The 114,630-nt window shown below is 60.4% G+C and carries 105 protein-coding genes (1 of these 105 only partly in view); 47 read left to right on the top strand and 58 right to left on the bottom strand.

The window, feature by feature from the left end; translation table 11 throughout:
- The 3 genes from ACP151_RS02905 to mobC all read right to left on the bottom strand — a co-directional run.
- Positions 1–183 (bottom strand): transposase (locus tag ACP151_RS02905; RefSeq protein WP_424976771.1); only part of this gene is annotated, 183 nt, incomplete at its 3' end.
- 82 nt (positions 184–265) lie between these two features.
- Positions 266–1,531, bottom strand: a complete 1,266-nt coding sequence (locus tag ACP151_RS02910) for a relaxase/mobilization nuclease domain-containing protein (protein ID WP_424977353.1) — start codon at positions 1,529–1,531, stop codon at positions 266–268.
- Positions 1,528–1,908, bottom strand: coding sequence for a plasmid mobilization relaxosome protein MobC (mobC, locus tag ACP151_RS02915; RefSeq protein ID WP_424977354.1), 381 nt, complete (start codon positions 1,906–1,908; stop codon positions 1,528–1,530). Before mobC ends, ACP151_RS02910 begins: the two co-directional genes overlap by 4 nt.
- A 936-nt stretch (positions 1,909–2,844) precedes the next feature.
- Between mobC and ACP151_RS02920 the strand changes: the two genes are divergently transcribed.
- Entirely contained in the window at positions 2,845–5,073 is a 2,229-nt protein-coding gene (locus tag ACP151_RS02920) for a Hint domain-containing protein (RefSeq protein WP_424977355.1), read from the top strand.
- 95 nt (positions 5,074–5,168) lie between these two features.
- On the opposite strand, the gene ACP151_RS02925 is transcribed toward ACP151_RS02920, so the two are convergent.
- The 7 genes from ACP151_RS02925 to ACP151_RS02955 form a co-directional block, all read right to left on the bottom strand.
- Complete coding sequence (locus ACP151_RS02925; RefSeq protein ID WP_424977356.1) at positions 5,169–5,750, bottom strand: nucleotidyltransferase family protein; 582 nt, start codon at positions 5,748–5,750, stop codon at positions 5,169–5,171.
- A gap of 250 nt (positions 5,751–6,000) precedes the next feature.
- Positions 6,001–8,418: a GcvT family protein gene (locus ACP151_RS02930; RefSeq protein ID WP_424977357.1), complete on the bottom strand. Its 2,418-nt coding sequence runs from the start codon at positions 8,416–8,418 to the stop codon at positions 6,001–6,003.
- A 109-nt stretch (positions 8,419–8,527) separates the two neighbouring features.
- Positions 8,528–10,162 (bottom strand): hypothetical protein, encoded by a 1,635-nt coding sequence (locus tag ACP151_RS02935; protein ID WP_424977358.1) that lies wholly within the window; start codon positions 10,160–10,162, stop codon positions 8,528–8,530.
- Between the two features lie 28 nt (positions 10,163–10,190).
- Positions 10,191–11,501, bottom strand: a complete 1,311-nt coding sequence (locus tag ACP151_RS02940) for an HlyC/CorC family transporter (RefSeq protein WP_424977359.1) — start codon at positions 11,499–11,501, stop codon at positions 10,191–10,193.
- A gap of 63 nt (positions 11,502–11,564) precedes the next feature.
- Positions 11,565–12,509, bottom strand: a complete 945-nt coding sequence (locus ACP151_RS02945) for a site-specific tyrosine recombinase XerD (protein WP_424977360.1) — start codon at positions 12,507–12,509, stop codon at positions 11,565–11,567.
- A 1-nt stretch (position 12,510) separates the two neighbouring features.
- Positions 12,511–14,028, bottom strand: coding sequence for a hypothetical protein (locus tag ACP151_RS02950; protein ID WP_424977361.1), 1,518 nt, complete (start codon positions 14,026–14,028; stop codon positions 12,511–12,513).
- Positions 14,018–14,167 (bottom strand): hypothetical protein, encoded by a 150-nt coding sequence (locus ACP151_RS02955; RefSeq protein WP_424977362.1) that lies wholly within the window; start codon positions 14,165–14,167, stop codon positions 14,018–14,020. The genes ACP151_RS02950 and ACP151_RS02955 overlap by 11 nt, the downstream gene beginning before the upstream one ends.
- 81 nt (positions 14,168–14,248) lie before the next feature.
- Between ACP151_RS02955 and ACP151_RS02960 the strand changes: the two genes are divergently transcribed.
- Together ACP151_RS02960 and aroB are read left to right on the top strand one after the other, a co-directional pair.
- A complete protein-coding gene (locus tag ACP151_RS02960) occupies positions 14,249–14,839 on the top strand; it encodes a shikimate kinase (protein WP_424977363.1) in 591 nt (196 codons plus the stop codon).
- Positions 14,839–15,945: a 3-dehydroquinate synthase gene (gene aroB / locus ACP151_RS02965; RefSeq protein ID WP_424977364.1), complete on the top strand. Its 1,107-nt coding sequence runs from the start codon at positions 14,839–14,841 to the stop codon at positions 15,943–15,945. The genes ACP151_RS02960 and aroB overlap by 1 nt, the downstream gene beginning before the upstream one ends.
- Before the next feature lie 78 nt (positions 15,946–16,023).
- On the opposite strand, the gene ACP151_RS02970 is transcribed toward aroB, so the two are convergent.
- On the bottom strand, positions 16,024–18,222 hold the full coding sequence (locus ACP151_RS02970) for a methyl-accepting chemotaxis protein (protein ID WP_424977365.1): 2,199 nt from the start codon (positions 18,220–18,222) through the stop codon (positions 16,024–16,026).
- Positions 18,223–18,613: 391 nt separating this feature from the next.
- A complete protein-coding gene (gene ssb / locus ACP151_RS02975) occupies positions 18,614–19,144 on the bottom strand; it encodes a single-stranded DNA-binding protein (RefSeq protein WP_424977366.1) in 531 nt (176 codons plus the stop codon).
- Positions 19,145–19,376: 232 nt separating this feature from the next.
- On the opposite strand from ssb, the gene ACP151_RS02980 reads away from it, so the two are divergent.
- On the top strand, positions 19,377–19,961 hold the full coding sequence (locus ACP151_RS02980; protein ID WP_424977367.1) for a lytic transglycosylase domain-containing protein: 585 nt from the start codon (positions 19,377–19,379) through the stop codon (positions 19,959–19,961).
- 118 nt (positions 19,962–20,079) lie between these two features.
- The gene (locus ACP151_RS02985; RefSeq protein ID WP_424977368.1) at positions 20,080–20,454 is read left to right on the top strand and encodes a hypothetical protein; all 375 of its coding nucleotides are present in this window, start codon (positions 20,080–20,082) and stop codon (positions 20,452–20,454) included.
- A gap of 416 nt (positions 20,455–20,870) precedes the next feature.
- Here the strand turns inward: ACP151_RS02985 and ACP151_RS02990 are convergent, their stop codons facing one another.
- The 6 genes from ACP151_RS02990 to miaA form a co-directional block, all read right to left on the bottom strand.
- Complete coding sequence (locus ACP151_RS02990) at positions 20,871–22,961, bottom strand: dipeptide ABC transporter ATP-binding protein (RefSeq protein WP_424977369.1); 2,091 nt, start codon at positions 22,959–22,961, stop codon at positions 20,871–20,873.
- Positions 22,962–23,063: 102 nt separating this feature from the next.
- A complete protein-coding gene (locus ACP151_RS02995; protein ID WP_424977370.1) occupies positions 23,064–24,278 on the bottom strand; it encodes an ABC transporter permease in 1,215 nt (404 codons plus the stop codon).
- A gap of 15 nt (positions 24,279–24,293) precedes the next feature.
- The gene (locus ACP151_RS03000) at positions 24,294–25,340 is read right to left on the bottom strand and encodes an ABC transporter permease (RefSeq protein WP_424977371.1); all 1,047 of its coding nucleotides are present in this window, start codon (positions 25,338–25,340) and stop codon (positions 24,294–24,296) included.
- 138 nt (positions 25,341–25,478) lie between these two features.
- Positions 25,479–27,149 (bottom strand): ABC transporter substrate-binding protein, encoded by a 1,671-nt coding sequence (locus ACP151_RS03005; protein ID WP_424977372.1) that lies wholly within the window; start codon positions 27,147–27,149, stop codon positions 25,479–25,481.
- Between the two features lie 252 nt (positions 27,150–27,401).
- Entirely contained in the window at positions 27,402–28,280 is an 879-nt protein-coding gene (locus ACP151_RS03010) for an AraC family transcriptional regulator (RefSeq protein WP_424977373.1), read from the bottom strand.
- A gap of 129 nt (positions 28,281–28,409) precedes the next feature.
- A complete protein-coding gene (miaA, locus tag ACP151_RS03015) occupies positions 28,410–29,285 on the bottom strand; it encodes a tRNA (adenosine(37)-N6)-dimethylallyltransferase MiaA (protein WP_424977374.1) in 876 nt (291 codons plus the stop codon).
- 113 nt (positions 29,286–29,398) lie between these two features.
- On the opposite strand from miaA, the gene pyrH reads away from it, so the two are divergent.
- The 12 genes from pyrH to lpxB all read left to right on the top strand — a co-directional run bounded on the left by pyrH (position 29,399) and on the right by lpxB (position 41,747).
- Positions 29,399–30,148 carry a UMP kinase gene (pyrH, locus tag ACP151_RS03020; protein WP_424977375.1) on the top strand — a complete coding sequence of 250 codons (750 nt, stop codon included), beginning with the start codon at positions 29,399–29,401 and terminating at the stop codon, positions 30,146–30,148.
- 257 nt (positions 30,149–30,405) lie between these two features.
- Positions 30,406–30,969: a ribosome recycling factor gene (gene frr / locus ACP151_RS03025; protein WP_424977376.1), complete on the top strand. Its 564-nt coding sequence runs from the start codon at positions 30,406–30,408 to the stop codon at positions 30,967–30,969.
- Positions 30,970–30,977: 8 nt separating this feature from the next.
- Positions 30,978–31,736: an isoprenyl transferase gene (locus ACP151_RS03030; RefSeq protein ID WP_424977377.1), complete on the top strand. Its 759-nt coding sequence runs from the start codon at positions 30,978–30,980 to the stop codon at positions 31,734–31,736.
- The gene (locus tag ACP151_RS03035; protein WP_424977378.1) at positions 31,733–32,509 is read left to right on the top strand and encodes a phosphatidate cytidylyltransferase; all 777 of its coding nucleotides are present in this window, start codon (positions 31,733–31,735) and stop codon (positions 32,507–32,509) included. The genes ACP151_RS03030 and ACP151_RS03035 overlap by 4 nt, the downstream gene beginning before the upstream one ends.
- Before the next feature lie 16 nt (positions 32,510–32,525).
- Positions 32,526–33,698 (top strand): 1-deoxy-D-xylulose-5-phosphate reductoisomerase, encoded by a 1,173-nt coding sequence (dxr, locus tag ACP151_RS03040; protein WP_424977379.1) that lies wholly within the window; start codon positions 32,526–32,528, stop codon positions 33,696–33,698.
- Positions 33,699–33,702: 4 nt separating this feature from the next.
- Positions 33,703–35,052, top strand: coding sequence for an RIP metalloprotease RseP (rseP, locus tag ACP151_RS03045; RefSeq protein ID WP_424977380.1), 1,350 nt, complete (start codon positions 33,703–33,705; stop codon positions 35,050–35,052).
- Between the two features lie 402 nt (positions 35,053–35,454).
- Entirely contained in the window at positions 35,455–37,848 is a 2,394-nt protein-coding gene (bamA, locus tag ACP151_RS03050) for an outer membrane protein assembly factor BamA (RefSeq protein WP_424977381.1), read from the top strand.
- Positions 37,849–37,903: 55 nt separating this feature from the next.
- Positions 37,904–38,458 carry an OmpH family outer membrane protein gene (locus tag ACP151_RS03055; RefSeq protein WP_424977596.1) on the top strand — a complete coding sequence of 185 codons (555 nt, stop codon included), beginning with the start codon at positions 37,904–37,906 and terminating at the stop codon, positions 38,456–38,458.
- A 75-nt stretch (positions 38,459–38,533) separates the two neighbouring features.
- Positions 38,534–39,004, top strand: a complete 471-nt coding sequence (gene fabZ / locus ACP151_RS03060) for a 3-hydroxyacyl-ACP dehydratase FabZ (protein ID WP_424977382.1) — start codon at positions 38,534–38,536, stop codon at positions 39,002–39,004.
- A 1-nt stretch (position 39,005) separates the two neighbouring features.
- Positions 39,006–39,791, top strand: a complete 786-nt coding sequence (gene lpxA, locus ACP151_RS03065; RefSeq protein WP_424977384.1) for an acyl-ACP--UDP-N-acetylglucosamine O-acyltransferase — start codon at positions 39,006–39,008, stop codon at positions 39,789–39,791.
- A gap of 4 nt (positions 39,792–39,795) precedes the next feature.
- Positions 39,796–40,584 carry an LpxI family protein gene (locus ACP151_RS03070; RefSeq protein ID WP_424977385.1) on the top strand — a complete coding sequence of 263 codons (789 nt, stop codon included), beginning with the start codon at positions 39,796–39,798 and terminating at the stop codon, positions 40,582–40,584.
- A complete protein-coding gene (gene lpxB, locus ACP151_RS03075) occupies positions 40,581–41,747 on the top strand; it encodes a lipid-A-disaccharide synthase (protein ID WP_424977386.1) in 1,167 nt (388 codons plus the stop codon). The genes ACP151_RS03070 and lpxB overlap by 4 nt, the downstream gene beginning before the upstream one ends.
- 271 nt (positions 41,748–42,018) lie before the next feature.
- Here the strand turns inward: lpxB and mnmA are convergent, their stop codons facing one another.
- The gene (gene mnmA, locus ACP151_RS03080) at positions 42,019–43,164 is read right to left on the bottom strand and encodes a tRNA 2-thiouridine(34) synthase MnmA (protein ID WP_424977388.1); all 1,146 of its coding nucleotides are present in this window, start codon (positions 43,162–43,164) and stop codon (positions 42,019–42,021) included.
- Between the two features lie 148 nt (positions 43,165–43,312).
- Between mnmA and ACP151_RS03085 the strand changes: the two genes are divergently transcribed.
- The 5 genes from ACP151_RS03085 to ACP151_RS03105 all read left to right on the top strand — a co-directional run bounded on the left by ACP151_RS03085 (position 43,313) and on the right by ACP151_RS03105 (position 49,215).
- A complete protein-coding gene (locus ACP151_RS03085) occupies positions 43,313–43,600 on the top strand; it encodes a DUF1153 domain-containing protein (protein WP_424977389.1) in 288 nt (95 codons plus the stop codon).
- Between the two features lie 117 nt (positions 43,601–43,717).
- Positions 43,718–44,437: a response regulator transcription factor CtrA gene (gene ctrA / locus ACP151_RS03090; RefSeq protein ID WP_019296170.1), complete on the top strand. Its 720-nt coding sequence runs from the start codon at positions 43,718–43,720 to the stop codon at positions 44,435–44,437.
- A gap of 176 nt (positions 44,438–44,613) precedes the next feature.
- Positions 44,614–46,857, top strand: coding sequence for an NAD-dependent DNA ligase LigA (gene ligA, locus ACP151_RS03095; protein WP_424977391.1), 2,244 nt, complete (start codon positions 44,614–44,616; stop codon positions 46,855–46,857).
- A complete protein-coding gene (gene recG, locus ACP151_RS03100; RefSeq protein WP_424977392.1) occupies positions 46,854–48,944 on the top strand; it encodes an ATP-dependent DNA helicase RecG in 2,091 nt (696 codons plus the stop codon). The genes ligA and recG overlap by 4 nt, the downstream gene beginning before the upstream one ends.
- Positions 48,945–49,092: 148 nt before the next feature.
- On the top strand, positions 49,093–49,215 hold the full coding sequence (locus ACP151_RS03105) for a hypothetical protein (protein WP_424977393.1): 123 nt from the start codon (positions 49,093–49,095) through the stop codon (positions 49,213–49,215).
- Positions 49,216–49,487: 272 nt separating this feature from the next.
- Here the strand turns inward: ACP151_RS03105 and ACP151_RS03110 are convergent, their stop codons facing one another.
- Positions 49,488–49,940 (bottom strand): iron-sulfur cluster assembly scaffold protein, encoded by a 453-nt coding sequence (locus ACP151_RS03110; RefSeq protein ID WP_424977394.1) that lies wholly within the window; start codon positions 49,938–49,940, stop codon positions 49,488–49,490.
- Positions 49,941–50,017: 77 nt separating this feature from the next.
- On the opposite strand from ACP151_RS03110, the gene hisI reads away from it, so the two are divergent.
- Positions 50,018–50,377 carry a phosphoribosyl-AMP cyclohydrolase gene (gene hisI / locus ACP151_RS03115; RefSeq protein ID WP_424977395.1) on the top strand — a complete coding sequence of 120 codons (360 nt, stop codon included), beginning with the start codon at positions 50,018–50,020 and terminating at the stop codon, positions 50,375–50,377.
- A 37-nt stretch (positions 50,378–50,414) separates the two neighbouring features.
- Here the strand turns inward: hisI and gluQRS are convergent, their stop codons facing one another.
- From gluQRS to ACP151_RS03135, 4 genes are all read right to left on the bottom strand, one after another.
- Positions 50,415–51,275: a tRNA glutamyl-Q(34) synthetase GluQRS gene (gluQRS, locus tag ACP151_RS03120; protein ID WP_424977396.1), complete on the bottom strand. Its 861-nt coding sequence runs from the start codon at positions 51,273–51,275 to the stop codon at positions 50,415–50,417.
- Complete coding sequence (locus ACP151_RS03125) at positions 51,272–51,886, bottom strand: class I SAM-dependent DNA methyltransferase (RefSeq protein ID WP_424977397.1); 615 nt, start codon at positions 51,884–51,886, stop codon at positions 51,272–51,274. Before ACP151_RS03125 ends, gluQRS begins: the two co-directional genes overlap by 4 nt.
- Positions 51,887–51,919: 33 nt before the next feature.
- Positions 51,920–53,275, bottom strand: coding sequence for a methylenetetrahydrofolate--tRNA-(uracil(54)-C(5))-methyltransferase (FADH(2)-oxidizing) TrmFO (gene trmFO, locus ACP151_RS03130; protein WP_424977398.1), 1,356 nt, complete (start codon positions 53,273–53,275; stop codon positions 51,920–51,922).
- Positions 53,276–53,617: 342 nt separating this feature from the next.
- Complete coding sequence (locus ACP151_RS03135; RefSeq protein WP_424977399.1) at positions 53,618–54,406, bottom strand: enoyl-CoA hydratase; 789 nt, start codon at positions 54,404–54,406, stop codon at positions 53,618–53,620.
- 58 nt (positions 54,407–54,464) lie between these two features.
- Here ACP151_RS03135 and ACP151_RS03140 point away from each other — a divergent pair, with 58 nt between their 5' ends.
- The gene (locus ACP151_RS03140; RefSeq protein ID WP_424977400.1) at positions 54,465–54,887 is read left to right on the top strand and encodes a PaaI family thioesterase; all 423 of its coding nucleotides are present in this window, start codon (positions 54,465–54,467) and stop codon (positions 54,885–54,887) included.
- Here the strand turns inward: ACP151_RS03140 and asd are convergent.
- The 3 genes from asd to ACP151_RS03155 form a co-directional block, all read right to left on the bottom strand.
- Positions 54,884–55,774, bottom strand: a complete 891-nt coding sequence (gene asd, locus ACP151_RS03145) for an archaetidylserine decarboxylase (RefSeq protein ID WP_424977401.1) — start codon at positions 55,772–55,774, stop codon at positions 54,884–54,886. The two genes, ACP151_RS03140 and asd, sit on opposite strands and share 4 nt — an antisense overlap.
- Positions 55,775–55,859: 85 nt before the next feature.
- Positions 55,860–56,096, bottom strand: a complete 237-nt coding sequence (locus ACP151_RS03150; RefSeq protein ID WP_424977402.1) for a hypothetical protein — start codon at positions 56,094–56,096, stop codon at positions 55,860–55,862.
- A 101-nt stretch (positions 56,097–56,197) separates the two neighbouring features.
- On the bottom strand, positions 56,198–56,431 hold the full coding sequence (locus ACP151_RS03155) for a DUF1127 domain-containing protein (protein ID WP_424977403.1): 234 nt from the start codon (positions 56,429–56,431) through the stop codon (positions 56,198–56,200).
- Positions 56,432–56,527: 96 nt separating this feature from the next.
- Between ACP151_RS03155 and ACP151_RS03160 the strand changes: the two genes are divergently transcribed.
- Entirely contained in the window at positions 56,528–57,931 is a 1,404-nt protein-coding gene (locus ACP151_RS03160; protein WP_424977404.1) for a PLP-dependent aminotransferase family protein, read from the top strand.
- 66 nt (positions 57,932–57,997) lie between these two features.
- Here the strand turns inward: ACP151_RS03160 and ACP151_RS03165 are convergent, their stop codons facing one another.
- A complete protein-coding gene (locus tag ACP151_RS03165; protein WP_424977405.1) occupies positions 57,998–58,522 on the bottom strand; it encodes a hypothetical protein in 525 nt (174 codons plus the stop codon).
- A gap of 307 nt (positions 58,523–58,829) precedes the next feature.
- On the opposite strand from ACP151_RS03165, the gene rplM reads away from it, so the two are divergent.
- From rplM to ACP151_RS03185, 4 genes are all read left to right on the top strand, one after another.
- Entirely contained in the window at positions 58,830–59,288 is a 459-nt protein-coding gene (rplM, locus tag ACP151_RS03170; protein WP_424977406.1) for a 50S ribosomal protein L13, read from the top strand.
- 5 nt (positions 59,289–59,293) lie between these two features.
- On the top strand, positions 59,294–59,779 hold the full coding sequence (gene rpsI / locus ACP151_RS03175) for a 30S ribosomal protein S9 (RefSeq protein ID WP_424977407.1): 486 nt from the start codon (positions 59,294–59,296) through the stop codon (positions 59,777–59,779).
- Between the two features lie 154 nt (positions 59,780–59,933).
- On the top strand, positions 59,934–60,545 hold the full coding sequence (locus tag ACP151_RS03180; RefSeq protein ID WP_424977408.1) for a CatB-related O-acetyltransferase: 612 nt from the start codon (positions 59,934–59,936) through the stop codon (positions 60,543–60,545).
- 129 nt (positions 60,546–60,674) lie between these two features.
- Complete coding sequence (locus ACP151_RS03185) at positions 60,675–61,049, top strand: group I truncated hemoglobin (protein WP_424977409.1); 375 nt, start codon at positions 60,675–60,677, stop codon at positions 61,047–61,049.
- Between the two features lie 9 nt (positions 61,050–61,058).
- Here the strand turns inward: ACP151_RS03185 and ACP151_RS03190 are convergent, their stop codons facing one another.
- From ACP151_RS03190 to guaA, 9 genes are all read right to left on the bottom strand, one after another.
- Positions 61,059–61,676 carry a TetR/AcrR family transcriptional regulator gene (locus ACP151_RS03190; protein WP_424977410.1) on the bottom strand — a complete coding sequence of 206 codons (618 nt, stop codon included), beginning with the start codon at positions 61,674–61,676 and terminating at the stop codon, positions 61,059–61,061.
- A complete protein-coding gene (gene ppk2 / locus ACP151_RS03195) occupies positions 61,669–62,538 on the bottom strand; it encodes a polyphosphate kinase 2 (protein WP_424977411.1) in 870 nt (289 codons plus the stop codon). The genes ACP151_RS03190 and ppk2 overlap by 8 nt, the downstream gene beginning before the upstream one ends.
- 212 nt (positions 62,539–62,750) lie before the next feature.
- Positions 62,751–63,668, bottom strand: a complete 918-nt coding sequence (gene metA / locus ACP151_RS03200; RefSeq protein WP_424977412.1) for a homoserine O-acetyltransferase MetA — start codon at positions 63,666–63,668, stop codon at positions 62,751–62,753.
- Positions 63,669–63,727: 59 nt separating this feature from the next.
- Complete coding sequence (locus ACP151_RS03205) at positions 63,728–64,591, bottom strand: ATPase (protein WP_424977413.1); 864 nt, start codon at positions 64,589–64,591, stop codon at positions 63,728–63,730.
- Between the two features lie 166 nt (positions 64,592–64,757).
- The gene (locus tag ACP151_RS03210) at positions 64,758–65,852 is read right to left on the bottom strand and encodes an OmpP1/FadL family transporter (protein ID WP_424977414.1); all 1,095 of its coding nucleotides are present in this window, start codon (positions 65,850–65,852) and stop codon (positions 64,758–64,760) included.
- A gap of 110 nt (positions 65,853–65,962) precedes the next feature.
- Positions 65,963–66,841 carry a DMT family transporter gene (locus ACP151_RS03215; protein WP_424977415.1) on the bottom strand — a complete coding sequence of 293 codons (879 nt, stop codon included), beginning with the start codon at positions 66,839–66,841 and terminating at the stop codon, positions 65,963–65,965.
- Between the two features lie 152 nt (positions 66,842–66,993).
- Positions 66,994–67,218: a hypothetical protein gene (locus ACP151_RS03220; RefSeq protein WP_424977416.1), complete on the bottom strand. Its 225-nt coding sequence runs from the start codon at positions 67,216–67,218 to the stop codon at positions 66,994–66,996.
- Positions 67,219–67,362: 144 nt separating this feature from the next.
- Complete coding sequence (locus tag ACP151_RS03225; RefSeq protein ID WP_424977417.1) at positions 67,363–67,671, bottom strand: hypothetical protein; 309 nt, start codon at positions 67,669–67,671, stop codon at positions 67,363–67,365.
- Between the two features lie 152 nt (positions 67,672–67,823).
- Positions 67,824–69,392: a glutamine-hydrolyzing GMP synthase gene (gene guaA / locus ACP151_RS03230; RefSeq protein ID WP_424977418.1), complete on the bottom strand. Its 1,569-nt coding sequence runs from the start codon at positions 69,390–69,392 to the stop codon at positions 67,824–67,826.
- A 244-nt stretch (positions 69,393–69,636) separates the two neighbouring features.
- Between guaA and ACP151_RS03235 the strand changes: the two genes are divergently transcribed.
- Positions 69,637–71,181, top strand: a complete 1,545-nt coding sequence (locus tag ACP151_RS03235; protein ID WP_424977419.1) for a trimethylamine methyltransferase family protein — start codon at positions 69,637–69,639, stop codon at positions 71,179–71,181.
- Positions 71,182–71,239: 58 nt separating this feature from the next.
- On the opposite strand, the gene ACP151_RS03240 is transcribed toward ACP151_RS03235, so the two are convergent.
- Positions 71,240–71,545 (bottom strand): DUF6477 family protein, encoded by a 306-nt coding sequence (locus tag ACP151_RS03240; protein ID WP_424977420.1) that lies wholly within the window; start codon positions 71,543–71,545, stop codon positions 71,240–71,242.
- Positions 71,546–71,777: 232 nt separating this feature from the next.
- Between ACP151_RS03240 and ACP151_RS03245 the strand changes: the two genes are divergently transcribed.
- Positions 71,778–72,851, top strand: a complete 1,074-nt coding sequence (locus tag ACP151_RS03245) for a DUF6456 domain-containing protein (protein WP_424977421.1) — start codon at positions 71,778–71,780, stop codon at positions 72,849–72,851.
- Between the two features lie 72 nt (positions 72,852–72,923).
- Here the strand turns inward: ACP151_RS03245 and ACP151_RS03250 are convergent, their stop codons facing one another.
- Both ACP151_RS03250 and ACP151_RS03255 read right to left on the bottom strand, forming a co-directional pair.
- Positions 72,924–73,472 (bottom strand): peroxiredoxin, encoded by a 549-nt coding sequence (locus ACP151_RS03250; protein ID WP_424977422.1) that lies wholly within the window; start codon positions 73,470–73,472, stop codon positions 72,924–72,926.
- A gap of 175 nt (positions 73,473–73,647) precedes the next feature.
- Positions 73,648–74,562: a hypothetical protein gene (locus tag ACP151_RS03255; protein ID WP_424977423.1), complete on the bottom strand. Its 915-nt coding sequence runs from the start codon at positions 74,560–74,562 to the stop codon at positions 73,648–73,650.
- A 207-nt stretch (positions 74,563–74,769) separates the two neighbouring features.
- Between ACP151_RS03255 and lipA the strand changes: the two genes are divergently transcribed.
- Both lipA and ACP151_RS03265 read left to right on the top strand, forming a co-directional pair.
- Complete coding sequence (gene lipA, locus ACP151_RS03260) at positions 74,770–75,723, top strand: lipoyl synthase (protein ID WP_424977424.1); 954 nt, start codon at positions 74,770–74,772, stop codon at positions 75,721–75,723.
- On the top strand, positions 75,720–76,862 hold the full coding sequence (locus ACP151_RS03265; RefSeq protein WP_424977425.1) for an amidohydrolase: 1,143 nt from the start codon (positions 75,720–75,722) through the stop codon (positions 76,860–76,862). Before lipA ends, ACP151_RS03265 begins: the two co-directional genes overlap by 4 nt.
- 3 nt (positions 76,863–76,865) lie before the next feature.
- Here the strand turns inward: ACP151_RS03265 and ACP151_RS03270 are convergent, their stop codons facing one another.
- Both ACP151_RS03270 and hpt read right to left on the bottom strand, forming a co-directional pair.
- Positions 76,866–77,222, bottom strand: coding sequence for an RcnB family protein (locus ACP151_RS03270; protein WP_424977426.1), 357 nt, complete (start codon positions 77,220–77,222; stop codon positions 76,866–76,868).
- 313 nt (positions 77,223–77,535) lie between these two features.
- A complete protein-coding gene (gene hpt, locus ACP151_RS03275; protein ID WP_424977427.1) occupies positions 77,536–78,081 on the bottom strand; it encodes a hypoxanthine phosphoribosyltransferase in 546 nt (181 codons plus the stop codon).
- Positions 78,082–78,155: 74 nt separating this feature from the next.
- Between hpt and ACP151_RS03280 the strand changes: the two genes are divergently transcribed.
- Positions 78,156–78,602: a type II toxin-antitoxin system RatA family toxin gene (locus tag ACP151_RS03280; protein WP_424977428.1), complete on the top strand. Its 447-nt coding sequence runs from the start codon at positions 78,156–78,158 to the stop codon at positions 78,600–78,602.
- A 97-nt stretch (positions 78,603–78,699) separates the two neighbouring features.
- Here ACP151_RS03280 and ACP151_RS03285 read toward each other — a convergent pair whose 3' ends face one another.
- The 5 genes from ACP151_RS03285 to ACP151_RS03305 all read right to left on the bottom strand — a co-directional run bounded on the left by ACP151_RS03285 (position 78,700) and on the right by ACP151_RS03305 (position 83,082).
- Positions 78,700–79,362, bottom strand: coding sequence for a calcium-binding protein (locus ACP151_RS03285; RefSeq protein ID WP_424977429.1), 663 nt, complete (start codon positions 79,360–79,362; stop codon positions 78,700–78,702).
- A gap of 274 nt (positions 79,363–79,636) precedes the next feature.
- A complete protein-coding gene (locus ACP151_RS03290; RefSeq protein WP_424977430.1) occupies positions 79,637–80,818 on the bottom strand; it encodes an ammonium transporter in 1,182 nt (393 codons plus the stop codon).
- 139 nt (positions 80,819–80,957) lie between these two features.
- Positions 80,958–81,449 carry a CinA family protein gene (locus tag ACP151_RS03295; protein WP_424977431.1) on the bottom strand — a complete coding sequence of 164 codons (492 nt, stop codon included), beginning with the start codon at positions 81,447–81,449 and terminating at the stop codon, positions 80,958–80,960.
- A 2-nt stretch (positions 81,450–81,451) separates the two neighbouring features.
- Complete coding sequence (locus ACP151_RS03300) at positions 81,452–81,949, bottom strand: phosphatidylglycerophosphatase A family protein (RefSeq protein WP_424977432.1); 498 nt, start codon at positions 81,947–81,949, stop codon at positions 81,452–81,454.
- The gene (locus ACP151_RS03305; RefSeq protein ID WP_424977433.1) at positions 81,946–83,082 is read right to left on the bottom strand and encodes a bifunctional 2-C-methyl-D-erythritol 4-phosphate cytidylyltransferase/2-C-methyl-D-erythritol 2,4-cyclodiphosphate synthase; all 1,137 of its coding nucleotides are present in this window, start codon (positions 83,080–83,082) and stop codon (positions 81,946–81,948) included. Before ACP151_RS03305 ends, ACP151_RS03300 begins: the two co-directional genes overlap by 4 nt.
- A gap of 182 nt (positions 83,083–83,264) precedes the next feature.
- On the opposite strand from ACP151_RS03305, the gene dusB reads away from it, so the two are divergent.
- The 5 genes from dusB to ACP151_RS03330 all read left to right on the top strand — a co-directional run bounded on the left by dusB (position 83,265) and on the right by ACP151_RS03330 (position 90,484).
- A complete protein-coding gene (gene dusB / locus ACP151_RS03310) occupies positions 83,265–84,251 on the top strand; it encodes a tRNA dihydrouridine synthase DusB (RefSeq protein ID WP_424977434.1) in 987 nt (328 codons plus the stop codon).
- Entirely contained in the window at positions 84,248–85,327 is a 1,080-nt protein-coding gene (locus ACP151_RS03315) for a two-component system sensor histidine kinase NtrB (protein WP_424977435.1), read from the top strand. The genes dusB and ACP151_RS03315 overlap by 4 nt, the downstream gene beginning before the upstream one ends.
- Positions 85,328–85,330: 3 nt before the next feature.
- A complete protein-coding gene (locus tag ACP151_RS03320; RefSeq protein WP_424977436.1) occupies positions 85,331–86,698 on the top strand; it encodes a response regulator in 1,368 nt (455 codons plus the stop codon).
- A gap of 100 nt (positions 86,699–86,798) precedes the next feature.
- Positions 86,799–89,078, top strand: a complete 2,280-nt coding sequence (locus tag ACP151_RS03325) for an ATP-binding protein (RefSeq protein ID WP_424977437.1) — start codon at positions 86,799–86,801, stop codon at positions 89,076–89,078.
- On the top strand, positions 89,075–90,484 hold the full coding sequence (locus ACP151_RS03330) for a sigma-54-dependent transcriptional regulator (RefSeq protein ID WP_424977438.1): 1,410 nt from the start codon (positions 89,075–89,077) through the stop codon (positions 90,482–90,484). Before ACP151_RS03325 ends, ACP151_RS03330 begins: the two co-directional genes overlap by 4 nt.
- Before the next feature lie 45 nt (positions 90,485–90,529).
- Here the strand turns inward: ACP151_RS03330 and ACP151_RS03335 are convergent, their stop codons facing one another.
- Entirely contained in the window at positions 90,530–92,803 is a 2,274-nt protein-coding gene (locus tag ACP151_RS03335) for a caspase family protein (protein ID WP_424977439.1), read from the bottom strand.
- A 517-nt stretch (positions 92,804–93,320) separates the two neighbouring features.
- Positions 93,321–93,788, bottom strand: a complete 468-nt coding sequence (locus ACP151_RS03340; RefSeq protein ID WP_424977440.1) for a hypothetical protein — start codon at positions 93,786–93,788, stop codon at positions 93,321–93,323.
- Between the two features lie 113 nt (positions 93,789–93,901).
- On the opposite strand from ACP151_RS03340, the gene trkA reads away from it, so the two are divergent.
- The 4 genes from trkA to hflX all read left to right on the top strand — a co-directional run bounded on the left by trkA (position 93,902) and on the right by hflX (position 98,445).
- Positions 93,902–95,278, top strand: coding sequence for a Trk system potassium transporter TrkA (gene trkA, locus ACP151_RS03345; RefSeq protein WP_424977441.1), 1,377 nt, complete (start codon positions 93,902–93,904; stop codon positions 95,276–95,278).
- Positions 95,279–96,814 carry a TrkH family potassium uptake protein gene (locus ACP151_RS03350; protein ID WP_424977442.1) on the top strand — a complete coding sequence of 512 codons (1,536 nt, stop codon included), beginning with the start codon at positions 95,279–95,281 and terminating at the stop codon, positions 96,812–96,814.
- Between the two features lie 120 nt (positions 96,815–96,934).
- Entirely contained in the window at positions 96,935–97,174 is a 240-nt protein-coding gene (gene hfq, locus ACP151_RS03355; protein ID WP_008204623.1) for an RNA chaperone Hfq, read from the top strand.
- On the top strand, positions 97,174–98,445 hold the full coding sequence (gene hflX, locus ACP151_RS03360; RefSeq protein ID WP_424977443.1) for a GTPase HflX: 1,272 nt from the start codon (positions 97,174–97,176) through the stop codon (positions 98,443–98,445). Before hfq ends, hflX begins: the two co-directional genes overlap by 1 nt.
- Positions 98,446–98,494: 49 nt before the next feature.
- Here hflX and ACP151_RS03365 read toward each other — a convergent pair whose 3' ends face one another.
- Positions 98,495–100,972 carry a penicillin acylase family protein gene (locus tag ACP151_RS03365; RefSeq protein WP_424977444.1) on the bottom strand — a complete coding sequence of 826 codons (2,478 nt, stop codon included), beginning with the start codon at positions 100,970–100,972 and terminating at the stop codon, positions 98,495–98,497.
- Positions 100,973–101,088: 116 nt separating this feature from the next.
- Between ACP151_RS03365 and ACP151_RS03370 the strand changes: the two genes are divergently transcribed.
- Entirely contained in the window at positions 101,089–101,964 is an 876-nt protein-coding gene (locus tag ACP151_RS03370; RefSeq protein WP_424977445.1) for an NAD(P)-dependent oxidoreductase, read from the top strand.
- 99 nt (positions 101,965–102,063) lie between these two features.
- Here the strand turns inward: ACP151_RS03370 and ACP151_RS03375 are convergent, their stop codons facing one another.
- Positions 102,064–102,639 (bottom strand): YSC84-related protein, encoded by a 576-nt coding sequence (locus ACP151_RS03375; protein WP_424977446.1) that lies wholly within the window; start codon positions 102,637–102,639, stop codon positions 102,064–102,066.
- A gap of 150 nt (positions 102,640–102,789) precedes the next feature.
- On the bottom strand, positions 102,790–103,788 hold the full coding sequence (gene hemB, locus ACP151_RS03380; RefSeq protein ID WP_424977597.1) for a porphobilinogen synthase: 999 nt from the start codon (positions 103,786–103,788) through the stop codon (positions 102,790–102,792).
- A 184-nt stretch (positions 103,789–103,972) separates the two neighbouring features.
- Here hemB and ACP151_RS03385 point away from each other — a divergent pair, with 184 nt between their 5' ends.
- Positions 103,973–104,494 carry a component of SufBCD complex gene (locus ACP151_RS03385; protein WP_424977447.1) on the top strand — a complete coding sequence of 174 codons (522 nt, stop codon included), beginning with the start codon at positions 103,973–103,975 and terminating at the stop codon, positions 104,492–104,494.
- Positions 104,495–104,536: 42 nt separating this feature from the next.
- Positions 104,537–107,992 carry a transcription-repair coupling factor gene (gene mfd / locus ACP151_RS03390; protein WP_424977448.1) on the top strand — a complete coding sequence of 1,152 codons (3,456 nt, stop codon included), beginning with the start codon at positions 104,537–104,539 and terminating at the stop codon, positions 107,990–107,992.
- Positions 107,993–108,047: 55 nt separating this feature from the next.
- On the opposite strand, the gene ACP151_RS03395 is transcribed toward mfd, so the two are convergent.
- From ACP151_RS03395 to ACP151_RS03410, 4 genes are all read right to left on the bottom strand, one after another.
- Positions 108,048–109,721, bottom strand: a complete 1,674-nt coding sequence (locus tag ACP151_RS03395; RefSeq protein WP_424977449.1) for a tetratricopeptide repeat protein — start codon at positions 109,719–109,721, stop codon at positions 108,048–108,050.
- A 59-nt stretch (positions 109,722–109,780) separates the two neighbouring features.
- On the bottom strand, positions 109,781–111,016 hold the full coding sequence (locus ACP151_RS03400; RefSeq protein ID WP_424977450.1) for a multidrug effflux MFS transporter: 1,236 nt from the start codon (positions 111,014–111,016) through the stop codon (positions 109,781–109,783).
- A 151-nt stretch (positions 111,017–111,167) separates the two neighbouring features.
- On the bottom strand, positions 111,168–111,833 hold the full coding sequence (locus ACP151_RS03405; RefSeq protein ID WP_424977451.1) for a DsbA family oxidoreductase: 666 nt from the start codon (positions 111,831–111,833) through the stop codon (positions 111,168–111,170).
- Positions 111,830–113,335: a class I adenylate-forming enzyme family protein gene (locus tag ACP151_RS03410; RefSeq protein ID WP_424977452.1), complete on the bottom strand. Its 1,506-nt coding sequence runs from the start codon at positions 113,333–113,335 to the stop codon at positions 111,830–111,832. The genes ACP151_RS03405 and ACP151_RS03410 overlap by 4 nt, the downstream gene beginning before the upstream one ends.
- 64 nt (positions 113,336–113,399) lie before the next feature.
- Here ACP151_RS03410 and ACP151_RS03415 point away from each other — a divergent pair, with 64 nt between their 5' ends.
- Positions 113,400–114,023: a helix-turn-helix domain-containing protein gene (locus ACP151_RS03415; protein ID WP_424977453.1), complete on the top strand. Its 624-nt coding sequence runs from the start codon at positions 113,400–113,402 to the stop codon at positions 114,021–114,023.
- Between the two features lie 24 nt (positions 114,024–114,047).
- Here the strand turns inward: ACP151_RS03415 and ACP151_RS03420 are convergent, their stop codons facing one another.
- Entirely contained in the window at positions 114,048–114,278 is a 231-nt protein-coding gene (locus tag ACP151_RS03420) for a hypothetical protein (protein ID WP_424977454.1), read from the bottom strand.
- A 296-nt stretch (positions 114,279–114,574) separates the two neighbouring features.
- A protein-coding gene (locus ACP151_RS03425) for an extracellular solute-binding protein (RefSeq protein WP_424977455.1) crosses the window boundary here: on the bottom strand, positions 114,575–114,630 show its end. Its footprint extends 1,708 nt past the window's final position; the window shows 56 of its 1,764 coding nt (coding positions 1,709–1,764); the start codon falls outside the window, past its right edge; the stop codon is at positions 114,575–114,577.

Genomic DNA, 114,630 nt, shown 5'->3' on the forward strand with positions numbered 1-114,630 from the left:
ACTAAGGCAGAACTGGATGGCCGCATCGGAGAAGGTCTCCGGTCGTCCGCGTTTGCCGCATCGCTCGGCGAACCAGGTCATGTCGCGGTCAAACCAGACCAGCAGAGAGCCGCGCTTTCGAAGTGATGCGTTATAGTTGGACCAGTTCGTTGTTCGATAGCGGGAAGAGGCAGGCTTCGGCATGCCGCCGATCTAACCTACGGGATTCGCAAAGTGAATCCTCTACGGCCTTTGTGCAACAACGCCCTTTGCAACTCCTTTGTTCCTAAATTGAAAGGTCGAAGCCTCGGTCACGTGATCGGCTGAGACATCGAGTGCCATTGTTACGTTTCATGGTGTGTTTGATTTTCGAAGCCAGTAGGCTGCGCTCATTTGCATGGTTACGGTGAAGTTTCTGAAACTCACGCTGTAACTGGCGGCGTTCTTTCATCTGTTCCACGACCATGAAGTCGCGCTGTTTCTGGTCGCGTTCTGCTGCTTTGCGGGCCTCCAGTTCGTTTTGTTTCTGGATGGTCTTGGCTTTTCCAGTGATCCGATCAAACAAACCACGCATGCCTTTATTCAGGCGATCTGAACGTATTTTGGTTTCTTCCGCCCAGCGTTTGGATTGGCCATCTTGTAGCTTCTGCCGCTCTTCGCGGTGGGCTTTGACCATACTGAGGTGTTTGTCGCGCAGGGGATCAAGCTCACGGTTTTGGCGGTCCTTGATCTGGACGATATAGCCGCGCATTTGATCCGAGACTTTGCTGCGGATCGTTGAACGGGCCTCATCAACGGAAGGTAGGTTCTCGGGTGAACCGAATTTTGTCCCTACATCCTTGGCCCTGAGGCCCGTCCATTTCGGGATCGAATAGACTTTGCCATCGACATCCAGCGCCACGAAACCACGCCGATCACCACGAGCGAGGAAATACCCGCGATCTTCAAGAGCATTCTTGAAGCCGATTTGGCTGTCGCACCGCTCCCATGCCTGCTGGAACGCTTGCTTGATTTCGCGCGGATCAACACCTTGACGCTTGGCTTGCTGCCATTCTTCGAGCGTGAAGTTCAGAGGGCTTTTGTTGCCGTAGGTCGCCAGACCATCGGGCAGTTCCCATCCGTGATCCAAATACAGATCACGCGACAAATCCCGCAAGGTCAGTTTGTACCGTCCAAGATGGATGGCTTTCAGTTCATCGCCATCTATACGAGACCAGACCACATGTGCATGACGCCGACCTTCTTTTTCATGCACAACAATGGCACGGGGCTGGCCATCCAGCCCCAGCTTTTGTTCTGCGCGATCTGCGGCCTCAAGAAATTCGTTTCCGGTGGCAATATGATCTGTGGGTGGGTTCAAGCTCAGCGAGAACATAAAACGTTCACACTGGGTCGCCTTGGAAATGGCATGGGCTTCTGAAAGGGCTCCGCTTAAGTTGTACGAGATAAATCCACGCAACTCTAGCAATGAGACATGATCATTGTCACGATCATTCATAAGGTGATCCGACAGCGCCTTTGCACCTGCGCGTTGTGAGCCTTTGAGGATCATGACGACACCCCCAAGGCTTTCATCAGCGTTGCCCGCATCCATGTGACTTCAGCCACAGCGCGTTTGAGATCCTCTTCCAGTTCAGGATCGACAACCAACGTTCCCTGATTGAGGTGTTTGGCGATTTGGTTGAGATTGTTGGCCTGCCGTGTCTGGGCGAGACGAGCTAGCACTTCGGCAAGAAGCTGTTGCTCCGCAACAGGTGGTTTCCGCCGACTACGATATTTGGGAGCTTCGTCGGCAAAAACCACGGACTTGATATAGGACGCCAGCGGCATTGCCCCAGCTTGGGCTTCAAGCTGCTGACGTTCTTCTGGGGTTCGTCTCAATGAAAACGGAGCACGTCGCGGCGATTTTTGATCTGCTTGCAGGGTCATGGGCGCGGCCCCCGCAAGTGATGCTTGTGCTCTTTGAGAACCTCGTTCCAGTTCTCCAGATCCTTGAACAAAGTGTTCGAACAAAGATCGGCTCTGTCCGCCATAATCCCATATTGGTTCAGATCGGCTCGTTCAGATTGATCTGTTCAGTTTGACCCGTTCAGATTGCCCGGTTCATCGTGGCGCTCAGCAGTGTTGCAGAACACGGCCGATATGGCAGGCTTAACTCAATCTCCAGTCATTTTTTTCTTGCTTTGCAACCAGTGGACTTATGCAGGTCGCGGCCTTGATTCGTGGTTTGCCGGAGGATGTTTCACCGGTTTTGGGAAACAAAATTCCGAAATGACATCAATTACCCTCTGAAGTGGCGCCAATCTCCACGAGAGGCCCGAAGTTTGTGGCAAACTGCAGTCGGCCTGCCTTCAAAATTCCATGTTTCGGATTTGGAAACCAAACCGGCGCTGTACTCGGTCTCAGATGGCAAAAATGATCTGTTTGACACTTTTTTCGGTGGGTTTTGACCGAAATCTGGAAACAGTCAGCCTCAGGCGCGGCAGCCACAGCCGGTTATCAATAGGCCCGCCTGCGGAATCGTGAGGAGTTTAGGCAATTTTTTGGCTTTGTGGGCTGCCAGGGCTAAAGTATTCATGAATGAGCCCATTGGGGGGTATGTTCTGCAAGCTGTTGGACTGTGGTGGACTGCTAAAATTTAGTTCAAGTCTTTGTGCCGCGATACGCGCACTTCACTGATCCGAAAAGGTTATGCAACCCGGCTGCGTGCTGCATTGGCACGCAGACCAGAACGCTTGCGCGGTCTGGCCCTCTGCCTGCTTGGGCTTGTGGGTTTTGAAATGGCATTCTGCGTGGCTGCGCAGTTGCCTGGCTGGTTCAAACGATGGGGCTTGGGACCAGCCAGGCGAGGAGAGGGTGAAGACAATGAGCGACAACAATCCGAATCCGGAGCTGGATGGAATTGTAGAAGGCACTGCGGGCAGTGACCTGATTGACGGAGCCTATACTGGTGATCCCGAAGGGGACATGGTCGACAACGCAGATGCAATTGATCCGTCGGTGGGACCGGATGATGATGTCATCATCGCAGGCGATGGGAACGACAGCGTCTATGCCGGCGCAGGCAGCGATACCGTGGAGGGTGGCAGCGGCGATGATCTGATCCTCGGCGATGGCGTGTCCGGCACCACAGAACCGGTCAAGATTACAATCTCTTCCACCAGCTCCGCCTTCACGAACACCGTCTTTGCCTACACCATAGATCCGGACACCGGCGCGATCAGCAACATCGTTGAACTGTCGCAGGATGCCGCTGCGGATGTCGGCGAGACCTATACCTATGATGCTGCAGTCGGTGCAGTGGTCGGCGTCGGCATCGTCAGCCCGCATGGAACTTACTACTCCTCTGGCTATGGCAGCAACGCAGACCTGAACCCGGACGGTCTGGATCATACCAAGGGGATTTACGAATTCCCGGACGGCTCGGTTCAGCTGGGATTTGAAGACCTGAACAATCTGGGCGACCGTGACTTTAACGACGTCAAGCTGATCATCGATCTGGGCACCTCTGGCACGTCGCTCGACACGGCACATTTCGACTATTCTTCGGACCCTGTGGATCCGGTTGTGCCAGGTGACGACAGCCTGACCGGCGGCGCGGGCAACGATACCATTCTGGGCGGCGGTGGAGATGATACCATTGACGGCGGAGACGGCTCGGACTCGGTCGAAGGCGGCGACGGTGACGATGTAATTGACACCTCCAAGGACAGCGGCGTGCCGCTGCCGGACCGCGGTTTCCCGGGCTACACCGGCACCGATCCGGATATTCCGTTCATCCCGGCCGATGCCGATCCCTATGATGACCGCGATACGGTTCTGGGCGGCGCCGGTAATGACACTATTTCCACCGGCGATGATGCTGACCTGATTGATGGCGGCACCGGCATGGACGTGATCGATGGCGGCATCGACGATGACACCATCGACGGCGGTTCCCAGGCGGATGTTATCATCGGCGGCGAAGGCTCTGACAGCCTGCTCGGCGGCGGCGGCAGCGATACCATTTATGGCGGTCTGAACCCGTCCTTCCCGGATGGGCTGAACATCACCGACGACGGCAGCGATGGCCGTCCCGCAGATCCGGATCCGACCAACGGCATGGACACGATCGACGGCGGTTCGGGGAACGACCTGATCTTTGGTCAGGATGATGACGACGACATCGCCGGCGGCTCAGGCAACGATACCATTGATGCCGGTATTGATGACGATATCGTTCGCGGCGGGGCAGGCGATGACCTGATCACCGGCGGCCAGGGCGCCGATACCCTGTCGGGCGGCGCCGGACGCGATACTTTCCTTGGTGGCAATGACGGCGACGAGGTTGACGGCGGTTCGGGCGGTGACGACTTTGATACGCTGGATCTGACCGGAACCGGCCCGTTTGAGCTGACCGGCGTCACCGTCGACGCCGACGGCAACAGCCTCTCGGGCACCGTGAATTTCCTGGATGTTGACGGCGGTGTGACCGGCTCCATGACGTTCGGCGAGATCGAGCAGATCATTCCCTGCTTTACGCCTGGCACGTTGATTGCGACGCCGCAGGGCGAGCGCCGGGTCGAGGATTTGCAGGCCGGCGACCGGGTAATCACCCGCGACAACGGCATTCAGGAAATCCGCTGGATCGGCAGCCGCACATTGGAGGCCCATGACTTGAAAGGGGCGGCCTATCTTCAGCCGGTTCTGATCCGTCAGGGCGCCTTGGGCAATGGCCTGCCGGAGCGTGACATGATGGTCAGCCCGAACCACCGGGTGCTGGTTGCAAACGACAAAACCGCGCTCTACTTTGAGGACCGCGAGGTGCTGGTGGCGGCAAAGCATCTGACCGGGCTTGCAGGTGTCGACAGTGTGGAAACCACAAAAGTCACCTACATTCATTTCATGTTCGACCAGCATGAGGTTGTGCTGTCCGATGGTGCCTGGACCGAAAGTTTCCAGCCCGGCGACCAGTCCTTGCGCGGGCTGGACAATGCGCAACGCAACGAACTGTTTGAACTGTTCCCGGACCTGAAGTCGCAAAAGGGCCGTGAAGGCTATACCGCAGCGCGCCGGTCGCTGCGCAAACACGAGGCGCATCTGCTTGTGCACTGACAGGTGCAGCTGCCGTTTTGGGGGAAATGGCGGATAAGAGCGAAGCGCAGGAAGGCAGGGTCTCGTACCCTGCCTTCTCTGCATTTTACCGGGGTTCAGCGGCGTTTGCGCCAGTCGGCCCAGGCCTCGGGCGTGTCCAGATCCGTGACAGCGCGGCGGTCGGGCAGGGGGACCGGTTGCACAGTCTCAGCCTTCAGCACGCTGCGGGCGCCTTGATCGCCTTGCAACGCCTTCAGCGCCGCAAAGCAGCGGCTTGGAAACAGGACCGGGTGCCCGGGAGTGCCGTCTGCTGCCGCTGCGCGCAGGACCGGGGGGGTGGGGCCTTGGAAATGGGACGCCAGCTGCAGCATGTCCTGCGTTGTGATCTCTGGCATGTCAGATGGAAGGATCATGACGCCCTTGATGTCTGATGGCAGTGCAGAACAGCCGCGGCGGATGGAGGCGGCCATGCCCTCTGCGGCATCCGGGACCGGCACCTGGATTGCACCGCCAGCGGCGGCTGTGCGGGGGTGCGGGGACCTGGGCAGTGTCACATAGACCGGCAGCCCGGTCAGGGCCGCCCGGCGGCACATAAGGGCGAGCAGCGGCTGGCCGTCCACCTGCTCCATCAGCTTGTCGCGGCCCTGCATCCGGGAGGAGGCGCCGGCGGCAAGCAGGAGGATGGCGATACCGGTCATGACAGTTCAAACCTTGGCGTTTGGCCGGGCTGATGGAAGCCTCCGGCGGGAGTATTTTTGCAAAGATGAAGAGGCGGTGCCAGTGAAAGCTGCATAGGTCAGAAAGGGTGACCGAATGTTTCGCGCGCGAAACATTCGGGTGCAGGCACTGACGTATGTGTTGCGCAAGTTTCGCGGCGTCAGCGTGCGCTGCCTTGGCAACAGGGCAGATACAGGTCAGTTTGTCTGACCTGTATCACATGTTTTAGGGTCAGCCGCGCATCCGGGCGCCGTCTGCGTCGAACAGTGGCTGGGTGATCAGGCGGGCCTTATACATCTTGCCCAGGATTTCGATGTCCACTTCCAGCCCTTCTCTGGCTTTCTCCGTTGGGACAAATCCCAGTGCGATGGATTTCTGCGCGTGGTGGGAATAGCCGCCGGAGGTGCAGAAACCCACGACCGCACCGTCGATCCAGATCGGTTCATAAGCAACCACATCGGCATCGTCGGCATCTACCTCAAACGCGCAGAGCTGGCGGGCGGGGCCTGCGGCGCGCTCGGCTTCTGCTGCGGCGCGGCCGATGAAGTCCGCGTTCTTCTTGAAGGAGATGAAGCGGTCGAGGCCGGTTTCTGCCGCGGTGTAGTCAGGTGAAAACTCGCTGAGCCAGGAGCCGAAGAATTTGTCCAGTCGCAGCGACATCATGGCCCGCATGCCAAAAGGCATCATGCCGTGGGGCTGGCCTGCAGCCCACAGCGCATCCCACAGGGCGCGCTGGCTGGGCAGGTCGCAGTAGATCTCATAGCCCAGATCGCCGGTGTAGCTGACGCGCTGCACGATGCAGTCGGCCATGCCCACGGTCAGGCGGCGCACATCCATGAAGCGCATCTCGGAGATATCCTGCCTTGTGCAGGCCTGCAGCACCGCGCGCGCCTTGGGGCCTGCGATCTGGAAACCGTTGCGGGTGTCGGAGATGTTTTCGAGGGTAACGCCCGCGTCCATATTCTGCAGGAACCAGCGCATGTGGTAGGCTTGGCTGCCATAGGAGGCGGTGAGCTGGAATTCGTCCTCTGCGAGGCAGGAGATGGTGAAATCGCCGATCAGGCGGCCCTTGGGTGACAGCATTGGCGTCAGCGACAGGCGGCCCACCTGCGGTACGCGGCCGGCCATGATGCGGTCGAGCCAGGCGCGGGCACCGGCGCCTTTGATCAGGTATTTGCCGAAGTTGTGGACCTCGTTGATGCCGACGTTGTCGCGCACCGCTTTGACCTCGCGCGCGGTGGCGTCAAAAGCGTTGGAACGGCGGAAGGACGGGGTCTCGTAGCGCGGCTCGTCCCCTGTCGCGAAGTAGTTTGGAACTTCCATGCCATATTGCGCGCCCCAGACTGCGCCCATGCCGTCAAAGATGTCATACATCGGGGTGGTGCGGAACGGGCGGGCAGCGGGGAGTTCCTCGTTCGGGTAGGCGATGGAGAAACGTTTCTGATAGTTTTCAATGACTTTCGGGCGGGTATAGCCCGGGGTGATCCAGTCGCCGAAACGAGCGGTGTCCATTGCAAAGGTGTCGCGTTCGCATTCGCCGTCGATCATCCACTGGGCCAGCATCAACCCGACGCCGCCGCCCTGGGAGAAGCCGGCCATGACGGCGCAGGCGGACCAGTAGTTGCGCATGCCCGGCACCGGGCCGACCAGCGGGTTGCCGTCCGGGGCAAAGGTGAAGGGGCCGTGGATCACCGATTTGACGCCTGCGGCTTCCAGCGCCGGGAAGCGTTTGTAGGCAAAGGCGATGGAATCTTCGATCTTGTCGAAGTCGTCGGGCAGCAGTTCATGGCCGAAGTCCCACGGCGTGCCGTCCACGGCCCAGGGTTTGCAGGGCTGTTCATAGAAGCCGATGCAGAGGCCGCGGCCTTCCTGGCGCAGGTAGCTTTCGCCGGCCGGGTCCATCACATGCGGGTGTTCGCCGCCGCCGTCGATGATCTGGGCAATCATTGGCACCTCGTCAGTGACGATATACTGGTGCTCCATCGGGTGCAGCGGGAAATAGACACCAGCCATGGCGCCGACCTCGCGCGCCCAGAGGCCGCCTGCGTTGACCACATGTTCGGCGTGGATTGTGCCCTTGTTGGTGACCACATCCCAGGTGCCATCGGGGCGCTGATTGGTCTCAACCACTTTGCAGTGGGTCTCGATCGTGGCGCCGCCCATGCGCGCGGCCTTGGCATAGGCATGGGTGGTGCCGGAAGGGTCCAGGTGGCCGTCGAGCGGGTCATAGAGGCCGCCGACAATGCCGTCGATATTGGTGACAGGGGCGATCTTCTTGATCTCCTCGGGGGAGACGATTTCGGTTTCCAGCCCCATGAAGCGGTGTTTGGCGCGCTCGGCCTTCAGCATGTCGAAGCGTTCCTGGGTTTCCGCCAGGGTGACGCCGCCCACATGGTGCAAGCCGCAGGACATGCCGGTGATGTCTTCCAGCTCTTTATAAAGCTTGATGGTGTAGCCCTGCAGCGCCGCCATATTGGTGTCGCCATTGAGGGTATGGAAACCGCCCGCCGCGTGCCAGGTGGAGCCGCTGGTCAGCTCCGAGCGTTCGATCAGCATGACGTCCGACCAGCCGAGCTTGGTCAGGTGGTAGAGGACAGAGCAGCCGACGACGCCGCCGCCGATCACTGCCACGCGGGTAGTGGTTTTCATGGGTCCCTCCCAGATATTAGGTGCTGCCTGCATTCTGTACAGAAGTGAACAGTAGTCCAGAGGAAAATCGGCATGGCGTGTCGCCTGCGTGGCGGTCGAAGGGGGGATGTTACTCAGATGTGCGGAAGCGGCTGTTCTGGATGAGGAAAATCGCCGTCAGGGGGGCAGCCAATAGGATCACGCCGACCGTGATCAGCAGCATGCCGAGCTGGGAATAGTCGGCAGCTGTGGTGACGGCGCCTGCCGAATCTGTGACTTCGCGGGTGACGACGAAGATTTCATTCAGGTATTTGGTGCCCAGGCTGGAGGCCGAGAGCGCCAGGTTGGTGAAGGAGGCCATGACGGCAAAGAACGTGGCCTTGAGACCTGAAGGTGCGTTGCGGGCAATCCAGGCGAGCATCGGGATCATGGCGACCTGGCCCAGCGGCGATTCCACGGCGGTATCAACGACGGCAATAAAGCGGGCATCGACAATGCCGCCGGTCAGGGCGGCGGTCCAGTGGTGGGCGCCGTAGTAAAGCGCGATGTTGGGCAGGCTGAGGACGGCCTCGGTGATTGCCAGGAAAGCAACGATCCAGGCGATCGGGCGGCTGGCCATCAGCGGGCGAAAGACCAGCATGCCGGCCAGTGTCAGCAGCGAGGTGATGAGGGAGAGAACCGACAGAAACTGCTGGTCAAAGCCCAAGATGTCGATTTCAAACCAGGTGGCGCCGGGGCCGCGCAGGGGCGTGGCGCGGTAGACAAAGATGATGATGGCGGTGCCGATCAGGGCGCGGGCGTGGTCCACCGGCAGGACGGAGACCAGCTGGCGCATCAGGAACAAAACGATGGCCATGGAGCCGGCAAAGACGATTTCCTGCGAATAGGGCACATCGCCAAGCCCCACGGCCAGCGACAGAATGACAAAGGCGCCGCCGCCGATGAAATACCAGTGGTTCGGGGTGACCGGATCACGCGGCAATTCCAGGCGGGCGCGAATGTCTTCAGCGGCGACGCCTGCGCGGCGCAGCTGGCTGGCCTTGGACCGTTTCTGGATGATCGCCAGAGCAACGCCTGACATGGAAATCAATGGGATCAGCAGGGCAAGGGTGAAAACAAAACCGTAGAGCGCGCCTTTGCCTGCCTGGGGCAGGGCATCGGCGCCGTCGAACAGGGCGACATTCAGGGCAGCGGCGGCGCTGGAGCCGCTGATCAGCGCAATGCGGCCAAAGGTCTGCATGGTGGTGTGCAGGGATTTGGTCTCGGCTTCGGGCAGCGGGGCGCCATTTGCGTCCGTATGGGGTACTGCCTCAACCGACATGGCATCCGCCACCACGTCCTGCAGCACAAATCCGCAAGGCGCCAGCAGGGCGGCGGTGACATACCAGGCGCTGAGCGGCATCACGGCGCCCATCCTGGCAGGCTCCATCACAATGGCTGCCAGGATGCCAAAGCTGGCCGCCATCAGAATGGCACCGGCAAGGATCAGCAGGTATTTCCAGCGCCAGATCAGATCGACCAGATGGCCGAGCGGCATCTTCAGTGCCCAGGGCAGGCCAACCCAGAACGCCAGCCCCGCCAGAAATGCGGCCGACAGGTCCAGATATTCCTTGACGTAAAAGGATGCGGCAACGGTGGTGATGCCCTGGGCGCCATAGGCAAAGTAAATCAGCAGCGGCGGAACAAAGGACCAGCGCAGCTGGCGCAGAAGCTCCAGCACGATGCTGTCAAACCAGCCCCAGACAAAGGTTGCAGCCCGGGTCATGAGCGCATTCCGGTTATCCGCTTGCCAATCAAGACAAGGGCCTGATCTTGAGTTCGGTCACGCGGTTGCCTTCGCGCGCTGTGACTTCGAACCGAAAGCCGTGGAAGGAGAACACCTGCCCTTTGACCGGGATCATCTGCGCCTCGTGGATCACCAGGCCAGCAACGGTGTTGGCCTCTTCATCCGGCAGGTTCCAGTCGGTGGCCCGGTTCAGGTCGCGGATGGTGGTGGCGCCTTCGACCAGATAGGAGCCATCGGTGGTTTTCCTGGCGGCGCTTTCCTCGGCCGGGTCGAATTCGTCGGTGATTTCGCCGACGATCTCTTCCAGAATGTCTTCCAGCGTGATCAGGCCCTGCAGGGCGCCATATTCATCCACCACAAGAGCAAAATGCGAACGCATGCGTAGGAACTGGCGCATCTGCTCGTCCAGGGTGGTGGTTTCGGGCACGAAATAGGGGGCTTTGGCCACCTGGCAGATATCAAAGGATTTCAGCCGTCCGGCATCCGCGCCGGCCCCGCCGGCCTGCTCATACATGGCACGAAACAGGTCCTTGGCGTGAACCACGCCGATGATGTTTTCCTGCTCACCGCGGAACACAGGCAGGCGGGTGTGCTGGCTGTGCAGACATTGCTCCAGAATGGTCTCTGCTTCTGCATCCGCGTCGATCATCTGGATGTTGGAGCGATGCAGCATGATTTCCTCGACAAAGCGGTCGGAAAGGTCCAACGCGCCCAGAATGCGGTCGCGGTCCTCTTTTTCCACCACGCCTTCGGAGTGGCCAAGCTGCAATGCACCGGCAATCTCCTCGCGCACTGCCATGATCTGGCTGTCGGGATCGATCCGCACGCCGAACAGCCGCAGCACACCGCGCACCAGCAGCCGGACAGTGCCGACAACAGGCGCCAGCACGGTGACCAGTACAGAGATGACCGGGGCAACGGCTGAGGCGGCCTTTTCGGCGTTGGAGATAGCATATGTCTTGGGCAGAACTTCGGCAAAGATCAGCACCAGCAGAGTCATCACCAGTGTGGCCAGAGCCACGCCGCTTTCGCCGAAGGCGCGGGTGAACAGGGCCGTTGCCAGTGATGTGGCCAGAATATTGACCAGGTTGTTGCCCAAGAGGACAGAGCCGATCAGCTTCTCGCTATCTTCGGTCACGCTTAGCGCTTTTTGCGCGCCGTTTGATCCTTTGTCGGCCTGGCTTCGCAGTTTGCCGCGGGAGGCGGCGGTCAGCGCGGTTTCAGAGCCGGAAAAGAAACCGGAAAAGACGAGGAGCAGCACAATGGACCCGGCAGTGATCCAGAAGGCGCTGTCGAGAACGGTGGAGGCAGTGTCCATGAGGGGGTCAGGTATCCGGCTGTTTTTTGTTCGCTGTATTTATGGGGTCTTAGCGGCGGCGCTTCAAGCGTTGCCGTCCGCCAGCGGGTGATGTTCCAGCACCAGTTCCTGCAGCCGGGCGTCCAGAACATGGGTGTAGATCTCTGTGGTGGCAATGTCGGCGTGACCGAGCAGTGCCTGAATGGCGCGCAGGTCGGCACCATTGGCAAGCAAGTGAGTGGCAAAGGCATGGCGCAAAGTATGCGGCGTCACCTTGTCCGGGGAGATGCCGCCGGTGACAGCCAGCTCTTTGATCAGCAAATAGAACCGGTGCCGCGTCAGGTGGCCAGATTTGCCGCGGGACGGGAACAGGAAGCGCGACGGCGGGTGGCCTTTGGTTTCGCGTGCGGCATCAGCCTCATCGCGCACCAGCAACCACACCGACAGCGCTTCGCGGGCGGGCGGCGACAGCGGCACCATGCGTTCCTTGCCGCCCTTGCCCAGGATCAGCAGCATTCTGGGGTCGCCGCGGGCAGCAGAGACCGGCAGGGAAACCAGCTCAGTCACCCGCATGCCGGTGGCATAGAGCAGCTCCATCAGACAGGTATTGCGCAGCCGGTCGGCCTTGGTCCGGCCGGTTTCGCGGGCGGCCTCCAGCAGCCGGTCAACCTCGATCACCTCCAGCGTCTTGGGCAGGCGCCTTTCCCGTCCCGGCCCGCGGATCTGGATCGCAGGGTTGTCCTCGCGCCAGCCTTCCTCGAATGCAAAACGGTAGATCTGCTTGGCAGCGGACAGCCGCCGCGCGCGGGTGGAGCGGGCCAGACCCTGGGCGTCGCAATCGATCAGATAGGCTTCGACATCATCCTGTGTGGCCGTGAGAAAACTGCGATTGCGGTGCTCCAGCCAGGCGGTCAGGTCCTTCAGGTCACGGCCATAGGCTAGGAGTGTATTCTGAGAGGCGCCGGCCTCTGCTGCCTGGGCATCCAAAAAGGTGGAAATCCACTGGAAATTGTCTTGGGGTGCAGCCATGTCAGTCGCGCTCCAGCAGCATCAGCTGCAATGAGGCCCGCCGCGCGGTATCTTCGAGGCCAACGGCGCGGAAGGCCGCCAGCGCAGAGGTCAAATCGCCAAGATTGCCGTCAGCCCCATGGGCAAACAACACCATGCTGCGCAGGATCGCCTCCCCCAGCTGGCCGTTGTCCAGCAGCCGCCGGATGGCGGGCTGAACGGGTGTGTCTGTTCTGAACCCCAGCGCAATGGCTTCCGCCAGCTGTGAAGGGGCGGCGGCATCGCCAGGGCGGCCCTGTGCAAGGGCGGCCAGAAAATGATCTGCTGCGCCAGAGGCCTGCACGTCATGGGCCGCGGGTTCGTAGCCTGGCGACAGAAGCCGGATGCGCCAGGCCAGTTTGGCGGCTGGTCCGGTGAGCTTGGCCTGTGCCAGCGGTTCGGCGAAAATATCGGCGAAGACGGTTTCCGTGCCGGCGGTCCGCATGGCCTCCCAGGCGCGGGGCAGGGATGTGGCGACAGCTTCGGCGCTGCCGGCGTTCAGGTCGCTTTCCAGCCTCTGCACGGCTGCAACCCGGTCCCAGATGCCGCCAGATGCGGCGGGTTTGCGGGCGCTGAACAGGCCAAGATACTGGTTCGCATTGAGCGCCCCGCCGCGGGCCAGCCGTTCAGCGGCTTCCAGCTGGGCTTTCCAGCCTGCAAGGTCACGCAGGTCAGCCGCAGCGAAGGCAGGCGGCAGCGGTGCAGTGGGCATGGTTTCGCCAATGGTCTCAAACAGGCGGAACGTCAGCGGGTCCGGGTGTGTCGGGCGGCGCAGCGGTGCTGCGGCTTCAAACAGATCGGAGTTCAGGAACCGGTCAAGCAGATCCATCTGGCCCTGTGGCAGCAGCTCCAGCGCATCGGCGGTGTCCAGCATCAGGGCCGCCGTGGGCCAATCACTGCGCCGCGCCGCGCAGAAAATTCTGGCGGCGTAGCTGTCAGACAGATGCGGCGCCGCGGTGAGCGCCGCACAGGAGGCGTCCTCATTGCCGGTGAGCAAGGTGGCATCGAACCAGCGGGCAAAGCGGTCTTGGCTGTCGGTGGGGCCTGCGTGTTCTGCCAGGGCCTGGGCCGGGTCGGTTGCGCCCAACGCCAGAAGCCGGTCGAGGCGGGCCAGAAGAATCCGGTCGCCAGTGGCTGCAGGCGGGCGGGTTTCCGACAACAGCAGGGTAAACAGCAGCGCCTGCATCGCCGGGCTGCCGCGCACCGGCACGGTTTCAATCAGATCGGTGATGTTCTCGGCTGTGCTGCCGCGCCACAGGTCGGTCGGCAGGCCGGTTGCCGCAGTCGGAACCAGGCCGATGGGCGGCAAAAGTGTCTCCAGCGGGGTTACTGATACCGGCGGCAAGGCGGCAGTGCCCGCAACAGGCGGCTCCAGCAGTACGGTGCCTGGGAGCCCGGCTCTGGGCGGCGGCTGGTTCAGCCAATCGATTGCCGCCAGCGGCTCATTGGCAAAGGCGCTGCCTGCCAGCATCACCCCGGCGGCAGCCGCCTTAATCCGCATTCAGCACCACCGGCTTTCGCACTTCGGTGCTGGGCGCGCTGAAGTCCGCCCCGAACCAAGGTCCCACATAGGCATAGCCCACCAGAGCGATTGCAGCCAGAACCGCCAAGTAGACCAAGTACTTAATCAATCGCCCCATGGTGCATCCAATGCCTGTTTCCTGCTCTTTTGCCCAAGTTATATATTCCCTTTTCCGCAAGATCACGTCATTCACTGAAGAATGAGCGAAAAAGAGCAAATCAGCGGCCAGAAGGCAGCAGCGGCGGTGCCGGGCAACCTGAAGAAGACCATCGTGATGGTGGGCATGATGGGGGCTGGCAAGACAGCCGTGGGACGGGCCCTGGCGGCGCGGCTGGGGGCGCCGTTTCTGGACAGCGACCATGAGATCGAGGCCGCGGCCAATATGACAATCCCGGAAATATTCGCCCGCGACGGCGAGCCGTTTTTCCGCCAGAAAGAACGCCAGGTGATTGCGCGGCTGCTGGAAGAGGAGCGCGGCGTGCTGTCCACCGGCGGCGGTGCGTTTTTGGCAGAGGAGAACCGGCAGGTGATCACTGCCAAGGGGCTCTCTGTCTGGCTGAATGCCGACCTTGAGGTGCTGTGGAACCGGGTGCGCCACCGGGATACCCGGCCGTTGCTGCGCACGGCCGACCCGCGTGCGACACTCAGCAACCTGTATCAGCAGCGGGTGCCGCTGTATTCCAAGGCTGATGTGTCAGTGGTCTCTGACGGGAAGGCCTCGATCGAGACGATGGTGGACCGCGTGCTGGAAGCCTTGAAGGCGCGTCCCGATGTATTGGAGTGGAAGTGATGGAACGCAGGGTTCATGTGCCGCTGGGCGAACGCGCCTATGATGTGGTGATCGGTCCTGGCCTGCTGGCCCAGGCGGGAGAGCGGATCAAACCCTTGCTGAACCGTCCGCAGGTGGCGGTGCTGACGGATGAGACAGTGGCGGAGAAACACCTGGAGGCCCTGCGCGCCGGGCTGGCCGCTGCAGGGATTGCAATGACCGCGCTGGCGCTGCCTCCGGGTGAGGCGACCAAGGGCTGGCCGCAGTTCACCCGGTCCGTGGAATGGTTGCTGGAACAGAAGGTGGAGCGCGGCGACGTGGTTGTTGCCTTTGGTGGCGGGGTGATCGGCGATCTGGCCGGTTTTGCCGCCGCTGTGCTGCGCCGGGGCGTGCGGTTTGTGCAGATTCCGACCTCGCTGCTGGCGCAGGTCGACAGTTCGGTCGGCGGCAAGACCGGCATCAATGCGCCGCAGGGTAAGAACCTGATCGGTGCGTTTCATCAGCCCTCGCTGGTGCTGGCGGATACCTCAGTTCTGGAAACCCTCACCGCGCGGGATTTCCTGTCCGGCTACGGTGAAGTGGTGAAATACGGCCTGCTGGGCGACGCAGACTTCTTTGCCTGGCTGGAAAATCACGGACCTGCGCTGGCCAAAGGCGATGTGACGGCGCGGGTTGAAGCCGTGGCGCGTTCAGTGCAGATGAAGGCGGACATCGTGGTGCGCGATGAGACAGAGCAGGGCGACCGGGCGCTGCTCAACCTGGGCCATACGTTCTGCCATGCGCTGGAGGCCGCCACGGGGTATTCGGACCGGCTGCTGCATGGCGAGGGCGTGGCGATCGGCTGCGCGCTGGCGTTTGAGCTTTCCTCCAAGCTGGGGCTGTGTTCGCAGGAGGATCCGAGCCGGGTGCGGGCGCATCTGAAGGCGATGGGCATGAAGACCGATCTGGCCGACATTCCGGGCGATCTGCCGGGTGCAGAGGCGTTGCTGGAACTGATGGGGCAGGACAAGAAGGTGGTGGCAGGCCAGCTACGGTTCATCCTGGCGCGCGGCATCGGTGAGGCCTTTGTGACCGGCGACGTGCCGCCGGAGACGGTGCTGGACGTGTTGCGCGGCGCAGGCGCCTGAACCGGGCATCATGTTGACGACAAAGTCAAAGGGCAGCCGCAGCGGCTGCCCTTTTTGCATTGTCGTGCGGAGACCGGTTCAAGCGGCGGAGCTGCTCAGGTCCTGATCCCAGCTGTCATCTTCCGCATCAAAATTGATTTCCATCGGTGGATGCGCAGCGGGGGCAGGCAGGGCACTGCCTGTTGATCCGATGGTGAACTGGGTCACCTGCTCCCTCAGCTCCTGGGCCTGTTCTGACAAAGAGGTTGTCGCCGCGGTGGTCTCTTCAGCCATGGCTGCGTTCTGCTGTGCCATCATTTCCAGCTCGCCGACAGCTGAATTGACGCCGCTCATCTGTGCCGACTGCTCTTTCATATTGCCGGCAATTTCGACCACCAGCGCGGAAATCTCGACCACCTGCTCGTTCACAGAGGCCATGGCCTGGCCGGCCTGATCCACCAGCGCGGCGCCGTTTTTGACCTGTTCAGAGCTGCGGGCGGTCAGTTCGTCGATCTGCTGCACCGCATCGGCACAGCGCTGCGCCAGCATCCGGACTTCAGAGGCAACAACAGCGAAACCGCGGCCTGCTTCGCCTGCGCGGGCGGCTTCAACCCCGGCGTTCAGCGCCAGCAGATTGGTCTGGAAAGCGATGTCCTGAATCACCTTGGTGATTTGGGAAATCTCCTGCGAGGATTCCTGCAGCTTGTCCATGGCGGTGATGGTGTCCTTGACCACCGCGTCGCAGGACTCGACGCCGTGCTGGGCGCTGTCTGCCAGTTGTTCGGCGCGGCCTGCGTTTTCAGCGGAGCGCTGCACATTGCCGGTCAGCTCGCCCATCGCTTGGGTGGTCTTCTCCAGCGTGGCCGATTCCGCCTCGGTGCGGTGGGCCAGGTCCATGGAGGCCTCTGCGATGGACTTGGTGCTTTCGTCGACGCTGCTGGTGAGCTCTGCAATCACTGAGACCGCTGCGCTGAGCGCCGTAAGAGAATCGTTGAAGTCCATCCGGATCGATTTGAACTCATCGGGGAAGTATTCCTCGATCGGGTTATCCAGACGTTTGTTCTGCAGATCGGAAAGGGCGGCACCGATGCTGCGAGTCACGGTCATGATTTCCGCGCGGCGCTCTTTTTCCTCTTGCACGCGTTCTTCCTGCTTGCGCTGGGTGACAGTGCGCAGATCCACGACATTGCGCGCAACTTCGCCGATCTCGTCGCGTCGGTTTGCGCCGGGGACCTCAACCTCGGTTTCGCCAGAACCAAGCTTGTGCAATGCCGTGTTCAGAATAGACAGGCCTTGGGTGATGTTGCGGGCAATCGCTACACCAAGCAGCAGGACGCCGGCCAGCATGACAGCGGCAAAGATCGCAACCTCTGTCAGAAGCAGTTTATTTTGGGCGTCAAAGTCGGCGATGTCATGTTCAATGTGTTTGATCAGAAGCATTTCCTTCTTCTGCAGAACGTCGATTGCCTTGGAGGCCGCCGCAAACCATTCTTCGGCTGTGACGCTTTCCTCGCCGCCGCCATACAGAATCCCGTTGCGCAGGCTGTCGAATCTTTTCATTGCAGGATCGGTAAACAGGGCCTGGACGGCCTTGCGGTCTTCTTCGACGGCTAAGTTGTTAAAGGTGCGCAGGCGCTCCTTGAACAGCTCATGATCGGCAAAGAAGGATTCACGGTCCTGTGGTTTCCAGCCATGTGCGAAACCCACAACGCCGGCGGCGCGTTCCAGCCCTGCGGCGTCGATCGCAAGCATGAAGAACGAGAGAGCCATGGCTTCCTGCGCAATGCGGGGGTCGTCAATTTTCCCGGCCATCGCCAGACCAGTCTGGATGAGCGCCGCGTTCAGCTCTGTGTAATAGGCGACCAGCTTTTTCAGCTTCAGGGAGTGGGTGTCTATTTTCTGGCGGATGTCTTTCTTGCGTGTCAGCTCTGATTTGGCAATGGTGATGGCCTCGCGACCTTCTGGGGTGAGGTAGGCCGGAACAATATGGCTGATCTCTTCGAGATAGGCCGCCATTTTGGCATCGTTTTCCTGACGGACCTTGACCAACCGGTCCGGGGGAGAGCTGGCGGCGCTTTCAAGATAGACCGCACTGAGCCCGCGCTCCAATTGCAGATTGTGGACAAGACTGCTCATATGCTCCAGCACATTGCCGGCCTGGGCGGTGTCTACTTGTGCCTTGCGCTGCAGATCAAGCAGTGTCTGCCCAATGAACCAGAGGCTAAGCAGCATCGGTGCTGCCAGGAGAATCCCGATCTTGGTTCTAATCGAGAGATGCTGCAGAAAACGCAAACTCATATTCCGAATCCTTGTTGAACCTTTTGCGATAGTTTCATTCATGATCCTGTATATGTCTTAATATATGGCTATCCGTCTTGGCGGTGCTGCTGGCGCCCGGCAGTGGGAATGCCGGGGCCGAGTTCAGCACGCGCAGCCTGTCCAGCAGTGGCGATGGGCTGATAGGGTATTGAAATATAATATGAATTCGAAATGCATCATTGACCGACTGACGGCAGAGCGCCCGCTGGTCTACGCGGATGCAGGCAGCTGCTGATGGGGACTGGCGCCGGACTGCAGAAGAGCCGAACAGTCCATGAAAAAACCGTGCCGGAAGAAAAATACCCTCCGGCCAAGGGGCCGGAGGGCTGTGTCTGAAAACCGTCTGTTTCCTGTGATTCGCGCGCAGGCTTTAGAACGGGATTTCGTCGTCGTCGATGTTGTGAGAGGCGCCGCCGCCAAAGCCGCCGCCCTGTGCACCGCCTTGAGAACCGCCCTGGGATCCGCTGTCGTAACCGCCGCCGTAGCCGCCGCCCTGATTGCCGCCGCCATAGCTGCCACCGCCACCGCCCTGGCCGCCGCCGCCTTCACCGCGGCCGTCCAGCATGGTCAGGGTGGAGCCGAAGCCTTGTAGCACGACCTCGGTGGAATAGCGGTCCTGGCCGCTTTGGTCCTGCCATTTGCGGGTCTGCAGCTGGCCTTCGATGTAAACCTTGGAGCCTTTGCGCAGATATTGCTCGCAGACGCGCACCAGCCCCTCGCTGAACACCGCAACAGAATGCCATTCAGTCTTTTCACGGCGCTCGCCGGTGTTGCGGTCCTTCCAGGTTTCCGATGTGGCAATACGCAGGTTGCAGACCTTGCCGCCGTTCTGGAAGCTGCGCACCTCCGGGTCGCGGCCCAGATTGCCGATGAGCATGACTTTGTTGAGAGAGCCGGCCATGAAGTTCCGTCCTTTATTTCCTGAATGTCCTGTCATTCGCCGTCCGGTGCGAATCCGTCCGGGCTGTTTTGCCAGCACACTATAGACCCGGGCAGGGTGAGGAAAGCAGCTCTCTGGGGATGGTTTTATCGTTGTTTGCGCACCGGCGGGGGCTTCTTGCGCCTGTGTTGCTTTAAATTTGCTCCGCATTAGCTATATTTACGCAAACTGGGACAGGATCGGGACAGCGGGAATGCGCAAGGCCGTAGCAGGGTTGGTTATTGCCATGGTGGGAGCAGGGCAGCCTGCGGCTGCGGATGTTCTGAGCACGAAGAACCGCAGGGATCTGTTTGCCGCCCATACACGGGTTCTGGATGGCCGCGCGGCGACACAGTACAAGAACTCTGCCCGGCTGCAGCCGCAGACCTACAGCATCCCTTCTGCAAGCGGCACGCTGCCTTACAGCGGCAAGTACCGGGGGCAATACCTGGAGATGGCCCGCGCGGCAGCGCGCCAGCATGGGGTGCCCGAGGATTTGTTCCTGCGACTGGTGCAGCAGGAGAGCAACTGGAATCCAAATGCGAAATCGCACAAGGGGGCGCTGGGGCTGGCCCAGCTGATGCCTGCCACGGCGCGGGGCTTGGGCGTGAACCCGGCGGTGCCGAAGCAGAATCTTGAAGGCGGCGCCCGCTATCTGGCGCAGCAGTTCCGCAAGTTCGGATCCTGGCGGCTGGCGCTGGCGGCCTATAACGCCGGACCGGACGCGGTGCAGAAATACGGCGGTGTGCCGCCCTACAAGGAAACCCAGAACTACGTCAGGAAAATCTGGGGCAGCTGAGGCTGCGCGGCTGTTAACTTGTGGATAACTTTCCTTAATGCCCCGTTAACTCCGCCGGAGTGTCAAGCATTTGCCTTAATTTTTCATGAATTTGGCGCCAGGTTCTGGAGGGAATGCAGTGTATATCAACAGCTTTGATGAACGGCTTGAACGGATTGACTGGGAGCCGAGCGCGGTGCCCACCCGCCAGATGATCGACAGCGTACTGGCAAGCCGGCTGCAGCTGCAACCGCGTGGCGCAATGCTGAGCCTGGCCGGGGCCGTGACAGGCATCTTGATTGGTGTTGGGCTCAAGGGCATGATGGTGCCGGGCTCTCCCTGGGGGCCGGGCACGGGGCTGGTCGGCGTTGCGGGCAGCGTTTTGGCGCAGGCCGGATTTGCGGTTTCTGTTGTTTCGGCCCTGATGGCAACGGTCAAGGGCTGCAAGGCGCCCCGGCTGATGCAGTTTGCCTCAATCAACTTGCTGATGATCGCAGTTCTGCTGCTGAGCTGAGAGTTTTCGGACCCCATGGGAGTGGGGAAAGTGGAGAGGCCCCATGTGCTGCCCAGTGGCTGCATGTGGGGCTATTCCTTTTGCAACGCTAAAGATTTCCAACTTATGGGCGAAACCGGATCTGACCTGACCGGGTGCGGCTATCTGGTGAGTGGCGCGATATTGACCCTGCGTGACGCCGGATATTCGCCGGCCGCCGGGATGTCTGTTGAAACGGCAGAACACTGACGGCGGGCAGGGCAGTTGGCCGATGCGCTGCATATCCTGCTGCCTGCACTGCGACGGGCGCCCGGCAATCTGTGCATGTCAGACATGACTGCGACATGCTGTATCCGTCTGGGCGCCAGCAGACCGGGCAGGAACGCAAAAGGGCGCCACTCCAGAAGAGGGCGCCCTTTTTCTTTGGCAGCGGTGTCTTACTCCGCAGCGATCTTGATCACCGGTTTCATGCGCTCCAGTACTTCGTCGCTGAGATGGCATTTGATCTGGTGGTCGCCATCCAATGTGCGCACCGGCGGGATCTCCTTCTCGCACAGTCCGCCCGGCACTTCGGATTTCCAGCGGCAGCGGGTCTGGAAGGGGCAGCCCGGGGGCGGGTTCATGGCAGAGGGAATGTCGCCCTCCAGAACAATATGCTCCTTCTCGATGGAGGTGTCGGCAATCGGCACCGCCGACAAAAGCGCTTCGGTGTAGGGGTGGTAGGGCGGTGAGAACACCTGGTCGGTGTCGCCCAGCTCCACCACATGGCCCAGATACATCACCATCACCCGGTCGCTGAGGTAGCGCACGATACTGAGGTCATGAGAGATGAACAGCAGTGTGGTTTTTTCCTCGCGCTGGATTTCCATCAGCAGGTCCGTCACGGCCGCCTGCACCGACACGTCCAGTGCCGAGACCGGTTCGTCGGCAACCACGATACGGGCGCCGCCGGCAAAGGCGCGGGCGATGCCCACACGCTGCTTCTGGCCGCCCGAGAGCTGCCGCGGCATCCGGTCGGCAAAGGCGCGGGGCAGCTTGACCAGGTCCAGAAGCTCCAGCATGCGCTTGCGCCGTTCGGCCTCGGAATTGCCGATGCCAAAGATTTCCAGCGCGCGGATGATCTGGCGCCCGACGCTCATCGACGGGTTCAGCGTGTCGAACGGGTTCTGGAACACCATCTGCACGTCCGAGACGGTGCGGGTGTCACGCTCCTCAATTGGCGTTTGCTCGATGTTCTGATTGTCGAGCAGGATCTGGCCTTCGGTGGCGGTCTCCAGCCCCATCAGCACCTTGGCAAAGGTGGATTTGCCGCAACCGGATTCGCCCACAATGGCAAGAGTTTCGGATTCGCGGGCCTCGAAACTCAGGGTTTCATTGGCCTTGACCACTTTCTTCTCGCCACCGCCGAACAGCGCATTGGCCGCGACTTCGTAGTATTTCTTGAGGTTGTCCATCTTGAGGACAACCTTCCCGGGCGCGGTCTTTTCCTTCTGTTCGGCCAATGTGATCGGTGCGTTCCAGTCGATCTCCTGGAACTTCAGGCAGCGGGTTTCATGACGGTCGTTGCCATGCACCGGCGACATCGGGATCACCATGTCCTGATCGCAGCGGCCTTCCTCGAAATAGTCGCAGCGTGGGCCGAAGTTGCAGCCGTTTGGCCGTTCGTGGGGCAGCGGGAAGTTGCCGGGGATCGCTACCAGCGGGCGCGAGTTCTTGTCGGCACCGGGCAGCGGGATCGAGCGGAACAGCGCCTGGGTATAGGGATGCTGCATCTCGTCGAACACGTCGTGGATCGATCCGCGCTCCACCGCTTCGCCGGAATACATCACGCAGAGCCGGTCACAGGTTTCCAGAACCAGACCCAGGTTGTGGCTGATAAACAGCATGGAGGTGCCGTATTTCTTGCCCAGATCCTTGACCAGCTCGACGACGGCAGCTTCAACCGTCACGTCCAGCGCGGTGGTGGGCTCATCCAGGATCAGCAGCGACGGTTTGGACATCAGCGCCATCGCAATCACGATCCGCTGCTGCTGGCCGCCCGACAGCTGGTGCGGAAAGGAATTCAGCATCCGCTCCGGGTCGGGCAGGCGCACGTCGGTCACCACTTCCAGCGCCCGCTGATAGGCTTCCTTTTCGCTGACGCCTTCGTGGATCATCGGCACTTCCATCAGCTGTTTGCCGATCTTCATCGCCGGATTCAGCGAAGCCATCGGCTCCTGATAGATCATCGCGATTTCATTGCCGCGGATGTCGCGCAGCTCCTCGGCGCTCATCTCGGCCAGATCGCGGCCCTTGAACTTGATGGTGCCGCCGACGATGCGGCCGTTTTTGCCAAGGTCCTGCATGACGCCAAGCGCCACGGTGGATTTGCCGCAGCCGCTTTCTCCGACCAGGCCGACGGCTTCGCCGGGCTGCACGGTGACCGAGAAGTCCATCACCGCGGGAATTTCGCGCAGGCGGGTGAAGAAGGAGATCGACAGCTTGTTAATCTCAAGGATCGGGCCGTCATATTCTGCCAGTTTGTTCATAGTTTTGTCTCCCTGTTGGAGCTGGAAGGGAATTCATCCCTTTCTTCTGGCTCCAAATATCCCGGGGGTCCGGGGGCTGGCCCCCGGTCCCACCGGTTCGGATCAGTCTTTCAGGCTCTCTTCGCGCAGACCGTCTGCCAGCAGGTTCAGGCCAAGAACCAGCGTCAGCAGGGCAAAGGCAGGCGCCATAGCCGGGTGCAGATAGACCGACAAGAGCTTGCGGCCGTCATTGATGGTCGAGCCCCAGTCCGGGCTTTCCGGCGGCAGGCCGAGGCCAAAGAAACCCAGCGTCCCCAAGAGGATCGTGGTGTAGCCGATACGCAGGCAGAAATCGACGATCAGCGGCCCGCGTGCGTTGGGCAGGATTTCCCACAGCATGATGTACCAGGGGCCTTCGCCGCGGGTCTGGGCCGCAGCCACATAGTCGCGGGTTTTGATGTCCAGCGTCAGGCCGCGCACGATACGGAACACCGTGGGCGAATTGACAAAGACCACCGACACAAAGACCACCAGAATACCGCCGGGGATGTCAAAGAAGTCAAGCACCTGGGGCAGGCCCCAAATTGCGAAATCTGCAGTGTTGACCAGATAACCTGAGTTGGAGACCAGCTGCAGGTAGAGCCAGATCGCCAGCACCAGCACACCTGCCAGCAGCGGGTTGCGCAGCTTGGGGCGAGTGTAATAGCGCGAGTTCAGCAGCACCGTGATAAAGATGATCGGGAACATGAACAGCACGATGGCCATGTAGTTCGGAACACCGGTTGCTACGATTTCCGGCGTGACCAGCAGGTAGAACAGCAGGATTACAGGGAAGGCCAGGATCAGGTTGGCGAGGAAGGAAATGAACGTATCCAGCTTGCCACCATAGTAGCCTGCGGGCAGACCCAGGGTGATGCCAACCATGAAGGCAAAGATCGTGGCCAGCGGGGCGATCTGTACGACAACCCAGGCGCCTTTGATCAGACGGCTGAACACATCGCGGGCCAGGTTGTCACCGCCCAGTAGATACCATTGGTAGGTGCCTTCTTCGGCGCCGCGGATCGCGGTGCCGGGGGCCTTGTTTTTCATGCCGGAGATCTGGTTCAGCGGATCATGGGTGACGATCATGTCCATCGCCCCGTAGATGCCGGTGAACACCCAGAACATCACCATGCCAAAGCCGATCATTCCGATGGGACTGTCAAACAGCTTGCCGTAAAGGCCAAGCCGGCGTTTGAAGGACATCGAAAAGATGAACAGGATCAGAAGCGAAACCCAGACCGGAGCAAGCTGATAGAGGATCCGCCCGGTGATTTCAATTGCGCTAAGAGGTTCCATATTTTGCTGCCTTCCTTAGGAGATCCGGATCCGCGGGTTCAGATACACATAGCCGATATCGGAAATCAGCTGCGTGATGAGAACCACCAGAACGGAGACGACGGAGACGCCAAGAAGCAGCTCGATGTCATTGTTGCCTGCGGCTTGAACCAGGGTCCAGCCAAAGCCTTTGTAGTTGAACAGGGTCTCCACGATGACAACGCCGTTCAACAGCCATGGGAACTGCAGCATGATCACCGTGAAGGGGGCGATCAGCGCATTGCGCAGGGCGTGTTTCATCACGATGTTCGGGAAGCTCACGCCCTTCAGGCGGGCGGTACGGATGTATTGTGCGGTCATGACTTCGGTCATGGAGGCGCGGGTCATCCGGGCGATGTAGCCCATGCCGTAGAGAACGATTGTGATCACCGGCAGGGTGAAGTTTTCAAAGGTCGGGTTTTCCATCGCACTGGTTGCGGTGCCCTTGAACCATTTCAGGCCAATGGCAGACGAAGAAAAGACCGCGATAAAGATAACGCCGGAGACATATTCAGGGGTGGCCGTGGTGGTGATGGCAACGGTGGACAGCGAGCGGTCCATAACCGAGCCTTCGCGCATACCCGCAAGCACGCCGAGTATGAGGGCCGCAGGCACCATGATCATCATCACGCAGAACATCAGGAATCCGGTCAAGCCGAGCCGAGTTGCAATAATTGAACTGACCTCATCCTTGAAAACGCTCGAATATCCCCAGTAGCCCTGCAGAATGCCGCAGAAGCTTGGCGCTTCAGCAGGATCGCTTCCGGGCAGGATGCACCGGCCCGTCACATTGCCCTCTTCATCCACGTGCTGATAGGACGGCGCCAGGCCGACCCACTCGAGGTATTTCTTTGGCGTGGATTGCAGATAGCCGCCTTTTTCAAGCCAGCTGGCGACCGCTTCGTCGGACATTCTGAAGTTGCCCTGGGTCTTGGCGAGTTTTTCGAGGTTTGGATAGAGGTTCGTCATAAAGAACACGACGAACGTCAGGCAGAGCGCTGTCAGGATCATGACTCCGACGCGTCTGAGGATGAACAGTCCCATGGAATGCCCCCGTTGGTGGCTGTACGCCTTGTGTTAGGCCAGTTGGCAGGCCGCTATTTGCGGCCTGCCGGGCTTGTCAGCGTTTTCTTGCGTCCAGAAGCTGAGGGCCGCGCTTGGCAGCGCGACCCGCGGGCCGGATCAGGCTTTGATGGCCCATTTGTAGATCTGAGGCAGGTCGGCAATATGCTTGTCCACGCCGACGACGCCGTCGGTGTGGTGGCGCATTGCGGTCCGCCAGTAGGGCTGGATGGTCACGCCTTCGTCGATCATGATCGCCTGCAGCTTGCCCATCACTTCGCGGCGCTTGTCTGCGTCGGCGATCGAGTTTGCTTCGGCGAGCAGGCTGTCGAACTCTTCATTGGCAAAGCCGGATTCGTTCCAGGCTTCGCCGGAGCGGTAGGCCAGCGCCAGAACCTGGGTGCCCAGCGGGCGGTGGTTCCAGTTGGTCGAGCTGAACGGATATTTCGCCCAGTCATTCCAGAAGGTGGAGCCCGGCAGGATGGTCCGTTTTACCTTGATGCCTGCATCGCGCAGCTGGGCTGCGACCGCATCGGTGGTGTTGCGGCGCCAGTCATCGTCGATGGAGAGCAGTTCGTGCTCGTAATCGATCATGCCTGCTTCTTCCATCAGCGCCTTGGCTTTGGCCGGGTCGAAGGGGAGGCGGGTCACCGAGGGGTCGTACTCGGGGTGCATCGGGCCGACATGGCAGTTGTCCGCCGGCAGGCCGTAACCCGACATGCCCAGCTCAAGGCAGACATTGTTGTCCACGGCCATCGAAATCGCCTGGCGGACGCGCTTGTCCGCATAGGGCTTTTCGCCGTTGACCTCTGCCAGCTGGTTGGGGCGGATCACGATGGTGAAGCCGGACGGAATTTCCGAACGGGTCAGGCCGATGCTGTCAAAGATATCGACATATTCGCCAACCGATTCCCAGTTCATGTCGATTTCTTCGGCTTCATAGGCCGCCAGGAAGGCTGCCGGGTCGGTGCCGTAGTCGATGAACTCGATGCGGTCCAGATAGCCGCCCTTGCCTGCGGCGGTGCCCCACCACTCGTGGCCTTCGTTGCGCACCAGGACAGCCTTGACGCCGACATCCATGGATTCCGGCAGCATGTAGCCGGTGCCGATCGGGTTATCCAGCATGGTGTCGCCGCTATGGCTGGCGTGGGTGATGGCTGCCGGGTAGTCGGCCATGCCCGGAATGATGGTGATATCCGGTGTCTGCGTTTTCAGAACAACGGTGTGGCTGTCGGCAACGGTGATCGCACCGTCGGCTGCCTGGCCGGTATCCGCATCGATGAGGGACGCCATGCGGCCGGCCATCGAGTTGCCTTCGAGGCCCTTGTCACACCAGCCGGTGATGTTACGTGCCACATCTTCGGCAGTGAAGTCGTCGCCGTTGTTCCACTTTACGCCCTTGCGGACATGCAGGGTGTATTCGGTTGCGTCGTCGTTGACTTCCCAGCTTTCCAGCAGCATCGGCTCAAACGAACCGTCGCTGTTGTATTCGACCAGATATTCCAGCCAACCGGCTGTGAATGTGGAGATCTGGGTCCAGTCATAGGTGCGCGGATCCTTCAGCGCGCGCACTTCCATCTGCATGCGCAGAGTGCCGCCCTGCTGCGCGTCTTCAGCCGCCTGCACCGGGGCTGCCATGCCGATCAGGCCATAGGCTGCGACAGAGGTCGCACCCAGTGCTGTTGCACGGGACATGAATTCGCGGCGGTCGAGCTTGCCTTCCAGGACTTCTTTGGCATGCATCTTGACGGCCCAATGTACCGGGGCTCCGTTGATGGTGTCTTTTGTCATTTAGTAGGTCTCCCTGTCGTACCGTTCGGTTTTGTTTGTCGAAACGGATATTGGCCCGGCGGTGGCCAGGCGATTTTGGTTCGAGTTTTGGATTATAGTTTCCCCATGCCCTCATTCGGGCAGAGATAGCACGTTTCGTCAATGCACAGTTTCGTCGTTTCCGCGTAAAAATACGACATTTTTGGGGTCGCTTTTTTGAATCCGGCCGGCATGCAGCTGCATACTGTTCAATACTGCCCAGTATTCGGACTGTTATAGCCCGAAAATGGCGGCCTGATTGGTCCGATTTCCGGAATTCTGTGAAGCTTCAGGCTGTTGCATCCTGTTTTGAGCAGAATCACGTAACCCGCTTGGGGTCTGGCCGGTGTGCTGCGCGATGAAACGGGTGAAATAGGCGGCACTGCCGAAGCCCAGCCGTGAGGCGATGTCGCGAATTGGCAATTCGGATTTTATCAGCAAAGACCGCGCTGCATGCAGCTGGCGTTCTGTCAGCAGGGCAGCCGCGGTTTTGCCGGTGACGGATTTGCAGACTCGGGTCAGATGTGTCGGCGTCACGTTCAGGGCTGCGGCGTGCGCGGCCATGCTGTGATGCCCTGCTTGGGGGCAGGCGATGCGCTGGCAATAGGCCCGGCTCAGCCGTTGTGCTGCGGAGTGTTTGCCAGTGGATTGTTTGCCGGTGTTGTCCGGATGGCGGTGCAGGGCGACGGCAGCCAGTTCGCAACGCGCCTGGACAGCACGGGTCCAATGCGGCTGCTGTGCGTCCTGCTCGCGGCTTATGGCCTCAAAATGTCCGGCCAGGCCCGTTTGCTCCTGCAGGCTCGCGAACCGCTTGTGAACCGGCGCATCCGGGAATGGCGACAGCAGGGGGCCGGACATAAACAGCACCTGGCCCAGGCATTGACGGTTGAAATCCGCAGCCCACAAAGCGCCGGCAGGGATGAAGATCACACTGTGCAGGCCAAAGCCGCGCTGCATTCCATTCAGCAAAAGGCGCCCCTGGCCGCGGGTGATCCAGATCAGCAAATGGTGGCTCCGGCTGTGCGCCAGACACGTCTGCCAGCTGCCGTCTGAAGTCAGCCTGACCAGCGGTGCAGTGTGGAACTCTTTGGGCGTTTCTGAATCAAACGGCATCAGCACAATTGGGCAGAGGAACCAGTGTCGGTGGCTGAAACAGGTCACAGATCACTGATTCTGGCAAGTTTCCGCTTGGAAAAGCGCAAAATGTCTAAAAATTGTCAGGCTGAGGCCGACGCCTTCTGCTCAGGCCAGCGAAACTTGGTGCCAGTCTTTCATCCGGGCGCGGAACCAGCTGCGCTGGCGTTTGGCAAACTGCCGGGTGGCAACGGCGGCGCGCTCTTTGGCCTCTTCAAGCGTCAGACGGCCTTGGGCGTAGCCCATCAGTTCCGGCACGCCAATGGCTTTGCAGGAGGGCAGTGCGGCGTCAAAACGGTCGCGCATGGCTTCGATCTCTGCCATGGCGCCTTGTTCCAGCATCAGGCCAAAACGTTTGCGGATGCGGGTCTCCAGCCAGTCCTTTTCAGAATTCAGGACCATGGCCGTGCAGCCCTGCAGTGGCAGCGCCGGGGGCGGGGTGCCGTCCTGCCAGCTGGCCAGCGGGCGCCCAGTTGCTTTAAGCACTTCCCAGGCGCGCTGCACCCGGGCGCGGTTTTGCAGATCGATGCGGCGGGCAGTCTCTGTGTCCAGCTCTGCCCGCAGGGCTTCTAAAGACAATGCGTCGCCTTCAGCCCGCACCGCCGCCGGTGTCGCCGGGATATCGGCCATACCTTCGGTCAGAGCCGTGAAGTATAGCCCGGTACCCCCCACGATGATAACCCGGTCGGGGCCTTTCAGCAGCGACAGCACCTCGCGCAGCCAATGACCGGCAGAATACTCCGCGTCATGCGGTACATGTCCGTACAGCGCATGCGGGGCCTGGGCCTCTTCCTCTGCCGAGGGGCGGGCGGTGATCACCCGCCAGCAATCATAGACCTGACTGGCATCGGCGTTGACGATGACACCGCCCTGGCGTGCGGCAATATCCAGCGCCAAGGCCGATTTGCCAGAGGCGGTCGGCCCTGCGATCAGAACGGGAAGGTCCGGGTCAATGTCAGGCAAGTTCATCCGGGTGCGGTCCATCTTTATGTCCGGTTCCGGAAAACTGTCCGCAAACCGCGCTGCGTGGATTGAAACCGGCAGCGAATTACTCCATTTTGCGCGCAAACTAACCCTCACATCTTCTGGAGCGCAACATGCCTCAACCGCAAGACAAGCCGGAGCTGCATCCGGCCGCCGCCTATAAACGCGTCATGCTGAAAATTTCGGGCGAGGCACTGATGGGCGATCAGGGGTTCGGCCTGCATCCGCCGACCGTGCAGCGTATCGCGAAAGAAGTGCAATCGGTGCAGGAAATGGGTGTCGAGATCTGCATGGTGATCGGCGGCGGCAACATCTTTCGCGGGCTGTCCGGCTCGGCGCAGGGGATGGAACGCACCACCGCTGACTACATGGGTATGATGGCCACGGTGATGAACGCGCTGGCGATGCAATCGGCACTGGAGGGAATTGGCGTCTTCACCCGGGTGATTTCGGCGATCCGCATGGATGAGGTGGCTGAACCCTACATCCGCCGCCGCGCTGTGCGCCACCTGGAGAAGAAACGGGTATGCATATTCGCGGCCGGTACCGGCAACCCCTATTTCACAACTGACACTGCAGCGACACTGCGCGCCAACGAGATGGCCTGCGAGGCGATCTTTATGGGCAAGAACGGGGTGGATGGCGTCTATGACAAAGACCCGGCCCTGCATGACGATGCGGTGCGCTATGACGAGATCAGCTATGATGAGGTCTTTGCCAAACGCCTGAAGGTGATGGATGCGTCGGCCATTGCGTTGGCGCGGGACAACAATCTGCCGCTGATCGTGTTCCCGCTGGATGAACCGGGCGGTTTCCGGGGAATTCTGGCCGGCAAGGGCACCTATACCAAGGTGCACGGCTGAGCGACCGACAGATTGCATGAAACTGCGGATCGCCCATGATCCGTGGTTTTTGCAAGTCCTGACCAGCCCCTCCGTGCCGCAGGGCAGTGGGGGGCTGCGAATTTGGCGGTTGGCAGGCTGAAACTTGTATCACCTGGGACGCGGCCGGGGGGCGGACTGCCCTGACAGCGGCGAATCCTCCGCAACATCGCTATACATCAGCCTTCCAATGGCTTATGAGCCAAAGAAGACCGCCTCAGATAAGGGGAGAGAGCAGCATGTCTGATGATTTTGAACTGGATACCGATGATCTGAAACGCCGCATGGAAGGCGCGATGGCCAACCTGCGCACCGAATTTGCGTCCCTGCGGACCGGCCGGGCCTCGGGCTCGATGCTGGAGCCGGTGATGGTTGACGCCTATGGCTCGATGACGCCGATCAACCAGGTCGGCACCGTGAACGTGCCGGAACCGCGCATGGTCACCATCAATGTCTGGGATAAGTCCCTGGTGGGCAAGGTGGAAAAGGCGATCCGTGAATCCGGCCTTGGCATCAATCCGCAGCTTAACGGCACGATCATCATGCTGCCGATTCCGGAGCTGAACGAAGAACGGCGCCGCGAGCTGACCAAAGTTGCCGGCCAGTATGCCGAGCACGGCCGGGTTGCGATCCGCAACGTGCGCCGCGACGGTATGGATCAGATCAAGAAAGCCAAGGCCGACGGCATGTCCGAGGATGACCAGAAGTTCTGGGAAGCCGAAGTGCAGGAGCTGACGGATCAGATGATCAAGCATGTGGACGAGGCGCTTGAGACCAAGCAAGCCGAAATCATGCAGGTCTGACGGGCGGTATGCCAGCTGACCCTAACCCGCAAGTGAGTGCTGCCGGAGAAGATCCGGCAGCCCGTTCCGGCCCGCGCCATGTGGCGATCATCATGGATGGCAATGGCCGCTGGGCGCAAGCCCGCGGGCGGCCGCGGCTGTTCGGCCACCATGCCGGCGCACGTCGGGTACGTGAAGTTGTCGAGTGCTGCCCTGGTCTGGGCGTGGATTATCTGACCATTTTTGCATTCTCGACCGAGAATTGGAAACGCACACAGACTGAAGTTGCCGGTCTGATGAGCCTGTTTCGCCGATATATCTCCAAGGAAATGAATGCTTTGGCAGAGAAGAGTGTCCGGGTGCGATTTATCGGAGACCGGGTTCGGCTGGACGCCAAGCTGATCAGCCTGATGGACAAGCTGGAACGCAAGACCGAGGGCAACTGCGGTACCCAGCTGACCATTGCGCTGAACTATGGCGGCCGGGACGAAGTGGCGCGGGCAACCAAGCGGCTGGCGCGGGATGTGGCCGATGGGCGGCTGAATCCTGAGGATATCGATGAGGAAACTCTGCCGCGATATCTTGATACCCATGTGCTGCCGGACCCGGATCTGGTGATCCGTACCAGCGGTGAGGCGCGGATTTCGAATTTCCTTTTGTGGCAGTCCGCCTACGCCGAATATGAGTTCATCGACACGCTGTGGCCTGATTTCTCGGCTGAGGAAATGGAACGGCTGTGCAGCAGTTTCGGACGCCGTGAGCGGCGGTTCGGGGCGGTCAAGACATGAGTAGCGCCAAGGGCCGCTGGGCGGACCTGCTGCCGCGAGCCTTGTCGGCTGTGGTGATGATCGCCGCGGGTGGCTATGCCGTTTGGGCCGGCGGGCTTGTTTTTAATGTCCTGATTGCATTGTGCTGCGGTGGCATGATTTGGGAACTGGTGCGGATGCTGATGCCGGCACGTAGCGGCACCGCCCTGCAGCTTGGCGCCATCTCTGCCGCAGCGGTTCTGCTGGCGTCGTTCCTGCCTGCGCTTTGGGTTTTGCCGGTGCTGGCTGCGCCTGTGGCCGCCGGGTTTGGGCAGATCCGCGAACGGCGGCAGTATTTCATCGGCTTTGCCCTGTGGGTGCTGCTGGCGGGCTTTGGCTTCATCTGGCTGCGTGGTCAGATGGGCATGGCCTGGATGCTGTGGCTGATCTGTGTCGTCGTGGTGACGGATGTCGCCGGGTATTTTGCGGGTAAGGCCATCGGCGGACCCAAATTCTGGCCCCGCGTCAGCCCCAAGAAAACCTGGAGCGGCACTGCGTCCGGCTGGATTGCCGCCGCTATTGCCGGGGCGGTGTTTGCCGAGCAGATCGAGCCGGGTTTTGGCATTGTGGCCTTGTCGGTGATCTTGTCGATGGCCAGCCAGGCTGGCGACGTGGCCGAGAGCGCATTGAAGCGGAAAATGGGTGTCAAGGATTCCAGCGGGCTGATTCCCGGCCATGGCGGCCTGTTTGACCGGTTCGACGGGATGCTGGGGGCTGCGGCGATGTTCCTGGCCGTGGCCGTGCTCTGGGGATAACCGGACAGGGAAAACTATGCGGAAAGTCTCGATTTTTGGCGCCACGGGCTCGATTGGCCAGAATACCATCGACCTGATCCGCCGCGCGCCGGCCGGTTATGAGGTGGTGGCGTTGACCGGTGGCGCCAATATTGCGCGGCTTGCCGAAGACGCCATCGAGCTGCGGGCCGATGTTGCGGTGACGGCCTATGAGGAGCGGTTGCCGGATCTGCGCGCGGCGCTGGCCGGCACTGGTGTTGAAGCCGCAGCAGGGCAGGCCGCGCTGGTGGAGGCTGCTGCGCGTCCTGCAGATTGGATCATGTCGGCCATTGTGGGCGCTGCCGGCCTGGCGCCTGGCCTGGAAGCCCTGAAGCACGGCACCACGCTGGCGCTTGCCAACAAGGAATCGCTGGTCTGTGCAGGACAGCTGCTGCTTGGAACCGCAGAAAAACACGGCGCGCAGCTGCTGCCGGTGGACAGTGAACATTCTGCGGTGTTTCAGGGGCTGGTGGGCGAGGATATCGCAGCAGTCGAGCGGATTGTCATCACCGCGTCCGGTGGCGCCTTTCGGGACTGGCCGCTGGAGGATCTGCCCCAAGCCAGCCTGGCCCAGGCCTCGTCGCATCCCAATTGGAACATGGGCCAGCGGATTACCATCGACAGCGCATCGATGTTCAACAAGGCGCTGGAAGTTATTGAAACGCGGGAATACTTTGGGGTGCGCCCGGATCAGATCGAGGTGCTGGTGCACCCCGAATCCCTGGTTCACGCGCTGGTCGGTTTCAATGATGGTGCGTTGATGGCGCATCTGGGCGCGGCGGATATGCGCCATGCCATCGGCTACGCGCTGCACTGGCCCCAGCGTCGGGATTTGCCGGTGGAACGGCTTGACCTCGCGCGGATTGGCCAGCTGAATTTCCGCGCCGCGGATCCGGCCCGCTATCCGGCGCTGCGCCAGGCCTATGAGGTGATGGAGCGGGGCGGTCTGATGGGGGCGGCCTTTAATGCCGCCAAGGAGCAGGCGCTGGACGAATTCATTGCAGGCCGCATCCGGTTCACCGATATGGCTGAAGTAACAGCGGCGGTGCTGGAGCGGATCGAGGCGACATGTGACCTCATTGATGCCGCAATGATACTTGATAACGTGACCCGGGTTGACCATGTCGCCCGTCAAGAGGCGGCGCGTGCCGCGCAAGAACGCATAGGGTAAGATTTTGGACGTACTTTCATTTATTCCGCAGTTCAGCGGTTTTCTGTACACCATCGCAAGCTTTATCGTCGCCCTGTCGGTGATCGTGGCGGTGCATGAGTACGGCCATTACATCGTCGGGCGCTGGTCCGGCATTCATGCCGAGGTGTTCTCGCTGGGCTTTGGTCCTGTGTTGTGGAGCCGGGTGGACAAGCACGGCACCCGTTGGCAGGTGGCGGCGCTGCCTTTTGGTGGCTTTGTGAAATTCCTCGGCGACGCCGATGCGGCGTCTGGCAAGGACGCGCAGGCGATGGAAGCTGTCGCGGCAGACCCCGCAGCCCTGCGCCGGACCATGCATGGCGCGCCCTTGTGGGCAAGAGCCGCGACGGTTGTAGCGGGACCGGTGTTCAATTTTGTCATGTCGGCGATCATTTTCACCGCAGCTGTCCTGTTGCAGGGCAACATGCGTGAACCTCTGACCATTGGTGCGCTGGCGCCTGTGCCCGGGCTGGAAAACGGTCTGCAGCAGGGGGATGAGCTGATCACTGCTGGCGGTGTGCCGGTGCCGAACTATGAAGACGGCGACGCATGGGAGGCGTTCCGCCAGGCGCTGCCGCAGCAACAGCCGATGGCTTATGCTGTGCGCCGCAAAGGCCAAGAAATTATGGTCGACGGGCCGTTTTTGTACCCGCCCCATGTGCATGCGGTGGTGCCGCGCAGCGCGGCGGCTGATGCCGGACTGCAGCCGGAAGACGTGATTGTTGCAGTTGACGGCACCCCGCTGGTGTCCTTTGAACAGCTGAAGGACCTGGTTGAGGCCGCGGACGGCAAAGTTCTGGTGCTGGATGTCTGGCGTAACGGTGAAAACGTCGAAATGGCGCTGGCGCCACGGCGCACAGATGAACCGCAGCCGGACGGCGGTTTTGCCACCCGGTGGCGGATCGGCATTGTTGGCGGGCTGGCGTTTGAACCGGCGACCGAAGCTGTGGGTTTCGGCGAGGCACTTGCCGCAGGCAGTTACCAGGTCTGGGCCGTGGTGGAGACGTCGCTGTCCGGCTTGAAGCACATGATCACCGGCGCTATCAGCACCTGCAACCTGTCGGGCCCGATCGGTATCGCCGAGACCTCTGGTGCGATGGCCAGCCAAGGGGCGGAGAGCTTCATTCGATTCATTGCGGTTCTGTCAACTGCTGTCGGCCTGCTGAACCTGTTTCCCGTGCCTGCGCTGGATGGCGGCCATCTGATGTTTTATGCCTATGAGGCTGTGGCAGGCCGTCCGCCCAGCGACCGGGCGGTTAGGGTGCTGATGACTTTGGGCATTGCCGTGGTTCTGTCGTTGATGGTGTTTGCTCTTGGCAATGACCTGTTCTGCTGAGTCTGCTGAGAACGACCGGCAAAGCCACTGACAAAGGGCGGCCATAGTGCCGCCCAAGTGCTGACATATTTCCCTGTTAACTTTTCCTCAACCTGCAGGCGTTGCGCATCATGCGCGTGGTCTGCGGATGGAGACCTGGGGATTTCGGATGCACACACTCTCACGTTCATGCCGTGGATTTGGCCTGCTCGTTCAACTGAATTGGGACCGGGCGCTGACTATATTTCTTATTCTGGGTGCGCTTGGGGCGGCCGGGTGGCTTGCCATGCTCGTGATTCCCGAAAGCAGCGCAACGGCCAGCTGCGCAATTTGCCCTCTGACCGAGCATTAGTTGGTTTTGACAACCGCATTCAAACCCGGTACGCACGTCGCAAAGCTGCTATAAAAATCGGGTTCTGAAAAATGGTTTGGGGGAAAATCACAGGCAAGTCCTGTGTCGAGCGCAAGTCGGGCATCAACATCTTGTACCGGAAAGTTTCTGCCATTTCTCTGGCAGTTGCACTGGGTTACGCGCTTGTGCCGATGTCTGCCGAAGCGCAAAGCTATCGCTTCAATTCTGTGCAGGTTGAGGGCAACCAGCGCATCCAGACATCCACTGTTGTTGCCTACACGGGTATCGAACGTGGCCAGTCGGTCAGCGCCGGTGAGCTGAATGACGCCTATCAGCGCATTCTTGACAGTGGCGTATTTGAAACAGTGGAAATCGTGCCGCGTGGCAACACTCTGGTGATCAAAGTCACGGAATTTCCGACCATCAACCAAATCAGCTTTGAGGGCAATCGCCGGCTCAAGGACGACGCGCTGGACCAGATTGTCGAATCTGCGCCGCGCCGGGTGTTCAACCCGACCCAGGCCGAACGCGATGCAGCGGCAATCGCCGAAGCCTATAGTATCCAGGGGCGCTTGGCCTCGCGTGTTACGCCGCGGATCATCCGTCGCAACAACAACCGCGTCGATCTGGTCTTTGAGATTTCCGAAGGCGACACGGTGGAAGTGGAGCGGGTGTCGTTCACCGGCAACCGGGTTTACTCGGATCGCCGTCTGCGCCGGGTGCTGGAAACCAAGCAGGCCGGCCTGCTGCGCGGCTTCATCCGTTCTGATACGCTGATCGAGGACAGGCTGGAGTTCGACAAGCAGGTGCTGCGTGATTTCTATCTGTCGCGCGGCTATGTCGATTTCCGGGTGAACAGCAGCAATGCGGAAGTGACTGAGGAACGCGACGCGGTGTTCCTGGTGGTCGATGTGACCGAAGGCCAGCAGTTCAAGTTCGGCAATATCACGGTCACCAGCGAAATGCCGGAGGCCGATGCCGATGAGTTCGCGTCCACGCTGAAAATCAAGCCGGGTGTTACCTACACGCCGACTCTGGTCGAAAATGCAATCGACCGGATGGAAGGGCTGGCCGTCCGCAGTGAGATCGACTTTCTTCGGGTGGAACCGCGGGTCACCAGAAATGACCGCGATCTGACCTTGGATATCGAATTTGTTCTGACGCGCGGCCCGCGCATTTTTGTCGAACGCATCGATATCGAAGGCAACACCACCACACTGGACCGAGTTGTCCGCCAGCAGTTCCAGTCTGTGGAAGGTGATCCCTTCAATCCTCGCTCGATCCGCAACAGCGCAGAGCGCATCCGCGCCCTGGGGTTCTTTGCCAACGCGGATGTGGAAACCCGCGAGGGCAGTTCTTCTGACCAGGTGATTGTCGATGTGGATGTCGCAGAACAGCCAACTGGCTCGCTGAACCTGGGCGGTGCCTACTCGGTGACCGACGGTTTCGGCCTCAGCATCGGCTTGACGGAAAACAACTTCCTGGGTCGCGGCCAGCGCCTGTCGCTGAACATCGCAACGGCGACAGAGTCTGATTCCTATGTGCTGGGCTTTACCGAACCCTATCTGCTGGGCCGCAAGCTGCGGTTCGATCTGGACTTGGGCCTGAATGAAACCGACTCAAGCTTCTCGGAGTATCGGACCAAGCGGGTCTTTTTCCAGCCGGCGCTGACGTTTGACACCGGCGAAGATACATCGCTGCAGATCCGCTATACTTGGGATGCGGATGAGATGCTGTTTGACGATGACGACATCAATCAGAATCTGGCTGGTCCAGTGGTGCGCAGCGAAATCGCGCAGGGCGAACAGTCGGCCAGTGCTATTGGCTTTACCTATCGCTATGACAGCCGGCTGACCGGGCTTGACCCGACCGCTGGTTTCCTGGTCGAAGTCGGTGCTGACTATGCCGGTCTGGGAGGCGACTCCGAGTATATCAAAGCAATCACGAAAGTCGTTGCCCAGAAACAGATTTGGAACGAAGAGGTCACCATCCGCGCGACTTTTGAGGCTGGTGCGTTCCAATGGCAAGGCAGTGGAAACAGCCGGTCAATCGACCGATTTATTCTGACACCAACCGTTCTGCGCGGGTTCGAACCGGGCGGTATCGGGCCGCGGGATCAAGGGTCGGGCAACCCTGCCGGAGGCAATTATAACGACTTCCTTGGCGGCAACTATTACGCAGTTGCGCGGTTTGATGCGGAGTTCCCGCTTGGCCTGCCAGAAGAACTGGGTATGCGTGGCGGCATATTCTATGATGTCGGCGGACTTTGGGGGCTGCAGAACGTGGATACTTTGGCGACAGATAGAATTGTCGGCAATGAAAGATCGTTCCGCCATGTCGTTGGCGTCTCTCTGCTTTGGACCACCGGCTTCGGCCCGCTTCGGTTCAATTTCTCCAAGGCTCTCCAGAAAGAGGACTTTGACGAGGAACAGAGCTTTGACCTGACCTTGCAGGCGAGGTTCTGATCTGGTGCGGCAGTGGGCGCTCCGTATTTGGGCAACGCTGGGGCTTTCGCTGGCGTTGTCTTTTGGAGCCACTGTCTGGGCGCGCGCACAGGAAGCCGCATTAAACGGCGGGGCTGAACTTCAGCTGGGGCTGCCGCAGAGCGGCATTCTTACGGTGCAGCCGGAACGGCTGTTCTCTGAAAGCGCCTTTGGTCGGCGGGTGGAACGCGAAATCGAGGCCGAAGGCGCGGTTCTGACTGCGGAGAACCGCCGGATCGAGGCGGAGCTGCGCAGCGAAGAGCTGGATCTGACCGAGCGGCGCAGCGCGATGGAACCAGATGCTTTCCGGGCTCTGGCCGATGCTTTTGATCAGAAAGTGCAGGAGACCCGCCGCCGTCAGGACCAGAAGCTGCGCGAGATCACCCAAATGGGAGAGGATGCCCGGCACGCGTTCCTCAAGACGTCTTTGCCGGTGCTGCAGCAAATCATGCGTGAAGCCGGAGCCGGGGCAATCCTTGACCACTCCTCTGTCTTTCTAAGTGCCGAAGCGGCGGATATTACCTCTTTGGCGATTGCCCGGATCGACGCCGTTCTGGGCGATGGTGCCACAGATGAGGAGAGCGAGCGCTGAGGGCGCGCGCTTGCCCAAAGGCTGTCCACTTGCTAGGGACAGCGCAGTATTCTTGACGCAAATGGGAACCCAAGCATGACCACTGAGCTGCAAAGCGCTGACATTCAACTGATCCAGCGGATCCTGCCGCACCGTTATCCGTTCCTGCTGGTCGACAAGGTGGTCGATATCGACGGCTACAAGTCCTCTCGCGGTATCAAGAATGTCACCATGAACGAACCGCATTTCCAGGGCCATTTCCCCGGTACTCCGATCATGCCCGGCGTTACCATTGTCGAGGCAATGGCGCAAACCGCAGGCGTCATGCTGGGCGTCGGTATTGATATGATCGACAGTGATCTGCTGATCTATTTCATGAGCATCGACAAGTGCAAATTCCGCCGCAAGGTGGTGCCGGGCGATGTGCTGGAGATGCATGTGGAAACCCTGCGCGGCAAGCCGGGCGGCAAGATCTTCAAATTCCTGGGGCGCGCGACCGTGGACGGGGAAGTGGCTGCCGAGGCTGAATTCACTGCCATGGTTGACCGTCAAAGCGAGGCTGGCTGACATGAGCAACATCCACCCCAGTGCTGTGATCGAAGACGGGGCCAAGCTTGGAAAGGACTGCGAGATCGGTCCTTTCTGCGTGGTAGGCGCCGAGACAGTGCTGGGGGACGGTGTTGTTCTGAAGTCCCATGTGGTTGTCACCGGCGATACTGAGATCGGCGACGAAACTGTGGTGTTCCCTTTTGCCGTGCTGGGCGAGATCCCGCAGGATCTGAAGTTCAAGGGCGAGAAATGCAAGACCGTGATCGGCAAGCGCAACCGCATCCGCGAGCATGTGACGGTGAATGCCGGTACCGAAGGCGGCGGCGGGGTGACCCGCATCGGTGATGATGGGTTGTTCATGGCGGGCTGTCACATTGCCCATGACGCGCAGGTCGGCGATCGGGTGATCGTGGTGAACTCGGCAGCGGTGGCGGGCCATTGCGTGCTGGAGGATGACGTGATCATCGGCGGCCTTTCCGGCATTCATCAATGGGTGCGGATTGGCAAGGGGGCCATCATCGGTGCCGTCACGATGGTGACCAATGATGTGATTCCCTATGGTCTGGTGCAGGCGCAGCGCGGTGAGCTGGATGGCTTGAACCTTGTGGGGCTCAAGCGGCGCGGGGTGGCCCGCAGCGACATCACTGCACTGCGGGCAGCGTTTCAGATGCTGGCCCAGGGCGAAGGCACGTTCCAGGAACGGGCCAAGCGGCTGGGGGATGAGACCGATAGCGAATATGTTCAACGGATTGTCGCCTTTATCACCGGTGGCAGCGACCGTTCCTTCCTGACGCCCGGAGGTTGATGCGATGCTGGCAGTGATTGCAGGAACCGGCGCGCTGCCGGCTGAAGTGGCCGCGCATGCGCCGGGCCGTCCGTTGATCTGCGCGATGGCAGGCGCTGAACCGGATATGGTCGATCCCGAGATCACCTTTCGCCTTGAACAGCTTGGCAGCTTTCTGGAGCGGCTGAAAGCCGCAGAGGTCACCGAGATTTGCCTGGCGGGTGCAGTGCGCCGCCCGCAGATCGATCCTTCGGCTATTGATGCGGCCACCATGCCATTGGTGCCGGTGCTGCAAACCGCCTTGGCGGCCGGCGATGACGGCGCATTGCGGGCGGTTATGGGAATTATTGAACAGGCCGGTTTTGCTGTCCGCGCCGCCCATGACGTGGCACCAGGCCTGCTGATGGCAGAGGGTGTGCCGACCAGGGTTCAGCCGGGTGAGCTGGACAAGGCAGATGCGGATCGCGGTGCGGAAATTGTTGCAGCGATGTCTGTGGCTGACATCGGCCAGTCCTGCGCCGTGCGCAAACAGCAGGCGATTGCGGTCGAGAACCTCTTTGGCACCGACTGGATGCTGGCCTCGCTGCAGCAGCGCCCGGACGGGCAGGGAGGCTTGTTGTTCAAGGCGCCGAAACCGGCGCAGGACCGCCGGGCTGATCTGCCGGCGATTGGTGTTGATACGGTTGAGGCCACTGCTGCGGCGGGCCTGTCCGGCATCGTGCTGGAGGCCGGCGGCGTCATCGTGCTGGATCAGGATGCGGTGATAGCGGCCTGTGACCGGCTGGGTCTGTTTCTCTGGCTGCGCGAGGCATGAGCCTTAGGGTCTTCATTCTGGCCGGCGAGCCTTCGGGCGACCGGCTGGGCGGAGCTTTGATGGCGGGGCTGAAACAGCTGGCACCCGGGGTGCAGTTCGACGGTATTGGCGGCGCGCTGATGGCGGAGCAGGGGCTGGTGTCCCGCTTTCCCATGGATGAGCTGTCGGTGATGGGGCTGGCCGAAGTGCTGCCCAAGTACCGGCACCTGAAGCGGCGGATTCGGGAAACTTCTGCGGCGGTGCTGGAGACCAGGCCCGATGTGCTGATCACCATCGACAGCCCGGACTTTTCCTTGCGCGTGGCACGGCAGGTGAAGGAACACAGCAACATCCGCACGGTGCATTATGTGGCGCCTTCCGTCTGGGCCTGGCGTCCTAAACGGGCAGGCAAGATGGCGCAAGTTATTGACCATGTCCTGGCACTGCTGCCGTTTGAGCCGCCCCTTATGGAAGCCGCAGGCATGGACTGTGACTTTGTTGGTCATCCGGTCGTGGCCGAACCTCAGGCGTCGGAAGCAGAGATTGCAGCCTTTCGGGCCGAATTCCAGCTGGGCGATGCGCCTTTTGTGTTGGCTTTGCCCGGCTCGCGCCGTTCGGAAGTTGCGCGCCTGGCGCCGGTTTTCGGTGCGGCGCTGCAACAGTTTTGCCGGTCCCACCCGGATTACCGGATTGCCGTTCCCGCGGCAGCACCAGTTGCGGATGCGGTGCGGGACGCTATGCAGGATTGGCCAGAGGCCACTGTTCTGCTGGACCCGAACCGGTTTGATCCTCCGCTTGCCAAGGCCCATAAGCGGGCGGCCTTTGCCACGGCGGATCTTGCCTTGGCAGCCTCTGGCACCGTGTCGCTGGAACTGGCGGCCTCTGCCACGCCGATGGTGATTGCCTATAGGTTCCAATGGCTGACCTGGCAGATCATGAAGCGCATGGCGCTGATCGACACGGTCACGCTGGTCAACCTGGTGAGTGATACCCGGGTGGTGCCGGAATGCCTGGGGCCGGACTGCACACCTGCGAAGATCGCGGCTGAACTGAAGAATTTGGCCGCTGCGCCAAGGGCCCAGCATGAGGCGATGGCATTGACCATGGATCGTCTGGGGCTTGGCGGCGAAGCACCCGGATTGCGGGCTGCCCGAGCGGTTCTGGAGCGGCTGCCCCAGACGTAACAGGGGCGCAGCACAAGCCAGGCTTTTGCTGCGCGATTTCGGTGGCGCGGGCGCTGCGCACCCGCGCGGAGCCTGTCGCACCGGCTGCGCAGAACATGAGGGTCAGGATCAGATGATCCGGGGGAATGTATTCTGCTGAGAAGCGCCGAAGGGCAGGTCTGCCCTTCGGCGCTTTTTCAAGTATGAATTGGTGCTCCGCGTCAAGGGCAAGCCGCGCGTGCCGCGCGGAGGCTGCGCCTCCCTAGACCCGCTGTGGCAGATGTTCTGCGCCTCAGTATCCGCGCCAGATCCAGCCGCCGCCGAAGATGCGGCTGCCCTCAGGCGCGTAGAACACGCAGGCCTGACCGGGAGAGATACCTTCCTCCGGTGTCAGCAGTTCCACTTCGGCAGTGGTGGCCGTCAGCGGACGGATGATCGCGTCGCGCGGGGGGCGGGTCGAGCGGACTTTCACCTTCAGGTGCCATTCTTTGCGGCTGGTAAAGGGGTCATCGCCCAGCCAGTTGATCTCGCGCACCGGGATGGTGCGGGTGGCCAGCAATTCTTTGGGGCCGACGACGACCTGTTTCTTGTCCACGTCCAGTTTCACCACATAGAGCGGTTCAGAAAGGCCACCGATGCCAAGACCGCGGCGCTGGCCGATGGTATAATGGATGACGCCCTCATGGCTGCCCAGCACCCGGCCGTCGGAATGCACGATCTCGCCGGGTTCTGCGGCGCCCGGGCGCAGTTTCTCGATGACCGCGGCATAATTGCCGTCCGGAACAAAGCAGATGTCCTGGCTGTCGGGCTTATCCGCCACGGCGAGGCCGTATTGGGCCGCCATCTCGCGGGTGGCGTCCTTGGACGGCAGGTGGCCCAGCGGGAAGCGCAGGTAGTCCAGCTGCTCCGGGGTGGTGGAGAACAGGAAGTAGCTCTGGTCGCGGTTGGCATCCTCTGCGGAATGCAGTTCCGGGCCGTGCTCCCCTGTTTTGCGCTGGATGTAATGGCCGGTGGCCATGCAGTCGGCCTCCAGATCCTTGGCGGTTTCCAGCAGGTCCTTGAATTTCACCCGTTCGTTGCAGCGGATGCAGGGCACCGGGGTTGCGCCCGCCAGATAGCTGTCAGCGAACTCGTCAATCACCGCATCCTTAAAAATGTTCTCATAATCCAGGACGTAATGCGGGAAGCCGCGTTCCTCGGCCACGCGCCGCGCATCGTGGATATCGATGCCTGCGCAGCAGGCGCCTTTCTTTGCCAAAGCGGCGCCGTGATCATAAAGCTGCAGTGTCACGCCGACTACGTCATAGCCCTGATCGGCCAAATATGCAGCAACAACAGAGCTGTCGACGCCGCCGGACATGGCCACGACCACCCGGGTCTCGGAGGGTGGTTTGGCAAAGCCAAGCGAATTGAGTTCCAGATCTTGGTCCAGCGCCATGGGGCAGCTCCTAAAGGCAAAGGGGGCAGGCGCCGCAGAATATATGAAAATCCTAAGGACTCTCAAGGGGCGTGGTTCATGCGGCGTTAAGCCTGTTCGGAAATTCTGGCGTCAGACCCAACGAACAAGATCTTCAGAGGGAAGAAAGATGTTTTTGAAGAAAGTCGACGGGCCGCGGGCAGTTACCCTGCCGGATGGCACCATTATGACCCGGGCTGATTTGCCGCCGGAAACCACCAAACGCTGGGTGGCATCGCGCAAGGCGGCGGTGGTGCGCGGCGTGCTCTATGGGCTGCTGCCTCAGAAAGAGGCGATGCGCCGCTACGGTCTGAGTGAAGAAGAGTTCCGCAGCTGGGTTGCCGCGGTTGCCGACCATGGTGAAGAGGCCTTGAAAACCACACAGCTCAAGAAATTCCGTGATCCGGACGCAAAATAATTCAAACCTTCCTTGAGTTGAAATTGTAATTTAACCATCATGGTAACGAGGCATTAACTTTTTTCCACCAAGGTTAACGCGACCTGAGGGAAACAGTGTACAGGCGGAGAAAAAAATATGCGCATTTTGCTGGTTGAGGATGATCCGACCACGGCCAAGAGCATCGAACTGATGCTGACCCATGCCAACCTGAACGTTTATACGACGGATTTGGGGGAAGAAGGGATCGATCTGGCCAAACTCTATGATTACGATCTGATCCTCCTGGATCTGGGGCTGCCGGATATGAACGGCCACGAGGTGCTGCGCCAACTGCGCATGTCCCGTATCGAAACGCCCATTCTGATCCTGTCCGGTGCCGACGATACCGACAATAAAATCAAGGGCTTCGGATTTGGTGCGGATGACTATCTGACCAAGCCATTCCACCGTGAGGAACTGGTGGCGCGGATCCATGCGATTATCCGCCGCTCCAAGGGCCACTCGCAGTCGATCATCAAGACCGGCAAGATCGCGGTCAATCTGGACGCCAAGACCGTGGAGGCGGGTGGCAAAGCCGTGCATCTGACCGGCAAGGAATACCAGATGCTGGAGCTTTTGTCGCTGCGCAAGGGCACCACGCTGACCAAGGAGATGTTCCTGAACCATCTTTATGGTGGCATGGATGAACCGGAACTGAAGATTATCGATGTCTTCATCTGTAAGTTGCGTAAGAAACTCAGCAACGCAACGGATGGTGAAAATTATATCGAAACCGTCTGGGGCCGCGGCTATGTGCTGCGTGATCCACAGGAGGACCACATGTCCGGCGGACAGCGGATGGCTGTTGGCGCCTGAAGTCGGGAAAACCCGGGTGGCGCGTGAATATGCGCCACCGGTTGCAAAGACCTGCCTCAAGGCGGGTCTTTTTGTTTTGGGGCCCACAGAAAACTGACTGTCAGATGCGCTGGACGCGGCGCGCGCGGCACCTTATCACCGGAGAGGAGAACGAAGAGGGACCGCAGGTGGCAGGAATGAAAGAAAAGGATGTGGCCGGCCTGACCGCAGAGGACGCCAAGGCAGAATTCCTGAAACTGGAAGACCAGTTGCGTGCGGCGGATCTGGCCTATCACCAGGCTGACGCGCCGGAAATCAGCGATGCGGAGTACGATTCGCTGAAGCGGCGGCACCGGGCTTTGGCTGCCGCCTTTCCAGAATTTGCAGAAACCGCCACTCAACTGGATGCAGTCGGGGCGCCTGCGGCTTCTGGGTTTGGCAAGATCAGCCATTCGGTGCGGATGCTGTCGCTGGGCAATGCGTTTGAAGATGATGACGTTGCAGATTTTAACCGCAGTATCCGCAAATATCTTGGTCTGGATCCGGCGGATGCGCTGGCATTCACCGCCGAACCCAAGATCGACGGGCTGTCCCTGTCCTTGCGGTATGAAAACGGCATGCTCATCCAGGCGGCCACGCGCGGTGACGGCAGTGTGGGGGAAAATGTGACTGCAAATGCGATGACCATTGCAGATATTCCGCATCAGATCACTGGTGCGCCGGATGTTCTGGAGGTGCGCGGCGAAGTTTACATGAGCCACCAAGACTTTGAAGCATTGAACGCCCGTCATGCTGAAGCCGGTGGCAAGCCCTTTGCCAATCCGCGAAATGCGGCGGCGGGGTCTTTGCGGCAACTGGACGCGGAGATTACCCGCGCCCGGCCTTTACGATTTTTCGCCTACAGCTGGGGGGAGTTGAGCGCACCGCTGGCAGAGACACAGTTGGAGGCAATTGCCAGGCTGAATTCCTTGGGTTTTCAGACCAATCCGCTGACCCGGCTCTGTGCCGACACCGGCGAGATGATCAGCCATTACCGCAGTATTGAGGAACAGCGCGCGACGCTGGGCTATGACATTGACGGCGTGGTTTACAAGGTAAACGATCTGGCGCTGCAGGGGCGTCTGGGGTTCCGGTCCACCACACCCCGCTGGGCGATAGCGCATAAATTTCCCGCCGAACTGGCCTGGACCCGGCTGGAGGCCATCGACATCCAGGTTGGCCGCACCGGTGCCTTAAGCCCGGTGGCGCGGCTTGCGCCGGTAACTGTTGGCGGTGTGGTCGTGTCAAATGCCACGCTGCACAACGAGGATTACATCCAGGGCCGCGATTCCAAAGGCGCAGAAATCCGAAGCGGCAAGGACATTCGCATCGGCGACTGGGTTCAGATCTACCGGGCCGGCGACGTGATCCCCAAAGTGGCTGACGTGGACCTGTCCAAACGCCCGGACGGCGCGGCCCTTTACCAGTTCCCGCATATCTGCCCGGAATGCGGCAGCCCGGCGGAACGGGAAGAAGGCGACGCGGTGCGCCGCTGCTCTGGCGGTATCATCTGCCCAGCCCAGGCAGTGGAGAAACTAAAGCATTTCGTGTCCCGTGCAGCCTTTGATATCGAAGGGCTGGGCGCCAAGCAGGTTGAGCAGTTCCACAGCGATTCCTGGATCAAGGAGCCTGCGGATATATTTGATTTGCAAGAAAATTTCGGATCTGGCCTGCAGCAGTTGAAAAACCGGGAAGGCTGGGGAGAGAAATCTGCTGAGAATCTGTTTGCAGCCATTGAGGAAAAGCGCACCATCCCGCTGGCCAAGCTGATTTTTGCTCTGGGCATTCGGCATGCGGGCGAGGTGGCAGGTCGCGATCTGGCCGTGCATTACCGGGACTGGCAGGCGATGGCAGAGGCGATCGACACAGCCCGCCCTGCCGCGCTGGCCCATCGGGCCGCGGATGAGGCGGAAGAGGCCGAGCGCCAGCTGGCTGCTTATGAAAGCCGTCGTGCGAAAATCTCGGAAACCCGTGCCGCAGCCGTGGTGGCCTGCGAGGTGCCGTCGGCGGCTTCCGCAGCCTGGGCGGACCTCATCGGTGTGGACGGGATCGGTGCCGTTCTGGGATTGTCCCTGTCTGATGCCTTTGCCAACCCAGAGGAACGCGCGGCCTTTGACCGTCTGGTGGCAAAACTGAACATCATGCCGCCCGATGCGCCTGCCGCGGACAGTCCGGTGGCTGGAAAAACCGTGGTCTTTACAGGCACGCTGGAGAAAATGACCCGGGCTGAGGCCAAGGCACGGGCTGAGGCGCTCGGGGCCAAGGTTTCAGGCTCAGTCTCCAAAAAGACGGACATCCTGGTGGCTGGTCCGGGGGCGGGTTCCAAGGCCAAGAAGGCGGCGGAGCTGGGTATTCAAACGCTAGATGAAGATGGCTGGCTGGAGATGATCGCAGAGGCATGAGCGGGCGTCCGGAGATCCTGTTTCCACTGTTTGCCGGTGTCGAGACCCTGCAGGGTGTCGGCCCGAAGACGGCGCAGAATTTTGCCCAGATTGACTTGGAAACGCCGCGTGATCTTTTGTTTTCACTGCCTTATTCGCTGGTGGACCGGCGGCGGCGCGCGTCTATTTTGGGCGCCGAACTGCCTGCGACATTGACGGTTGAGGTGACCATCGGCCGCCACCGTCCGGCGCGCAACCGCGGCGGTGCCTACCGCATACATGTCGAGGATGCTGAAACCGAGTTTCAGCTTGTCTTCTTCCACGGCCGCAGCCGCTATCTGGAAGCGCAGCTTCCAGAAGGCTCCCGCCGGGTGGTTTCCGGCAAGGTGGAACTGTTCGATGGCGTGGCCAACATGGTGCATCCCGACCATATGCTGCCCTTGGCAGAGGCGGACAGCATCCCCTCTTTTGAACCGGTGTACCGTCTCACCCATGGGGTGACGCAGAAAACCATGTTCAAGGCGGCGCAAAGCGCATTGGAAAGAGTGCCCGAGCTGGCAGAGTGGATCGATCCGGCGCAGGCGTTGAAGCAGAACTGGCCGGGGTGGCATCATGCGATTGCCGCAGCACATGAGCCGCAGGGGGCTGACGATCTTGCGCCTGAGGCCGCGGCGCGGGCGCGGCTGGCCTATGATGAGCTGTTTGCCCATCAGCTGACTTTGGCCTTGGCTCGGCAAACAGAGCGCAAGACCCGTGGCATTCAAAGTGCGGCCACCGGTCGCTTGCAGTCCCGTGTTCTGCAGGCGCTGCCGTATCGGCCGACAGGCGCGCAGGCGCGGGCGATCGAGGAAATCTCAGCCGATATGGCTGCGGAGAAACGCATGAACCGTCTGCTGCAGGGCGATGTTGGCGCAGGGAAAACTCTGGTTGCTTTCATGGCCTTGCTGGTTGCCGTTGAAGCAGGCGGCCAGGGGGTGATGATGGCCCCGACCGGCATTCTGGCGCAGCAGCATATGGAGGGGCTTGCGCCGCTGGCCGAAGATGCAGGCGTCGTGATCGAGATCCTGACAGGCCGCGACAAGGGCGCTGAGCGCAAGGCCAAACTGGCGGCATTGAAGCGCGGCGACATCCACATTCTGGTCGGCACCCATGCGGTGTTCCAGCAGGACGTAGAGTTCCGCGACCTGCGGCTGGCTGTTGTCGACGAACAGCACCGCTTTGGTGTGCGCCAGCGCAAGGAGCTGGCCGAAAAAGGCAAGGGTGCTGATGTGCTGGTAATGACTGCGACGCCGATTCCGCGCTCGCTGGCTTTGGCGCAATACGGTGATATGGATGTGTCCGTGCTGGATGAGAAGCCGCCGGGGCGCAAGCCGGTCAAGACCGCCATCATCAGCACCGAGCGGATGCAGGAGGTGGTGGACCATCTGCGCAGAGCGATTGCGGAAGGGCGGCAGTGCTATTGGGTCTGCCCGTTGGTGGACGAATCCGAACTCAGCGACCTGACTGCATCAGAGGAGCGTTTCAAGCACTTGCGGGCCATCCTTGGCGACGGAGTCGTTGGACTTGTGCACGGTCAGATGCCGCCTGCCGAGAAAGACGCGGCCATGGCGGCTTTTGTCGAAGGCAGGACCAAGGTTCTGGTCGCCACCACAGTGATTGAAGTTGGGGTCAACGTGCCCAATGCCTCGATCATGGTGATTGAGCGGGCCGAGATTTTCGGTCTGGCCCAATTGCACCAGCTGCGCGGCCGGGTCGGGCGGGGCAGTGCCGAATCGACCTGTCTTTTGATGTACCAGCCGCCGCTGACAGAGGGCGGGCGCAAGCGGCTGGAGGTGCTGCGGGAGACCGAGGACGGGTTCCGCATTTCCGAGACCGATCTGCAGATGCGTGGCGCTGGCGATATGATCGGCACGGCACAATCCGGCCTGCCACGGTTCCAGATTGCCGATCTGGAACGCCAGGCCGGGCTGATGGCAGTGGCGCAAAGCGATGCGCGGGCGCTGCTGGCAGCCGACCCAAGGCTGGAAAGCGCCCGCGGCAAGGCGGCGCGGGTTCTTCTGTGGCTTATGAAACAGGATCAGGCGATTCGTTTGATTTCAGTGGGTTAAGGCGCTTTTTCCGGCGTGTTCGCATGCCGAGTTCCGATATGTTCGCAAATGTTCTCAAAAAGTTCTTTACAGGTGGCTGTGAAAATGAGAGCAAATAGGCAACAAGATTGCCAAAGCGCAGCGAGACAAATTGGAGGAGGCCCGAGCCATGATGACACAGATCAAAAATACCGTTCAGAACGCCCATACGACCCTTCTACAGGACGCAATCGGCGCGGCATCTTTGATGGTGATGCTGGTGGCCGCGCTCCATTTGCCAAGTCTGTTCTGACCCTGTCCCCGATGTCCTGATTGCATCTGCTGTGCCGGGCCGGCCCTTTCCTGTCCCGGACTGATTTAGGGGGTCAACCGCCTGTCCCGATCCCCGATTGGATTGCCTCAAGATCCTGCCTGGCCAGCCCGGGTCCCGCACCGCAGAGCATAACTGCCGCCGCCATCTGCCCGGATGCGCGGCGGTTTTTTCATGTCTGAAGAGCCTTCGAGACCATGTGCGTTTCAGTCAGAAACCGAAAGGCGCGGATGGTTATTTGCAGCTGCGCTGTGTTAGGCGCATTGCTCTTTGGCGGCTGTCTGCATGGCTTCCAGCGTGGCCTCCAGCGCCAGCATGATCGAGGCATGTCTGTTCTTGAACTCACGCGCGGGCTGCAGCACCTCCAGCCCGTCAAAAGGTGCATCCGGCACCGGGCCGTCCTGGGTCAGCATTGCCTTCAGTTGATCGCGGGCGGTTTCAACCTCTTTCAGCGAGCGGCCGATCACATGCGCAGCAACCACGGCGGCCGAGGCCTGCCCGAGCGCACAGGCTTTTACATCCTGGCCAAAATCTGTGATCCGGCCGTCTTCAAGCGTGACGTCGACGGTCACGGCAGAGCCGCAAAGGGGGGAGCGTTTCTTGACTGTGGCATCCGGTGCCTGCAGCCGGTCCAGATGCGGAATGTCGGCTGCCAGCGCCAGAATGCGCGAGGAATACAGCTTGATCAGATCACTATCGCCAGACATCGCTTTCCCGGTCTTTTGTCTTCTGCAGGTTCCCCATACATAGGGAGCCGAACAGCAGATGCAAAAGGTTTTTAGACATGTCGTTTGATCCCGCCAGCCTGACTTACAATGACGCCGGGTTGATCCCCTGCATTGCCCAGGACGCAGAGTCTGGCGAGGTTCTGATGATGGCCTGGATGAATGCCAAAGCGGTGGCCAAGACGTTGGAAACCGGGCGGGTCACCTATTGGTCACGCTCGCGCCAGGCGTTCTGGATCAAGGGGGAGACCTCGGGCCATGTGCAGGAACTGGTCGACCTGCGCATCGATTGCGACCGCGATTGCCTGCTGGCGATGGTGCGCCAGACCGGGGCGGCCTGCCACACCAATCGGCGGACCTGTTTCTACACCGCGGTGCGGGATGGCGACGAGGTCGAGCTGATGAAGCCGATCGAATAAACGGCCCTTTCGGGCCGTGCCTCCGGCGGGGGTATTTTCACCCAGAAAGAAGCGGCAGGCCCAGCATTTCGCGGATATCCTGCGGGCTGGTCCCTTCGGCGCGGTATTTGGCGATTGCGCGGGCGTCGTCGCGTTTGGCCAGGCGTTTTCCAGTGTCGTCGCGGATCAGGTGGTGGTGGTGGTAGATAGGTGTGGGCAGGCCCAGCAGGGATTGCAGCAGCACATGAATTTGGGTGGCTTCGCGTAAGTCAGCGGCGCGCACAGCATGCGTGATCTTCTGATCTGCGTCATCCGTAACCACCGACAAATGATACGAGCTGCCCATGTTGCGGCGCACCAGGATGATGTCGCCAACGGTTGAAATCAATTGCTCCGGGTCCAATGTGTATGTGCCTGCGAAATCCGCTCCGGTTTCGGTAAAGCTGCGCAGCTCCGCTGTTCGGGCAGCTTTTTCCATGTTCAACCGGAGGACATCCTGCCCGGTTGTCTCGTCTGGCCCGCGGCCCCGGCAAGTGCCGGGGTAGATGCGCCCATCCGGACCGAACTGCGGCACACCTTCCTGCGGCGCGCCGGCGGCGGCCTCGATGTCGGCGCGGTTGCAGCTGCAGGGGTAGGTGAGCCCCATGGCTGTCAGTTGTTCCAAAGCAGCGCGGTAACGCGGCAGCCGGTCCGATTGGCGCATGACCGGCTGAGGCCAGGAGAGGCCGAGCCAGCTGAGGTCCTCGTATATCTGCGCTTCCCAGGCGGGGCGGGCGCGGGACTGGTCGATATCTTCAATGCGCAGCAGGAAACGGCCGCCCTTGGCCATTGCCATGTCATAGGCAAGCATGGCGGAATAGGCGTGGCCAAGGTGCAGCGGTCCGGTGGGCGAAGGCGCAAAACGGGTGGTGAATGTCACGCTTTCTCAATCACATAGACGGTGGATTTCAAGTTCATGCCGGGGAGGTGCTCCCCGTGTTCCTGAAATAGCAGCCTTGCGGCCCCAACGTCGACCCATTCAATGAGTTTTGTGGTATACGCCCGGTCCGCCAGGGCGTGATCATTGTAGGAGAAGGTGAACAATCCGCCTTTGGGCAGCGCATGCATGATCATGTCAAAGACCTCCGGTGGTGCAGCTCCGGTCCCCAGAACACCGCAGCCGGTAATCACGCGGTAAGTGCCGCGTTTGATCGGCTTGCGGCTGGAGGCGTCAATGCGGGTGATCTTGCGGTAGGCGCCTTTCTCCCTTGCCTGTGCCAGCATCTCCTCTGAGGGTTCCATGCCGTCGACAATGTCGTACCCCTGCCGCCGCAGGGCAAGGCCGGACAGGCCGGTGCCGCAGCCAAAATCCAGCACAGGCTCGCTGAGGTCCAATTGAAATTGCGCCAGCGCTTCAGCAATTCGCCCCGGTGTGGCGTAGCCGTTTTCGGCAATCTCGGCGTCATAAGAAGCGGCCCATTGGTTATAGTGCTCCAGGGTCGCTTCCTGTGTTTCAAGGTCGTAGGCCTTGTCCAGAAACTTTTCGATCATGCCGCAACTGTAGGCGGACAGGTCGCATTCCGTCTAGGAAAAGTTGGCGAGCCACGCCTGCCAGACGTCTTTGGCGCGGTCGGTGTAGGCCTTGTAGCGGTCCTTGCGGCCGCGGCGACCGCCTTTTAGACCATCAACTGGGCGGAACAGGCCGAAGTTGACGTTCATCGGCTGGAAGGTCTTGGCTTCGGCGCCGCCGGTGATGTGGTGGATCAGCGCGCCCATGGCGCTGTCCTGGGGCACTTCGGGCAGGTCCTTGCCAAGGATTTCGGCGGCAGCCATGCGGCCTGCAAGCAAGCCCATGGCCGCGCTTTCCACATAGCCTTCGACACCGGTGATCTGGCCGGCAAAGCGAATGTGGGGCTTCGACTTCAGCCGCATCTGGCTGTCCAGCAGGGTGGGCGAGTTCAGGAAAGTGTTGCGGTGGATGCCGCCAAGACGGGCAAAGCTGGCGTTCTCCAGCCCGGGGATCATTTTGAAGACTTGCGCCTGGGCGCCGTATTTCATTTTGGTCTGGAAGCCGACGATGTTGAACAGCGTCCCCAGCGCATTGTCGCGGCGCAGCTGCACCACCGCATGGGCCTTGACCTCTGGCTGATGCGGGTTGGTAAGCCCCACCGGCTTCATCGGCCCGTGGCGCAGGGTCTCGCGGCCGCGTTCGGCCATGACTTCAATCGGCAGGCAGCCGTCGAAATAACCGGCGGTCTCGCCTTCGTGGAACTCGGTCTTGTCAGCCGCCAGTAGCGCGTCGATGAAGGCTTCGTACTGGTCCTTGTCCATCGGGCAGTTGAGATAGGCGGTGCGTTCTTCTTCGGTCTCGCCCTTGTCATAGCGCGACTGCATCCACGCCTGGGACATGTCGATCGACTCGGCATAGACAATCGGCGCGATGGCATCAAAGAAGGCCAGTGCCTCGGCGCCGGTTTCAGCCTGGATCGCCTGGCCCAGGCTGGCTGAGGTCAGCGGGCCGGTGGCAAAGATCCAGTGGCCATGTTCCGGCAGGTCGGTGATTTCTTCATAGGAGACAGTGACATTCGGATGCGCCTTCAGCTTGGCTGTCACAGTTTCGGCAAAGGGGTCACGGTCCACCGCCAGGGCGCCGCCGGCGGGCAGGCGATGCTCTGCCGCGGTGGTCATGATCAGCCCGTTTGCAGCCCGCATTTCCCAGTGCAGCAGGCCCACGGCGTTCTGCTCGTCATCGTCCGAGCGGAAGGAATTGGAGCAGACCATTTCGCCCAGATTTCCGGTCTGATGGGCAAAGGTTTCCACCTTTGGGCGCATTTCGTGGATCACCACTGATACGCCCATGTTCGCCGCCTGCCAGGCGGCCTCGGACCCGGCCATGCCGCCGCCCACGATATGCAATGTCTGTGCCGAATGATCTGTCATGCCCGCCACATAGGGCAGGGGGCGGGTGCGTGCAACAGATATGGACCGCGCAGGCGGCCTGTCCGGTGATGCTTGTGTTCAGCGCGTGGGGAAATTTGGGGCCGCCGCTGCGGGAATGGTACGCCGGTGGTGAGAGACCGGTTGGAGGGACCCTTCCGCAGCAGCAGCCCAAATTGTGCAGGTCGGCCCATGTTTGGCGACCGTGCCCAATCTTTGCCATCATTCCGCCCGAATTGAAAGGCGGCTTTCCTGCCTCATATGGAAACAGTTAGTGCGGATAGGTAAACAAAGCCTAAAATTTTCGGAGAATTCCGGATTTCTTGCCGGAATTCCCGGAATTGTTCAGTTGTCCTGCCAGTCGGGGGCGCGTTTTTCGATGAAGGCGGCCATGCCTTCGATGGTGTCGCGGTACATCAGGTTCTCGACAATCACGCCGCTGGTATAGGCGTAGGCCTGATCAACGGGCATCTGCAGCTGTTCGTAAAACGCCTGCTTGCCGATTTTTACTGCGGCGCCGAGCTTGGACGCGATGGTTTCGGCGAGCTTCGTGGTTTCCGCCTCCAGTTCCTCCGGCGGGACGGCGCGGTTGGCCAGGCCCAGGTCGACCGCGCGGGCGGCGTCGATGAATTCGCCTGTGGTCAGCAGTTCAAACGCCTGTTTGCGGGGGATGTTGCGGGACAGTGCCACCATCGGGGTGGAGCAGAACAGGCCGATGCTGACGCCGTTGACGCCGAATTTGGTGCCCTCGGCAGCGACGGCCAGATCGCAGGAGGCAACCAGCTGGCAGCCAGCTGCTGTGGCAATACCGTGAACCTGGGCGATCACCGGCTGCGGCAACGACTGCAGCCCGGTCATCACGCTGGTGCAGCGGGCAAACAGATCCTGGAAATAGGCCTTGCCGCCATCCTCAGCCGCACGGCCTGCGGTCATCTGCTTGATATCATGACCGGCGCAGAACCCTTTGCCGGTGCCGGAGAGGATCACCGCCTTGATGCTGCTGTCTTCGCGCAGGATGTCGATCTGCGCCTGCAGCGCTGCCAGCATCTCGTCCGACAGGGCGTTCAGCTTTTCCGGCGTGTTCATGGTCAGCCGTGCTATGCTGCCTGTGTCGTGACGTTCCAGAATTGCCATCTTGCTCTCCTTGCAAATTCTGCGGCAACTCTAGGCGGGGCAAGCGGAAAGGGAAAGCATGACGCTGGCATTTGATGTCGCAGGGTTGACGGAATACCTGCATGGGATTTTTCCGCAGGTGCGCGAGGATTTCGCCATTGATGCGATGGATGAAAACGGTTTGCGGATGCGGCTGCTGACGGCAGACCGGCACTTGCGGCCCGGCGGCACGGTTTCGGGCCCGTCGATGTTTGCACTGGCGGATTGCGCGGTTTATGCTCTGATCCTGTCGCGGCTGGGGCGCGAGGCGCTGGCGGTGACCACCAATTGTTCAATCGATTTCATGCGCAAGCCTGCGGACGACGCGGATGTTATTGCCGAAGCCCGGCTGCTGAAGCTGGGGCGGGTTCTGGCGGTGGCCGATGTGCTGATGTATTCCGAAGGGCAGGCGGAGCCGGTTGCGCGTGCTTCGATGACCTATTCGATACCGCCCAAACGCTAGAGAACGGTTGCAAAGGGCTGGCCGACCTTCACCAGCGTTTCCCGGCCCTTGGCACTGTTTTCAACCAGATCCTTTGAAAAGCGGACCTTGCCGGGTTCAAACACGACCACAACAGTTGAGCCGCCAAACTTGAAATAGCCCTTTTCGTCCATCTTCTTCACGTCGCCGCTGGTGCGGGTGTTGACGATGGAGCCGACGCCAAAGGCGCCGACCTCGACAAAGCAATAGCTGCCGCAGTTTTCTGTTTCGATCAGGGTCCAGGTGCGTTTGTTCTCGCCAAACACATCCGGGCCGGCGCCAAGCGCAATCGGGTTGACCGAATGCAGTGCCCCGGGAATGTCCTGCGATGCAGTGATACGACCTGCGGCGGGGAAGTGATAGCGGTGGTAATCCGCCGGACACAGCCGCACGATGGCGAGCGCGCCGCCGATAAAACGTTGTGCAATACCGGGCAGCATGGAGCGCACCGACATCGGATAGCCTTTGACCGGGACAAACACATCTTCCGCCAGCTCCGGAAACACCAGCACCCGTCCGTCTGCCGGTGAAACGATGTCGCTTGGATCTGCGCTGAAGGGGCGGGCTTCGGGTTTCAGGTGGCGGACGAAGAAGTCGTTGAAGCAGTCATAGGCGGCTGCCGGGGCGGTGGCCTCGGACATGTCAATCGACAGCTCATTGATGACGGCGTCGATTTTCCGCCTGGAAAACCGCGAGTCGAACCAGGCGCCCATCAGTCGGCTGATCAGGGCGGAACGGAACAGAATTTTCTCGACCGGTCTGGCACTGGCATTCTGATAGGCCCAGCGGACCCATTTTTCGCCCAGAACCGTTTCTTCAAAGGTTTCACCGGTTTCGCGGTGAACAACAAGGATGGGCGCGCGCTGCATCAAATCTGCCAAATCAGGTTTCGTCCCGCAGCGCCTAGCAAGAAGCGGCGGGCGCGCCAAGAGCGGTTTGCAGCATACGGCGGGCTTAGACCGGGTAATCCCGGAGCCATTCTATGCAGGTTCGGGCTTCCTGAATTGCGGCTGCGGCACTGTCAAACACCCGGTTGCCATAGTGACCAATACTGTACCAGCCGCGCCCGTCCTCTGGATCGCGGCGGAACTCGTCGAAACCATAGGTGTCGTCCGGGCGCTGGAAAATGTCCACGCAGACAAAGCCGCCGTCCAGGTTAACTGATTGGAGCACTGTATTTTTATGTGCCATGGGTGTCACCGCAGCCGGATAATGAAATGGGTTCGGAGCCTAAGGAACAAAAAAAGGCCGGGGCGAACCCCGGCCGTTAGGTAGTTCCAATGCCCAGGGGATCATGGGCGCCAGAACGGAAGAGTGGCTTCATAATGGGCGTCCTGACGGGACAGCCCGATGTCCTTCAATTGTGCATCGCTCAGGTGTTTCAAATGAGTTCGGGTGCGGTGGCGCAGGCTCCACTTTGTCACCAGCACGGCAAAGGAGACGGCCCATTGCGCCAGCACCGGCAGGGCCGGGCGGCTGTTCAAATAGGACATGTTCAATTCTGCCATTTGCGTGTGCTGTGCCATGGGAGGCTTCCTTCGTATTGTGTTGATACAATCCTGTTGATTTAACGTGTCATGTTGATACAAAGGGGGCGCAAGGATGTCTAAGGATGGATTGTAATGGGTACAATTTGGCCGCAGAGCCTGGGTGAGGCAAAAGGTCCCAAGTACAAAAAGGTCGCAGATACAATCCGGTCTGCCATCGAGATGGGGAACTTGAAAATTGGTACAAAGCTGCCACCAGTGCGTGAACTCGCGTATCAGTTGAATATTACGCCAGGCACTGTGGCTCGGGCCTACAGTATCCTGACCGACGAAGGTGCGCTTGAAGCCGAAGTCGGGCGCGGCACCTTTGTAGCCGAAAAACAGACCCCGGTGCCCGATGACGTATGGTCGCGGGAGCTGCATATGCAGGAGATGCGTGATCCCGGTCATGTCAGCCTGTTCAGTCCGCGGATTGCCGACATGGGGCAGGTGGCCGCGGTGCGGGAGGCGCTGCACAAGGTGGCCGAATGCGATGCGCGCAGCTTGCTGAACTACCCGACCCGGGACGCATATCTGCCGGTGCGCCGGGCGGTGGCGGACTGGCTGTCAAAGTCACCGATCGGCAAGGTCAGTGAGGATGAAATTGTTCTGACACATGGCGGCCAGAACGGCATCATGGTTGTCCTGCAGGCCATTTTTTCCACACCGCAGCCGGTCATTATGGTCGAAGACCTGTCTTATGCGGGGTTCCGCAGGGCCGCAGAATTGCTCAGGGCGCAAGTGGTGGAAGTGGCCATGGATGAACATGGCATCCGGCCCGACGCAATGGAACTGGCACTTCGGAAAACCGGGGCTACGGTGCTTTGCACCAGTCCGGAAGTGCACAATCCGACCGGCATTTTTACACCGCTGGAGCGGCGTAAGCAGATTGTATCAATCGCCCGCCGCCACGGGGTGCAGATTGTCGAAGACGACTGTTACCGCCTCGGGGATGCCAGAGCGCCCAGCTACAGGGCTTTGGCGCCGGAATTGGCGTGGCATGTAACGTCGATTTCCAAGACCCTGACACCGGCGCTGCGGGTTGGTTTCGCGATTGCCCCGGAAGGGGGCACCACACATCTGCGCCGCATCGCTGAATACGGTTACTTTGGCCTGGCCCAGCCGCTGGCCGAGCTGACCAGGCACCTGTTGACAGATCCGCGGCTGCCCGATCTGATCGCTGCTGTGCGGGCAGAGATGGCGCGCTATGTGCGGGTGGCGGTCAATGCGCTTGGCGGGTTCGATCTGACGTGGAACCCGGATGTACCCTTTGTCTGGCTGCGGCTGCCTTCGGGCTGGCGTTCCGCGGCCTTTACCCGTGCAGCTGAAGCCAACGGGGTGCAGATCCGTTCTGCCGATGAATTTGCCCTGCGCAACGGCCGGGCGCCCAACGCGGTTCGCATTGCCATCAATGCACATGTGTCTCTGAAGCAGTTCGAAGAAGCGATGCTGCGCTTGCGCGCCCTGTTGGACAACCCGCCGGAGCAGATCAGCGTTTAGCGTAAGTGAAAAAAATAATGATGCCCAGCGGTCGCTGGGCCCATCCCGGAATAGTTTATCCCGGCACTATTCAACTTGGATTGAAACACCGGAGGCGTGATTGGGATTGAACGACCAGATATCACGGCCTGCCGCAATCCCGGCGGTTATCGCTGCGGCCAGAAGACCTGCAGCGGAAGCGCCGCCGACTACAGTGCCGTTAAGGATCGGGGCCAAAGTCTCCTCTCCTGACCGGCCGCCGGCGGCGCATTTAATATAAGCATTCGTTGGCCGCCGTTTCAGTGTCGGTACGTTGACCTTGGCGGGTGTTATGAATGTCGCTTTGAATTCGGCGCTTTCAATGGTGCACTTTGCGCCAACAACTTCCCGTATATTGTCGCTACTAGGGTGGCCGCCTGTTTTTTCCAGCTTTTCCTTGTCGAGAATTACATGCGTGCGGAAAGTAAGTTCTTTATATCCTTCAACGCGAGGAAGAGTGACGCCTTGGTTTTTAAGTGAAGCTGTGGCCGCAGGACCAGTGACTTCGGCATTTTGCATGCAAGCACTAAGAATGACCAGGAATGAGAAAGCCAAAGCTACTTTGCGAAACATGGGTTGCAGTGTCCTTAAGTTGATTTCGTTTTCGGCGACCTAACGTTCGGTTGATGGTGGGGCAACGACCACAGTTTGTGTTGAAGCGATTGGGTGGCGTTCGTGTTCTCTGTTTGCAACAGGCAGCCTGGGAAGGGGAGTGTGATTGGGGTATTATAATACCTATTTTTTAACCCATTGTTTTGTAACGATTTAATCTCCTGTGTTGCAATTGACTGAGGCTTGGGATGCCCGTAAACCCCCTTCATCGAATTCAGGTTGGAGCCCGTTGGGATTCTGCCTTCACGACAAACAGGATTGACCTGCCATGAAAACCTTTTCTGCTACTCCGGCAGACATCGACAAGAAGTGGATCCTGATCGACGCCGAGGGCGTTGTTCTGGGCCGCCTTGCCTCGATCGTTGCCATGCGCCTGCGTGGCAAGCACAAGCCGTCCTTCACTCCGAATATGGATATGGGCGACAACGTCATCATCATCAACGCCGAGAAGGTGCAGATGACCGGCAAGAAGCGCGAAGAGCACTTCTACTGGCACACCGGCCATCCGGGCGGCATCAAGTCGCGCACCAAACAGGAAATCCTGGAAGGTGCACATCCGGAGCGCGTTGTGACCCAAGCGGTCAAGCGTATGCTGCCGGGCAACCGTCTGAGCCGTCAGGTCATGACCAATCTGCGTGTTTATGCTGGTGCCGAGCACCCGCACGAAGCCCAGGCCCCTGAAGTTCTGGATGTCAAATCCATGAACAAGAAAAACACCCGGAGCTGATATTGATGTCTGATCAGATCAACACTCTCGAAGAGCTCGCAGCTGCAACCGGTGTGGAAGCAGTGGCCGAAGAAACCATCGCGCGTGAGCCGGTTCGTGACGAACTGGGCCGCTCCTATGCCACTGGCAAGCGTAAAGACGCAGTTGCCCGCGTTTGGATCAAGCCGGGCTCCGGCAAGGTCGAAGTGAACGGCAAGGAAATCAACAAGTACTTCGCCCGTCCGGTGCTGCAGATGATCCTGCGTCAGCCGTTCCAGGTTGCCGGCGTTGAAGACCAGTTCGACGTCTACGCCACCGTCAAAGGCGGCGGTCTGTCCGGTCAGGCCGGTGCGGTCAAGCACGGTATCTCCAAAGCTCTGCAGCTGTACGATCCGGCTTTGCGCGGCGCGCTGAAGGCGGCAGGCTTCCTGACCCGCGACAGCCGTGTTGTCGAACGTAAGAAATACGGTAAGGCCAAAGCCCGCCGTTCGTTCCAGTTCTCCAAGCGTTAAGCTGGAGCCATATGGTTCTGGAAGGGCTCGCCATTGGCGGGCCCTTTTCTGTTTCTGCTTTTGGGAATTTCCCCAAATTTTTCAAGTACTTTTAGAAAGATGTCCTAACTTGACCGGGACGTCCCAATATCGGCTACTGAAGGCGGCTCAGAGAATGACATCACCGGAACAATTCAAGACGGCTCCTATCGGCAATGGCAAACTGGAAATTGGCCGGTTCACCCATGGCTATGAAGATATGGAAGTCGAGGGGCAGGGCGGCGGCGCCAATGTGATGCTTGGCTCATTTTGCTCCATTGGCCGCGGTGTAAAGCTGATGCTGGATCAATCGCCGACACTGGACAGGATTTCGGCCTTCCCTTTTGGCGAGATGTTCACCGAGCATCTGGGTGGTGCCGAAACTCATGCACCCGCGCAGGGTGGACATGATGTGGTGATCGGCAATGACGTTTGGATTAGCGCAAATGCCACTGTCCTGGGTGGCGTGACCATTGGCAATGGCGCCGTTATTGGGCCAAACGCCACTGTGGCCGCAAATGTCGGCGCCTATGAAATCTGGGCTGGCAACCCGGCTCAGATGGTCCGCAAACGCTTTGATGACGCGGTCTGTGCGAAGCTGCAGGAATTGTGCTGGTGGGATTTGCCGCTGCCGTTGATCCAGCAAATGGCGCCGCTGCTGTCAACTCAGCCAACAGTCGACCTGATCGAAGGCTTGCAGGGTATTGTTAGTGACCTCGTAACCTTCACGGATGAAAGCGCGGCCTGACGCTGGGCTAAATCCATTCTGTTTCAATTGGTTATATTGGTCCGAAAGCAAAGACAGCCTCTGGCCGTCAACTGTTCCGAAAATCTATCGTTACATGGGCAAACCGCGTCCTGAGGGGGCGCAGCTGTCATGTCGCAGGCGATCTACGAAAAATACGGCGGGTTCAGCACGATCAGCCGGATTGTGATGACCCTTTATGAGATGGCGCTTGAGTCCGATCACAGCGGCGATCACTTCGCCGATGTCGACATGGCGCGCCGCATCGATTGTCAAACCAAGTTCATTTCCTCCCTGCTGGGCGGCCCGGTAGCGGACCTGGCATCCTGGCTGCAAGTCTTTGCTAACCCGATGAAAATCGTTGCCCTGGAAGAGATGAGGGACGCTTTGTCCGAGGCGTTCCATGTAAGTGATATCGGGCCGGAGGATATTATGGGCATTGGCGAGGTGGATCTCGTCAATGCGGGCTGCGAACTCAAAGCGCCGCAGCCCAGTGGCCGGTTCTAACAGATGGGTCTAGTCGTCAGGCCCGATCAGCCCCAAGCCGCGCAGGTAAATCCCGATACCGCTTTCCAGCAGGTCTTCGGGTGGAAAAGGTGAGGCCGCGCCGGGGGAATTGCGCGCATAGAGCTCCACCACACCGTGGCTCATGGCCAGCACATGGGCGGAAAACATCGAGGCAGGCGGGCGTTTTTCCGCCGGGATATGCTGGCTGAGGTCGGCCGCCGCGCGCTCCAGGATCTGCCGCGCCCGTGCGGCCGCATCGGCTAGTTCCGGTGTGCGATTTACCGATATGCCGCTTTCGAACATGGCGATGTAATGCCCGGGATGCTTGCGGGCAAAGGCAAGATAGGCCCGCCCCGTCGCCTCAAACGCTGCCAGCGCGGACGGCTGATACTTGTCATAGGCGTGCTGCATCAGATCAGCAAACATGACATAGCCCTGGCGCGATGCTTCTGCGATCAGATCTTCTCGGCCCTCAAAGTGGCGGTAGACGGCGGCAGGCGTGACGCCTGCGGTTTTGGCCGCTTCCGATAGGGTAAAGCCTGTCGGCCCTTTGGCTTCGATCAGCTGCAGGGCCGCTTCGACCAGCGCCTGACGCAGATTGCCGTGATGATAACCGCGTTTAGGCATCCCAGATATCCGGGCCTCCGCAAATGTCATGGTCCAGGGCGCCGATCGCCTTCTGGTCTTTGTTGTCGTATTCGATGCCGTGCAACACAGTCCGGATTGCCATCAGCCGCGCGCGCCTCTTGTCGTCTGAGCGTACTACGGTCCAGGGCGCCCCGGCACAATGACTGCGTGTGAAGGTTTCGGAAATGGCCGCGCTGTACGCATCCCATTTCTGCAGGCCTTTGACGTCAATGGAGCTGAGCTTCCATTGCTTCAACGGGTCGGATTCGCGGGACAGGAAGCGGCGCAGCTGCTCGCCTCGGCTGACGTTCAGCCAGAATTTGAACAGATGCACGCCGTCCTCTGCCAGCGCCTGTTCAAATCCCGGAACCTGATGAAAGAACCGCTCCCGTTGATCATCCGTGCAAAAGCCGAACACCTTTTCGACCACACCGCGGTTGTACCAGCTGCGGTCGAAGAACACGATTTCACCGCCAGTTGGCAGATGCTGCACATAGCGCTGGAAATACCATTGGCTCTGCTCTGCCTCTGTGGGCTTTGCAAGGGCCACCACGCGGGAGCCGCGCGGGTTCAGGTTCTCGCGGAAACGCTTGATGGTGCCCCCTTTTCCTGCGGCGTCGCGGCCTTCGAAAATAAGAGCGATGCGGGCACCGCTTGCCTTCACCCAGGCCTGCAGCTTGACCAGCTCAACCTGAAGCGCTTCCAGCTCCTTTTCATAAGCCTTGCGCTTCATGCGTTTTCGGTACGGATAGCTTGGGCTGAGGATTTCGTCGTTATCTGCCGTCTGAATAGCCTTGCGGATCTCCTCTGGCGCGCCGGTCTCAAAAAACTGGCTGATGGCCCCGTCAAATGGCAGCGTCATGTGCAAAACCCTTCTGTCCTCAATCCCTTATATGGGAAAGGAATATGGAATGTGAATCACCTTAACGAAAATGTGCCCTGGCGGCCGGGTAAATGCGCGGCAACCAGGGTGTCAGAGAGGCGTTTTTCCTCAGGGGAGAGTAGTCTGCCGGGAACGCGCTTGCGCAAAATCGCATCGCGGTGTTCCCGGGCGGCGGGGGCAGGACCTGTGTCTTAGCTGCCGATCTGATCCATCTCATAGGGTGTTGTCTGATAGATCTTGTTGATCCAGTTGCCGTACAGCAGATGCGCGTGGCTGCGCCAGCGGTTTTGCGGCGGCTGGCTGGGGTCGTCGTCCGGGTAGTAATTCCCCGGCACGTTGATCGGGGTGCCGTTGGCCACGTCGCGGTCGTATTCCTGCTTTAGCGTATCGCTGTCATATTCGAAGTGATTGAAAATATAGAGCGCCCGGCGCGCCTTATCTTCGATCAGGCAGGGGCCGACCTCGTCGCTGCCCAAGAGCGTCGTCAGCCCCGAGACTGCATCAACTTCTGACTGCTTCATTTCTGTCCAGCGGCTGACGGGGATCACGAAATCATCCGAAAACCCACGCAAGTAAGGCGAGGCAGGCGCCATGTTCTGATGCCGGAAGCAGCCAAAGGCCTTGTGATCCAGCATGTATTTCTTAACACCGTGGAAATGGTTGATCATCGCCATGCCGCCCCAGCAGACGCCGAAGGTCGAATGCACGTTGGTCTGGGTCCATTCAAACACCTCGCGCATCTCGTCCCAATAGGTCACTTCTGGAAAGTCGAGATGTTCAATCGGGGCGCCGGTGATGATCAGCCCGTCGAATTTCTCGTGCTTCACCTCCTGAAAGGGGCGGTAGAATTCGGCCATATGGGCGGCAGCGGTGTTCTTGGTGCGGTGTTCGCTCATGCGGATCAGGCTCAGCTCGATCTGCAGAGGTGTTGCGCCGATCAGCCGGGCGAACTGGTTTTCCGTCTGAATCTTCTTGGGCATCAGGTTCAGCAGGCCGATGCGCAATGCCCGGATATCCTGGCGTGCCGCCTGATCCGGCGACATGACCATCACGCCTTCGTTCGTCAGAACGTCATAGGCGGGAAGGTCTGCGGGGATCTTGATGGGCATGTCAGCATCCTGATTTGCGGAAAGTTGTACGATATAGCGGAGACTATCAGATATGCGGGTTAACCGCGGGCCTCAAGGGCTTCGGCGATCAATTCCACGAAACCGGTCTCATCCTTGACGGCAGAAATCTGGCCAGCGGTAACTGTGACGCCCCAGTTGTCCGCCATCGCCTGATAGCGGGGCTGGCGGTGTGCCAGCGCCTGGGCATAGGTCCAGCGGATGAAAGCATCTGGGTCGACATCCTCCTCGGATATCCCGTTTTCCTGAAGATAGTCTTGCCAGACCCGGTTCAGAAACTCTGGCTGATAGGACATTGGCTTGGGCGCGCGGTCAAAGCGGCGCACCAGTTCAGCTGTGTGTTCTTCGCTGCCCTTGATCCAGACCATCAGCGTGTGCTTGCTGAGCTCGGTCAGGATCTGGTCTTCGGGATCATTGGCATCAACCCATTCGCAGATTGATCCACCGGTATCGCAGATGAAATTTGGATAGCCATACAATTGCTGGGCACGGCCTTCAAAATACTCGGTATCCAGCAGCGCGCGGATTTCGGCAACGCGGAACTGTTCCTGACGACGTTTGTATTCCTCGATGGGCAGGCCGCCTTTGGTCTCATCGCCCGGCTTGCCCAGGTAAGAGGCGACGGGGGTCAGATTCTCAAACGTGATGTTGGAGCCGATGTAGATCGAGTCCGACAGAAGAAGTTCGCGCAGAAACGGGACCTTCATTGCCTCGGCCTTGGCGTTGTCGGCGATGTATTCCCCCATGTAGCGCGTGCCGATACGATAATCGATCGAATAGTGGAACCAGCTGCCTGCGCCGCGCAGAACATTGCTGACATAGGTTTTGCCTAGCCCGGACATGCCAAAGAACAGCACCCGTTTGTTGGGCGCATCGCGCCAGTCCTGTGCAGAAGAATAAAGCATGGAAGTTCCAAGTCCCTGAAAGTCGTCACGCCTTGCTAGCCACCTGCGGGGGCTTGGTCAATTCCATGTGCATTTGTGCCGCAGGCGAAGATGGCGGCATTGAAAAACCCCCGCATGTAGGATGCGGGGGCAGCTTTTCTTCGGGCAGCACGGGCGCCTGACGGTGTCAGAAATTGTAGCCCACCTTGAAGCCGACCCCGACAGAGGTGTTGTCGCCAAAAGCGGACGTTGCAAAGGGCGCGCGGCTGACCACGGTTTGCGCACTGCCGACACGGGTGATGTTCACACCGCCGGACAGGGTCATATTGCCCTGTTTGTATTTTGCACCGATGGTCAGGCCAAGACGTCCATCAGTCGGGCTGAGATTGGACTGAAAGCCGCCCAGGGTTTCCTCATAGCTTACCGAAACAGAGCCGGACCAGTTCTCGTTGAAACTGCGTCCAACACCCAGAGTGTAAGTGTACCGGTCATCAGAAAAGGAGACCAGCGGCGCGCCGATCAGGGTGCCGGTATAGAAGCTGGGCGAGATATTGAATTGTGACCATTCAACCCAACGGATTTGACCAAAAAGCAGGGTGTCCTTGGCAATTCCGGTCTGAAAATCCAGGTTTATGGCCTTGGGTGTACTGATGGATGTCGTCGAAGCCAGTCCTGCCGGCAGCCCGCCGCCGGTTTCCACGGTGTCGATGTCATGGTCAACTTCCGAGAAATAAGTCAGCGCAATCCGCAGTGCGATGTCCGGGCGCTCATAGGCAACCCCGACCAGATAGCCGAAGCTCTGATCCCGGTCGCCGGTCGCGGCATAGTTGCCAAAGACCGGAATAGACACTTCGGCTTCCAGAGTTTGCAGGCGTATACCGCCATGTACGCTGAAGTTGTCATTGAACTTATAGCGCAGAACACCGCTGATCGCGTTGGAATTCAGTTCTGCGGTGGCCCCTTGAAAGACATAGCCAGTGCCTGCCGGGTAATCCACGTCGGCGCCGAACGGCTGGTCAAAAATCAGCGCAAAGCTCAGGCGGTCATTGATGTCCCGCTTGTAGGCTGCTCCCACCTGGAGATGCGATCCGACCATATCGCCGGACTCCACGCCAAGCGCGGTGCCGGATACGTCCGGGCTGACATATCCAAGCGAGAATTCCGCGTAGTTGCCGTTTTCAAACAAAGGCGCCAATGATTGGCCAGAGCGGTCGACGCCGCCGGCCATGGCTGCTGCGGGTATCAATGCCAGCGCCACTGGCGCTGCGAAGCGTTTTTTCATCTGTTCCTCCCTCATCGGCGGGTATGGTGGGCCGCTTTACGCGAACGTAGTTTGGGGGATTTCCGCAAATCAATATTAACCGCACGGAAACTTGGCGGATATGGTCAGCTTTATGGGGTTCTGCGCGGCTGGCCTGCAACTATATTCAGATAATTTGCAAAGCAGATGACCGCGGCGCCGCCCAGCACCCAGGCGTCCAGCAGCTCTCCGTAGATCACCATGCCAAGAATGGCGATGGCCGGAAGTCGGGCAAAATCCACCGGCACCACCACACTGGCGGGGGCCAGCGAAAGGGCAGTGGTCAGGCAGAAATGCGCGGTCAGACCAGCAATGCCGATCAGCACCAGCCAAGGCAGGGTGCCTGCATCCGGCAGGGCCATGTCGCCGTCCCAGCCTGCTGCAACCAGCCCCATCACCAGCTGCATGGCAGTAAGCCAGAACAGGATGGAGGCGGTGTCTTCATGCCGGGTCAGCCTTTTGGTCAAAATGGCAGTCAGAGCGAAGAAAATGGCGCAGCTGGCCGCCGCAGCCAGCCCAAGGCTCATGGTTTCCGGGCTTGGGCGTGCGACGATCAGAATGCCCGCAAATCCAAGTGCGGCGGCCAGGATCCGCCGCCGGGTCAGTGTTTCACCCAGTAAAAGCGGCGACAGGATGATGACCCATAAGGGAGAGGTAAACTCCAGCGCAAACACCTGTGCCAGCGGGATCAGCGTGACCGCCAGAAACCACAGGTTTTGACCGGTGAAATGGAAGATGTTGCGCAGCAGATGCAGACCCAGCCGTTGCCGCCGGACCAGATGCCAGCGCTCCGCGGCGGTCAGAACCGCAACCACGATCAGTATCCCGACCAGGCTTCGGTACGCCATGATTTCAAAGGTATCCAGCGCCAGCCCGGCCTCACGCCCGGCAATGGCCATGGCAGAAAAGGACACGATCGCCCCAACCATCCACAGCGCCGCCAGCCCTGCGCGCGTCTCGCCTTGTGTCATGCCTGCCCTCTTGATCTTTTGCGCAGAGCAGAAGCGGAAAGTCTTTGGGCGTCAAGACATTCCGCCGTAGGGCAGGGGGCAGAAGAACTGAATCTGAATACAGAGCCTGAATAGAGACGTCCGGGATCAGCCTGCCTTCAGGCCATCCATCCTCAGGCCGCTGCGCTGCGCAGGGCTGATCCATCCAGCGAGCGGCCCTCGCTGATATAGGCCGCCGCCGCCACCGGATCAAAGTTCAGACGGTCCAGCAGCGTGCGGATTTCGGCGGTCAGCGCCTCAGTCACCTCCGACGGGTTACGGGTCGCATTCTTCTTTTCCGGGAGCTGCGGAACGCCGTTGTGACCCAGATCGGCCAGCAGTTTGGCCGCACCTTCCAACCTGCCCCAAGGGGCGAAACTTGTCAGGTTTCAGGATGACATTGCTATAGCTCATGTCCAGATACCATTGCCAAGGAAGCGTGATGTTCTGGAAGTCATCGCGACCGACATGTTTGGCCACGAATTCGCCCTCTCCCAATCGTATCAGGAAAGGGCTGCGTCGTAGGGTTCACGGCAGATGGTGACCTTGGTGTCGCTGCCCCGGATTTCCTTCGGCACAAACGCCGTCACTTCGGCTGCCGGGATATGGCTGACGAATGCCGCATCGGTTTCAGTACCATCCGGCCAGATCTGGCGCTGGTGGTTCTGAGCCCCCGAGGACCCCAGATCCGCGGGGGTGATTTCATCGTTCGGGGAAATCGGCGTGATCACACTGGTTTCATTGCATAAACTGGACAATGCAATTTCAAAGGGCGTGCCGCCAACCTCATTAGTCTTGATGAGGATAAGCATCGGCAGGTGGCAAATGATCATCGAATTCACCGAACCAGTAGTATTTGGAGGGTACTTTCAAAAATATCTGAGGGTTTGGTTACCCATGAGGCGCAAAGGAAACGGGTAAAAGAAAACCCCGGCCAATCCGGCCGGGGTCTCAAGGTTTCAGATCATTCCCACTCGATCGTGCCCGGAGGCTTCGAGGTGATGTCATAGGTGCAGCGGTTGATGCCTTTGACCTCGTTGATGATCCGTGTGGCGGTTTCTCCCAGGAATTCATGGCTGAAGGGGTAGTAATCCGCCGTCATCCCATCCACCGAGGTTACCGCGCGCAGGGCGCAGGCATAGTCATAGGTGCGGCCATCGCCCATCACGCCGACAGTGCGGACCGGAAGGATCGCCACGAAGGCCTGCCAGATGTCATCATAAAGGCCGTGCTTGCGGATCTGGTCGATATAGATTGCATCCGCCTCGCGCAGGATCTCCAGCTTCTCGCGGGTGATTTCACCGGGGCAGCGGATTGCCAGGCCCGGTCCGGGGAAAGGGTGGCGCCCGATGAAGCTTTGCGGCAGGCCCAGCTCGCGGCCCAGGGCGCGGACCTCGTCCTTGAACAGCTCGCGCAGCGGCTCGACCAGTTTCAGGCCCATTTTCTCCGGCAGGCCGCCCACATTGTGGTGCGACTTGATGGTGACAGAAGGCCCGCCCGAGAAGGACACGGATTCGATCACATCCGGGTACAATGTGCCCTGCGCCAGGAACTCGGCGCCGTCGATGGTGTCGGCGTGCTTCTGGAACACGTCGATGAACAGCTTGCCGATAATCTTGCGTTTGGTTTCCGGGTCCGACTGGCCGTCCAGCTCCCCCAGGAACAAATCGCTCTCATCCGCATGGATCAGCTTGATGTTGTAGTTGTCGCGGAACATCGCGACAACTTCTTGCGCCTCGTTCTTGCGCAACAGGCCGTGGTCCACAAACACGCAGGTCAGCTGGTCGCCGATGGCCTCGTGGATCAGGATCGCTGCGACGGAACTGTCAACGCCGCCGGACAATCCGCAGATCACCTGCTTGTCGCCGACTTGCGCGCGGATCTTTTCGATCATCTGCTCGCGGTAGGCGCCCATGGTCCAGTCGCCTTTGAAACCCGCCAGTTTGACGAAGTTCTCATAAAGTTTGGCGCCATTGGGGGTGTGATGCACTTCCGGATGGAACTGCACGGCGTAGAAATTACGCGACACATCAGCGGTGATGGCAAAAGGCGCGTTGGGGGAGGTGCCGTAGACCTGGAACCCCGGGGCAATGTCGCTGACGTGGTCGCCGTGGCTCATCCAGACCTGCTCGCGGTCGGCATCATCTGCGAACCAGCCGTCCAGCAGCTCCAGGCGCTCGACGGTGGGGGTTACAAAGGCGCGGCCAAATTCGGCGGTGCCGTGGCCGCTTTCGACCTTGCCGCCCAGCTGGTGCATCATCACCTGCTGGCCATAGCAGATGCCCAGGATCGGCACCCCCAGATCAAAGATCTCCTGCGGGGCCCGTGGCGACCCTTCGCGGGTCACGCTGTCCGGCCCGCCCGAGAAGATCACCGCCTTGGGCGCCATCTTGCGCACAAAGTCCATGGTGACATTCTGATAGGGGTGGATTTCGCAATAGACATTCAGCTCGCGCAGGCGGCGCGCAATCAGCTGCGTGACCTGGCTGCCGAAGTCGATGATGAGAAGGCGGTCATGGGATGTCTCTGTCATGCACGCGCCATAGGGCAGGAACGCGTTCTCTGCAAGAGGGTTTGGGCAACGGACCGCCTGCCGTTTGTCATTTGTGTGCAGGAGCGCGGTTCACACCGCACGAAGTATGCCAAAGTCCACTGACGCGGAGGAAATTGCGGCGGCAATGTCGCTTTTCAACTTGAATGGCCGCAATCCTGCGGCGGCGGACTGCACGAGGGTTATAATACCCTTCGCAATGAAATGCCTGTGGTGAGGATAAACCATGACAGAAGCAGCCCCGCGCCGCCGTGCCCGTGGAGGCGGAGGCGCCGCCCGCCGCGCCGAGCGCACCAGCGTAAAGATCGAGACCGCCAAGTATATTGAGCGCAACATTCCGAACTTTGAAGTTCTGAATGAGGAAGCGCTGGAAATCATCGAATACAACGCGGAAACGATTCTGGAAGAAGTCGGCGTCAACTTTGTTGACAATCCGGCGGCGCTGCAGCGCTGGCGTGATGCCGGCGCCGATGTCGATGGCGAACGCGTCCGCATTCCCCGCGGCCTGGCCCGTAAACTGTGCTCCACTGCACCGTCCGAATTTACCCAGCATGCCCGCAACCCGGAGAAATCCGTCGTCATCGGCGGCAAGAACCTGGTTCTGGCCCCGGTTTACGGCCCGCCGTTTGTGCGCGACCGCAGCGGCGGCCGCCGTTATGCGACCATGGATGACTTCAGCAAGTTCGTGAAACTGGCTTATATGTCCAAATGGCTGCACCATTCCGGCGGCACCGTTTGCGAACCCACCGACATCCCGGTGAACAAGCGCCACCTGGACATGCTGATGGCGCATATGACCCTCAGCGACAAGCCGTTCATGGGCTCGGTGACCGAACCCAGCCGGGCGCAGGATTCTGTTGATATGGCAGGCATCCTGTTCGGCGAGGAGTTCGTGCAGAACAACACCGTGATGACCTCGCTGACCAACATCAACTCGCCGATGACCTTCGACGACGTGATGATGGGATCGCTGGAAGTCTATGCCAAGAACATGCAGGCCTGCATCGTTTCGCCGTTTATCGTCGGTGGCGCCATGGCGCCGGTGTCGGTGGCCGGCACTCTGACGCAGGTTCTGGCAGAGGTTCTGGCCGGCGTCGCCTATAGCCAGCTGTGCCGGGCCGGCGCGCCGGTGATCTTCGGTGCCATGGTGACCTCGATCGACATGAATTCTGGTGCGCCGACCTTTGGCACCCCGGAGGCCTCCCACATCACGTATGGCGCAGGCCAGCTGGCCCGCCGTCTGAACCTGCCGTTCCGCTCGGCCGGCTCGTTCTGCGGCTCCAAACTGCCCGACGCGCAGGCGGCTTATGAAACCGCCAACTCGCTCAACATGGGTCTGCTGTCCGGCGTGAACTTCATGCTGCACTCCTGTGGCTGGCTCGAAGGCGGCCTGGTCGCAGACTTCGAGAAATTCGTGATGGACGCCGACCAGCTGGGCGTGCTGCACGGCTTGGCCAAAGGCGTGTCGGTGGACGAAAACGCCCAGGCAATGGCGGCCATCCGCGAGGTTGGTCCCGGCGGTCACTACCTTGGCTGCGAACACACGCAAGCCAACTTCAAATCGGCCTTCTGGAAGACCGACGTGCTCGACTACAAACCTTTCGAGCAGTGGGAAGAGGAAGGCTCGCGCGACACTTATGCGCTGGCAGAGAACCGCGTCGAGAAACTGCTTGCCACCTACGAGCAGCCTGCGCTGGATCCTGCGATCAAAATGGCGCTGGACGAATATGTCGCCAAGAAAAAGGAATCCATGCCCGACGCCTTCATGTAAGCGCGGTGGCGAATTCCTGTGCAGGGGGATCTCTCTGTGCCATAGCAAAGCGGCGGTCCTACGGGGCCGCCGTTTTTGTATGCGCGCCAGAGCGCAAAAAGCCGGTCTCGCCGGCCAGGGCAATCAGCACATCCACATGGCGGATCATTGAATATCCGGCTTCGCCGGTCTTGCGCGCTGTATTCAGTGTCTCCTCCAGTTCCAACAGGCGCATAACTGCGGCAGCAGGTCTTGGCACCTCGCCATAGCCCAGAATCCGGCGCAGATCGCGTTTGCGACTGTAATTCCTGGCTCCAAGGCGGGCGGCCCGCGATAGAATCCGCGGGCGCCGGAGCAACGAAACGCGGCTGAATACGTCCTGCATGATCGTCTCCTTTCCAATCTCTGAACTGGCTCTGCTATAACACAACCCAAGGTGGCGTTGCGGAGAGGTGGCAACCGGCGAACGGTATGTTTTGTAATGATTATGTTTTATCTGGAAACAATGACCTCCGATCCGCGCTTTTGTCCAAATCAGGCCGGGCAAAATGGGACATGCCGCAGGTACCATCAAATGCGGCTGGCCCGGCAGCCTGGCTCACGACCGGGGGTTAAGAATGCAAAACATGACACAGGCACCCTTTCCTGGCTGGGTGCCGCTGGAAACATGCCGCTACCTTCAGCACACCGAGGCAGGCCGCCCGATCCGGCAGCTGGCCCGCAAGGCGGGTTGCCACCCATCCACCATTCTGCGGCAGGTCCGTCGGGTGGAAACCCTGCGGGATGACCCGCTGATAGACGAGGTGCTGACCTATTTGGCCGGGCGTCTGAAGTCCGTTTCGGTGAAACCGGGCAAAGCTGAACCGCCCTCAGCCGTCAGCCGCAGCCTGAAGTCGGGCTTTGATCGCGAGGCAGCCAGTGTGCTGACCCTGCTTAGCCGCGGCGGTGCTGTTCTGGCAGCTGCCGAGGGCATGGAAATGGCCGTGGTTGTGTGCGAAGGCCAGGAGGCAGACGGGCAGAAAGTCGCAGTGTCACGGCCTCTGGCCGGAGCCCTGGCGCTCACTGGCTGGATTACCTGTTCGCGGCGTGGGCGTATCAGCCGCTACGCGATTACCGCCGCTGGGCGGGCCGCCCTGAACCGGATCATAGCCGACCAGGAAAACCGCGCCCGCGCCCGGCTGGAGGGGGGCTTTGCTGAAGCCCAGGCGCCGTTCGAGCCGCCTGAGGCCGGCGAGGCAGGGGGAGGAGGCCGCAAGTCCCGTTATGGCGGTGCGGAAACGCCGCTGGAGATGCTGGCCAGGCTGTCGGACAAGGATGGCAAGACATTCCTGACCGAGCCGATGGTTCGGGCCGGCAGGCGCTTGCGCGAGGATTTTGAGCTGGCGCAGATCAGCAGCCACCTGATGCAGGAGGAGCTGTATTTTGCGCAGGGAAACCATCCGTTGCGCAGCAACAGCCACCAGGCCGCCGCTGACGCGCATCAGAGAATGACACAAGCTTTGAAGAAGCTGGGGGCGGGGCTCAGCGACATTGCGCTGCGCTGCTGCTGTCATCTGGAGGGGCTTGAGACGGCCGAGCGGAATCTGGGCTGGCCTGCGCGCTCTGGCAAGGTTGTGCTGCGGATTGCCCTGCAGCACCTGGCTGAGTTTTACGGTGAAACCAGTCCGAAATACGAGGAAATGATCGGCTGACGGGGGCGTGGCAAAAGAAAACGGGCCCGCAAATGGCGGACCCGTCTGAAGGCTGGAAAGGACAGGGGGGCCTTAGGCCGGAACCGCTGCTTTGGCCTCTTTCAGGTGGTTCAGAACGGTCTCCGGGGAGGACACGCCATAGGGGTCTTCGCCGTGGTTGTCGGACAGGCCCGGCTCTTCGAACCATGCCTCAACAACACCGTTGTTGATGATGGCAGCATAGCGCCAGGAGCGGTTGCCGAAGCCCAGGTTATCCTTGGCGACCAGCATGCCCATCTTGTGGGTGAACACGCCAGAGCCGTCCGGGATCACTTCCACGTTTTTCAGATCCTGTGCGCGCGCCCATGCATTCATCACAAAGCTGTCGTTGACCGACATGCAGTAGATCGCGTCGATGCCTTGGGCCTGGAAATCGGCAAAGCCTTTTTCAAAGCCCGGCAGCTGGAAGGTGGAGCAGGTGGGGGTGAAGGCGCCCGGCAGGGAGAACAGCACAACGCGCTTGCCTGCAAAATAGTCAGCGGTGGTCTTGTCTTCCCAGCGGAACGGGTTCGGGCCCTCGATCGCTTCGTCGCGGACGCGGGTGTGGAAGGTCACGTCGGGCAGCTCTACGCCAGCTTTCATTTCAGCTTGCTCCTGATAGCAAAGGTTCATTCGGCGGGCACGCTTAAAATGATTCTAATCAGGCTTCAACACATCCTTGTGAATTGCGGAAAGGTTTCCGGCACCATCCCGCCAACGCAGGATTTCGGTGCCGGAAACTGGTGCAGAAACGACGTTTTCGCCCCGGTAGGGGAGGCTACGCTGCAGCCTTTTTGATTGTCACCGTGGTGCCGCGCACCTTGCGTTCGGCAGCTGTGGTCAGGTCATCGAACTTCTTCAGGGTGGCCAACAGCTTTTTCTTGTCCTTGGAGTCGTTGATGGCGCCGGGGAACTTCTTCTTTGCCTTCTGGTACTGGTCGTTGATCTTCTTCAGATCCTTGTATTTGGCGGCAGCCGCTTTCAGCTCTGGCGCGGCAGCTTTCAGGTCCTCGCCGGCCTTTTCCATAGCCGTCACGCAATGGGTGTTGATGGCTTTCACCAGCGCCCCCACCTGATTGGTGTATTTCTTCAGGTTCCGGTCCACCAGCAGCTGCGGCAGTTCGGTTGCGTCCTTCTTGTTGTCGTGGCTGTCAGGCTTTTCCTTCAGAATGGCATTGACCTTCTTCTGGAAATTCGCCGCATAAAGCTTTTGCGCCGCATTCAGCTTGCCTTCGTACTCCGAGGCCTTCTTGACAGCGGCAATCTCCTTTTCCAGGTTCCCCTGCAACGCCTCGATATCCTTCTTTGAGGCAGAGGATTTGGATCGCTTTTTCAGATCTTTCTCAATATCCTTCAGGAGGTTCTGCTGCTTGGCCATATGCGCCTTGGCATCCGCACAAAAGCCCTTCATCCCGTCAACATCACCCTGAAGAATGTCCACGGCCGCGTTCCATGTGGTTAGCCCGTCCTTGAAATGCTTGTTCTTCTGGAAATCAGCCATTTTTTCCGACTTCACGCCGTCATTGCGGGCCTTGGCCAGGCTTTCGCGGAAGTAATCCTCTCCCTCCCAGGCATTTCCAAGCGAAATCGCGATCCGCTTTTTGATCTTTTCTCCCTCTTCGGTGGTGAATTTCTTGGTGCCTGCAACCAGCTTCTTGTGCTCTGCCTTGAATTTCTCCAGTTCCTTGGCCATGCGTCCCTCCCTGAATGATCCGTTGTGAACTTCTCTTGGTTACTGGAGCAATGTGCCTCATCGCGTCACTTTGGCAAAGAAAAACGGCGCATTTTTGCAATTTGCACCATGACAATGCAGCAGGGCAGGGTTGACGATATGACCGTGCCAAGCCAATTCTGCTGTGTTACACCGCTCATAAAGCCAGAGGCCGGAAGGGAAACCCACGTGAGAGACCTTAAGATCCCGGAGCAGCGCCACCCCGAAAAGGCGCATCGTCCCGATAACGCTCAGCCCAAAAAGCCAAGCTGGATTCGGGTCAAGGCGCCGGGCGGCAAAGGCTATGCTGAAACGCATAAGATCATGCGGGACAACAAGCTGACCACCGTGTGCGAAGAGGCAGGCTGCCCCAATGTCGGCGAATGCTGGAGCCAGGGCCACGCCACCATGATGATCATGGGAGAGGTCTGCACCCGTGCCTGTTCCTTCTGCAACATCGCCACCGGCAAGCCGCCCGAGGCACTGGATGTGTTTGAACCGGGCCGCGTGGCAGACGCGGTGCAGAAACTGGGGCTGAACCACGTTGTAATCACCTCTGTTGACCGGGATGACATCGAGGACGGCGGCGCTGAGCATTTTGCCCAGACCATCCGCGCGGTGCGCCACCGTTCACCGAATACAACCATCGAAATCCTTACTCCGGATTTCCTGAAATGCGATCCTTCGGTTCTGGAAACCGTGGTTGCGGCGCGCCCTGATGTCTTCAACCACAATCTGGAAACCGTGCCCGGTCTCTACCCGGAAGTCCGGGCCGGCGCGCGCTACTTTCACTCCCTGCGCCTGCTGCAGCGGGTCAAGGAACTGGATCCTTCGATGTTCACCAAGTCCGGCATCATGGTCGGCTTGGGCGAGGATGCGCAGGCCGTAAAGCAGGTGATGGACGACATGCGCGCCGCGGACATCGATTTCCTGACCATCGGGCAGTATCTGCAGCCGACTCCGAAACACCACGCGGTTGACCGGTTTGTGACGCCCGAAGAATTCAAGACCTATGAAAAGGCCGCCTATGGCAAAGGCTTCCTGATGGTCTCTGCAACGCCGCTCACACGGTCCTCGTATCACGCAGGCGACGATTTTGCCCAACTGCGCGAAGCCCGCAACAAGAAACTGGGCCTGGCATGACGCCTGCGCGTCTGGCGCGTCTCAGCGCCTTTCGCCACGCCTTGCATCAGATCCCCGAAGTTTCGGGTGCCGAAGAGAAGACCGCCGCAATGGTGGCGGATTACCTGCGCCAGTATCAGCCGGACCAGCTGCTGACCGGGCTGGGCGGACATGGGGTCGCGGCTGTGTTTGAGGGCGGGGCGGACGGCCCGGCGGTGCTGATCCGCTGCGAGCTTGACGGCTTGCCGATTGACGAACAGTCAGACCAGCCCTACCGGTCCACGCATGCAGGCCGAGGCCATCTCTGCGGCCATGACGGCCATATGGTTATGGTGGCGGCTCTGGCAGAAGATCTGGCAGCGCAGCGCCCTGCCGTGGGCCGCGCCGTGCTGCTGTTTCAGCCCGCCGAGGAAACCGGCAAAGGCGCCGCCGCAGTGATAGCTGACCCTGCTTTTCAGCAGATTGCATCGGATTATGCCTTTTCACTGCATAATCTGCCGGGGATGCCGGTGGGGCAGGTTGCCCTGTGCTCTGGCGCCGCCAACTGCGCGTCGCGCGGAATGCGTATCAAACTGACCGGCAAGACCTCCCATGCGGCCGCGCCGCAGGACGGGGTGTCGCCTGCCGGCGCTATCACCCGGTTTCTGCCCGGCCTTGGTGCACTGGGCGGCGGCCAGGATCTGGGACCGGAGTTTGCGCTGGTCACGCTGACCCATGCCTGGCTGGGCGAGGCAACCTTTGGCATCGCACCGGGCAAGGGTGAGGTCTGGGCCACTCTGCGCACTGTGACGGATGCGCGGATGGACCAGTTGATTGTTGACGCCACGGCATTGGTGGAACATGTCTGCGCGGCAGAGGGGCTGGGGTTTTCAATAGAATTCGACGATGTCTTTGACGCTTGCACCAACCACCCAGAGGCGGTTGAGGTGCTGCAGGCGACCTGTACAGCAGCCGGGTATCCGGTGCAAATGCGCAGCCACCCGCAGTATTGGTCCGAGGATTTCGGCCAGTTCGGCCAAGCCGCGAAATCGGCGATGTTCTGGCTTGGCTCCGGCGAGGATCAGCCGCAGCTGCACAACCCGGATTTCGATTTCCCGGATGCAGCCATTCCGGCCGGCGCCGGGATTTTTCTGCAGCTGGTCAGAAACCTGCTGGGCTGACCCTTACTGGGTCAGCGCGTTGACCACGGCAACTGCACCGATGATGGCCAGCGTGTCCTTGACCACCTCAAAGATCTTGTCGCCCTGCCGCACATAGCGGTGCCCCTTGCGCGGGGGGCGCAGTCCCCAGTGCTGATAGTCGTTTACATAGGTCCAGTCGCCGCCCCGGATGTATTCGCCAGATGGGCTGTGATCGCGGCTGTGCCGATGTTTGGAGCGGTGGCGTTTCTTCACCTGCCCGGGCGCGTGCTGAGCCGCACTGTTCTTGTGTCCGGGCGCCCATTTCTGTGGTCCAGCTTGGGACAGGGCGGGGGTAAGGGCCAGGCTCACGACTGCGGCTGCCATCAGAATCTTCTGCACCAGGGATCTCCTTTGATCGCTGTTTTTGAGAACTCATGAGACAGGCAGCGGTGAATGGCAAATCGGCTGCGCCGGAAAGCGCCGGCTGCAGGCGCAAACCAGCGGACTGGCGCCGGTTTCACCGGGCAGGGACAGTTTCTGCCAGATGTGGTATTTTCAGCCCGCGGGCCAGCGGGGCTGCACAGCCGGTCAACTGGGGCGTTACAGGGGGGGGCGACGCCGGGCATCGCCCGGATTCTGCTGGCCGCCTGGTCACTGCCCGCCCCGGGGATCGGCACAGCGCAGGCAGCACCGCCCGCCCATTGAAGCTGAATCAGCTTTCTGTCGTGAACCGAACTTTGCCGATATGCGGCAGGTTGCGGTTGCGCTGCGCATAATCGATGCCATAGCCGACAACAAATTCGTCGGGGATCTCGAACCCCACCCAATCCGAGCGGAAATCCACCTCGCGCCGCGATGGTTTGTCCAGCAGCGCAATGGACTTCAGCCGCGCCGGATTGCGGCTTTGCAGCAGCTGGGTCACATGGTTCAGCGTGTGGCCGGTGTCGACGATATCCTCGACAACCAGGACGTCGCGCCCTTCGATAGCGCCGCGCAAGTCTTTGAGAATGCGGACTTCTCGGCTGCTTTCCATCGCGTCGCCATAAGATGAGGCCTCAAGGAAATCCACCTCGATCGGCAGATCCAGCTCACGCACCAGATCGGCGATGAATACGAAACTGCCGCGCAGGAGGCCCACCACGACCAGCTTGTCGGTGTCGCCGAATTCTTTCTGGATTTCTTCGCAAAGTGCCTCGATCCGTGCGGCGATTGCCTTGGCCGAGATCATCACATCAATGACATATGGACGCTGTGACATGGCTGCCCCCTTGAATTTTCCGCGCGTACATAGGACATGACGCGGCATAATAGTAGCAGAAACTCAGCAGGCCGATGCCCACACATTCGGAAACCCGCCAGATGCCTTACTCGGCGCAGCAGATGTACGATCTGGTGGCTGATGTCGCGCATTACCCGAAATTCCTGCCCTGGTGTGCCGCCGCCCGTATCCGCAGCCGTGTGCCGACGGGCAAGGCAGAGGTGATGGAAGCGGATCTGGTGATCTCGTTCAAAGTGTTCCGGGAACGGTTCGGCAGCCGGGTGACATTGTTTCCGGATGAAAGAAAGATCGATACCGAGTATCTGGACGGCCCGTTCCGCTACATGAAATCCCATTGGATTTTCACACCGCGCGAGGATGGCACGTGCGATGTGTCTTTCTTTGTGGATTTTGAGTTTAAAAACGCGGTGCTGCAGGGGATCATCGGGGTGGTGTTCAACGAAGCCATGCAACGGATCGTGCGCGCGTTCGAACGCCGCGCAGCTGAATTGTATCAGTGATCAGGAAGAATGGTCAAACTGCCGGAACGAAATGGGTCTAAATTTTTCGGGTTGTGAAAAATGGCACTGGTTTTGTGCCATTTTTCTTTTTTTTCAGTTAGCCGAAGAAACTGAAATCCGATGCGTCCAGAGTGCTGGATTGCACATCGATCAACGTGATTGAGCTATCGCCATACTCGATCACGGCGTTATTGCCGGATTGGTTGATTTCCAGATCCGCGAAGCTTGAGACGGGAGAGAACAAAAAGGAGATGAGGTCTTCACCGGATGTGAAGTCCTGTACAGTATCCTGACCGTCACCTGATCCGAAGATAAACGTGTCGTTCCCGGAACCACCGGTCAGAACGTCATTCCCGGCGCCGCCAATAAATGAATCGTTTCCGGCTCCACCGTTGACAAAATCATTTCCTGCACCGGCGCTGATTGCATCATCACCGCCAAATCCAAAGATATTGTTGCTATCTTCATTGGCGAAAATGGAATCATTTCCATTTGTAAGGTAAAAACTGGTTACATTGCTGATTTCAACTGTCGCGGACCCACCAACAGCACTTGCTGAGTAATCTGATCCGGATTGGGAAGCGCTGATGTTGACGCCGTTATCATAGGCTCCGCTGCTGTTGGGGTGGTGAAACAGAACTGTATTTTCTGGATTTCCGCCATCAATTGTGTCCGAACCTCCGGAAGTGGCAAAGAAAACATCTATTGCGCTGCCGCCCTGCAGGAAGTCATTGCCAGATGTTCCAGTAAATGTAGCCATTTTGTCCTCTTGGATTTTTGTAGCGTGATCGCTTTTCAGCGCCTTACTGATGTGCCGGGATATCCGGAGAGGCAAGTCTACTTTAGGGTGCACTATACATTTTCTGGTAAAGTTTTCGAGAGCGAGCTCCCGTTATAGGAATGTACTCTTTCCTTATCGATTTTAGTTATAGAGTCAGGCCATGCAGGTTGTTGATTCATCCTTCAATAGGGGGCTCTTGGTGGCGCTTGAAACCGGACAGAAGCGGCCACCAAGAGAAACTGATGAGAAAATATCAGCTGTTCATGTCGTATGCCCGTTCACCGTGAACAGACAGGTCAAGGCCGTTGGTCTCGCTTTCTAGATCCACGCGCAAGGATGTGATCAAAGCAGAGATCTTTACCAAGGCGATGGTCACCACCACCGTGAAAATGCCGACGATCGCCAGCGCGCCGAGCTGGGCGGCCCAGGCTCCTGCTCCGAAGACGGCAATCATAATGGTGCCGAAAATGCCGCCGACGCCATGAACGGCAAACACGTCGAGGGTGTCGTCAATCTGCATCTTGTTGCGCACCAGGTTGACCATCTCCTGACACAACACGCCTGCGATGGCGCCGATGATCAAGGCTTCGACCGGGGTGACAAAGCCGGAGGCCGGGGTGATCGAAGCCAGGCCCGCAATGGTGCCGGTGACCAGGCCCACAAGCGAGGCCTTGCCATATTTGATCTTTTCCCACAGTGCCCAGCTGAGCGACGCGGTGGCGGCGGAGATATGGGTCACGGTCAGCGCCATCGCAGCACCACCGTCGGCGGCCAGCTGCGAGCCACCGTTGAAGCCAAACCAGCCGACCCACAGCATTGCAGCGCCGATCATCACATAGCCGGGGTTATGCGGTGGGATGCTGCGGTTTTTGCGCGGGCCGAGGTAGAAGGCGATGATCAGCGCAGCCAGACCTGCGGTTTCATGCACCACAATGCCGCCGGCAAAATCCTTGACGCCGATGTCGCCGAAGATGCCGCCGTCGGCCATAAAGCCGCCGCCCCAGATCCAGTGGACCACCGGCGCGTAACACAGCAGCATCCAGAGGCCAGAGAACACCAGCACAAAACCGAAGCCCACGCGCTCCACATAGGCACCGACGATCAATGCAGGGGTGATGATGGCAAAGGTCATCTGAAAGGCAAAGAACAGAACCTCTGGCAGGGTGCCAGAGAGGCTGTCTGCCGTCACACCGGTCAGGAACATTTTGTCCAGCCCGCCCCACAGGCCGGAGGTGCCGCTGCCAAAGGCAATGCTGTAGCCAAACGCCAGCCACAGAACGCTCATCAAACAGGCAATGGCGTAGCAATGCATAAAGACGCTGAGCACATTACGGGCACGTACCAGCCCGCCGTAGAACAGGGCCAGCCCTGGCAGTGTCATGAAAAGGACCAGGGCCGTGGCCACAATGATCCATGCGGTGTCCGCTCCGTTCATCCGTTTGTTCCTTCCCCTCAAAAACCGGTGAGGTCAGGGAAAAGCGCAAGTGGAGTGCGGAAAACAGCGGCAGAGGTGCGGAAGGCGCACAAAAACGGGGCTTTTCCGGATATGCTGAAAAATTGAGCGCAGCAGCGGGTCAGCTGCCCGTTTCGCGTTCAATCTTGGAAACCGCCTGCGCCAGCAGGTGAAGGGCATGGTCACGGGTGGCGGCGCGGACGTTGGCGCGGCCAATGGCGCCGAATTCCACGGTTTCGGTTGCTGCAGGGCTGCCTGCGCGGGCCAGGCCAAAGCAGACACGGCCTTCGGGTTTGTGCTCTGACCCGCCGGGGCCCGCGATGCCGGTGACGGAAACTGCCAGGGTGACACCCGCATGCTGAACCGCACCTGTCGCCATTTCAGCCGCAACGTCTTCGCTTACTGCGCCAACTGCGCCCAGCGTGTCTGCCCTTACCCCCAGCATTTGCATCTTGGCGGCGTTGGAATAGGTGACAAAGCCCCGGTCCACCACGGCAGAGGAGCCGGGAATATCGGTGAGCGCCGCTGCAATCATGCCACCGGTGCAGCTTTCGGCTGTGGCAATGGTGATGCCTGCGGCCGCTGCGCGTCTGATCAGCTCATCCGCGTCCATGTTCACATTCCCAGCACGCCGTGCGAGAACCCGGCCAGCAGGGCCACGCCGATAGCGGCCATGATACCAGCGATGACATCATCCATCATGACACCGAACGGCCCCTGTTGACGGTCGGCCCAGCCAACGGGACCGGGTTTCCAGATGTCAAACAGGCGAAACAGCACAAAGGCCGCAATCCAGCCGGGCCAGAGCGCGGTGATGGGGATGCCATGCAGCCAGGCAGGCAGAGAAATGGCCCAAAGCGCAATCCACTGGCCTGCGACCTCATCGACCACGATTTCCGAAGGATCATGATTGGCACTGCCGGCGGTCATCACTTTGGTCGCCCAAAGCCCGGCCGGGATGCAGGCAAAGGTGGCCAGTGCCAGCAGCGGAAACCCACCCAGCTGATGCAGTACATAGGCCAGCGGCAATGCTGCCAGCGAACCCCAGGTGCCGGGTGCGGGACGGATGTACCCGACGCCGCAGACCGTGCCGATCAGCTGCGCCGCGGTCATGTCTTCACCAGCGCTGCAGTGGCAATGGCGGCGATGCCTTCACTGCGACCGGTGAAGCCAAGGCGTTCTGACGTGGTGGCCTTGATCGATACCCGGTCTGCACCGATGCCCAGAATCTCTGCCATCACATCACGCATCCGGGCCGCATGCGGGCCGACCTTGGGGTGCTCGCACACAAGCGTGCAGTCGACATTGGACAGGGTGAAGCCCATCTCGCGCGCCAGATTGGCGGCGTGACGCAGGAAGATCTTGCTGGCCGCACCTTTCCATTGCGGATCGGAGGGGGGGAAATGCTGGCCAATGTCGCCCTGCGCCAAGGCGCCATAAATGGCGTCGGTGACGGCGTGCATGCCGACATCGGCGTCGGAATGGCCCTGCAGGGTTTTTTCATGCGGGATTTCCACGCCGCACAGGATCACGCTGTCCCCGGGGCCGAAGCGGTGCACGTCGTAACCGTTGCCAAGCCTGATATCCATGTCTGCTCCCAGAATGCGTTCCGCCCGGATGAAATCCTCGGGGCGGGTGATTTTGATGTTGTCCGGCTCCCCCGGAATGATGCGAACGTCAAGCCCCGCAGCGCGTGCAACCTCCACATCATCTGCGGCATTGCCGGTATAAGCCTGATGCGCGGCAACAATGGCGTCATAGTGAAACCCCTGCGGGGTCTGCGCAGCATAAAGCCCGGTGCGGTCCTGAGTGCCGGTGACCTGATCTTTGGCGCCGGTCCACAGCGCGTCCGTCACCGCCAGCGCAGGTGCTGCAGCAGTTTCGGTGTCCAAGCTTTTGATAATGCTGTTGATCAGGGCCGGGCTGACACAGGGACGGGCGGCGTCATGGATAAGAACCTTGTCCACGTTCTGATCTGCCAGCGCCGTCAGCCCGTTCGTGACCGAGACCGCGCGCTCTGCGCCGCCCTTTGCCAGGATCAGGCCAGGGATTCCGGTGAATTCCTCCCATGCGGCAGTGTCATCCGGCGACAGCACCAGTACGGTGAGGTCAACACCCGCTTTCTGAAAGGCGGTCAGGGTCCAGTCGATCACCCTGCGGCCCTTCAGCGGGCGCCATTGTTTGGGCATGCCGCCGCCTGCGCGGGTACCGCGGCCGGCGGCGACGATCAGGGCGGCTGTGGTCATGCGGTCCTCATGCGGAAGTTCCCGCATTGTTTATGAGGTGGCGCAGGAAGTGGCAATCACCCGGCGAAATGTGACTAAAAAATAGGCAAATGCAGTCCGGCAGCGGCTTGCAGAGGCGCAATTCATTGCTGCATAGCAGAGGCTTCGGGTAAAACGCTCTCAGTTGCACAAGGATTAGGCATTTGTCCTTCACGCTTGGAACCACCTCTATGTCCCCGCCGATTGCGCTGGCGCCGATGGCGGGAATCACCGATCGGCCGTTCCGGGACCTGGTCCGCAGCTTTGGTGCGGGCCTGATGGTAAGCGAGATGGTGGCAAGCCAGGAGATGGTGCAGGCCAAGCCCGGGGTGCGCGAACGGGCGGAGCTGAGCGCGGATGCAGAGAACACGGCTGTGCAGCTGGCCGGGCGCGATGAATACTGGATTGCCGAGGCCGCGAAACAGGTCGCGGGGCAGGGCGCGCGGATCATCGACATCAATATGGGCTGCCCGGCCAAGAAAGTGACCAACGGCTACTCTGGCTCAGCCCTGTTGAAGACACCGGACCACGCGCTGAAGCTGATCGAAGCTGTGGTCGGCGCTGTGGATGTGCCGGTAACGCTGAAGACCCGGCTGGGCTGGGATGACAAATGTCTGAATGCAGCGGATGTGGCGCGCCGCGCTTGCGAAGCCGGGGTGCAGATGGTGACGATCCACGGCCGCACCCGCTGTCAGTTTTACAAAGGGTCTGCCGACTGGGCGGCAATCCGAGAAGTGAAAAACGCGGTGACTGTGCCGCTGCTGGCCAATGGCGATATTGTGGACACGGCAACTGCACGGCAGGCGTTGGAGCTGTCCGGGGCGGACGGTGTGATGATCGGGCGCGGAGCCGAAGGCAAGCCCTGGCTGCTGGCAGAAGTGGCGCATCATCTGTGGGGAACACCGGCGCCTGAGATCCCGCAAGGGGATGCGTTTATTGAAATGGTTTCAGATCATTACCGGGCCATGCTCGACTTTTACGGGCCGGATCTGGGGGTGCGCGTCGCGCGCAAGCATCTGGGCTGGTATATGGATGAGGCCGGAACCGGCTCCGCCATGCGCCGCGCTGTGCTGACGGAGAAAAACCCAGCCGACGTGCTGGCGCTGCTGCCGGAAGCGCTGAGCGAGCAAAGACCGGAGGCCGCCGCATGATGGACAGCGCTGCCCTCTGGGCCTCTTTGCCAGTGCCGGCCTTTCTGATCGATGCCGGGGACAAGATCGCAGATGTGAATGCGGCAGGTGAGGGCTTCCTGAATACCTCCCGCAAGGCGCTGCTGGGGCAGCCGGTCTGGGACACGCTGGCCATCGACGCGCCGATCGAGGAGGCCTTTGCTCGCGCCCGTGGCCAGAGTACGCCGCTGTTCGTGAACGATATTGACGTCGGCTCCGGCAGCCGGGCGCCGCTGCAATGCGGGGTGCAGATTGCGCCCATGCAGGGGCAAGCAGGTTTCATGCTGCTGATGGTCACTCCGCGTGAGCTGGCCGGGCGAATGACGCAGACCCATTCCGCCAAATCCGCTGCTGCCTCTGCCATCGGCATGGCAGAGATGCTGGCGCATGAGATCAAAAACCCGCTGGCGGGCATCACCGGGGCTGCACAGCTTCTTGGCATGAACCTGGGGCCGGAAGATCTGGAATTGACCGATCTGATCGTCAGCGAAAGCCGTCGCATTGTGAAGCTGTTGGAGCAGGTGGAACAGTTTGGCAACCTGACCGAGCCAGCCTTTCAGCCGGTAAATCTGCACGACGTCCTGGACCGGGCGCGGCGCTCGGCGCTGTTGGGTTTCGGCGCCCATATGACAATAGTCGAACAGTACGACCCATCGCTGCCGATGGCCTGGGGGGATGCGGATCAGCTGCTGCAGGTGGTTCTGAACCTGCTGAAGAACGCCTCGGAAGTGGCTGATCCAAAAGGCGGAAATATTCGCATCCGCACGTTTTATGAACATTCCTTCCGGCTGCGCCGCAGCGACGGAACCGGCAAACAGCTGCCCCTCCAGATCGAGATCACCGACGACGGGCCGGGTCTGCCGGACAAGATCAAGGATGACATTTTCGACCCGTTTGTCTCGGGCCGGGAAAACGGCACCGGGCTGGGCCTTGCTTTGGTGAGCAAGATCGTCTCGGAGCATAATGGCTGGATTTCAGTAAGCTCGGTCCCCGGGCGCACAGTGTTCCGGCTGTCGCTGTCGCGCGTGCCGCGTGATGCAAAACCGCAGGAGAGCTGATCCATGGACGGCACTGTTCTGGTCGCTGATGACGACCGCACCATCCGCACTGTTTTGACCCAGGCGCTGACGCGTGCGGGCTGCAAGGTGCATGCGACCTCCTCGCTGACGACGCTGATGCGCTGGGTGAGCGAGGGCAAAGGCGATGTCATCATCTCGGACGTGATGATGCCGGACGGGAACGGGCTGGAGATGCTGCCCAAGATCCAGGCCGACCGGCCGGGGCTGCCGGTGATTGTGATCTCGGCACAGAACACCATTATGACTGCGATCAAGGCTGAAGAAGCGGAAGCCTATGATTATCTGCCCAAGCCCTTTGATCTGCCGGAACTGATGAAACGCACCGCCAAGGCGCTGGCGGCGAAACGGATCGCGCCTGCAACGTCAAAGACGGATGCGCAGGAGCGTCCTGAAGAATTGCCTTTGATTGGCCGCAGTGAGCTGATGCAGGCATTGTACCGGCTGATCGCACGGGTGATGAACACCGATCTGCCGCTGCTGATCACAGGTGAAAGCGGCACTGGAAAATCGCTGATTGCGCAAGCCATCCATGATTTTTCGGACCGCCGGGCATTGGCGTTTGTGCATGCGGATGCGGCGGACCTGATTGCGCTGGAGGGCCCGTCACGGCTGCTGGCGCATGTAAAGGGCGGCACTCTGGTGATTGACGAATTGGCCGACCTGCCTGAGGACGCACAGGCCCGGCTGGTCCGGATGATGGATGTGCCGGGCGACCACGCGCCGCGTTTCATCGCATCCAGCCAAAGGGATCTGGCTGCGGCAATGGAGAGCGGAAGTTTGCGTCAGGACCTGTATTACCGGATGTGCGGTTCAGAGCTTCATGTGCCTGCGCTGAGAGAAAGGGTGGAGGACATTCCGCTGCTGGCGGAGCATTTCCTGACCAAGGCCGAAAATGAGGGGGCTCCGCACCGGGAGCTAAGTGAAGGCGCGCGGGAGGTGCTGCGCCGCTTTGCCTGGCCCGGCAATGTGCGGCAGCTGGAAAACACTGTCCGCCGCCTGGCGCTGACCGCGCGCAGCGAGGAAGTGACGCAGGCAGACGCTGAGGCTGTGCTGGGGCCTCAGGCCGGACCGCAGCCCGCGGCGGCGGGGCTGGGCAATGAGAAACTGTCCGAGGCAGTGGGGCGTCATCTGCAAAGGTATTTTGATCTGCACGGGGACATGCTGCCGCCGCCGGGACTGTACATGCGGCTGCTGCGCGAAGTGGAAACACCGCTGATCGAAATTGCCTTGACGGCGACCGGCGGAAATCAGGCAAAATGCGCCGATTTGCTGGGGATAAACCGGAATACTTTGCGTAAGAAGATCACGGATCTGGATATTGAGGTGACACGCCGCCGCAAACTGATGTAATATCGCCACAGGAATGTGGCTCTGCTTTGATTTTCCTAGGCAGGACCACGAGATATGGCGGTGACTCGCTAAGAGTCGCACATCAAGATGAGGGCAGTAAGTGGCGTATAAGTCACATCTGAGGGCGGCGTATGGCCCGTTTGCGGCTTTGGACCGGTGGCGTAGAACCCGCCGGGCCCGCAATATCGGCACCATCGGGCTGGTCTTGCTCGGGCCGGTTCTGGCTTTGGCTACTTTCCTCATTATCGGTCCGTTCGGGCAGGGGGCGTCGTCCCGGTCGCTGCGGCTGATCCTGCTGGCTGATCTGGTTTATATTCTGACAATTGCTGCTCTGGTGATGGCCCAGATCCTGCGGCTGTTTGCAGCCCGCCGTTCTAAATCCGCGGGCTCCCGGCTGCATTTGCGGCTGATCGGGGCCTTTGGTTTTCTGGCGCTGATTCCTACCGTGATTGTCGCAGTCTTTGCGGTGCTGACGGTGAATGTTGGACTGGAAGGCTGGTTCTCTCAAAGAGTGCGACAGGTGATCGGCAGTTCGCTGGAGGCAGCAGAGGCCTATCAGTCCCAGCAGAAGGATGACCTGACCGAAGATGCCCGAGCTCTGGCGCGCTATCTGGACAGCAGCCGCTCGCGCAGTTTCTTTATCAACGATGCTGAGCTGCGCCTGGTGCTGGCGCAGGGACAGCTGCAGGTGCAGCGGGGGCTGCGCGAGGCGTATATCGTGGACAGCGCGGGGCTGATCCGGGCGCGCGGCGAGCGGTCTTATGAATTTGATTTCGAAAAGCCCAATGACCGGCAGATCACAGTTGCCCGCGAGCAGGGCCTGCTGCTGGTCGAGGACTGGAACAATAGCGAGTTCCGCGCGCTGGTGCGGCTGGATGCTTTTGTGGACCGGTTTCTGTACATCAGCCGGGACGTGGACGGTGAGCTGCTGAACCTGCTGGATGACACGCAGGAAACCGCGCATCTGTACCAGCAGCTGGAAAGTGAACGCGGCCGGGTGCTGTTTGAGTTCGCGCTGCTCTACATCGGTTTTGCGGTCATTCTGATCCTGGCAGCGATGTGGCTGGGGATGTGGTTTGCCGAGCGGCTGTCGCGGCCTGTTGGTCGGCTGACAATTGCCGCGCAGCGCGTCGGGGCCGGCAATCTGGACGTGCAGGTGCCGGTGGAGCGGGAAGGCGACGAGATTTCCCTGCTTGGCCTGTACTTCAACCAGATGACACGGGAACTGAAGGCCCAACACGGGCGGCTTCTGGACAATACCCGCCAGATCGAAGACCGGCGTCGGCTGTTTGACTCGGTTCTGTCTTCGGTGACGTCCGGTGTGGTTGGTCTGGATGCCGATGGGAGGGTGACTTTTGTCAACCGTTCCGCCGAACGGCTGCTTGATTGGCAGGAAGACCAGCAATCACTGGCCTTGGCGGTGGCGGTGCCGGAATTCGGCCCCTTGTTTGCTGAGCTGATCGTGACCGGTGCGGAGGTGGTACAGGAAGAGATCAAGGTGACCCGCCAGGGACAGCTTGAAAACCTGCTGGTCAGGATGTCGCCGCGCCGCACTGGCGAAGGTGGGCTGGATGGCTATGTGGTGGCCTTTGACGATGTGACTGATCTGGTCAGCGCTCAGCGCATGGCGGCCTGGGGCGATGTGGCGCGCCGGATTGCACATGAAATCAAGAACCCGCTGACCCCGATCCAGCTGAGCGCGGAACGGATCAAGCGCAAGTTCGCGCCGAAGCTGGGCGAGGAGAACAGCGACCAGCTGCAATCCATGACCGATGTGATTGTGCGTCAGACCAATGATCTGCGCAGGATTGTTGATGAGTTTTCAAAATTTGCCCGCATGCCGGAACCGGAGCGGCGCGAGGAGGATCTGGTGAAACTGGTGCGGGACTCGGTGATCCTGCAGCAGCAGGGCCAGCCGGATGTCCGGATCAAGGCGGATCTGCCAGAGACAGAGATGCTCTCCGATCTGGATGCGACAATGATTGGTCAGGCGTTGACCAATCTGATCAAGAACGCAGGTGAAGCCATTGAAAGCCTGCAGAAAAAAGACGCTCCGGAGGGGCTGGTGCCGGAAATCCGGGTGTCCGCACAGAAGGCAGGCAATGCCTATGAGGTCCGGATTGCCGACAATGGTATCGGCTTGCCGGAAGATCGGGCGCGGCTGTTTGAACCCTATGTGACCACGCGCGATGCGGGCACCGGGTTGGGGCTGCCGATCGTCAAGAAAATCATCGAGGAGCACGGGGGCACGCTGACGCTGGAAGACGCCCCGGTGTTTGAGGGACACGCGCATAAAGGCGCAATGGCGGTGATCCGCCTGCCTGCCGCTGCCAAAACGGCGGCACCAAACAAGAGCACAGTGAAAGCAGGTCTGACATGAGTGACATTCTGATTGTAGACGATGAGCGCGACATCCGCGAGCTGGTCTCGGATATTCTGGAGGATGAGGGCTATGCCACCCGCAAGGCGGGCAGTTCCGATGAATGCATGGCCGAGCTGGAGGTATCGCAGCCAGCGCTGATGATCCTGGATATCTGGCTGAAGGACAGTCAGATGGACGGTATCGACATTCTGAAAGCTGTGAAACGGGACACGCCCGATATCCCGGTTGTGATCATTTCCGGCCATGGCAACGTCGAAATCGCAGTGGCCGCGATCAAACAGGGCGCCTATGACTTCATCGAAAAGCCCTTCAACATCGATCAGCTGATGGTGGTGATCCGCCGCGCGATGGAAACCTCGCGCCTGCGCCGGGAAAATACGGACCTGAAGCGCAAGGACACCGGCCCGGCAGAGATGATCGGCACATCGGCAGCATTCCGCACGCTGATTGGCCAGTTGGACAAGGTGACCAAATCCAACGGGCGGGTGATGCTGACAGGGCCGGCAGGCAGCGGCAAGGAGATTGCGGCGCGCTATATTCACGCCAATTCAAACCGCGCTTCGGCACCGTTTGTCACCGTGAATTGCGCCAGTATTGAGCCTGACCGGATGGAAGAAGTGCTGTTCGGCCGCGAAACCTCCGAGCGGGGGGTGGAGCCGGGTTTGTTGGAACAGGCACATGGCGGCGTGGTCTTTTTTGATGAAGTCGCTGATATGCCGCTGGGCACCCAGTCCAAAATCCTGCGTGTGCTGGTGGACCAGCAGTTCCAGCGGGTCGGCGGTTCCGACAAGATCAAGGTGGATCTGCGGGTGGTGTCCTCCACCAACAAGGATCTGGATGCAGAGATCGATAGCGGCACTTTCCGTCAGGAATTGTACCACCGCCTGAATGTTGTGCCGGTGGCGGTGCCGTCGCTGGCGGAGCGGCGCGAGGATGTGCCCTTGCTGGCGGGGCATTTCATCGAGCAATTCAACGAAGCCCAGGGCCTGCCGCTGCGCGAGCTGACGGATGAAGCCGTGGCATTGATGCAGACGATGCTGTGGCCGGGCAACGTGCGCCAGCTGAAGAACCTTGTGGAGCGGGTGCTGATCCTGGGCGACGGCAGCGGGCCGATTGAGGCCAAGGATCTGCCGCGCGAAGAAGAAAAACCGCAGGAGGAGGGCCGGGTGGTCCTGTCTGGTGCTTTGGCCACACTGCCGCTGCGCGAGGCGCGGGAGGCGTTTGAACGCGAATACCTGCTGACGCAGATCAACCGGTTCGGCGGCAACATCAGCCGCACGGCGTCTTTTGTCGGCATGGAACGCTCGGCACTGCATCGCAAGCTTAAGTCGCTGGGGGTCGTCACCTCCAACAAGGCAGGCGCACGGGTGGCGCATGTCGAGGCCGAGGAGGAAGAGGCCTGAGCCGCGAGTCCGGCACCCGGAACTGGACCGGGTGCCTTTCAAAAATCAGAACAAGTCCTGACGGATCGGGTTCAGGGCAAAGTGAACTTGCGCAGCAAGCTGCAGCCTGCTGATCGCATCTTCGGGAACAGTGGCGGGCAGCCCCGCCCGCCGGGCCCAATCGGCCAGCTCCCGGCGGGAAGCCGGGCCGAATTGTCCGTCGACAGAAACACCGGACCCCAGCGCTTTCAGGATGAATTGGGTGGCGGCTGCGATATCGGTCTTGCTCATGCCGGTCAGAAATTCGCGCGCAGCGGCCCGCGCATCCGGGTTGTTCAGTGCCATTGCTTTGCCAGCCCGGGCAGCTGCGGCATGGGCCGGCACGCGGTTTGACAACCGGTTCAGCGCCACCCAGGCGCCGTTGGCGCCGCCCCAGGCATCACCGCGGGCAAGCCCCATGTCATACCATTCCAGCGCTTCTGCAGCATCGCTGCCGGGCAGATCTCCATTCATGATCATCCGGCCGATTTCACCCGGCGCATGCGGGTGGCCCAGCGTTGCTGCTTCGGCAAAAAGGGTGCGGGCTTTTTCCTTGTCCACTGCCTTGCCGGCACCACCATCCCGGTAGACATAGCCAAGATTGGCTGTGCCGTAGATGTCGCCGCGCCCAGCAGAGGCCTCCAGGTAGGTCAGCCCGCGTTCTGGCTGCGCCAGTTCATCGCCGCTCCACAGGAAAAACACGCCCAGTTCGTTCAGCGCATAGGTGTGGCCAAGCTCTACGGCACGGCTGAGAAGATCATAACCCTGCTGCTTTTCTTCGGCACTGCCGTTCTTGCGCAGCAGCCGCTTGCCGCGCGCATGCATCGAAAAGGGGTCGCCAGCGTCGATCCCCTTGTCCCACAATGAAAACGCTTTGTCAGGATCATACGGAATCGGAACGGTCTCGCGGTCGACATTCGGCGTGACATGCAGATAGGCCAATGCGTTGTAGGCGCGGACATGGCCCAGTTCAGCGGCCTTTTCAAAGGCGTCATAAGCCTCTAGCAAACGGCCCTGGCCCTGCAGTGCGCGGCCCAGCTGATACTGCAGCCTGCCGATGTCCGGCGCGGCCGCCACGGCCTCGCGGCAGGCCGTTTCAGCAGCCTTGAGGTCGATTTCATTGGGGTAGCGGAACAGGCCGACGCCCTGCGGGTCCAGAAGGTCGCCCGCCTCCAGGTCGCATTGGCGCGCGATCATCTCGAGGTTTACCGTGACATCGCGCACCGTGTCCGCCTGCGCCAGCCGCAGGACCATACTGTCCCTGCGGACCTGACCGCCATCCTTGCGTGCGGGCAGCTCAGCCAGCGTCGGCGCATAGCTGAGGCTGAGGGAACTGCCGTCGCCAGTCCGCAGCGAGGTGACACCTGCAGATGGGGTTTCCAGGATCGAGACTTTTGTGCCGGCCTGAATATAGGGGCTGATTTCCGGAGCCAGTTCCAGCGCGCGGCCCAGCGGAACCTTCAGAGACAGTTCTGCCGGAATCTGGTCGAGGCTGGCAGGAGCGGGATCGGTTTCCGTGGCCTGTTCCAAGGCAGCGACGCTTAGCGACCGTTCGGCCGGGCGCAGATAGATCTTCTGCATCAGCGTCGAACTTTCCCAGGGCACCTGGGTGTTGCCGGTGGCATTGTAGACGTCGCTGCGGATGGAGGCGAGGACGGTCAATGCGTCCTCGTCTGGGTTGTTCGGGAAATGCTGCACGACAGAGGCAGTATAGGGGCTGTTACCGCCTGGCTCACCGTCCAGCGCGGTGGCGCCGGGAGAGGTGGAAAAGGCCACCAGGGTGTTCAGCGGCGGGCGGAATACGTCAAAACCTTCGCGCGCTTCATAAAGCTGGGCGCCGACCTCGGCGTTGAGTTTTGCCTGTGGCACCGGGTTGTCGCGGCAGGAATCCAGCATCAGGATCTGGCTGCCGGCCTTGCCGCCCAGAATGGCGGAAACGCGGTCCAGGGTGACCGACTGGAACGGCAGATCATGAATGCCCGAGAGTTCCGCGTCGCTGGTCAAAAGGTAATTCCGCCGCCCCAGCTGAATGCCATGGCCGGCGTAGTAGAAGAAAACCTGGCTGCCCTCGCGGATGTTGAGCGCGGCTTGGCGCAGCAGCGCTTCAAACCCGCGTTTGTCCAGATCGTAGCCCTCATAAACCGTGTAACCAAAGGATCTGAGCATATCCGCCATCGCCTCGGCGTCCTTGCGGGTATTGGTCAGATCGCTGACGTGATCATAGTCCTGAATGCCGACAACGATGGCGGTTTCCGGAGCGGCCCCGCCTTCATTCGTTTCAAATGCCGCTTTTGCTGCCAAAGGGGGCAGCAAAATGGCGAGCAGCGCGGCTGTAAATGCAGGCCGGATAGGGAAGAGGGCTGTCATGGCTGGATCTGGGGTTTAACCCCAGCCTCCGCCACCGCCAGAACCACCGCCGGAACCGCCTCCGCCACCGCCGGAACCGCCACCTCCGCCGCCGGAACCTCCGCCACCACCTCCTGCTCCGCCGCCGCCCTGCGGCTCAGGCGTTGCTGCGGCTGGCGCCTGCACGGGCGCCGCTGCGGATGCAGGCCGCGTGGCAGCGGCGCTGTAACTCGCGGGTGCTGGGGCCGGTGTGGCAGAAGGCGGCGCTGCGATCGGTGCAGTTGGTTCACAGGCTGCGGTGACAGCTGCCATCGGCAGCGCAGCAAACAGGAAATGAATCCGCATCAGGTACCTTTCTCTCTGAGAATGCTGGTAAACAAACAATTGATGTCGAGCTTACTTGATCTTAGCCCGCAAATCAAAATTGTCCCGCCGCAAGCTGCCGGCCGGCCGTGTCAGCCTGGGCGGAGTTTCAGCCGCCGGTGCGGATAACGACAGAGCCATCCCGGTTCCGCTGCGCACAGGCAGCGTCGCTCAGCGCGGGCAGCTGCGGTCCGGCAGACGCCACCGCGCTGTTCTGGGTGCAGCGTTTCAAAGAGATCTGCTGATACCCTTTGGAGGCCATGCAGGATTTCTCCAGCCGACCGCGAAGGGGTTTGTTCACATCGACTGTGTAGATGCCGCCGTCCACCCAGTATCCGGGCCGGTAGTAACAGCCGCCGCCATGGCAAACCTTGCCGCCAGGGTAGAATACAGGCGGGTGCTGCCGGATCTGATTGGCGACAGGGGCATCCTTCAGCGCCTGAGTAGCACAGGCCAGTTCGTCGGATTGCAGGCGGGAAACCTGAACCCCCTGCTTGTAGTAGACAGGCAGCGGGCCGCAGGCAGATAGAAGCGCCAGCAAAGCCGCGCCTGCCGGGATTGTCACACTCCGTCGCATAGGGAAAGAATGGCCGCAAACTGAGCAAGTTACAATTAAATTGACCGTGAAAGCGGCATCTGTCATTCACATCACGCAAAACTCTGCCCGAAACTCCGCCAAGGGACGTGTAAATGAAGGTCATTATCTGCGGCGCGGGCCAGGTCGGCTGGCAGATCGCCCGGCATCTGTCCGGTGAGCACAATGATGTCACGGTGGTCGACAACAATCCGGAACTTGTGCGGCGCGCGACGGATACGCTGGATGTGCAGGGCATCCACGGCTTTGCCTCCTATCCGGATGTACTGGAACGGGCCGGGGCGCGGGACGCGGACATGATTATTGCCGCCACCCACTCGGATGAGGTCAATATGGTGACCTGCCAGGTGGCGCATTCAGCCTTTAAGATCCAGCGCAAGATCGCGCGCCTGCGGGCCAAGAGCTACCTGACTGCCATCTACTCGGATCTTTACCAGCGCGAACATCTGCCGATCGACGTGGTGATCAGCCCGGAGCGGGAGGTGGCCGCGGCGGCGATGCAGCGGCTGTCGGCGCCGGCAGCTTTTGATACAGAAACCTTCATGGGCGGGCAGGCGCAGCTTCTGGGCATTCAGATCGATGCCGAATGCCCGGTGGTGAACACGCCGCTGCGGCAGCTGACGGATTTGTTTTCCACCCTGCGTGCGATCGTGGTGGGGGTCCGGCGTGACGGCACCCTGTTTGCACCCGAGCCCGGGGACCAGCTGTTCGTGGGCGACAGCTGTTATGTATTCTCCCATGCAGATGATGTGCCCCGCACCATTGAGGTCTTTGGCAAGAAGGAAAAGCGCCAGGACCGGGTGGTTGTGGTTGGCGGCGGCAACGTCGGGCTGGAAGTGGCCAAGGCGCTGGAAAGCAGCACCGCCCGCATCCGTGCCAAAGTGATCGAACGCGACCGCGGCTGCGCGGAACGCGCGGCGGAGGAGCTGGAACGCACGATCGTGCTAAATGGCGACGGGTTGGACCGGTCGCTGATGATCGAGGCGGGCATCGACAAGGCCGACGCGCTGCTGGCAGTGACCGATGACGACAAGGTCAACATGCTGGCCGCCGTGCGGGCCAAAGCCGAAGGCTGCCCGCTTGCAATTGCGCTGATCAATGACCCGACCCTGGTGCCGCTGCTGCCGCACCTTGGCATCGATGCCTATATCAACCCACGCTCCACCACTGTCAGCTCAATCCTGCGCCACATCCGCTATGGCCGGGTGCGGCAGGTCTATTCGCTGGGCGACGCCGAGGCCGAGATGATTGAGGCAGAGGTTCTTTCGACGTCTCCGATTGCCGGGCAGATGATCCGCGAGACCGATTTTCCCGAAGGCGTGCTGGTTGGCGGTATCCTGAAGAACGGCAAGATGCTGCGCCCGTCGGGCGAGACCCGGATCGAGGAAGGCGATGTTATTGCGCTGTTTGCAATGGCGGACGATGTGCCGGAGGTGGAGCGGCTCCTGCAGGTGTCGATCGACTACTTCTAGATGCGGCGCATGGTCAAAACCCCTGTTGGTGTCCTGCGCCTGCCGCTGTTCCTGCTGATTTGGGGCATCGCATCCGTGGCGATGTGGCCACCAGCCATTCATGCCCTGATCCTGGACGATCACGACACGTCGCGGAGCTTTTTCTATGCCGGCTTGGCCGGGGTGATTCTGGTCATGCTGATCGCGCTGTCGATGGGGAACCGGGTGCCGCGTTACGGGATGCCGGGTCAGCTGCTGTCGCTGCTTGCCACCTTTACGGTGCTGCCGCTGTTTCTGGCGGTGCCGGTTCAGGACGCACTGGTCAGCACCCGTTTTGTGAATGCCTATTTCGACATGGTCAGCGCCATCACCACCACCGGGGCTGATATCTGGGATGATCCCGGCCGCCTGCCGCCCAGCGTGCATCTGTGGCGGGCGATTGTTGGCTGGCTGGGCGGGCTATTGATGTGGGTTGCGGCCTCTGCGGTTCTGGCGCCAATGTCGCTGGGTGGTTTCGAAGTGACCGCCAAGGGGGAGCCGGGGGGCGGCACTGCCGGACCTGGCCACATGGAACGCGCAGATCCCCGGCGCCAGCTGGTTCTGGTGACCCGAACTTTGGCGCCGGTCTATACCGGGTTGACCATGGTTCTGTGGCTGCTCCTGATGATCACAGGGGAACAGGCGCTGACGGGGCTCAGCCACGCGATGTCGGTGATGGCGACCTCCGGTATTTCGGCAACCGGCGGCGTGGAGAATGCCGCCAGCGGCCTGGCCGGCGAGATGGTGATGTTCCTGTTCATGTTCTTTGCGCTGTCGCGGCTGACCTTTTCAAGCGATACCGTGACATCAGGCCAAGGGCGGCTGGACAAGGATCCGGAGTTCCGCACCGGCCTGCTGATCGTGTTCGGCGTGCCGCTGCTGTTGTTCCTGTGGCATTGGTTCGCCGCCTTTGAAGTGAACGCCGCCGAAGACCTGCTGCAGGCCCTGCGGGCGTTCTGGGGTACGCTTTTCACCGTGATGTCTTTCTTGTCCACCACCGGGTTTGAAAGTCTCCACTGGGACGCGGCCCGCACGTGGTCCGGTCTGGAAACGCCGGGCATGATTTTGCTGGGACTGGCTGTGTTTGGCGGCGGTGTGGCGACAACGGCAGGCGGGGTGAAGCTGCTGAGAGTCTACGCACTGTATCTGAACGGGATGCGGGAAATGGAGCGGCTGGTGCACCCGCATTCTGTCAGCGGCGCGGGCGACCGGACCAAGCGGCTTCAGAAAAACGGCGCCTTTGTTGCCTGGATTTTCTTCATGCTCTTTGCGCTGTCGCTGGCGCTGGTCAGCACCGCGCTGGCCGCCGTCGGTTCCAGTTTCGAACAATCGCTTGTGCTGGCGATTGCGGCATTGTCGACCACTGGTCCACTGACGGAAAGCGCAAGCAGTGCGCCTATAGTGCTGAACCTGCTGACCGACCCGGCAAAATTTATTCTGTGCATAGCAATGGTATTGGGCAGACTGGAGACGCTGGCCTTCATTGCGCTGCTGTCGCCGAACCTTTGGCGCGGCTGATGGCCCCGCCAGTAAAAAGTGTTTTTCGGGTGGAAACTTATTTTTTCTTTGTCCATACTGAATTTTAACGTACGTGCTGGTCCGCAGTGCGTGGCAAGAACAAAGGCGAGATAATAAAAAATGGCTTCGGACAGACAGAATCTTCAGGATGCCTTCCTGAATCACGTTCGCAAAACCAAGGTTCCGGTTACGATTTTTCTGATCAACGGGGTCAAATTGCAGGGTGTCATCACCTGGTTCGACAATTTCTGCGTGCTGCTGCGCCGCGACGGACAGTCGCAGCTGGTCTACAAACACGCGATCTCGACCATCATGCCGGCCCAGCCGATCAGCCTCTATGAGGGTGAAGACGCCTCTTGATGGAGCACGACAGGAAGCGCACCCGCGCCTGGGTGTTGCATCCGGAAATCAAGTCAGACAGCGGGCGCCGCGAGGCTGCCCCCGCGCTTGAAGAAGCCGTTGCGCTGGCAGCGGCTTTGCCCGATCTGGATGTGATCGGGTCAAACGTTGTGCGCCTGCCCAAGGCGCATGCGGGCATGCTGTTCGGCTCCGGAAAAATTGAAGAGCTCGCAGGCATTCTGAAGGCGGAAGAGATTGAACTGGTCCTGATCGACGGGCCGGTTTCCCCTGTGCAGCAGCGCAATCTGGAAAAAGCCTGGAAGGTCAAGATTCTGGACCGGACCGGGCTGATCCTGGAAATCTTCTCGGACCGGGCGGCGACACGTGAAGGTGTTTTGCAGGTCGAGATGGCGGCGCTCAGCTATCAGCGGACGCGGCTGGTGCGGGCCTGGACCCACCTGGAGCGCCAGCGGGGCGGCTTGGGATTTGTCGGCGGACCCGGTGAAACCCAGATCGAGGCTGACCGCCGGGCCATCGACGACCAGCTGGTGCGGCTGCGCCGGCAGCTGGACAAGGTGGTGAAGACACGGACGTTGCATCGCGCGTCGCGGGCCAAGGTTCCGTATCCGATTGTCGCGCTGGTGGGCTATACCAACGCCGGCAAATCGACGTTGTTCAACAGGCTGACCGGCGCCGAAGTGATGGCCAAGGATATGCTTTTTGCCACCCTGGACCCAACCATGCGTCGGGTGCAGATCCCCGACGGGCCTGAGGTGATCCTGTCCGACACTGTGGGGTTCATTTCTGACCTGCCGACCGAACTTGTTGCCGCTTTCCGCGCCACGCTGGAAGAGGTGCTGGCTGCGGATGTGATCCTGCATGTGCGTGACATCAGCCATGATGAAAGCGAGCAGCAGGCTGAGGACGTCGAAGCGATCCTGTCGTCGCTGGGCGTGGATGAAAACCGCTCCCGGATCGAGGTCTGGAACAAGCTGGACCAGTTGCCGGAGGACGAGGCGGATGCCTGTCGCCAGCGCGCTGCGCGTGAGGAGGACATTCATGCGATCTCGGCTCTGACCGGCGAAGGGCTGGACAGCCTGCTGGCAGACATCGCCGAGAAGCTGCAGGGCGTGCGCCATGAGGAGGTTTTGAGCCTCTCATTTGCAGAAGGAAAACAGCGGGCCTGGCTGTTCAAGGAAGATCTGGTGCAGCGCGAAGAACAGACTGAGACCGGGTTTGACATCACCGTGCTGTGGACTGACAGGCAGAAGGCCAAGTACCAAAAGCTTTGAAGGCATCCGCCGTAACATTATTGGAAACGGGCGCCGCAGCGCCCGTTTTTTATTGCAGCGGAGAGATCCGCGTTATTCCAACCGCCGCTGCACGGGCCAGGTCTTCGTCCAGCGACATCGGCACATATTCGCCACGGCGCCAAAGCTGGGCCATGTCGTCATAGTAGCGTGACAGCGGGTGGCCGGATTGTCCGGTGGCGGTGATGAAGACAGAACTGTCGGGGTCGGCAAAATCATAAACACCGCGGTAGCCGGCCGCATGGATGTTCTGGAACGGGTCGGGATCCTTGCCCGAGCTTTTGCCGCGCTGCAGTGTGTTGTCGCCACCGCTGGTGGATTGGCGAATGTTGACAAAGTAGCGCAGCAGCGGCACGTCGCCCAGAACGGCGTGGTCCTGCACCGCCTGATGCGCGTCGCCCCAGCGCAGGGATTCCAGCGCGTCGCCGTATCTTTCCTCAATCCAGATCAGCGCGTCATCCAGCGCCAGGCGCGCCATATCGGTGCAGGCCTCCTGCGGTGCGCTTTGGCGCACGTCGCACCAGATAGCTGCACCCTCGACATTGCGAAAGACCCGCTCGATGAACAGCGGCTCCACATGGCGGAAGGACTTGGCAACCAGGCCCAGCTCGTCGGTGATCAGCCGTGCTTGCAGCGCCCGCAGCCAGGCGGCGTAGATCAGCGGTTCGGGCAGATGCTCGTTCATCTCACCGTTCCATTCTGCCAGCAGTGTCAGAGCGATCTGGCGCTGACGTTCGCGGGTGCCGGCTGGTGCGGCCTCGCCGGTGAACCACAGGTTGGCACCAATCAGCGGCAACAGGGTGCGGGCAGAATAGGAGACCGTGTCCAGTTGCGCCTCGATAAAGCTGTCTCGGGTGTGTACTTCGCGGTTTTGCATCAGCTTTTCCCAGCGATGGATGCGCTGGGTATCGCCCCAGTCAAACGAGACATGTTTCGGGAACGGGCGGTCGAGGATCTTGTTGTTGGTGTTGCCGAGGATACCTCCGGCGGGGCTCACGAACTCCGGGTTCTCCGAGTAGGGCGCACGGCCTTGCCAGCGGTTCTCCGGGCGCCAGCCCTGGCTGGGCATGCGGCCCTGGCTTTGATGCGCAGCATCGCGCTGCGGGAAGGCGCCAACTGTCTTCATGGCAATGCTGTTCCGGTCCGCCATCGTCAGGTTCTGCGCAGGGGCTACAAAATCTTCGCCCGCGATGATCGCCTCCTGGATTGAACCACTGCGCATCAGGCCGATCGTGGCGCTCATTGATGTGTCCTTGGGGCTGAGCACGGTCCAGCTGAGCGATACCACATGGCCGGGCGGGGTGATTTCGGCAAGATTGAACATGGAGCCGGGCAGCACTGGCCCGTTGTCGGTCCAGCGCAGGGTCAGCGTGACGGGGGGTTCGTCCTTGATCTTTATGATGGAGGGACGCGTGATGAATTTCTTGTACCCGTCAACGCTCAGGTATTCCTGCAGATTTTCGGGGTTCAGCTTTTCGATGAACAGGTCCTGGTCATCCATATAGGACGAGGTGACGCCCCAGCCGAGCACATCCGAGCGGCCGGTAATCACAGCGGGGACACCGGGGATGGTCGCTCCGATCACGCCGCCGGTGCCCAGTTCGAGCCGGGCAAGATACCAGATGCCCGGGGCGCTGAGGCCTAGATGCGGGTCGTTGGCCAGCAGCGTGCCGCCTGCAGCAGAGCGACTGGGGGCCGCAGCCCAGGCATTGGACGCGCCGGCCAGTCCGCGCGGGGCAACAGGAAACAGAAGTCTGTTTTCTTCAATCGGCGCCGCAGCGGCAAAACGCCGGGCGCCGGGCACCAGTTGGGCATATTCGGGCAGGGCAGTCAGGCCTTTTCCGGGGGCATCCGGAAGGATGTCCCGAATGCGGTCGGCATCATTCAAGGCCAGCGAGGTGCGGGCGCGCAGGATCTCTTCCTTCATGTGGCCTGAGAGCTGCAGGGCCATCAGCTTCATGATCGCAATACTGTCGGCGGGCTGCCAGGGGGGAAGCGGCATGTTGAACAGGAACATTTCCGGTGCGCCGCGGCCCAGGGCTTCTTCGTTGATTTCCTGAAGACGCGCATTGACGCCCGCAGAATAAGCCTTGAGTGCGGCCATTGCTTCTGGGGACTGCACTTTGACGGATTCTTGAGCCAGCCCGTAGATGTTCAGACGGCGTAGATAAGTGTCTGTCTCCACTGTGCGGGAGCCGAATACTTCTGACAGGCGGCCTTGGACGGTACGTCGCATCACGGCCATTTGCCACAGGCGATCCTGCGCATGGGCATAGCCGAGGCCAAAATAGACATCTTCGTCGCTGGCGCCGAAACTGCCGAAAATATGCGGAACATTGGCGTTGTCCCGGACGATTTCCACCGGCGACGTGAGACCGGGCAGCGCCAGCTCCTTATCATATTCGGGCAGCGATTGGGACGACAGGTAATAGATCAGGGTTGCGGCCAGGAGGCTCAGCAGAATCAGCCCCGCAGCAATGCGCAGAAGCCAGCGGAAAAGATGTCCCATCAGCGGTTGTTTTCCCTTGGTTTTTGTCATTTCCAGCCGCATGGCTGATTGCACCTAGCGGTGGCGGTGGTAGGGTTGGCGCCAACATATGCGAAGACTGTTCAAGGGAAAAGCAGATGGCGAAAATCGCGTTTCTGGGGCTTGGTGTCATGGGGTATCCGATGGCCGGGCACCTGCAGGCCGCAGGCCATGAGGTCACTGTCTACAACCGTACAGAAGCAAAGGCGAAGGCCTGGGCCAAGGAGCATGGCGGCCATTTTGCCGCAACCCCGCGGGCGGCGGCCGCGGGCGCTGAATTTGTGATGGCCTGTGTCGGCAATGATGATGATTTGCGGTCTGTCTGCCTGGGGGCAGACGGGGCTTTTGCCGGAATGGCAAAGGGGGCGGTTTTCACCGATCACACCACGGTGTCAGCCAAAGTCACACGCGAACTTTACGAGGCCGCCGCGGAGCAAGGAATTGCCTTTGTCGACGCGCCGATTTCCGGCGGTCAGGCAGGAGCCGAGAACGGTGTGCTGTCCGTGATGTGCGGCGGCGACGAAGACGCCTATGCCCGGGCGGAGCCGGTGATGGACGCATATTCCAAGATCTGCCGCCGCATTGGCGACAGCGGGGCCGGGCAGCTGACCAAGATGTGCAATCAGATTGCCATCGGCGGATTGGTTCAGGCCCTGGGTGAGGCGCTGCATTTTGCAGAGAAGGCAGGCTTGGACGGGCGTGCTGTGGTCGAGGTGATCAGCCAGGGTGCCGCGGGCAGCTGGCAGATGGCCAACCGGTATGAAACGATGCTGGACGATCATTTTGATCACGGTTTTGCGGTGGATTGGATGCGCAAGGATTTGGGCATCTGCCTGGACGCGGCGGATGAGACCGGCGCCAGCCTGCCGGTGACGGCGCTGGTCGATCAATTCTACAAGGACGTGCAGAAGATGGGCGGCGGGCGCTGGGATACTTCGTCGCTGTTCAAGCGCCTGCGCAAGCTGGACGGCTGAAAACAAGAAAATGGCCTTTCCGGTTGGAAAGGCCATGCCTCCGGCGGGGATATTTCCGGCCAGAAGAAGCGGCGGTCCTGCCGCCTGCACCGCATCCGGTCAGGGGATGATACGGGTGTATTTGGTGCCTTCCAAAGTGGCGCCCACACGCAGGCCGGCCTGTGCAAAGACCACGGCAAGAATTGGGGATGTCAGGGTGTTGGTGTCTGCGGACAGGGCGTTGCCTTCGTCCTTGATCACATATTCCACATCGGCGCCGGCCGCCCAGCCGGAGGAGCGGCGGAAGCCTGCCAGCGCGTCCTGGGTCATGAAGAACAGCACATGCGCGTATTGCTGGGCGCCGATCTGAAGGCCTGCGTTGCCCTTGTAGGTGGCGTAATAATCGACGGTTACACCGTTGATCAGCAGCGCGCCGCGGCCGTAAGCGCCGCCAAAGACAAACCCCGCCTCAGTCACCAGCGGCATCACCAGCATGCCTGTTGATTTTTCGGCCAGAGTGCGGGTGTTGGGGTATTGGCTGTACATCTGGTTCAGCGTGGCATCAACGCGGGCATCAATGGTGGCAGCGTTGCTGGTGCCGACGCCATTGCCGCAAGCGGCGGTCACACCCGCACCGGCCAGCGCAGTCAGGGCAAAACCGCGGCGGGTCATGCGGAAAGGGGAATTATCGCTCATTTTTCAGGTGCCTGTAATGATTTGCTCCAAGGCCGGTTTGGTCCGGCTCTGAGCAGGGTTATACGCGGAAAACCGCTGCCTGTCATCTGCTGCGGGACGTGGACTGGCGGCTTCCCGCTGAAGTGAACATCTGTGGTCCGGCCTGCGGTGTCAGCCGTTCAGCAGCCGGGCAGCCGCCGGCGCAAAATAGGTCAGGATGCCATTGCAGCCCGCCCGCTTGAAAGCCATCAGGCTTTCCATCATCACTTTTTCTCCATCGATCCAGCCGTTTTGCGCTGCGGCCTGGATCATCGCGTATTCGCCCGAGACCTGATAGGCATAGGTCGGCACGCCAAATGCGGATTTCACCCGATGGCAGATGTCCAGATAGGCAATGCCCGGTTTCACCATGACCATGTCGGCGCCTTCCTGAAGATCGCGCTCGATCAGCCGCAGGGCTTCGTCACTGTTGGCCGGGTCCATCTGGTAGGTGGTCTTGTCACCTTTCAATGCGCCGGAGGCCCCGACCGCATCGCGGAACGGCCCATAGTAGCCAGAGGCATATTTGGCCGAATAAGAGAGGATCGCCACATTGTGATGGCCTGCCTGCTCCAGAGCTGACCGCATTGCGCCGATACGGCCGTCCATCATGTCTGAGGGGCCGATGATATCGGCGCCGGCGTCTGCCTGGGCCAATGTCATTCTGACCAGCGCCTCGACGGTTGCGTCATTGACGATCTCGCCGTCCACAACATAGCCGTCATGACCGTTGATGTTGTAGGGATCCAGCGCCACATCCGTCATCACCGCGATGTCCGGTGCGGCGTCCTTGACGGCGCGGATGGCGCGGTTGGTCAGGTTGTCCGGGTTCCAGGCCTCGGCGCAATCTTCTGTCTTGAGCGACGCGTCGGTATAGGGAAACAGGCAGATGGCAGGAATGCCCAAAGCTTGGGCTTCAATTGCGGCTTCTGCGATTTTGTCCACCGAACGGCGCATCACGCCAGGCATCGACGCGACAGGCTCTTCCTGGCCCTCGCCATCGCGCACAAACACTGGCCAGATGAAATCGGAAGGCGTGAGGGTGTTTTCCTGCACCAGATTGCGGATCGCCTGGCTGGCTCGGGTGCGGCGCAGACGGGCGGCGGGAAAGGGCGCGACGGTGGGCTTCATGGCGGTCTCTCGTTTTGGCTGGCCCATGGGTGGCATGGAAGCTGCCCCGGGAACAAGAGGCACATTCGCCGCGCCGGTAAACTTGTGTGCCAAGCGGGCTTGCCTGTGGGCGCTTCCCGGTTGATATAGGTCCGGATACAAGACTACAGGCCCCAAGGGCCGGAAGCGGCAGACGGGGGCTGGAGTGGACCTGCTTGAAATTATCTATGAGATGATTGACCTGCGGTCGTTTTCCAACCTGTGGTATTGGATTTCGCTGGCGGTCCTGTGGTCATCGGCGAGCCATTGGATTCTGGGCGTCCCTTACGACATGGTGTACCGTGCACGCCGCCGCGGCGGACAGGCAGAGCAGGACCTGGAGGATGTCACCAGGGCCAACATCAACCGCATGCTCTATATCGCAGAGGTGTCTGGTCCGTGGATTGTGGCCCTGGCCTGTTTCCTGTTGTCCGCACTGGCCACGCTGGGTTTTGTCTATTTGATGGAGATTGCCCAGGCGGTGTTCCTGCTGCTCTTTCCGATGTCAGTCGTGGGGCTGATCAGCTTTTTCACCGCGCGCCGGATTGCCAGTGAAAAGGCAGCAGGCGCGGACCTGCGCAGGCGCCTGGCCTTTTGCCGCCTGTATATTCAGTTTGTCGGAACAGTCTCCATTCTGGTCACTGCGTTCTGGGGCATGTATCAGAACCTGGCAATCGGAGCCCTCTAAGAACCGGGCTGCCCTAAAAGAAAACCCCGGAAAGGAAACCGCATGGCACAGCGTGCAATCACCATGGGCGGTGCGCCCGAAGGGTATGATGCCCGGCTGATCCTGAAGGAAGTGCAGGCATCCGGTGCGCCGGTGATGCATGTGGCTCGCGATGACAAGCGAATGGAGGCGATGCGTGCAGCACTTGCCTTTTTTGCGCCGGACATGCCGGTCTTTGTGTTTCCGGGCTGGGACTGTCTTCCATACGACAGGGTGTCTCCGAATGCGGATATCTCCGCCGCGCGGATGGCAACGCTGGCGGCACTGGTGCACCAGATGCCAAAACAGTTTGTGCTGCTGACAACGCTTAATGCTGCCAGCCAGCGTGTGCCTGCGCGCGAGGTGCTGCGCGAGGCGGCCTTTACTGCGCGTGTGGATCACCGGGTGGATGAAGGCGCGCTGCGCAATTTCCTGGTCCGCATGGGGTTTACCCAAAGCCCAACCGTCATGGAACCCGGTGACTACGCGGTGCGCGGCGGTATCATCGACATATTCCCGCCGGGCGAAAGCGGCCCTGTGCGGCTGGATCTCTTCGGGGACGTGCTGGATGGCGCGCGCCGGTTCGACCCTGCCAGTCAGCGGACCACTGAAAAGCTGGAGGTGGTGGAGCTTGCGCCGGTCTCCGAAGTGATTCTGGACGAGGCGGCGATCACCCGGTTCCGGCAGAACTACCGCATCGAATTCGGGGCCGCAGGCACGGACGATCCGCTTTATGAAGCGGTGAGTGCAGGCCGCAAGCATCAGGGGATTGAGCACTGGCTGCCATTTTTCCATGAGAAACTGGAGACGCTGTTCGACTACTTGCCGCAGGCAACCATCACGCTGGATGATCAGCTTACGCCTGCGCGCCTGGCGCGCTGGGACAGTATCGAGGATCAGTATGGCACGCGCAAACACGCGCTGGAACAGAAGGGACGGATCGACACCGTCTACAAACCCGCACCCCCAGCGCTGCTCTATCTGGATGATGCCGCCTGGGAGCGGGCGATTGCAGCAAAGCGTATAGTGCAGTTTCACCCGCTGCCGCAGGCTTCTGGCCCCGGTGTGGTGGATGCAGGCGGGCGCATCGGGCGCAGTTTTTCACCTGAACGCCAGCAGGAAAGTGTTAGTCTTTTCGGAGCTTTGGCTGCGCATATTAAGGTGCGGATGCAGGAGGGGCCGGTTCTTATTGCCTCCTATTCGGAAGGTGCGCGGGAACGTCTGACCGGCCTGATTGAGGACGAAGGCCTGGCCGAGGCCATTCCGGTGATGGACGGCACCCGCATCGGAAAATCCGGACTTCATCTGGCGGTCTGGGCGCTGGAACACGGGTTCGAGGCGCCGAATTTGACGGTGATTTCCGAACAGGACGTTCTGGGCGACCGGCTGATCCGGGCCCCAAAGAAACGCCGCAAAGCAGAGAATTTTCTGACCGAGACCCAATCTTTGTCCCCAGGTGATCTGGTGGTGCATGTGGATCACGGCATCGGCCGCTATAAGGGGCTGGAAGTGGTGACGGCTGCTGGCGCGGCCCATGAATGTATCCTGCTGGAATATGCCGAGCAGTCAAAACTCTACCTGCCGGTCGAGAATATCGAACTGTTGTCCAAATACGGCCATGACGAGGCGCTGCTGGACCGGCTCGGCGGCGGCGCGTGGCAGGCGAAGAAGGCCAAGCTCAAGGAACGCATCCGCGAGATGGCGGACAAGCTGATCCGTATCGCTGCTGAACGTGCCCTGCGCAAGGCACCGGCAATGGACCCGCCGCCACACGCCTGGGAGGAATTTTCCGCCCGCTTCCCCTATCAGGAAACCGACGACCAGCTGCGTGCCATTGAGGACGTGATGGAAGACCTGCACTCTGGCCAGCCGATGGATCGGCTGATCTGCGGCGACGTGGGCTTTGGCAAGACTGAGGTGGCGATGCGCGCGGCCTTTGTGGCGGCGATGTCCGGCCTGCAGGTCGCAGTGGTGGCGCCCACCACGCTGCTGGCCCGCCAGCATGCTGCGTCTTTTGCCGAACGCTTTCGTGGTTTTCCATTGGTTGTCAGGCAGTTGTCACGGTTTGTTACGTCAAAAGACGCCAGCCAGACCCGCGAAGGGCTGGCCAAAGGCACTGTCGATATCGTGGTCGGGACTCATGCGGTGCTTGCCAAAAATATCAAATTTCAGAACCTCGGCCTGCTGATCATCGACGAAGAGCAGCACTTTGGCGTCGGGCATAAGGAGCGGCTGAAACAGCTGCGCAGCGATATTCATGTGCTGACGCTGACGGCGACGCCAATTCCGCGCACTCTGCAATTGTCACTGACTGGCGTGCGTGATCTGTCGATCATCGGCACGCCCCCGGTCGACCGTCTGGCGATCCGCACCTATGTCAGCGAGTTTGATACGGTGACCATCCGCGAAGCGCTGCTGCGCGAACATTACCGCGGCGGACAAAGTTTTTATGTGGTGCCGCGGATCACTGACCTGCCGGATGTCGAGGCCTTCCTGAAGGCGCAGCTGCCGGAACTGACCTATGTGGTGGCGCATGGGCAGATGGCGGCGGGGGAACTTGATGACCGGATGAACGCTTTTTATGACGGCAAATATGATGTGCTGTTGGCAACCACGATTGTTGAAAGCGGGCTGGACATCCCCACTGCCAACACGATGGTGGTGCACCGTGCTGACATGTTCGGCCTGTCACAGCTTTACCAGATCCGGGGGCGCGTGGGCCGCTCCAAGGCCCGTGCCTATGCCTATCTCACCACCAAACCGCGCCAGCGTCTGACGCCGGCTGCCGAAAAACGCCTGCGGGTGCTTGGGTCGCTCGACACGCTGGGCGCGGGCTTTACCCTCGCCTCGCAAGACCTTGATATCCGGGGCGCCGGCAATCTTTTGGGAGAGGAACAGTCCGGGCAGATGCGCGATGTCGGCTATGAGCTGTACCAGTCGATGCTGGAAGAGGCGATTGCCAAGATTAAGGCAGGCGAAATGGAGGGCCTGTCGGATGCCGACGAGCAATGGGCACCGCAGATCAACCTCGGCGTTCCGGTACTGATCCCCGAGGATTACGTGCCGGATCTGGATGTACGCCTTGGCCTTTACCGCCGCCTGTCGTCGCTGTCGACCAAGGTGGAACTGGAGGGATTCGCCGCGGAGCTGATCGACCGCTTTGGCACGCTGCCCAAGGAAGTGAACACGCTGATGCTGGTGGTGCGGATCAAGGCGATGTGCAAACGCGCAGGCATCGCCAAGATGGACGGCGGACCGAAGGGCGCGACGATCCAGTTCCACAACGACAAATTTGCCTCGCCGCAGGGGCTGGTGGAGTTCATCCAGGGCCAGAACGGTCTGGCCAAGGTGAAGGACAACAAGATCGTCGTGCGCCGCGACTGGAAAAAGGACAGCGACAAGATCAAAGGCGCCTTTGCCATTGCCCGCGATCTGGCAGAGAAAGTCGTGGCGGAGAGGAAAAAGGCAAAGGCGGGATAATCGGCGCCAAGGAAATTCGAATTTCCTTGGCAGATTTCTGTCTCAGGGAAATTGGTTAGCTGCAACAGGGGCTGGGCGCCATTGCCGCCTGGGCACAGAAGCAGGAGGCGCCGACCGCCCGGTCCGCCCGTGCCAGAGCCAGATCAAGCTGCTGTTTTATGCTCCTGATTTCAGTAGTTTCGTTACGGGCCTTCAGGCAGTCGTGCAGCCCCTTCAGGCTCCAAATGTTGGTTGGGTGAATTGAAGCCCGAGACAGGCTGCCGTCCAAACCAAGATCGGCCCGGTAGACGGCCTCGGCTTCCTCGGTATGGCCCTGTTCGAACAAAAGCGCCCCCAATGCGTGGCGAGTGGGCTGCATCCAGCCCCAGGGCTCGTCATAGGGCAGGTTGTCGTCCAGCTCAGCCGAACGGTGCAAATGGGCAAATGCCGCATCAAAGTTCTGTTTGCGGTATTCGATCTCTCCGCGCAGCATTTCTGCCGCGATATCAAGCAGGTCGGCGACTTTGTTGTTGTGCATCAGCCGTGTTTCCGGAACCCGGGACTTGGCAGCAAGGAACAATTGCTCTTCGGCCTCTGCTTCTGCAACGCGGCCTGTTGCGGCATAGGCAACGGCCCGGGCATAGTGGGTATTGGCGGTGAGTGTGCAGTAAAGCTGAGGATCGTCTGGCAGTTCCAGTGCGATCGCCTCCTGCCAGCGGCCGAAGCGGATCAGAATATGCGGCTGCATTGCCATGTAGCTTTCAAAGTAATCCGCCATCGGCGGGCTTTCGATGCGCAGCATGTCGTCCGGCGTGGTATCCAGAAGGCCCTGGTTGGCGTCCAGCGCGGGTTCAATCTGGCCCAGGAACATCGCACCGTAAATGACGAACTGGTAATTATGCTGCCGGTATCCGGTGTAGATGTTGAAGGCGCCCTCGCGCTCATAATACTTCAGATCCGCCTCAACCGCCTTTTGGTTCCAATAAACCACGCTGTGGTAGTCGCCGCACAGAACGTCGATATGGGTGGGCATATGCACCAGATGGCCTGCATCCGGCACCAGGGTGCGCAGGACATCGGCGGCTTTCAGGGCCATCTCGGGCGTGGGCGACATTTCCATCAGATGCACATAAAGATGCAGCAGACCCGGATGCTGCATGGCACCGGGGGCATTGTCCATCGCCCATTCCAGAACTTCCTGCGTTTCCAAAGTGGCGGCGCCTTTGGCGGGCTTTCCAGTCTTCAGATCCCACATCTGCCAGGGCGTCAGGTTCAACAGGCTTTCGGCATAAACCGTGCGCACCTCCAGATCGTCGGGGCAGGCAGCAAAGGCAGTGCGCATCGCGTCGGCAAAGGCGTAATCCCAGGCGTGCATGTCTTCAACGGCCTCGCGCTGGGGGTAGCGGGACTGAAGCGCCTGGATCAACTGCTGTTCAGGGACCGTGCAGCCGTCTGAACAGGCCAGCGCAGCTCGAGCCGCGTCAAAGGCTTCGGCCAGCGCCTTGGCGCGGCCTCGGTCATCGCGCAGGGCCCACGGCAGGTTGTAATTCGGCCCGGCAGCATAGGCCACACCCCAATGAGCCATGGCGCAGCCGGGGTCGTGTTCCAGCGCGTTTCGGAAGCATTTGATGGCTTCTGTGTGGTTAAAGCCGTAGGTCCAGATCAGGCCGCGGTCGAACCAGATCTGCGCCTCAGCCGAGGAGGTTGTCACCGGACAGGAATAGCTGCCGAGATCGTAATCGTATGCCATGAAAAACCTCCCAAATTTCTTGGTAAGGGTAGGAGTGCAGTCAGAGGCAGGCAAGGCGGTTATTCCGCGGGCTGCCGTGCCTCGGTTTTGGCCATCTGCAGCATCAGCAGAAAGGCGATGCAGGCCATGATCAAAAGCCCTGCTGCCAGTGGCACCAGAGTGCCGTCAAACAACAGCCCCACAGGCGCAGCAATGGCGGCGGCCAGAACGGTGGAGATCGCGCCGATGACAGAGGCCGCCATGCCGGCGATATGGCCCATCGGTTCCATCGCCATGGCATTGAGATTGCCAACGGTGGTGCCGACCATAAAGAAGACGCTAGCCTGCCAGGCGACAAACAGGCCGAACATCCAGGGATCGGGCAGGTTCCAGCCGCTCAGCAGCAGGATGCCGCCGGTGATCAGGATCTGCGCTGCCAGCGATACGGTGACAATGCGGCGCATGCCGATCCGCATCACGATGGCGGCGTTCAGCAGGCTGGCTGTGCCGGAAATCGCTGCGACCAGCCCAAACCAGTAGGGAAAGCTGTCACCGCGGCCGAAGATGATGTCATAGACCGGCTGCACCATCGTCAGCATGGTGAACAGCATGCCAAGGCAGAGCGTCTGCACCATGATCGACAGGCGGACGGTCGGGTGCGCCAGCATTTCCCGGACCGCGGCCATCAACAGGGGCGTGCGGAAGGCGCGGCGGTTGTCTTGTGCCAGGGTTTCCGGCAAGCGGAAACTGGTCCACAGGACAATGACCGTGGCAAACACCGCAAAAGACAGGAAAATCGCGCGCCAGCTGGACACTGCGATGATGCCCGCGCCCATCAATGGGGCAATGGCCGGGACAATCATGAAAATCATCATGGCAATCGACATCAGCCGGGCCATTTCGCGCCCCGAATAAAGATCGCGGACAACGGCGACACCGACGATACGCGGGCCTGCGGCGCCGATCCCCATCAGCACCCGGGAGATCAGCAGCACCTCCAGCGACGGTGACAGCCAGGCCGTCAGGGCAGACAGGACATAGAGAGCACAGCCTCCAGCGACAACGGGCTTGCGGCCAAAGGCATCCGACAACGGGCCGGTAAAGAATGTTCCCAGACCCATGCCAAGCACAAAGGACGTCAGTACCAGTTGCGCGCGGTTGATGTTGTCCGGGCTGAGCGTCTGGCCGATCTCCGGCAGGGCAGGCAGCATGGCGTCAATCGACAGGGCAATGGTGGCAAACATCATTGCAATCAATGCAATGAACTCTGCCTTGGCCATGCCAAGAACCGGCGTTTGGTCCTGGGACTGGGACATTTGAAACCTCTAACAGCACTGCAGGCGGTCCCCCGGGATCGGGGCCGGTCTGGGAGCCGTCCGCTTCCGCTAACACGAAAATATCAGCCGGGCCAGCCTCCTCCTGCACAGAGGCCTGTGCATGGTTGCGATGCTAAGTAAAAATGCGCGCCTATTCGGCCTCGGCGGCCTTCAACTGCTGCAGGAGGTCTTCGATCACCTGTTTCCACAGCTCTGGCGGCTGGGCGCCCGGTACTGCGTGCTGGTTTGCAACGATGAAGGTCGGAACCGAGCTCACCCCCATCTGGCGGGAATGGGCGTCGCGGTCGCGGATAGTGTCCACGTCGCTGTCTCCGTCTAGCAGGCGGGCGGTGGCGTCTGCATCCAAACCGGCCTCTCGCGCAATATCTGTCAGAACGGCGGGGTCACCGATATCCTTGGCGTCAACGAAATAGGCCTGGAACAGGGCGTCCACTGCCTCGGTCTGCTTGCCCTCGATGCCAGCCCAATGGATCAGCCGGTGCGCATCCAGCGTGTTCGGAGTGCGCAGCATGGCTTCAAAGTTGATCGTCAGCCCGGCTTTTTCGGCGTGTTCCACGACCGGTGCATAGGCTTTGACGGCCCCGTCCTTGCCGCCGAACTTGCGTTCCAGATATTCACGCCGGTCCATGCCTTCGCGCGGCATGTCGGGGTTCAGCTGGAACGGGTGCCACTCGATGACAAAGGGATGGTCCGGCACTTCCGCCAGTGCCTTGTCCAGATGGGTCTTGCCGATATAGCACCAGGGGCAGATCGGATCCGACAGGATGTCGAGCTTGACAGTGGTCATTTGGGTCATCCTTTGAACAGGGCGGGCAGGGCGCGGCGCAGAAGTTTTCCATTTGCGCCGGTGGGTAAAACGTCCAGATGGACATAGGCGCGGGGCTGCTTGTAGCGGGCCAGACGGGCGGATGCAAAGGCCTGCAGCTCTGCTGTGTTCAACTCTTCGGGACCGGAGTAAAAGGCGGCAATGACAAAGGTGTCTTGCTTTACCTCCACTGCGGCGGCACCGGACTGGGTTATGCCGGGATGCGCATTGAGCGCGGTCTCGACCTCGATCGGGGACACCCGGTATCCGCCCGCATTCATCATATCATCACAGCGGCCAAGATAGCGGATCTGGTGGTCTGGCGACATTGCCCCCTGATCACCTGTCAGGAACCAATCGCCCAGGTAGCGTGCGGCGGTTTCTGCTGCTGCGTTCAGGTAGCCCAGCATCAGCCCGGGGTCCGAGCGGTGGATGGCGATGGTGCCTTCCTGTTCAAATGGAACAGGGCCGTCCGCTCCCAGAATTGCGACCTTTCTGCCTGGTTGCGGCTGCCCCAAGGCGCCGTTCTGGGCGGGTGATTTTGGCGACGAGGAAATGAAGGTTGAGCATTCGGACATGCCGAAAGCCTCGTAAAGGCTGCGCCCTGTGGCTGTTTTCCAGGCGTCATGCAGGTGCTGTGAAAGCTTTTCACCAGCGCAAAGCCCGTGCCGCAAGTCCGGCAGATCCAGTGTTCCGCCGCGCAGGAACTTGCCATAGACGCCGGGGGCAGCAGCAAAGATCGTCGCGCGATGGCTGCGCAGCAGCGCAGGCAGCTCTTCCGGTGGTGTGCCCGGCGCCGGGATCAATGCCGTGGCACCGGCGGCCCAGGGGTCCATCAAACCCGTTCCCAATGTGTAGGTCCAATTGAAAGCCCCGGCATGCAGCAGCCGGTCATCTTCTGTCAGGCCGTACCAGCCGTCGATCATCATCTGGCGCGCCCAAACGGCCCTATGTGCATGCACAACGGCTCGCGGCGTGCCGCTGGTGCCGGAGGTGTAGACCGCATAGGCAGGCCGCTCCGGATCGCCCATGGCGTATGTACAAGGCGGGAGGTCGTGCATGTCCTGCAACTCGGGGGTGCTGATCTGGCGGCGGTGGCTCGCGCAGGCCACGGCAGGGTCTCGAAGCACCGCTGCGGGCGCCAGCTCGGCAATGATGCGGGCGGTTTCAGCCTCGGTCAGCTGGGACGATGTCGGCACCGGCACCAGCCCGGCTGCAATGGCGCCAAGATAGGCGACTGGAAACTCCACCGTGTTTCCCAGCCGCATCAGTACGACATCGCCCGGTTTCAACCCGGCTCTCAGCAGCCCGGTGCCGGTGCCGCGCACGGCGGCTTCCAGTCGGGCGTAACTCCAGTCGTCGCAGGCATTGCCGTTCAGAACTGACAGCGCAGTTTTATGCCCCAGCTGCGCAGCGTGGCGCAGCACATGGGCTGCAAGGTTGAAGGGGGACGGGCAGGGCGCAAACGGCCCCTGATCGAAAACAGAAAGCATGGCAATTGGCTAGCCCGCCCGCTCCTGCGTTGCAAGGTACGCGCGTGCGGCTTATAGAGTCCTCATGAAGAGCCGCGATCCAAAATCCCTGATCACCATCGCCCGTGCCAATGGCGGAGAAGACGAAGCTGAACCCTTGGACCTGGGCGCCCGGGTGCGGGAGCTGCGCAAGGCGCGGGACTGGACGCTGGAGTATGCGGCAAATCAGGCCGGGCTGGCGCGTTCGACCTTGTCAAAGATCGAAAACGGCCAGATGTCACCGACCTATGAGGCGTTGAAGAAGCTGGCAGAAGGTCTGCAGATCTCGATCCCTCAGCTGTTCACCCCGCCAGAGCGGGACCAGGTGAACGGGCGGATGACGGTTACCAAATTCGGTGACGGTGCTGCCCATGCGACAGCGACATATGAGCACGAATTGCTGGCTGACGGGCTGACGCGCAAGCAGATGCTGCCTTATCGGGCGCGGGTGCGGGCCCGTTCCCTGGATGAATTCGATGGCTGGGTGCGCCACGACGGCGAGGAATTTCTTTATGTGCTGACCGGAGTGGTCAAGCTATATACCGAGTTCTATGAACCGGTGGAAATGCGCCGCGGCGACAGCGCGTACTACGATGCCGCGATGGGTCACAATGTTGTTTCCATCAGTCCAGAGGACGCCACAATTCTTTGGGTGACATCGCTGGCCTGACAGGCTGGCAAAGATCCGCTGGAGTCAATGCGGGCGGCCGTCCAGCTCTCTCAGCAGGCTTTCGACATACAGGAAATCCTCCACCTCTTCTTTGGCTTCGGTCATGGTAAGTTGATGGGTTCGGGCCAGATAGGCAACGAACCTGTCCCGGTCGTCCAGTATCGATGGCGCGTTGCTTGCTTTCAGATGGGGAAAGCGTTGCTTGATGCGGGGCATCCTGTCAATCCAGCTGGCAGCTGCTGCTTGTACAGGCATGGGGGGAACTCCCTGACAAACGGTTACACGGTTGGTGGAGCTTCAAGGTAACATCTTTTCCGCATTTTTGTAACGTCCGCTCCAAACTACTCTTGCGGGATCGCTTTTGTGAGCGGAATTTCGCTGGCGTTGCCGCTGCGTCAAAAGCCTTGCCAACACCTGAGAGCCAAAGCCGGCTGCTGTCAGCGGTATCAATACCGTCACAAGGGGCCGCCCGGATAGAGGCCGGAAAAGCTGCTGTTGATGCCCTATGCGCCGGTGGCCGCGGCGCAGAGGGCGGATGCTGAACTGGTCTATCAGTCAGCCTGATACCACCAGACATCCGGCATGAAGCCGGTCCGGTCGCCGTAGA

The sequence above is a fragment of the Leisingera sp. S232 genome, assembly GCF_049800895.1.
Lineage (GTDB): Bacteria > Pseudomonadota > Alphaproteobacteria > Rhodobacterales > Rhodobacteraceae > Leisingera.

Bases quoted from the DNA above. Each gene is read 5' to 3' on its own strand.
- ACP151_RS02910 (WP_424977353.1), bottom strand. From the start codon at position 1,531: ATGATCCTCAAAGGCTCACAACGCGCAGGTGCAAAGGCGCTGTCGGAT.
- mobC (WP_424977354.1), bottom strand. From the start codon at position 1,908: ATGACCCTGCAAGCAGATCAAAAATCGCCGCGACGTGCTCCGTTTTCA.
- ACP151_RS02920 (WP_424977355.1), top strand. From the start codon at position 2,845: ATGAGCGACAACAATCCGAATCCGGAGCTGGATGGAATTGTAGAAGGC.
- ACP151_RS02925 (WP_424977356.1), bottom strand. From the start codon at position 5,750: ATGACCGGTATCGCCATCCTCCTGCTTGCCGCCGGCGCCTCCTCCCGG.
- ACP151_RS02930 (WP_424977357.1), bottom strand. From the start codon at position 8,418: ATGAAAACCACTACCCGCGTGGCAGTGATCGGCGGCGGCGTCGTCGGC.
- ACP151_RS02935 (WP_424977358.1), bottom strand. From the start codon at position 10,162: ATGACCCGGGCTGCAACCTTTGTCTGGGGCTGGTTTGACAGCATCGTG.
- ACP151_RS02940 (WP_424977359.1), bottom strand. From the start codon at position 11,501: ATGGACACTGCCTCCACCGTTCTCGACAGCGCCTTCTGGATCACTGCC.
- ACP151_RS02945 (WP_424977360.1), bottom strand. From the start codon at position 12,509: ATGGCTGCACCCCAAGACAATTTCCAGTGGATTTCCACCTTTTTGGAT.
- ACP151_RS02950 (WP_424977361.1), bottom strand. From the start codon at position 14,028: ATGCGGATTAAGGCGGCTGCCGCCGGGGTGATGCTGGCAGGCAGCGCC.
- ACP151_RS02955 (WP_424977362.1), bottom strand. From the start codon at position 14,167: ATGGGGCGATTGATTAAGTACTTGGTCTACTTGGCGGTTCTGGCTGCA.
- ACP151_RS02960 (WP_424977363.1), top strand. From the start codon at position 14,249: ATGAGCGAAAAAGAGCAAATCAGCGGCCAGAAGGCAGCAGCGGCGGTG.
- aroB (WP_424977364.1), top strand. From the start codon at position 14,839: ATGGAACGCAGGGTTCATGTGCCGCTGGGCGAACGCGCCTATGATGTG.
- ACP151_RS02970 (WP_424977365.1), bottom strand. From the start codon at position 18,222: ATGAGTTTGCGTTTTCTGCAGCATCTCTCGATTAGAACCAAGATCGGG.
- ssb (WP_424977366.1), bottom strand. From the start codon at position 19,144: ATGGCCGGCTCTCTCAACAAAGTCATGCTCATCGGCAATCTGGGCCGC.
- ACP151_RS02980 (WP_424977367.1), top strand. From the start codon at position 19,377: ATGCGCAAGGCCGTAGCAGGGTTGGTTATTGCCATGGTGGGAGCAGGG.
- ACP151_RS02990 (WP_424977369.1), bottom strand. From the start codon at position 22,961: ATGAACAAACTGGCAGAATATGACGGCCCGATCCTTGAGATTAACAAG.
- ACP151_RS02995 (WP_424977370.1), bottom strand. From the start codon at position 24,278: ATGGAACCTCTTAGCGCAATTGAAATCACCGGGCGGATCCTCTATCAG.
- ACP151_RS03000 (WP_424977371.1), bottom strand. From the start codon at position 25,340: ATGGGACTGTTCATCCTCAGACGCGTCGGAGTCATGATCCTGACAGCG.
- ACP151_RS03005 (WP_424977372.1), bottom strand. From the start codon at position 27,149: ATGACAAAAGACACCATCAACGGAGCCCCGGTACATTGGGCCGTCAAG.
- ACP151_RS03010 (WP_424977373.1), bottom strand. From the start codon at position 28,280: ATGCCGTTTGATTCAGAAACGCCCAAAGAGTTCCACACTGCACCGCTG.
- miaA (WP_424977374.1), bottom strand. From the start codon at position 29,285: ATGGACCGCACCCGGATGAACTTGCCTGACATTGACCCGGACCTTCCC.
- pyrH (WP_424977375.1), top strand. From the start codon at position 29,399: ATGCCTCAACCGCAAGACAAGCCGGAGCTGCATCCGGCCGCCGCCTAT.
- frr (WP_424977376.1), top strand. From the start codon at position 30,406: ATGTCTGATGATTTTGAACTGGATACCGATGATCTGAAACGCCGCATG.
- ACP151_RS03030 (WP_424977377.1), top strand. From the start codon at position 30,978: ATGCCAGCTGACCCTAACCCGCAAGTGAGTGCTGCCGGAGAAGATCCG.
- ACP151_RS03035 (WP_424977378.1), top strand. From the start codon at position 31,733: ATGAGTAGCGCCAAGGGCCGCTGGGCGGACCTGCTGCCGCGAGCCTTG.
- dxr (WP_424977379.1), top strand. From the start codon at position 32,526: ATGCGGAAAGTCTCGATTTTTGGCGCCACGGGCTCGATTGGCCAGAAT.
- bamA (WP_424977381.1), top strand. From the start codon at position 35,455: ATGGTTTGGGGGAAAATCACAGGCAAGTCCTGTGTCGAGCGCAAGTCG.
- fabZ (WP_424977382.1), top strand. From the start codon at position 38,534: ATGACCACTGAGCTGCAAAGCGCTGACATTCAACTGATCCAGCGGATC.
- lpxA (WP_424977384.1), top strand. From the start codon at position 39,006: ATGAGCAACATCCACCCCAGTGCTGTGATCGAAGACGGGGCCAAGCTT.
- ACP151_RS03070 (WP_424977385.1), top strand. From the start codon at position 39,796: ATGCTGGCAGTGATTGCAGGAACCGGCGCGCTGCCGGCTGAAGTGGCC.
- lpxB (WP_424977386.1), top strand. From the start codon at position 40,581: ATGAGCCTTAGGGTCTTCATTCTGGCCGGCGAGCCTTCGGGCGACCGG.
- mnmA (WP_424977388.1), bottom strand. From the start codon at position 43,164: ATGGCGCTGGACCAAGATCTGGAACTCAATTCGCTTGGCTTTGCCAAA.
- ACP151_RS03085 (WP_424977389.1), top strand. From the start codon at position 43,313: ATGTTTTTGAAGAAAGTCGACGGGCCGCGGGCAGTTACCCTGCCGGAT.
- ctrA (WP_019296170.1), top strand. From the start codon at position 43,718: ATGCGCATTTTGCTGGTTGAGGATGATCCGACCACGGCCAAGAGCATC.
- ligA (WP_424977391.1), top strand. From the start codon at position 44,614: ATGAAAGAAAAGGATGTGGCCGGCCTGACCGCAGAGGACGCCAAGGCA.
- recG (WP_424977392.1), top strand. From the start codon at position 46,854: ATGAGCGGGCGTCCGGAGATCCTGTTTCCACTGTTTGCCGGTGTCGAG.
- ACP151_RS03105 (WP_424977393.1), top strand. From the start codon at position 49,093: ATGATGACACAGATCAAAAATACCGTTCAGAACGCCCATACGACCCTT.
- ACP151_RS03110 (WP_424977394.1), bottom strand. From the start codon at position 49,940: ATGTCTGGCGATAGTGATCTGATCAAGCTGTATTCCTCGCGCATTCTG.
- hisI (WP_424977395.1), top strand. From the start codon at position 50,018: ATGTCGTTTGATCCCGCCAGCCTGACTTACAATGACGCCGGGTTGATC.
- ACP151_RS03125 (WP_424977397.1), bottom strand. From the start codon at position 51,886: ATGATCGAAAAGTTTCTGGACAAGGCCTACGACCTTGAAACACAGGAA.
- trmFO (WP_424977398.1), bottom strand. From the start codon at position 53,275: ATGACAGATCATTCGGCACAGACATTGCATATCGTGGGCGGCGGCATG.
- ACP151_RS03135 (WP_424977399.1), bottom strand. From the start codon at position 54,406: ATGGCAATTCTGGAACGTCACGACACAGGCAGCATAGCACGGCTGACC.
- ACP151_RS03140 (WP_424977400.1), top strand. From the start codon at position 54,465: ATGACGCTGGCATTTGATGTCGCAGGGTTGACGGAATACCTGCATGGG.
- asd (WP_424977401.1), bottom strand. From the start codon at position 55,774: ATGCAGCGCGCGCCCATCCTTGTTGTTCACCGCGAAACCGGTGAAACC.
- ACP151_RS03150 (WP_424977402.1), bottom strand. From the start codon at position 56,096: ATGGCACATAAAAATACAGTGCTCCAATCAGTTAACCTGGACGGCGGC.
- ACP151_RS03155 (WP_424977403.1), bottom strand. From the start codon at position 56,431: ATGGCACAGCACACGCAAATGGCAGAATTGAACATGTCCTATTTGAAC.
- ACP151_RS03160 (WP_424977404.1), top strand. From the start codon at position 56,528: ATGGGTACAATTTGGCCGCAGAGCCTGGGTGAGGCAAAAGGTCCCAAG.
- ACP151_RS03165 (WP_424977405.1), bottom strand. From the start codon at position 58,522: ATGTTTCGCAAAGTAGCTTTGGCTTTCTCATTCCTGGTCATTCTTAGT.
- rplM (WP_424977406.1), top strand. From the start codon at position 58,830: ATGAAAACCTTTTCTGCTACTCCGGCAGACATCGACAAGAAGTGGATC.
- rpsI (WP_424977407.1), top strand. From the start codon at position 59,294: ATGTCTGATCAGATCAACACTCTCGAAGAGCTCGCAGCTGCAACCGGT.
- ACP151_RS03180 (WP_424977408.1), top strand. From the start codon at position 59,934: ATGACATCACCGGAACAATTCAAGACGGCTCCTATCGGCAATGGCAAA.
- ACP151_RS03185 (WP_424977409.1), top strand. From the start codon at position 60,675: ATGTCGCAGGCGATCTACGAAAAATACGGCGGGTTCAGCACGATCAGC.
- ACP151_RS03190 (WP_424977410.1), bottom strand. From the start codon at position 61,676: ATGCCTAAACGCGGTTATCATCACGGCAATCTGCGTCAGGCGCTGGTC.
- ppk2 (WP_424977411.1), bottom strand. From the start codon at position 62,538: ATGACGCTGCCATTTGACGGGGCCATCAGCCAGTTTTTTGAGACCGGC.
- metA (WP_424977412.1), bottom strand. From the start codon at position 63,668: ATGCCCATCAAGATCCCCGCAGACCTTCCCGCCTATGACGTTCTGACG.
- ACP151_RS03205 (WP_424977413.1), bottom strand. From the start codon at position 64,591: ATGCTTTATTCTTCTGCACAGGACTGGCGCGATGCGCCCAACAAACGG.
- ACP151_RS03210 (WP_424977414.1), bottom strand. From the start codon at position 65,852: ATGAAAAAACGCTTCGCAGCGCCAGTGGCGCTGGCATTGATACCCGCA.
- ACP151_RS03215 (WP_424977415.1), bottom strand. From the start codon at position 66,841: ATGACACAAGGCGAGACGCGCGCAGGGCTGGCGGCGCTGTGGATGGTT.
- ACP151_RS03225 (WP_424977417.1), bottom strand. From the start codon at position 67,671: ATGCTTATCCTCATCAAGACTAATGAGGTTGGCGGCACGCCCTTTGAA.
- guaA (WP_424977418.1), bottom strand. From the start codon at position 69,392: ATGACAGAGACATCCCATGACCGCCTTCTCATCATCGACTTCGGCAGC.
- ACP151_RS03235 (WP_424977419.1), top strand. From the start codon at position 69,637: ATGACAGAAGCAGCCCCGCGCCGCCGTGCCCGTGGAGGCGGAGGCGCC.
- ACP151_RS03240 (WP_424977420.1), bottom strand. From the start codon at position 71,545: ATGCAGGACGTATTCAGCCGCGTTTCGTTGCTCCGGCGCCCGCGGATT.
- ACP151_RS03245 (WP_424977421.1), top strand. From the start codon at position 71,778: ATGCAAAACATGACACAGGCACCCTTTCCTGGCTGGGTGCCGCTGGAA.
- ACP151_RS03250 (WP_424977422.1), bottom strand. From the start codon at position 73,472: ATGAAAGCTGGCGTAGAGCTGCCCGACGTGACCTTCCACACCCGCGTC.
- ACP151_RS03255 (WP_424977423.1), bottom strand. From the start codon at position 74,562: ATGGCCAAGGAACTGGAGAAATTCAAGGCAGAGCACAAGAAGCTGGTT.
- ACP151_RS03265 (WP_424977425.1), top strand. From the start codon at position 75,720: ATGACGCCTGCGCGTCTGGCGCGTCTCAGCGCCTTTCGCCACGCCTTG.
- hpt (WP_424977427.1), bottom strand. From the start codon at position 78,081: ATGTCACAGCGTCCATATGTCATTGATGTGATGATCTCGGCCAAGGCA.
- ACP151_RS03280 (WP_424977428.1), top strand. From the start codon at position 78,156: ATGCCCACACATTCGGAAACCCGCCAGATGCCTTACTCGGCGCAGCAG.
- ACP151_RS03285 (WP_424977429.1), bottom strand. From the start codon at position 79,362: ATGGCTACATTTACTGGAACATCTGGCAATGACTTCCTGCAGGGCGGC.
- ACP151_RS03290 (WP_424977430.1), bottom strand. From the start codon at position 80,818: ATGAACGGAGCGGACACCGCATGGATCATTGTGGCCACGGCCCTGGTC.
- ACP151_RS03295 (WP_424977431.1), bottom strand. From the start codon at position 81,449: ATGGACGCGGATGAGCTGATCAGACGCGCAGCGGCCGCAGGCATCACC.
- ACP151_RS03300 (WP_424977432.1), bottom strand. From the start codon at position 81,949: ATGACCGCGGCGCAGCTGATCGGCACGGTCTGCGGCGTCGGGTACATC.
- ACP151_RS03305 (WP_424977433.1), bottom strand. From the start codon at position 83,082: ATGACCACAGCCGCCCTGATCGTCGCCGCCGGCCGCGGTACCCGCGCA.
- ACP151_RS03315 (WP_424977435.1), top strand. From the start codon at position 84,248: ATGATGGACAGCGCTGCCCTCTGGGCCTCTTTGCCAGTGCCGGCCTTT.
- ACP151_RS03320 (WP_424977436.1), top strand. From the start codon at position 85,331: ATGGACGGCACTGTTCTGGTCGCTGATGACGACCGCACCATCCGCACT.
- ACP151_RS03330 (WP_424977438.1), top strand. From the start codon at position 89,075: ATGAGTGACATTCTGATTGTAGACGATGAGCGCGACATCCGCGAGCTG.
- ACP151_RS03340 (WP_424977440.1), bottom strand. From the start codon at position 93,788: ATGCGACGGAGTGTGACAATCCCGGCAGGCGCGGCTTTGCTGGCGCTT.
- trkA (WP_424977441.1), top strand. From the start codon at position 93,902: ATGAAGGTCATTATCTGCGGCGCGGGCCAGGTCGGCTGGCAGATCGCC.
- ACP151_RS03350 (WP_424977442.1), top strand. From the start codon at position 95,279: ATGCGGCGCATGGTCAAAACCCCTGTTGGTGTCCTGCGCCTGCCGCTG.
- hfq (WP_008204623.1), top strand. From the start codon at position 96,935: ATGGCTTCGGACAGACAGAATCTTCAGGATGCCTTCCTGAATCACGTT.
- hflX (WP_424977443.1), top strand. From the start codon at position 97,174: ATGGAGCACGACAGGAAGCGCACCCGCGCCTGGGTGTTGCATCCGGAA.
- ACP151_RS03365 (WP_424977444.1), bottom strand. From the start codon at position 100,972: ATGGGACATCTTTTCCGCTGGCTTCTGCGCATTGCTGCGGGGCTGATT.
- ACP151_RS03370 (WP_424977445.1), top strand. From the start codon at position 101,089: ATGGCGAAAATCGCGTTTCTGGGGCTTGGTGTCATGGGGTATCCGATG.
- ACP151_RS03375 (WP_424977446.1), bottom strand. From the start codon at position 102,639: ATGAGCGATAATTCCCCTTTCCGCATGACCCGCCGCGGTTTTGCCCTG.
- hemB (WP_424977597.1), bottom strand. From the start codon at position 103,788: ATGAAGCCCACCGTCGCGCCCTTTCCCGCCGCCCGTCTGCGCCGCACC.
- mfd (WP_424977448.1), top strand. From the start codon at position 104,537: ATGGCACAGCGTGCAATCACCATGGGCGGTGCGCCCGAAGGGTATGAT.
- ACP151_RS03395 (WP_424977449.1), bottom strand. From the start codon at position 109,721: ATGGCATACGATTACGATCTCGGCAGCTATTCCTGTCCGGTGACAACC.
- ACP151_RS03400 (WP_424977450.1), bottom strand. From the start codon at position 111,016: ATGTCCCAGTCCCAGGACCAAACGCCGGTTCTTGGCATGGCCAAGGCA.
- ACP151_RS03405 (WP_424977451.1), bottom strand. From the start codon at position 111,833: ATGACCCAAATGACCACTGTCAAGCTCGACATCCTGTCGGATCCGATC.
- ACP151_RS03410 (WP_424977452.1), bottom strand. From the start codon at position 113,335: ATGCTTTCTGTTTTCGATCAGGGGCCGTTTGCGCCCTGCCCGTCCCCC.
- ACP151_RS03415 (WP_424977453.1), top strand. From the start codon at position 113,400: ATGAAGAGCCGCGATCCAAAATCCCTGATCACCATCGCCCGTGCCAAT.
- ACP151_RS03420 (WP_424977454.1), bottom strand. From the start codon at position 114,278: ATGCCTGTACAAGCAGCAGCTGCCAGCTGGATTGACAGGATGCCCCGC.